The sequence below is a fragment of the Streptomyces sp. NPDC007189 genome (assembly GCF_040703635.1).
Classification (GTDB): Bacteria; Actinomycetota; Actinomycetes; order Streptomycetales; family Streptomycetaceae; genus Streptomyces.
Map to the genome: position 1 here is coordinate 56,395 of NZ_JBEYEY010000001.1, position 113,330 is coordinate 169,724.

Genomic DNA, 113,330 nt, shown 5'->3' on the forward strand with positions numbered 1-113,330 from the left:
AAGATGCGGGGCAGTTTCGGCATGCGCCCACGCTACGGGCGGCGCGGCTGCCCGGTTCCCTCGGCCCGGGCCGTGGGCCCGGCAGGCTCCCGGGAGGCCGCGCAGTCGGGGTTGCGGCAGGGGCCGGGACCCCACACCGGTACCCAGGCGCCCAGCGTCTTGCGCCGTCCGACGACCGTGTCGACGGGCTGGCCGCAGACGGGACAGACGTGGTCCTCGCTGTCCATGTCCTCAAGGGTAGGACGGGCGGTGATCCGGCGCCTCGCGGAACCCGCGCGGTCCTCGCTCCCCCGGTGGTTCCGTCTCCGCGTGAGCGATCCGTCCACGGAAGCGATCTGTCACCTGAGCGATCTGCCAGGCCGGAGCCCGGGCGCGCGCGGGGTCAGGATCGGCGCGCGCCCGGGCTCCGGGTTCCCCTCGGCCGGCGGCGCCGGCGGGGCTCAGCTGCTGCGCCGGGTCACGAACTCGGCGAGCGCCAGCAGACCGCCCGCCGCCTCCGGGGCGGGGACCGCGCGGGACAGCTCCTGCACGGCGCGCGCCATCCGGTCGGCCGCCTCGGCCTGCGCCCAGTCCCGGCCGCCCGCCCGCTCCACGGCCCGTGCCGTACGCGCGATGCCCTCGTCGTCCCCCGAGACGTACGGCTTGCCGTACAGCTCGGCGAGTTCGGCCGCCGCCTCGGTGCCGGAGGCGAGGGCCGCCACCACGGGCAGCGACTTCTTGCGGGCCGCGAGATCGGCGCCGGCCGGCTTGCCGGTGTGCCGGGGGTCGCCCCATATGCCGATGACGTCGTCGATCAGCTGGAAGGCGAGCCCCGCCTGACGGCCGAAGCCGTCCAGCGCCGCCACCTCGTCGTCGCCGGCGCCCGCGTACAGCGCGCCGAGGGCGCAGGCGCAGCCCAGCAGGGCGCCGGTCTTCGCCTCGGCCATGGCGAGCACCTCGTCGAGGGTGACCTCGTCCGGCGCGCGGTGCTCCATGTCCGTGTCGGTGTGCTGTCCGGCGCACAGCTCCACGACGCAGCCCGCGAGCCGGGCCGCGGCCGGCCCGGAGGCGGGGTGCGGGTCCTCGGCGAGCAGCCGCAGGGCCAGCGCCTGGAGGGCGTCGCCGGCGAGGATCGCGTCGGCGTCGCCGAACACGGTCCAGACGGTGGGCCGGTGCCGGCGGGAGGTGTCCCGGTCCATCACGTCGTCGTGCAACAGCGTGAAGTTGTGGACCAGTTCGACCGCCACCGCCGCCCGGACCGCCGCCGTACGGGCCGCCGGTCCGCCGAGGGCCGCTGCCGCCGCCAGCACGAGCGCGGGCCGGATCGCCTTGCCCGCGTTGCCGGCCGCCGGGGTGCCGTCCGCGTTCTGCCAGCCGAAGTGGTAGAGCGCGATACGGCGCAGGGACCCGGGCAGCGAGGTGAGGGCCGCGCGCAGCTCGGGGTCGACGACGGCCCGGGTGCGCTCCAGCAGCGTCGCCGCCTCCGGTGTGTCGGGGTGCCCTTCGCGCTGTCCCTCGGTGGGCCCGTCGAGCGGGCCGGCACCGGCGTCGCCGGTCCCCGCCCGCCCCTCCCCCGCCGTGCCCGGGTGCGGCACGGCGGGGGAACGCTGTTCGGTCTCCGTCATGAACTCGGCCATGTCTCCCCCTCGCCAGGTCCGCGGACACCGGCGTCGCCGGCCCGGCCGGACGCATATTCCGAGGGTCTACCCTGCCGGGCGGGCGGGGACACGGCCGCGAAGTGCGGAAACGTCACCTCCACCGGCCGATCTCGACGTTCTCCAGCACGCCGAGCGCGTCGGGGACCAGCACGGCGGCCGAGTAGTAGGCCGTCACCAGGTACTTGATGACGGCCTGTTCGTTGATGCCCATGAAGCGCACGGACAGGCTCGGCTCGATCTCGTCCGGGATGCCCGACTGCCTGAGGCCGATGACGCCCTGGTCCTGCTCGCCGGTGCGCATCGCGATGATCGAGGTGGTGCGCTGCGGGCTGACCGGGATCTTGTTGCACGGGTAGATCGGCACGCCGCGCCAGGTCGGGATGCGGTTGCCGGCGATGTCGATCGTCTCCGGGACCAGTCCGCGCTTGTTCAGCTCGCGCCCGAACGCGGCGATCGCGCGCGGGTGGGCCAGGAACAGCTTGGTGCTGCGGCGGCGGCTGAGCAGCTCGTCCATGTCGTCCGGGCCGGGCACGCCGTCGTGCGGCTGGATCCGCTGGTCGTACTCGCAGTTGTGGAGCAGGCCGAAGTCGCGGTTGTTGATCAGCTCGTGTTCCTGGCGCTCCTTGAGCGCCTCGACCGTGAGCCTGAGCTGCTGCTCGGTCTGGTTCATCGGCTGGTTGTACAGGTCGGCCACGCGCGTGTGGATGCGCAGCACGGTCTGGGCGATGCTCAGCTCGTACTCGCGGGGCCGGGGTTCGTAGTCGACGAAGGTGTGCGGGATGTCGGGCTCGCCGGAGTGGCCGGCCGCCAGCTCGACCTCCTTCTCGCCGTACTTGTTGGTCCGCTGCTCCGGCGTCGCGCGCAGCCGCTGGAGGTGGTCGCGCAGGCTGTCGGCGCGCTCCGCGACCCGCTCGAAGTCGTCGCGGCTGAGGATCAGCACGGTGGTCGGGGTGTCCGCGCGGACGGTGTACTCCCAGATGGCGTCCGGGTCCAGCAGCGCCTGGTCGCCGAAGTAGGCGCCGTCGGCGAGGACTCCGAGGACCGCGTCGTCACCGTAGGGTCCGGTGCCGATCTTCTCGACCCTGCCGTGCGCCAGCAGGTACACCTCGCCCGTCCGGTTGCCGAAGTCGGCGATCACCTGCCCCGGCGCGAAGTCGCGCTGGCGGCAGCGCCGGGCCAGCTCCGCCAGCACCTCCTCGTCCTCGTAGCCGCGCAGGGCCGGCAGCTCGCCGAGTTCGGCCGGGATGACCTCGACCTGGTCCCCGGTCTTCACGAAGGTGATGCGGCCGTCGCCGACGGCGTACGCGAGCCGCCGGTTGACCCGGTACGTGCCGCCCTGGACGTCGACCCACGGGAGTGTGCGCAGCAGCCAGCGGGAGCTGATCTCCTGCATCTGCGGAACGGACTTGGTGGTGGTGGCCAGGTTCCGCGCTGCCGCCGTCCCGAGGGACTGCTGCGGCTTGCCCTGATCCGTGCGGACCTCTTCGCCTACCGACATAGAGAATTGCCTCCCAGGTATGCCCGGCGCCGAATCGCAGGAGGCACCGGTCTCGGCACTGAGCCTTCCAGCACGGAGCGTGATCGCTCAATTACCTGAAAGAGCGGGAATGGATCATCGGACTACTGGGCAATAAGAGGGACCTCGTACACCGTGTGTGCGGGGCGCGGACAATGGACCGGTGACCAGCCCCGCCCCGCTCAGCCCCCGCCTGCCCTCCCCCCTGCACGAGGTGGACGACGAGCGGTTCGGGCGGCGCGGGCTGCGGCTGCTGCTCAAGCGCGACGACCTGATCCACCCGGAGCTGATCGGCAACAAGTGGCGCAAGCTCGTGCCGAACATCGAGGCGGCGCGGGGCCGGCCGCTGGTCACCTTCGGCGGGGCGTACTCGAACCACCTGCGGGCCACCGCCGCCGCGGGCCGCATCCTCGGCCTGGACACCACCGGCGTGGTCCGCGGGGAGGAACTGGCCGGGCGTCCGCTGAACCCCTCCCTGGCCCGGTGCGCGGCGGACGGCATGCGGCTGCACTTCGTCGACAGATCGGCCTACCGGCACAAGCACGAGCCGCAGACGCTGGCAGCCCTCCTGCGCGCGGCCGGCGCCGAGGGGGCGTACGTGGTGCCCGAGGGCGGGAGCAACGGCGCGGCCGTGCGCGGGTGCCGGGCGCTGGGCGAGGAGTTGCGCGGGTGCGCCGACGTGGTCGCCGTGGCCTGCGGCACCGGCGGCACCCTCGCGGGCCTGGCCGCCGGCCTGGGACCGGGGCAGCGCGCGCTCGGCGTCGCCGTCCTGAAGGGCGGCTTCCTGGGCGGGGAGGTCGAGGCGCTGCAGGAACGTGCCTTCGGCGGCCGTACCGGCGAGTGGTCCCTCGACGAGCGCTTCCACTTCGGCGGGTACGCCCGTACGACACCCGCGCTGCACGCGTTCGCGGACGACTTCGAGGACCGCCACGGGCTGCCCGTCGAACGTCTCTATGTCGCCAAGGTGCTCTACGGACTGGTCGCCCTCGCGGAGGAGGGCGCCTTCCCGCGCGGGACGACGGTCGCCGCCGTCGTCACCGGGCGCCCGTTCCCGTAGCCCTACTCCGCCTCCCGGTAGGCCGCCGCCTCCTCCAGGTCCAGGCGTCTGAGGAGCGCGCGCAGCATCTCGTCGTCGATGTAGCGGTGGTCGCGGAGCTTGACGAAGACCTCGCGTTCGGTGCCGATCACCTCGCGGGACAGCCGCCGGTAGGTGACGTCGACGGACTCGCCGGTGATCGGGTTGGTCTGGCCGAGGCGCTCCCAGACGGCGTTGCGGCGGCGCTCCAGGACCGTGCGCAGCCGGTCGGCGAGCGGCGGGGGCAGGGCGTTGCGCTCGTCGGCGAGAAGGTCGTCCAGGCGGCTCTCGGCGGCCCGGGAGGCCTGCGCCTGGGCGTTGGCCTCGGCGAGCGTCTCGGCCTGCGGGTCGCGGCCGGGGAACCGCATCAGGCGGATCAGGGGCGCGAGGGTGAGGCCCTGCACCACGAGGGTGCCGATGACCGTGGTGAAGGTCAGGAAGAGGATCAGGTTCCGCTGCGGGAAGGGGGCGCCGCCGTGCACCGTGAGCGGGATGGAGAACGCGATGGCCAGGGAGACCACCCCGCGCATGGCGGCCCACCCGGTCACCACCGGCGCCCGCCAGGTGGTGTCCGGCTCCCGCTCCCTGATGCGCCGGAACAGCGCGCGGGGCAGGAACGTCGCCGGGAACACCCACGCGAAGCGGGCCGCGACCACCACCAGGAAGACCGCGATCGCGTACCAGGCCGCGTCGGCCCCCTGGTAGGCGCCCAACCCCTTGAGGACGGTCGGCAGTTGCAGGCCGATCAGCGCGAACACCGCCGACTCCAGCAGGAAGGCGACCATCCGCCACACCGCGTCCTCCTGCAGCCGGGTGGCGAAGTCGACCTCCCACGCGCGGTGCCCGAGATAGACCGCGACCACCACGACCGCGAGGACGCCGGAGCCGTGGAACTGCTCGGCGACGCCGTAGGCGACGAACGGGATCAGCAGGGAGAGGGTGTTCTGGAGCAGGACCTCCTTCAGGTGGGTGCGCAGCCAGTGGATCGGCACCATGAGCACCAGGCCGACGACGACGCCCCCGATGGCGGCCCGCAGGAACTCGCCGATCCCGCCCGCCCAGGTGGCGCCCTCGCCGGCGGCGGCGGCCAGCGCCACCCGGTAGGCGGTGATCGCGGTGGCGTCGTTGAGCAGCGACTCGCCCTGCAGGATGGTGGTGATCCGGGAGGGCAGGCCGACCCGGCGCGCGATCGACGCGGCCGCGACCGCGTCCGTCGGCGCGACCACCGCGCCCAGCACCAGCGCGGCGGGCAGCGGCAGCCCCGGTACGACAAGATAGGCGACCCAGCCGACGGCGAAGGTCGCGAACAGCACGTACCCGATCGACAGCAGTCCCACGGGCCTCATCTGGGCGCGCAGATCCAGGTACGAGCTCTCGGTGCCCTCCTTGTACAGCAGCGGCGGCAGCACCAGCGGCAGGACGACGTTCGGGTCGAGGTTGTAGTGCGGGACCCCGGGCAGGTACGACACCGCCAGGCCCGCGGCGACCAGCAGCAGCGGCGCCGGCACCGGGGTGCGCCGGGCGGCCCCCGCGACCGCCGCACTGCCCGCCACCAGCAACAGCAGCGGCATCACGTCCATGATCCTCGCCCACCCTCGTTTTCCGCGCGGTCCCCCGCACGCCCGTCGTAATCTGGCAATCATGAAACAGTGCACGCACGTCGACGCGCTGCCGCACCCGGAGCCGGAACCGCTCGACCGCACCTGCCCGGAGTGCCTCCGGGACGGCACGCACCCGGTCCAGCTGCGCCTGTGCCTCACCTGCGGCCATGTCGGCTGCTGCGACTCCTCGCCCGGCAGGCACGCGACGCGGCACCACGAGCAGTCCGGTCACCCGGTGATGCGGACGTACGAGCCCGGCGAGGAGTGGCGGTGGTGCTTCGTCGACCACGTGCTGGTCTGAGCGCCCTGATCGTCGCCGGGATTCCCGGTGATCGTGTTCCCGTTCGACCCCGTTGTCGTGTGACACTGCATGCGGCGGCGGCCTGACGACGGTTCGGGCGTCTGACGTCTGGGTACGTCAATCCGGCGCGCGCTGTTCCCATTTGGGGGCGCAAACCCTCTAGACACGGAGCGTATGCACAGCTTTACTGTGAGTGACGCCAGGGGGGTTGGGGTCCCGGGACAGGACCGTTCGGAGCGCGATAGCGTCACCGCGGAACCACGTACGCGTTACCCCGAGGGGCGACCCTCGGCCCCGTAGAGCTTGTACCACCATGGAGGTGAGGGTGTCCCAGATCGCAGGCGAGCCCGCGGCGAATCAGGACTTCGTGGAAGTCCGGCTGCCGGCCGCGGGTGCCTACCTGTCGGTGCTGCGGACGGCCACGGCCGGTCTCGCGGCCCGCTTGGACTTCACCCTGGACGAGATCGAGGACCTGCGCATCGCCGTGGACGAGGCCTGCGCGATCCTGCTCCAACAGGCCGTGCCCGGCTCCGTGCTCGGCTGTGTCTTCCGGCTCGTCGACGACTCGCTGGAGGTCACGGTCTCGGCGCCGACCACGGACGGTCACGCCCCGTCGCGGGACACCTTCGCCTGGACCGTGCTCTCGGCCCTCGCCGGCAAGGTCTCGTCCGCCGTCGACGAGGACAAGACCGTGTCGATCAGCCTCTACAAACAGCGCGGCGCGGGCCCTGGCCCGGCGTGAGGAACGGGGACGGTCCGGTGCGGGACGAAGAGCGCGGCACACGGGAGCTGCCGGCCGGGGACGGGGGTGCCCCCTGGCCGAGCACGGACGACGTCTCCGGGGCGGCTGCCCCGGGCATGTCCCGGCGCATGACGGACGGCGTCGACGGCATCCCCGAGCAGGCCAGGCCGCATCCGGAGGACGACTCCGCGCGGATCGGTGGTGACGGCGCCGTCCAGGACGTACCACCGGCAGGGCCCGGCGGCCGCACGGGGGCCAGGGCTCGCAGAAGGGCTACGGGCGGGACGATGAGCGAGCACGAGCGGTACGCCGAGGACGACGCGCTGGGCACGGAGGCCGTACAGGCCGTGCAGCACGACCCGGCGGACCGCAGCGGGGCGCGGGCGATGTTCGTGAAGCTGCGCGCGCTGGACCCGGGCAGCGCGGAGTACGCGGAGCTGCGCAATCAGCTGGTCCGTATGCACCTGCCGCTCGTGGAGCACCTGGCCCGCCGGTTCCGCAACCGCGGCGAGCCGCTGGACGACCTGACCCAGGTCGCCACGATCGGTCTGATCAAGTCCGTCGACCGGTTCGACCCGGAGCGCGGCGTGGAGTTCTCCACGTACGCCACGCCGACCGTGGTCGGCGAGATCAAGCGGCACTTCCGGGACAAGGGCTGGGCGGTCCGGGTGCCGCGCCGGCTGCAGGAGCTGCGCCTGTCGCTGACCACGGCGACGGCCGAGCTGTCCCAGCTGCACGGCCGCTCGCCCACGGTCCACGAGCTGGCCGAGAAACTCGCGATCTCCGAGGAGGAGGTCCTGGAGGGCCTGGAGTCCGCCAACGCGTACTCCACGCTGTCCCTGGACGTCCCCGACACCGACGACGAGTCCCCGGCGGTCGCCGACACCCTCGGCGCGGAGGACGAGGCGCTGGAGGGCGTGGAGTACCGGGAGTCGCTCAAGCCGCTGCTGGAGGATCTTCCGCCGCGCGAGAAGCGGATCCTGCTGCTGCGCTTCTTCGGGAACATGACCCAGTCGCAGATCGCGCAGGAGGTCGGCATCTCCCAGATGCATGTCTCCCGGCTGCTGGCCCGCACCCTGGCCCAGCTGCGGGAGAAGCTCCTCGTCGAGGAGTGAGGCCGGTTATTCGGCGCGGCCCGGTCCCTTGATGCCGAGGGCCCGGGTCGTCTCGCCGTTGACGAGCAGCACCAGCGCCGCCACGGCGACGACCGCGATGACGGCGCCGGCGGGGACGGCCATGCTGTCGGCCTTGAGCAGGTTGTAGGCGATCGGCAGCGCCATGAGCTGGGTGATCACCGCGGGCCCGCGGCTCCAGCCGCGCCGCAGGAGAAGTCCGCGCGCGGCGAGCAGCGGCAGCAGGGCGAGGACGGCGAGCGTGATGCCGAGGGTCACGGCCTGCTGCCGGTCGTCCGGGTCGCCGGTGATCCCGAGCACGAGCACCCACAGGCCGCCGGCCACGAGCGCGACGCCTTCCAGCCCGGCGAGCACGGCGGCGTAGGTCAGCCGGCGGGGGCGGGGACCCGCGGGGGCTTCGGCGGTGTCCTGGGCGGGCTTCTGCTGACTGCTCACCCCAGCAGGGTAGCCGGGGCCGGGGCGGTGCTCGACGGGCGCTCCGCGGTGACGGGGTCCCACGTGGCCAGGCTCACGCCCCCGTCTCTTACCGGATCCCTACCTCGGTCTGGGCCGGGTACCCCCCAGTAGGTACGCTGCCCTCCATGCGTGCACTTCTCGTGGTCAACCCGGCGGCAACCACCACAAGCGCACGCAGACGTGACGTGCTGATCCACGCGCTGGCGAGCGAGATGAAGCTGGAGGCGGTCACCACCGAGTACCGCGGCCACGCGCGCGACCTCGGCCGGCAGGCGGCGGACAGCGAGGACGTCGACCTCGTGGTGGCCCTCGGCGGCGACGGCACGGTCAACGAGGTCGTCAACGGCCTCCTGCACGCCGGTCCGGCCCTGGACCGCCTGCCCGGTCTGGCGGTGGTGCCCGGCGGCTCCACGAACGTCTTCGCGCGCGCCCTGGGCCTGCCCAACGACCCGGTCGAGGCCACCGGCGCCCTCCTGGACGCGCTGCGGGAGGGCCGGGAGCGGGTCGTCGGGCTCGGGCTGACCTCGGGCACGCCCGGCACCGAGGACGAGGCGGTCCCGGACCGCTGGTTCACCTTCAACGCGGGGCTCGGGTTCGACGCGGGCGTCGTCGGACGGGTCGAGCAGCAGCGCGAGCGCGGGAAGAAGTCGACCCACGCGCTGTACGTGCGCCAGGTGGTCCGGCAGTTCCTCGGCGAGCCGAACCGCCGGCACGGCTCCATCACCCTGGAGCGGCCGGGCGAGGACCCGGTCACCGATCTGGTGGTGGCCATAGTCTCGAACACGTCCCCTTGGACGTATCTCGGCAATCGCCCCATGTACACATCGCCTAAGGCCTCGTTCGACACCGGCGTCGACGTGCTCGGTCTCAGCCGTCTGTCGACGGCCGCGGTTGCCCGGTATGGCACCCAGTTGCTCACTTCGTCCCCCGAGCGCGGACCCCATGGCAAGCACGTGGTCTCGCTGCACGATCTGGATCAGTTCACCTTGCATTCGAAGGCTCCTCTGCCCCTGCAGATGGACGGAGACCACCTAGGACTGCGTACGAGCGTGACGTTCACAGGTGTACGCCGTGCACTGCGTGTGATTGTGTGAGCGGAAGAGGCAAAAGTCCTTTCACTCGAACGTTTAGGCCAGGATCCACCCCATGGAAGTACGGCTGTGACCTAGTCGACACCGAGGAATCAAAAAAAACTTTCCGGAAGGGGTTGTATCCGTCGCTGAGGTTTGCGAGTCTCTACGTGGCGATCGGGACGGCCCGCAACACCGGCCTCCACTGATCACCGGAACCCCTCTTCACACACAGGACCACGCCGGGGAAGACTCGGCGTTCGGCCCTTCACTTGTTGAGGGATTCGTGAAAGCGTTCACATTCACAAGCAACCTGCACGTCATACGTACAGAGAACCTAGGAGAGGTAGCAGCCATGGACTGGCGTCACAACGCCGTTTGCCGCGAGGAAGACCCCGAGCTCTTCTTCCCCATCGGCAACACCGGTCCTGCGCTGCTGCAGATCGAGGAAGCCAAGGCCGTCTGCCGTCGCTGCCCGGTGATCGAGCAGTGTCTGCAGTGGGCGCTCGAGTCCGGTCAGGACTCCGGCGTCTGGGGTGGTCTCAGCGAGGACGAGCGCCGCGCCATGAAGCGCCGCGCCGCCCGCAACCGGGCTCGTCAGGCCTCCGCCTGACATACCCACCCCTGCTGACAGCCTGAGCTTGGCGGCGCGTGCAGCACGCACGCATCTCCCGCCCCCGAGCCGCAGCGCGCAGTATCCCCCGATGCGCTTAGCACTACGCGGAGCAGCAACGAGCACGAGCCTCGGACCCAACGGCGGTCCGGGGCTTTTTGCTGTGCTCAAACGGCCCTCGGCGTACGCCGGTTGGGGTGGACTACTTCTGCGCCCGCACCGGAATGTCCAGGATCACCCTGGTCCCCCGCCCCGGCGCCGGGACCATGTCGAAGGCGCCGCCCAGCTCGCCCTCCACCAGGGTGCGCACGATCTGCAGGCCCAGGTTGCCCGAGCGGTGCGGGTCGAAGCCCTCGGGCAGGCCGACGCCGTCGTCCTGGACGGTGACCAGCAGGCGGGCCTCCTTCGCCGTACCGCCGCGGACCGCGGAGACCTCGACCGTGCCGGTGTCGCCCTGGCGGAAGCCGTGCTCCAGGGCGTTCTGCAGGACCTCGGTGAGGACCATCGACAGCGGGGTGGCGACCTCGGCGTCGAGTATGCCGAAGCGCCCGGTGCGCCGGCCGGTCACCTTGCCCGGCGAGATCTCGGCGACCATGGCGAGGACGCGGTCGGCGATGTCGTCGAACTCCACGCGCTCATCCAGGTTCTGAGACAGCGTCTCATGCACGATGGCGATGGAGCCGACCCGGCGGACGGCCTCCTCCAGGGCCTCCCGGCCGCGCTCGGAGTCGATGCGCCGGGCCTGGAGCCGCAGCAGCGCGGCCACCGTCTGGAGGTTGTTCTTCACCCGGTGGTGGATCTCCCGGATGGTGGCGTCCTTGGTGATCAACTCTCGTTCGCGGCGGCGCAGTTCGGTGACGTCCCGGCACAGCACCAGCGAACCGATCCGGGTGCCCTTCGGTTTGAGCGGGATGGCCCGGAACTGGATGACGCCGTCGTTGGCCTCGATCTCGAACTCGCGCGGCGCCCAGCCGCTCGCCAGCTTGACGAGTGCCTCGTCCACCGGGCCGCGGGTCGGGGCGAGTTCGGCGGTGGTCTGCCCGAGGTGGTGGCCGACCAGGTCGGCGGCGAGGCCGAGGCGGTGGTAGGCGGACAGCGCGTTCGGGGAGGCGTACTGGACGATGCCGTCGGCGTCGAGCCGGATCAGGCCGTCGCCGACGCGCGGCGAGGCGTCCATGTCGACCTGCTGGTCGGGGAAGGGGAAGGAGCCGGCCGCGATCATCTGCGCCAGGTCGGAGGCGCTCTGGAGGTAGGTCAGCTCCAGGCGGCTCGGGGTGCGCACGGTCAGCAGGTTGGTGTTGCGGGCGATCACGCCGAGGACGCGGCCGTCGCGTCGTACGGGGATGGACTCGACCCGTACGGGGACCTCTTCGCGCCACTCCGGGTCGCCCTCGCGCACGATCCGGCCCTCGTCCAGCGCCGCGTCCAGCATGGGCCGGCGGCCGCGCGGGACGAGGTGGCCGACCATGTCGTCCTGGTAGGAGGTGGGGCCGGTGTTGGGGCGCATCTGGGCCACCGAGACGTACCGGGTGCCGTCCCGGGTGGGGACCCACAGGACGAGGTCGGCGAAGGAGAGGTCGGAGAGCAGCTGCCACTCCGAGACCAGCAGGTGGAGCCACTCGAGATCGGAGTCGTCGAGGGCGGTGTGCTGGCGGACCAGTTCGTTCATGGAGGGCACGTCTGCGAGCGTACCCGCACGTTTGAACGGGGCCGAAAAACACCCGCGGGCCGCGGCGCCTGGAAGGGACCCTCAACCCTCCCGGCACCGCAGCCCGGAGCATCATCGGCCGTGGGGTGTGCGGTCCCGGTCGGCCGAAGGTCGAGGAGCCGGGGCAGTCAGGGCAGAGAGCTCCGGTTCCTCGGTCCGCCTTCCTGTGCGGGGAAGGCGGAGGCTTGTTCAGTTGGCTGCCCACGGTCGATTGTGGACTAGACCACACCGCTGTGTCCATGGCCCGGCCGGCATGCACGCCCCCTGCACGACCCGGCGCATGGCACCCGATGCCATGCAGCCTAGCCCGCCCGGGTCGGCCGCGGGGCCAGATGGCCCCGGCAATTTCCCCGAGCGCCTCCGGTCCCCCGGCGCACGCCGTCGCGTGTCTGCCGCGACATGCCCTGCAGCGCGGCGGCCGCATGCCGGGCGAGGGCACCGGCACCCTGCCTGCGGCGAGCCGTTCCGCGGCCCATGGTCCGGGTCAGGTCGGTGAGCGAGGTGCGCTGGTAGCCGCGCCCCCGGAAGGCCAGGAGCGCCTGGTGCGGGGCGGTGGCACGATCGGAGAACGGGAAGGGGTCGTGTCCCGGCGGACCCCCTTCTGTTAGATTGGTCTAAACCACATAGTGACGCCCAGAGCCCACTTCAGAACGGCAGGCCCCAGCGTGGAAGTTGTCATCGTTCCGGACGCCGCGGCGGGTGGCGAGCTGATCGCCGAGGCCATGGCACAGCTGCTGCGACGCAAGCCCGACGCCCTGCTCGGCGTGGCCACCGGCTCCACCCCGCTGCCCGTCTACCAGGCACTGACCGCCAAGGTGCGTTCCGGCGCCGTCGACACCTCGCGGGCGCGCATCGCCCAGCTCGACGAGTACGTGGGGCTGCCCGCCGACCACCCCGAGTCCTACCGCTCGGTGCTGCGCCGTCAGGTGCTTCAGCCGCTCGGCATCGGCATGGACAAGTTCCTCGGGCCCGACGGCACCGCCGAGGACGTCCAGGCGGCCTGCGCGGCGTACGACCGGGCGCTCGCCGAGGTCGGCGGGGTGGACCTGCAGCTGCTCGGGATCGGCACCGACGGGCACATCGGGTTCAACGAGCCCTGCTCCTCGCTCGCCTCCCGGACCCGGATCAAGACGCTGACCGAGCAGACCCGGGTCGACAACGCGCGCTTCTTCGACGGCGACATCGAGCAGGTCCCGCACCACGTCATCACCCAGGGCATCGGCACCATCCTGGAGGCCCGGCACCTGGTGCTGCTGGCGACCGGCGAGGGCAAGGCGGACGCGGTCGCCGCCACCGTCGAGGGGCCGGTCGCGGCGGTCTGCCCGGCCTCCGCGCTCCAGCTGCACCCGCACGCCACCGTGGTCGTCGACGAGGCGGCCGCGTCCAAGCTGAAGCTGGCCGACTACTTCCGCCACACCTACGCGGGCAAGCCGGACTGGCAGGGGATCTGACCCGGTCCGGCCGCCGGTTGGACTAGACCAGCCTCGGTCACCACTGTATATAGAGGAGATCACGGAGCGTGCGGGTGGAGTCCTGACAGAAGAACCCGTGCCACGATGTGAGCCGTGACCGGTGGGCTGCCGGTCGCTGTCGGCACCGGAGCCGGGAAGGCAGAGCATGAGCACCGACGTCAGCAGTGCGGAGAACGAGGCCGGGACGACCGTCCGTACGGCGCGCGTGCCCAAGTACTACCGCCTGAAGAAGCACCTGCTCGACATGACCGAGACCCAGGCGCCGGGCACGCCGGTCCCGCCGGAGCGCACGCTGGCGGCCGAGTTCGACACCTCCCGCACGACGGTCCGCCAGGCCCTGCAGGAGCTGGTGGTCGAGGGCCGCCTGGAGCGCATCCAGGGCAAGGGCACCTTCGTCGCCAAGCCCAAGGTCTCCCAGGCGCTGCAGCTCACCTCCTACACCGAGGACATGCGCGCCCAGGGCCTGGAGCCCACCTCGCAGCTGCTGGACGTCGGCTACATCACCGCCGACGACCGGCTCGCCGGGCTGCTCGACATCGCCGCCGGCGGACGGGTGCTGCGCATCGAGCGGCTGCGCATAGCCAACGGCGAGCCGATGGCCATCGAGACCACGCACCTGAGCGCCAAGCGCTTCCCGGCCCTGCGCCGCTCCCTGGTGAAGTACACCTCCCTCTACACCGCCCTGGCCGAGGTCTACGACGTCCATCTCGCGGAGGCCGAGGAGACGATCGAGACCTCGCTGGCCACCCCGCGCGAGGCCGGCCTGCTCGGCACCGACGTGGGCCTGCCGATGCTGATGCTCTCCCGCCACTCCCTGGACCGCGAGGGCAAGCCGGTGGAGTGGGTGCGGTCCGTCTACCGAGGTGACCGCTACAAGTTCGTGGCGCGGCTGAAGCGGCCTGCCGAGTGAGGCGCGCCGGTCTTCGCTGAATCGGTATACCGATATGTGAACGAGGTCTTCCGCTGGCGGGACGCCGTCACCTAGATTGCCTGCGCATTACACAGGTGATCAGCGAGGGGACGGAGAGCCGTGCCATGTCCAGCAGTCCTGAAGTGAGACCTCCGGTCGTGACGCCGGTCCGGGTGATCATCGGCCTGTGCCTCGTCGCGCCGTTCGTGGCGATGCTGTGGGTCGGCTCCTACGCCAAGACGGACCCCGCCTTCATCGGGATCCCCTTCTTCTACTGGTACCAGATGCTCTGGGTGCTGATCTCCACCGCGCTCACCATGACCGCGTACAAGCTGTGGCAGCACGACCAGCGCTCCCGCGCCGCCCAGGACTCCTCCGCTTCCGCGACGGGCGGTGAGGCGAAGTGAAGACCGGTGTCAACGGCGTCGCGCTCGGCGTCTTCATCTTCTTCTTCCTGGCCGTCACGGTCATAGGCTTCCTCGCCGCCCGCTGGCGCAGGGCCGAGAACGAGCACTCGCTGGACGAATGGGGCCTGGGCGGACGGTCGTTCGGCACCTGGATCACCTGGTTCCTGCTCGGCGGTGACCTGTACACGGCGTACACCTTCGTCGCCGTACCGGCGGCGATCTACGCGGCGGGCGCGTCCGGTTTCTTCGCGGTGCCGTACACGATCCTGGTGTACCCGCTGATCTTCACGTTCCTGCCGCGCCTGTGGTCGGTCAGCCACCGCCACGGCTACGTCACCACGTCCGACTTCGTCCGGGGCCGCTTCGGCTCCAAGGGACTGTCGCTCGCCGTGGCGCTGACCGGCATCCTCGCGACGATGCCGTACATCGCGCTCCAGCTCGTCGGCATCCAGGCGGTGCTGGACGTGATGGGCGTGGGCGGCGGCGACAACACGAACTGGTTCGTGAAGGACCTGCCGCTGCTGATCGCCTTCGGCGTGCTGGCGGCGTACACCTACTCGTCGGGTCTGAGGGCCCCCGCGCTGATCGCGTTCGTCAAGGACGCGCTGATCTACATCGTCATCGCGGTGGCGATCATCTACATCCCGATCAAGCTGGGCGGCTTCGACGACGTCTTCGCCAAGGCGGGCCACGCGTTCAGCCAGGTCAACCCGGCGACGGGCAAGCCGCGCGGCGCGCTCGCGCCGCCCGAGGCCGGTCAGTGGACCTACGCCACGCTGGCCCTCGGCTCCGCCCTGGCGCTGTTCATGTACCCGCACTCGATCACCGCGACGCTCTCCTCCAAGAGCCGTGAGGTGATCCGCCGCAACACCACGATCCTGCCGCTGTACTCCCTGATGCTCGGCCTGCTGGCCCTGCTGGGCTTCATGGCCATCGCGGCCGGGGTGAAGGTCACCAACGGGCAGCTGGCGATCCCGCAGCTGTTCGAGGACATGTTCCCGGACTGGTTCGCGGGCGTGGCCTTCGCGGCGATCGGCATCGGCGCGCTGGTGCCGGCGGCGATCATGTCGATCGCGGCGGCGAACCTGTTCACCCGCAACATCTACAAGGACTTCATCAAGCCGGACGCGACGCCGAAGCAGGAGGCCCAGGTCTCCAAGATCGTGTCGCTGCTGGTGAAGGTGGGCGCCCTGGTCTTCGTCCTCACCATGGACAAGACCGTCGCGATCAACTTCCAGCTGCTGGGCGGCATCTGGATCCTGCAGACCTTCCCGGCGCTGGTCGGCGGCCTGTTCACCCGCTGGTTCCACCGCTGGGCGCTGCTCGCCGGCTGGGCGGTCGGCATGGTGTACGGCACGCTCGCCGCGTACGGGGTCGCCTCCCCGACCCAGAAGCACTTCGGCGGCTCGGCCAAGGAGATCCCCGGCATCGGCGAGATCGGCTACATCGGCCTCACCGCGTTCGTGCTCAACGTCGTGGTCACCGTGGTCGTCACCTTCGTCCTCAAGGCCGTGAAGGCCCCCGAGGGCGTGGACGAGACCAAGCCGGAGGACTACACGGCGGACGCCGGCGACCCGGGGGTCCAGGTGGAGCTGCCGCCCGCCACCGCGGGCGCCGGTCACTGACCGACTGCCGTACGAGGGGCCGCCGGAGACATTCCGGCGGCCCTTTGTCGTACCCCTCCGGCACACTCGGTGCCATGGACATCGTGATCCGGCGGGCCACGCCCGACGAGTACGACGCCCTGGGCCGGATCACCGCCCGGGCCTATCTCCAGGACGGCCTCCTGGACTTCGGCGAGAGCGACGCCTACCTCGGTGAACTCAAAGACGTGGCACGGCGCGCGGCAGCCGCGGAGGTGCTCGTGGCGGTGCGCGACGGCACCCTCCTCGGCGGGGTCACCTTCGTGCCCTCCCCCGGTCCGATGGCCGACATCGCCCGCCCGGCAGAGGCCGAGATCCGGATGCTCGCCGTGGCCGCGGCGGCCCGCGGCCAGGGGGCGGGCGAGGCCCTCGTGCGGGCCTGTGTCGAGCGCGCACGGGCCATCGAGGGCTGCCGGGCCGTGGTCCTGTCCACCCAGCGCAGCATGCGCGCCGCCCACCGCATCTACGAACGCCTGGGTTTCGTCCGCACGCCCGAGCGGGACTGGAAGCCTCTCCCGGAGCTGGACGACATCACGCTGCTCACCTATGAGTTGACGCTGTGACACCGCCCCGACACAACATCTGGGGGTGACGCGACAGCCCGGCACTACATGTATGCTCATGCTCGCTGTCGCCGCAGGGGAATCCGGTGCGAATCCGGAACTGTCCCGCAACGGTGTACTTGTGCGCGTCTGCGCCCAGGAGTCAGTCCGAGGACCTGCCGGCAGCGCGCCCGGCCGTCCGGTCCGGGTGCCCCCAGACGTCCGGGCCTCGTGGAATGGGCCGGTGGACGCGACGCCGTGTGCGCTCGTGGCTGCCCCTGCCCTTACGCGAAGGCCCCCGTGCCGAGCGAGGGAGAGCCCCACGTGACCATCGCGCCAGCAGATCCGGCTTCAGACAGCGGTATCTCAGCCGCCGTGGAGACCGACGGTCCCGGTGCCGCGCTGCTGCGGACCCTGACCGAGCTGACCGCCGACCTCCCCGACGCCGACCCCGGCCGGGTCGCCGCCGCCGCGCTGCGCGGCCGGTCGGCCCGCGCCGACGAGGCGGAGCTGCGCGAGCTGGCCACGGAGGCCGCCGCCGGGCTCATCTCCGAGGACCCTGCCTACTCCCGGCTGGCCGCCCGGCTGCTCACCCTCTCCATCCGCGCCGAGGCCGCCTCGCAGGGCGTGACGTCCTTCACCGAGTCGGTCGCCGTCGGGCACCGCGAGGGGCTCATCGCCGACCGGACCGCCGCGTTCGTACGGCTGCACGCCGAGCGGCTCGACGCGCTGATCGACCGCACGGCCGACGACCGCTTCGGCTACTTCGGCCTGCGCACCCTGTACAGCCGCTACCTGCTGCGGCATCCGATCACCCGCAAGATCGTCGAGACGCCCCAGCACTTCATGCTGCGGGTCGCCGCCGGCCTCGCCGAGGACGACACCGCCCGCTCGGTGGACGAAGTCGCCGCGCTCTACGGGCTCATGAGCCGCCTCGACTACCTCCCGTCCTCCCCCACGCTCTTCAACTCCGGCACGCGGCACCCGCAGATGTCGTCCTGCTACCTCCTGGACTCCCCCAAGGACGAGCTGGACTCGATCTACGACCGCTACCACCAGGTGGCCCGGCTCTCCAAGCACGCCGGCGGCATCGGTCTGTCCTACTCCCGCATCCGCGGCCGCGGTTCGCTGATCCGCGGCACCAACGGGCACTCCAACGGCATCGTCCCGTTCCTGAAGACGCTGGACGCCTCGGTGGCGGCCGTGAACCAGGGCGGCCGGCGCAAGGGCGCCGCCGCGGTGTACCTGGAGACCTGGCACTCCGACATCGAGGAGTTCCTGGAGCTGCGGGACAACACCGGTGAGGACGCCCGCCGTACGCACAACCTGAACCTCGCGCACTGGGTCCCGGACGAGTTCATGCGCCGGGTCGAGGCCGACGAGCAGTGGTCGCTGTTCTCCCCCTCCGACGTGCCGGAGCTGGTGGACCTGTGGGGCGAGGAGTTCGACGCCGCCTACCGCAAGGCCGAGCAGGCGGGCCTGGCGAAGAAGACCCTGCCGGCCCGTGAGCTGTACGGCCGGATGATGCGCACCCTCGCGCAGACCGGCAACGGCTGGATGACCTTCAAGGACGCGGCCAACCGCACCGCCAACCAGACGGCCCTGCCGGGGCACGTGATCCACTCCTCCAACCTCTGCACGGAGATCCTGGAGGTCACGGACGACGGCGAGACGGCCGTGTGCAATCTGGGGTCGGTGAACCTCGGCGCCTTCGTCGACACGGCGGCCGGCGACATCGACTGGGAGCGGCTGGACGACACCGTCCGCACCGCCGTCACCTTCCTCGACCGCGTGGTCGACATCAACTTCTACCCGACCGAGCAGGCGGGCCGGTCGAACGCCAAGTGGCGTCCCGTCGGCCTCGGCGCGATGGGGCTGCAGGACGTCTTCTTCAAGCTGCGCCTGCCCTTCGACTCGCCGGAGGCCAGGGCCCTGTCCACGCGGATCGCCGAGCGGATCATGCTCGCCGCGTACGAGGCTTCCGCCGACCTCGCCGAGCGGAACGGCCCGCTGCCGGCCTGGGAGAAGACCCGCACGGCCCGGGGCGTGCTGCACCCCGACCACTACGGCGCCGAGCCGACCTGGCCGGAGCGCTGGGCGGCGCTGCGCGGCCGTATCGCCGAAACCGGCATGCGCAACTCCCTGCTGCTGGCCATCGCGCCCACCGCCACCATCGCCTCCATCGCGGGCGTGTACGAGTGCATCGAGCCGCAGGTGTCGAACCTGTTCAAGCGCGAGACGCTGTCGGGCGAGTTCCTCCAGGTCAACTCCTATCTGGTACAGGACCTGAAGAAGCTCGGCGTGTGGGACGCGCGCACCCGTGAGGCGCTGCGCGAGGCGAACGGCTCGGTGCAGGACTTCGGCTGGATCCCCGAGGACGTACGGCGGCTGTACCGCACGGCGTGGGAGATCCCGCAGCGCGGTCTGATCGACATGGCCGCGGCCCGCACCCCGTACCTGGACCAGGCGCAGTCCCTGAACCTCTTCCTGGAGACGCCGACCATCGGCAAGCTCTCCTCGATGTACGCGTACGCCTGGAAGTCGGGGCTGAAGACGACGTACTACCTGCGCTCCCGCCCGGCGACCCGGATCGCCCGCGCGGCCCGGGCGCAGACCCGGAAGACCGTCCCCGTGCAGCAGGTCGCCGACCCCGACGCGGTCGCCTGCTCCCTTGAGAACCCCGAGTCCTGCGAGGCCTGCCAGTAATGACCACCCGTACCACGAACCTTCTCGACCCGGGCTTCGAGCTGACCCTGCGCCCCATGCGCTACCCCGACTTCTACGAGCGCTACCGGGACGCGATCAAGAACACCTGGACCGTGGAGGAGGTCGACCTCCACTCGGACGTCGCCGATCTCGCGAAGCTGACGCCCGAGGAGCAGCACCTCATCGGCCGGCTGGTCGCGTTCTTCGCGACGGGCGACTCGATCGTCGCCAACAACCTGGTGCTGACGCTGTACAAGCACATCAACTCCCCCGAGGCGCGGCTGTATCTCTCACGGCAGCTCTTCGAGGAGGCCGTGCACGTCCAGTTCTATCTGACGCTGCTGGACACCTACCTGCCCGACCCGGAGGACCGGGCGGCGGCCTTCGCGGCCGTGGAGAACATCCCCTCCATCCGCGAGAAGGCCGGCTTCTGCTTCAAGTGGATCAACGAGGTCGAGAAGATCGAGCGGCTGGAGACCAGGGCCGACCGCCGCCGCTTCCTGCTCAATCTCATCTGCTTCGCCGCGTGCATCGAGGGGTTGTTCTTCTACGGCGCGTTCGCGTACGTCTACTGGTTCCGCAGCCGGGGCCTGCTGCACGGTCTCGCCACCGGCACCAACTGGGTGTTCCGCGACGAGACCATGCACATGAGCTTCGCCTTCGACGTGGTCGACACCGTCCGCAAGGAGGAGCCGGACCTGTTCGACGACGCGCTCGGGCAGCAGGTCACCGACATGCTCGAGGAGGCCGTGGAGGCCGAGCTGCAGTTCGCGCGCGACCTGTGCGGGGACGGCCTGCCGGGCATGAACACCGAGTCGATGCGGCAGTACCTGGAGTGCGTCGCCGACCAGCGGCTCACCCGGCTGGGCTTCGCCCCGGTGTACGGCTCGGAGAACCCGTTCTCCTTCATGGAGTTGCAGGGTGTCCAGGAGCTGACGAACTTCTTCGAGCGCCGCCCGTCGGCGTACCAGGTCGCGGTCGAGGGCACCGTGGACCTGGACGAGGACTTCTGACCGGCGGCTACTCGAGTGCCACGGCGCACAGGTCCCCTCAGACGGGGCGGGCCGCGCCGTGGTGCCTGTGGGGTCGGTGCGGCTGCTTCGGCTCCGGCGGGTTCTGCGCCACCTCCTCTCGCTGTGCCCTCCTGATCTGGCGGTCGATGATCGCGTCGTGGACGACGCCGATCAGCGCCGGGAGGATCAGGAGGCCGAGGATCCCGATCACGGCGATCATTCCGAGCAGTCCTTCTGCTTGTGTCCCGTTCATGGACACCACTGTCGCTCCGGACAGTCCTTACCGGGAGTGGCAGGACTGCCGTATACCCTCGATTTACTGCCACCGGCGAGGCACACTGGCCGCATGCTGCAGAACGTGGTGGCCGTGCTGCTGGACGGCGTGAACCCCTTCGAGATGGCCGTGGTCTGCGAGGTCTTCGGCATCGACCGCAGTGACGACGGCCTGCCGGTGTACGACTTCGCGGTCGCCTCGGCCGAGGGCCCGGTGCTGCGCTGCAACGCCGGGTTCACCCTGCAGGTCGAGCACGGCCTGGAGCGGCTGGAGGCGGCCGACCTGATCGCGGTGCCGGCCGGGTCCCGCTACGACGCCCGGGAGTTTCCGCCCGAGCTGCTCGACGCCCTGCGCCGCGCGGTGGACCGGGGCGCCCGGGTCCTCAGCGTCTGCTCGGGCGTCTTCGTGCTCGCCGCCGCCGGGCTGCTGGACGCCCGGCGCTGCGCCGTGCACTGGCACCACGCGCAGGAGCTGGCCCGCCAGTATCCGCGGCTGACCGTCGAGCCGGACGTGCTCTACGTCGACGAGGATCCCGTGATCACCTCGGCCGGCACCGCCGCCGGCATCGACGCCTGTCTGCACATCGTGCGCAAGGAGCAGGGCCCCGAGGTCGCCAACAAGATCGCCCGCCGGATGGTCGTACCGCCGCACCGGGACGGCGGGCAGGCGCAGTACATCGAACGCCCGCTGCCCAAGGGGCCGTGCGACACCGTCGGCGAGGTGCTGGTGTGGATGGAGGAGCACCTCGACCAGGAGATGACCGTGGAACAGCTCGCCGCCCGCGCCCACATGGCGCCGCGCACCTTCGCCCGCCGCTTCCAGCAGGAGACGGGAACCACGCCCTACCGGTGGATCCTGCGCCAACGGGTGCTGCGGGCACAGGAGTTGCTGGAGGCGACCGACGAGACCGTCGACACGATCGCCTGGCGCACCGGGTTCGGTACGGCGGCGGCGCTGCGCCACCAGTTCGTCCGGGCGCTCGGCACCACCCCGAACGCCTACCGGCGCGCGTTCCGGGGCCCGGAGGCCGCCTGAGCGCGCGCCGATATCAGGAGTCGCCCGTCACCACTCCACGGGCCTCAGCAGCAGGTTGTGCGGGCGGAGCGTGATGCCCACGCGGGTGCTGTCGTTCGACCCCGCCACCTGCTCGAAGCGGTACTTCGCCGAGACCGCCGCCGTGATCAGGCTCAGCTGGGTCATGGAGAAGTGGTCGCTGGGGCACTTGCGGTTGCCCACGCTGAAGGGGCTCATGGCGTACTTCGGCACCTCCGTGGCCCGCTCCGGCAGCCACCGGTCGGGGTCGAAGTCGAGGTGGCGGTCGTACGAGCGGGGGTCGCGCTGGATGGCGTAGGGGCTGTAGACGATGTCCGCCCCGGCCGGAATGCGATAGTCGCCGAGTGCCGTGTCGGTCACCGCGCGCCGCGTCAGAATCCATACGGCCGGCCTGAGCCGCATGGCTTCGGTGACGACATTGTTGGTGTGCCTGAGTGAGCGGACGTGCTCGAATCCGACCGGCCGGCCGCCGGTCACGGATTCGACCTCGTCGCGTACCTTCCGTGCGTGTTCCGGGTGTTCCGCGAGCACCTGCAGCAGCCACATGATCGTGGACGCCACTGTTTCGCTGCCGGGGGTGAGTATCGCGACGACCTGGTCGTGGATCTCCTGTTCCCCGATGGGGTCGCCATTGTCGTCCTTCGCCTCCAGCAATGCCGTCAGCAAATCGTCCGGCTTTTGACCAGATGCCCTCCGCTCGGCGACGATCTCGTCGACCAGGAGATGCAGATCGGCCAGAGCGCGATTGAATTCGCGGTTGGCCGGAAGCGGCAGCCGGTACAGCGGTCCGAGCGGGACGACCATGCGCCGGTACATCCCGCGGAAGACGGTGGCGAGATCGACGCTGAGCCGCTCGGCGCGCTCGTCCATGTACTCGCCGCGCAGCAGGCAGCGGGCGGCGATGCGGACGGCCACCCGGAAGGACTCGGAGGTGCAGTCGACGGTCTCGCCGGGCCGCCAGCGCCCGGTCAGCGCGTGCGCCTCCTCCTGAATCACCGGCCCGTAGTTCGGGATGGCGTCCAGCCGGAACGCGGGCTGGATGGTGCGCCGCTGGCGCCGGTGCCGGGGGCCGTTGGCGGTGGCCACTCCCTCCTTGCCGAGCAGCCCTTCGAGGGACTCCCACAGCGGTCCGTCGATCTTGAAGTCGGGGTTGAGGGCGAGCGCGCCGGTGAGCGCCGGGGTGGTGACGGCGTACACCGTCTTGGGGCCGAGCTTGAGGCGTACGACGTCGCCGTGGTCGCGGAGCCGGGACATGAACGCGAGCGGGTCGCGGACCAGCTTCAGGCCGTGTCCGAGGCCGGGGACGGCGCCTCCGGCCAGCGGCGGTTCGCGCAGTGCTGTCGTCTGAGTGGTCTCGGGGGTCTCGGAGGTCTCGGAGGTCTCGGAGGTCTCGGGCTGCACAGACTCGACGGTCATTTCTCACCTGCCGCTTCGTTCGTGACGTACGGGGGCGTGGACCGGTCGTCCCAGGTGTCGACCATGTACCGGCCGGACTCGTGGTGGAACCAGTAGACGGAGCTGAACCAGTTCCGCATATTGCCGACGCAGGCGCGCACGGCGGCGCTCAGTTCCTTTCCGTGGACCGTGCCGTCATCGAGGCCGTCGGCGAATCGCAGTGCTTCCTGCTCGACCCGGAGAAATTCACTGATGCATTCCTCGACGCGCCGCCTGACATCGTCCACCGCTTCCTCGAGCGTCAGATTCTCGTGCGTGATGAGACTGATGCCGAGATTGTGGACCTCGTCGCCCGCTATTTCCTTCGGCAGCGAGCACAGATCGTTGTACCAGGCGGCGAATTCCTGGCTGAGCAGTGCGGCCCGACGATAGGCCGCGTTTTTCCGCACGGAATCCGGGAGTTCGCACCCTGCGCTCGGCTCCAGCAGGTCCGTCCATATCCAGTGGGCGAAGGTGTGCCGGCGCAGGGCGAGGTATTCCTCGACGCCGGGTATGTAGCCCTCGGTGCGGTTGCGGAACTCGCGGTCGTAGGCCTCGATCACCGCGTGGAAGTGCCGGGCGAACCGCTGGTTCCAGGTGCGCGGCAGGAAGCCGTACAGCCGCAGCACGCTGTCGGCGAACCCCGCCACCAGCGGGTCCGGGTGGTGCAGATGGTGCCGGGGTGCGTCGAGTGCCGTGTGCAGGCGGTGCCTCAGGCGCCGCCAGTCGTCGGGCCGGCCGTGGACGACGTACCGGTCGTGCCGGTCGTCCCAGACGAAGAACCATGCGCTGTAGTCGGCGATGGCCTGCAGGACCTCGTCGGGGGCACCGAGGTAGTAGCCCGCCATGAGGTCCGTGTAGCACAGGCCATCGGCATATTCCTCCACCTTGTCCGCCGGCATCAGCCGCTTTTCCAGCAGCCACAGCCGCGTCTTCTCCTGCAACCGCGGCCAATACGGGTGCAGTTGCCGAGGAAAGGCGGACTCGATCACCGGGAGTGCCAGCGAGGGTGGTACTACGACCGCCGTGGGCGTCGTTGTGGTGCCGTGTCGGAAAGCATGCACGTACAAACCCCTCTCCGCCGCCTGGAGCGCACACCCCTCCTGTTGTGCCGGGCGTGCGCCGTTGCGTATCCCCGCAACTCCATTCAGCACCACAACTGACCGCCATGGGAACGGATTTGCTCCACTCACTACCCCAAGGTGCCGAGAATCCCCTCTTGCGTGACCGATTAAGGATCATTAGACGCATGGAAGAGATCGGTTGTACGACGCACGGGCGAGCGAACCGGGGCCACGCGAAGGGCGCCCGACCGGGGGTGATCCCCGGCCGGACGCCCAGGCGGCCCGGCGCCGGCTAGTCGTTGGCGACCACCGGATAACGTGGCTCGTTCTCGGCCATCTGCCGCAGCGCGTCCTTGCGGTCCCGCTTGGACAGCCGGTCGATGTAGAGGTAGCCGTAGAGGTGGTCGGTCTCGTGCTGCAAACACCGTGCGAAGTAGCCGGTGCCGCGGACCTTGATCGGGTTGCCCCGCTCGTCCTGGCCGGTCACCTCGGCGTAGTCGGGACGGGCGAGCGGCGCGTACGCCCCCGGCACGGACAGACAGCCCTCGTTGCTGTCGTCCAGCCGGCGCCGCTCGGCGGGCAGCTCGACCGGCTTCGGGTTGCAGACCACGCCGACGTGCCGGACGCCCTCGTCGTCCTGGCAGTCGTAGACGAAGACCTTCAGGTCGACGCCGATCTGGTTGGCGGCCAGGCCCACGCCCTCGGCGGTCCGCTGGCTGGCGAACATGTCCGCGACCAGCTGCTGGAGTTCCTCGCCGAACTCGGTGACGTCCTTGCACTCCGTGTGCAGCACCGGATTGCCGACGACCGTGATCGGCCGCGAGGTCCCGCGCTCCCGCCAGGCCTTCTCGCGCCCCTCGCAGTCCTCCGTGTCGACGACGTACCCCTCGTCGTCGACGGGGAGCACGCCCGCGTGCTGCTGATCGGTGTCCTGCTGCGCCATGACCGACGTACGCCTTCCTGCAAACCTGGGAAAAGTCTCGGGGTACAGCCTAAAGGCGGCCGGTCACCGGAGGCTCAGCAAACCTCTTCGAGATCCCGCCAGTCCCGCGAGTCCGGGCTGTCCGCGACCCACCCGTCCAGCAGCCCCCGCACCAGCGAGGCCGGCGCGGCCACCCCGCACTCCCGCTCCGGCACCCACAGCTGCCCGTCCGTGCGGTGCCCCAGCGGCCCGGGGTGCCCCGGCTCGCTGTGGTCGTGCGGGTCCAGTTGCAGCCCCTCGCCCTCGTCCGACGGCATCCGCGACTCCGAGCACATCCGGCACAGCAGCCGCACGGAGGAGGACCAGTCCTCCGCGGCGAACCCCGCGTCGGCGGCCAGCTGTTCCAGCGCGTCGCGGTCCGCCTCCGTGGCCGCCTCCAGCAGCACCACCCAGGTCGGCACCGGCGAGGGCGCCCACAGCTCGATCTCGTCGAAGACCGGGTACGCGTGCCCGGTGGACGTGGTGCGCTCGCCGTGCGGGACGCCGTCGTGCAGCACGACCTCGCCCCAGCGTCGCCCGGACGAGGGAAGCGGGATGGACAGCACCTCGATCCGCGCCGGGTCCAGCCTGCGCCCCCACACGACCTCGGCCTCGCCCTCCGGGGAGAGCCGCACGGCCGCGCTGCCCAGTTCCATGCCGACCGGTTCCCCGGCCACGGCGGCGCCGCCGGGCACCTTCAGGCCGTACGCCTGCCAGGCGCGGCGGGCCAGCGGCCAGTCCTGCAGGGCCGTGGCGGCGATGCCGACGTTCCACCAGTCGGGCGCCCCGGTCTCCCGCTCCAGCAGGGCGACCGCCCGGAGTCCCGCGGCCCGCGCCTGCTCCCAGTCGTGCCGGAACTTGTGCAGCAGGGCGAGGTTGAACCAGGACTCCGACAGCCAGGGCTCGAGGTCGGCGGCCCGTGTCAGCAGCTCGCCCGCGTCCTCGTACCGGCCGTCGCCGATCAGCGTGAACGCGCGGTCGGTGGCCTGCCGCCAGGAGGCGGAGGGCCGGTGCCGTCCCTTGCCGAAGATCCTCACGATTCCCGCCTGCCAGTTCCAGTTCACACAGTGGGCTGGCTTGTGCCCCCGGACACCCTCTCCCTCGCATCCAACCACGTACGCCGGGAAAGGCGCTCATTACCCATGGGTTACCCAGCCGGGCGCGGGGTCAGACAGTGCCGTGCGTCTCCCGTCGCCCGCCGCCGGAGCGCTCTCCCCCCAGGCCCGCGGGCGGGCCAGCACCCGCGCGAGGGACTCCACCACGCCGGGGTCGTAGTCCTCGGCGGTGCCCAGGCGCAGCTCCTCCAGTGCCCGCAGGGGCCCCTCGGGACCGGCGTCCAGCGTCTTCTCCTCGTACGCGTTCACGGCGCGGACGATCCGGGCGGCGAGCGGCTGTTCGCGATACGGGTCGGCCTGCCGCTCCACCACCACGGCGACGGCGGCGGCCACCCCGGTCTGCCGTACGACGGCCCCGCCGAGCAGCGCGATCCTGCGCTGCTGCTGCGGCGGCAGACCCGCGGTGGCGCCGGCCGGGACCGGGTCGACCAGGCTGAGCTGGCCGATGTCGTGCATGAGGGCCGCGTACTCCAGGACGGTCAGTTCGGGCCCGGTCAGGCCCAGGTCCCGGCCGACGGCGAGGCTGAGCGCGGCCACCCGGCGGGCGTGGCCGGCGGGGGTGCAGCCGGCTATCTCGGTGGCGCGGGCGAGGGAGGCGATGGTCTGCCGGTAGGTGGCGCGGACGGCCGCGTACCGGCGCAGGGACAGCTGGGTGAGCAGCAGGGGGAGGCAGAACACGGGCAGCGCCCACAGCCCGGCGACGGCCACCCCGAGCGCCATCACCGCGCCGGTCGCGCAGACGGCGGAGCCGATGCCGAGAAGCCCGCCCAGCTCCTCGCGCAGCAGCGGGCCGAACGGCCAGCCGGTGCGGGCGTGGGCGACGGCGGCGGCCAGGACGGCGTCGCACAGGGCGGTCAGGCCGAGCAGGGCGACCAGCAGAACGGCGTAGGCGGGGCCGTCCCAGGCGGGGAACACGCCCTTGGCGTACAGGGGTTGGAAGCAGACGGCGGCGAAGCCGACGGTGAGCACGCGGCGCGCGAGGTGGTCGAGCGTGGGGGTGCGCCCGGCCCAGATGTGCGGGACGGCGCCGAGCAGGGCGGCGGCGAGGACGACGGTGACGACCTGCGCCGGGTCGTGGTGCGCGGGGTGTCCGGCGTCCGCGCCGAGCAGCGCGTACGACAGCGAGCCCGCGGTGGCGACGGGGGCGGCCTGCCGTGCCCCGGCGTCGCCCCAGCGGGTCAGCTCGCCCAGAACGATGAGCACCCCGAAGGCGAGCGCGACGCCCCGGTCGTCGAGCCCGGTCCACAGGGTGACGGCGAGGGAGCCGGCCGCGGCGAGGGCGGCGGCGCCGTGCACGAGCCGCAGCGGGGTCATCGGGGTGTCCCGGTGACCGCCCTCGGGCCCTCGCTCTCGCGGGGCGTCTCCTCGGCGGTGACGGTGGGGTGCCAGCCGTGGCGCCCCAGCGCGCGGGCGAGCGCGGTGACCATGCGCGGGTCGAACTGCGTGCCCGCGCACCGCTCGAGCTCGGCGACGGCCGCCGCGACGGGCCGGGCCCGGCGGTAGGAGCGGGTGGAGGTCATGGCGTCGAAGGCGTCGGCGACGGCGACGACGCGGGCGCACTCGGGGATGCGGTCGCCGACGAGGCCGTACGGGTAGCCGCTGCCGTCGAGGCGTTCGTGGTGGTGCAGGATCGCGGCGCGGGCCTCGCCGAGGAAGGAGATGCCGCGGACCATCTCGTGGCCGTACTCGGGGTGCAGTTCGATGATCCGGCGTTCCTCGGGGGTCAGCGGGCCGTCCTTGCGCAGCAGCCGCGTCGGGACGCCGAGCTTGCCGACGTCGTGCAGGATGCCGGCGAAGCGCAGCACCTCCACGCGCTCGTCGTCCATGCCGAGTTCGCGGGCGATCATCACGGAGGCCTGGCCGACGCGTTCGCTGTGGCCGCGGGTGTAGCCGTCCTTGATGTCGACGGCCTGCACGAGGGCGCGGATGGTGGCCTGGTGGGCGGCGCGCTCGCGGTGGTACTGGGCGAAGATCCACCAGGACACGCACATCGGCAGCAGCACGAGCAGCGCGGCGAGCGGGCCGTACGGGCTGCGCCACAGCACGGCCATCATCAGCCCGGCGAGCCCGTGCACGGCGACCGGGGCGAGGGAGCGCGACAGCAGCCCGCGCCAGGCCCGGCGCAGCGGGACGCCGAGGGCGGCCGCGCGGATGCCGCCGTCCAGGGCGGTGAGGATCAGGCAGAAGGCGAGGACGGCCGCGCCGGCGGGCAGCAGCGCGTAGGGGAAGTCGGAGGCGACGACCGCGTCCCGGCCGCCCAGCGCCCAGTGCACCCGGGCGGCGCCCCACACCGCGAGTGCCGGGCGCGCGGCCCGCCACAGGCGGCGCAGCGGTGCGGGCCCGTCTCCACCGGGCTGTCCGCCCGGCAGGAGCAGGGCGGCGGGCAGCGGGACCAGCGCGGCGGCCGGCGGCGGCAGCAGGAAGGCCCCGGCGAGCAGCACGGGGTAGAAGGTGCCGCCGAAGCGGCGGCGGACGACCTGCTCGCAGCCGGCGTAGAGCACGGAGAGCAGGGCGAGCGCCCACCACGGGGTGCGTGTCGTCGGCAGCGGCAGCACGCAGAGCAGCGCCAGCAGGGCGGCGGCGGCCACGCAGCCGCGCGCTCGCGCCGGTACCGCCTCCATCGCGCCCCTCCCCGACCATGCCTGTCCCGGGCATCGGAGCCTAGGGCGGGGAGCGGGGGTGCGGGGCCTATGACCTGAGGATTAGCACGTTCGGGTGACGGCGGGGGTTGACCGGCCGGTCAGCTCTCCTGCGGCGTCGCCGTCACGTCGTGCTGGGGCACGGTCTGGCCGGAGCGGATCAGCTCGATCCGCCCCATGACCTTGGAACGCAGGTCCGCGGGCACGTCGTCATGGCCGCAGCACCGCTTGACCAGCTTCTTCACGGCCTGCTCCAGGCCGTACTTCTCCAGGCACGGCGAGCATTCCTCGAAGTGCTGCTGGAACTTGTCGCGATCGACGTCCGGCATCTCACTGTCGAGGAACTCGTACAGATGGTCGAGGACCTCACTGCAGTCCGTCTCGTGCGGCTTGCCGCAGCTCATGAGCCCGAACCTTTCGCTTCGTTCGACTCCCCGGCGCCCGCAGGGACGAGCCCGCGCTCGCGGGCGTAGTCCTCCAGCATGCCGCGCAGTTGACGGCGGCCCCGGTGCAGCCGGGACATCACCGTACCGATGGGTGTCCCCATGATGTCCGCGATCTCCTTGTAGGCAAACCCCTCGACGTCCGCGAGATAGACGGCGATGCGGAACTCCTCGGGGATCGCCTGGAGCGCTTCCTTCACGTCCGAGTCGGGCAGGTGGTCGAGCGCCTGCGACTCGGCGGAGCGCAGCCCCGTCGACATGTGCGACTCGGCGCGGGCGAGCTGCCAGTCCTCGATCTCCTCGGCGGCGGAGCGCTGCGGCTCACGCTGCTTCTTGCGGTAGGAGTTGATGAAGGTGTTGGTGAGGATCCGGTACAGCCACGCCTTGAGGTTGGTGCCTTCGCGGAACTGGTGGAAGGACGCGTACGCCTTGGCATACGTCTCCTGCACCAGGTCCTCGGCGTCGGCCGGGTTGCGCGTCATGCGCAGCGCGGCCGAGTACATCTGGTCGAGGAACTCCAGCGCGTCCCGCTCGAAGCGCGCACTGCGCTCCGCGGTCGACTCGTCGGTCGCCTCCGCGCTCACGCCCTGGCCCTCGGGCTGCTCCGCCTGGCCGTTGTCGGTCCCTGCGTCGGTACCGGTGACCGGACCCACCTCCTCAAGATCCCGGGCGGGACCGAGAGCGGTCCCACTCGATTCGGAGGATAGAACACGACCCGTGCCTGCCGCGCCTCGAATAGGAGCGGCCTTGGCCGCGTGCAGCACCGTCCAGTCCAGGTCGGCGCTACGCGTACGGCTCGGGCATACGGTCGAACCCATGCGGCGGACTTCCTCTCCTACGACGTCGGTGCCGAGGCCTCAGCACTTCTTTCCGCTCCAACAGCGGTCCGCCGCGCGGCATTCCCGGCCGTCACCCGAGTGAGGTGCTCCACGCCACGACACCCTCGGTGATGATCTCCAGCGCCCGCTCCTGGGTGATGTCGGCCCGCTTCGGGACCGCGAACCCGTGATCGCCGTACGGCACCTCGATCAGCCGGTACGGCCCGTCGGGGAACTCCTCCGGCCCGCCGAAGGGGTCGTTGCCGCCCTGGACGACCAGCGTGGGCACCCCGGCGCCGAGCAGTTCCTGCGCGCGGGACTTCTCCGGCCTGCCCGGCGGGTGCAGCGGGAAGCTCAGCGCGAGCACCGCGTGCGCGCCCAGCTCCGCCGCCGTACGGCAGGCGACCCGGGCCCCCGCGCTGCGCCCGCCGGAGATCACGGGCAGTGCCATCCCGGTCAGCGCCGGCCAGATGCCGCGCCAGCCGGTGTCCAGGGTCTTCGGCGCGGGCGCGACCTTCTTCCCCGCGACCCGCCAGGGCTGCTCCACCAGGGCCACGGTGACGCCGTGCCCGGGGAGGACCCGGGCGAGCGCCTGCAGATCCCGGGCCTCGACGCCCCCGCCCGCGCCGTGGCTCAGGGCGAGGACCAGCCGGGGGTCCTGTGCCCGGTGCCAGGTGATGCGGGCGGTTCCGGCGTCGGTCTCGACAATCTCGATCACGTTAGAAGAGTGTGCCCTCTTCCGGCGCCTCAAGCTCCTTCAGCAGCTCCGGGCCGTTGTTGCGGACGTTGCTGACGGCGGTGGAGACCGGGTAGGCGCGCATCAGGCCGGCCGGGGGCGGGGCCAGCAGCGCGCGCAGGTCGTCGGGGTCGGTGCGGCCCGGGTCGAGCCAGGCGTCCCAGCGGTCCGGGGTGAGCATCAGCGGCATCCGGGGGTGGATGTCGGCGAGGGCGTACGGGCCCTCGGCGGGGGCCACGGCCAGCGGGCTCCTCTCCGCCTCCGTGGTGATCACCGAGCAGGTCACCCACCAGGCCTGCGGGTGGTCGTCGGGCAGGGTGCGGTCGCGCCAGAACTCGTACAGCCCGGCCATGGCGAACACCGAGCCGTCGGCGGGCAGCACGAAGTACGGCTGCTTGCGCGGCCGCTTCTTCTTGCCCTCCACCTCCAGATCCCGTTCCTGCGTGCCGGTGACCCACTCGTAGTAGCCGTCGGCGGGCAGGATGCAGCGCCGGGCCGCGAAGGCGCGGCGGTAGGCGGGCTTCTCGTGCACGGTCTCCGCGCGCGCGTTGATCATCCGGGCGCCGCCCTCGGGCGTCTTGGCCCAGGAGGGCACCAGTCCCCACTTCAGCTTGCGCAGCTGGCGAACCGGACGCGGGGAGTCCGCGTCTTTCAGGGGGCGGTCGAGGACGGCGTAGACCTCCTTGGTCGGAGCCACGTTGTAGTCCGGCTCCAGGGTCTCCTCCGGCTCCCACTTGTCGACCTCAAAGATTCCTGCGAGATCCTCGGGCCTACGACTCGATGCATACCGTCCGCACATACGTGCCACACTGCCAGACTCCGTAACAGGACAGGGAGCCACTCGGACACATGGACAGCCTCGCCGCCACCGCGCTGCCCGACATCTGGGACCGGCTCACCGGTACCCAGCCCGATCCCGACGTGTGGGTGGTCCTCGCCACCTCGGTGGCCGCGCTCGCCGTCGTCGTCCCGCACACCGTGTGGCGCATATCGCGCAACGCGATCACGATCGCGCACGAGGGCGGGCACGGGCTGATCGCGCTGCTCACCGGCCGGCAGCTCACCGGCATCCGGCTGCACTCCGACACCAGCGGCCTCACGCTCAGCCGGGGCAAGCCGTACGGGCTCGGCATGATCCTCACGGCCGCCGCGGGCTACACCGCCCCCTCGCTGCTGGGTCTGGGCGGCGCCGCGCTGCTGGCGGCCGGCCGCATCACGCTGCTGCTGTGGGCGGCGACGGCGCTGCTCGTGGCGATGCTGGTGATGATCCGCAACGCGTACGGCGTGCTGACCGTGGTGCTGGCCGGGGGCGCCTTCCTGCTGGTGTCGTGGCTGACCGGGCCGCAGGTGCAGGCGGCGTTCGCGTACGCGGTGGTGTGGTTCCTGCTGTTCGGCGGGGTGCGGCCGCCGTTCGAGCTGCAGCGCAAGCGGTCGGGCGGAGGGGCCGGGGACTCGGACGCCGATCAGCTGGCCCGGCTGACGCACGTGCCGGCGGGGCTGTGGCTGTTCCTGTTCCACGCGGTGTCGCTGTGCTCGCTGATCGGCGGGGGGCGCTGGCTGCTGGAGGTGTGAAACCGGCGCGGGCGCCTTCGCGCGCGACCGTTCGCGCCCCTTTTTCATTGGGGTTTCGCCGCTTTTGATCGAGATCTGTGGCCGTCTCCAGCCACTAAAGTGGGGCGCATGACCGAGAACCCCGCACACACCGCCCTCTGGCCCGCCCCGCACGCGAGCGGAGCCGTCGACGCGACGGTCCACGTGCCCGGGTCCAAGTCGGTCACCAACCGCGCCCTGGTGCTGGCGGCCCTCGCCTCCGAGCCGGGCTGGCTGCGCCGCCCGCTGCGCTCCCGCGACACCCTGCTGATGGCCGGTGCGCTGCGGGCGATGGGCGTGGAGATCGAGGAGGGGGTCGGCCCGGACGGCACCGGCGAGGCCTGGCGGGTGCTGCCGACGGGCCTGCACGGCCCGGCCACGGTCGACGTCGGCAACGCCGGCACGGTGATGCGCTTCCTGCCGCCGGTGGCCGCGCTGGCCGACGGGCCCATCCGGTTCGACGGGGACCCGCGGTCGTACGAGCGTCCGCTGCACGGCGTGATCGACGCGCTGCGGCAGCTCGGCGCCCGGATCGACGACGACGGCCGGGGCGCGCTGCCGCTGACCGTGCACGGCGGCGGGGCCCTGGACGGCGGCCCGGTGTCGATCGACGCCTCCTCGTCCTCCCAGTTCGTCAGCGCCCTGCTGCTGTCCGGCCCGCGCTTCAACCAGGGCGTGGAGGTCCGGCACACCGGCGCGACGCTCCCCTCCATGCCGCACATCCGGATGACGGTGGACATGCTGCGCGCGGTCGGCGCCCAGGTGGACACCCCCGAGTCGGGCGGCGAGCCGAACGTGTGGCGGGTGACGCCGGGCGCGCTGCTCGGCCGGGACCTGACGGTCGAGCCGGACCTGTCCAACGCCCAGCCGTTCCTGGCGGCGGCCCTGGTCACCGGCGGCAAGGTGCTGATCCCGGACTGGCCGGAGCGGACCACCCAGCCGGGTGACCGGCTGCGGGAGATCTTCACCGAGATGGGCGGTTCCTGCGAACTCACCGAGTACGGCCTGGTCTTCACCGGCTCGGGCGCCGTCCACGGCATCGACGTGGACCTCGGCGACGTCGGCGAGCTGACCCCCGGCATCGCGGCGGTCGCCGCCCTCGCCGACTCCCCCTCCACCCTGCGGGGCGTGGCCCATCTGCGGCTGCACGAGACGGACCGGCTGGCCGCGCTCACCAAGGAGATCAACGAGCTGGGCGGTGACGTCACCGAGACCGCCGACGGCCTGCACATCCGCCCGCGCAAGCTGCACGGCGGCGTCTTCCGCACCTACGAGGACCACCGCATGGCCACCGCCGGCGCGATCATCGGCCTCGCGGTGGAGGGCGTGCGGATCGAGAACGTGGCGACCACGGCGAAGACCCTGCCGGACTTCCCCGAGCTGTGGACCGGGATGCTCGGGCAGTAGGGACACGCCATGCGCCGCTACGGCAAGCACACCGACGAGGACGACATCCGCAGCCGTCCCGGCCGCCGGGGCACCCGGCCGCGCACCCACATCCGGCCCAAGCACGAGGACGCCGCCGAGGGCATGGTGCTCACGGTCGACCGCGGCCGGCTGACCTGCCTGGTCGGCGACCGGACCGTCATGGCGATGAAGGCGCGCGAGCTGGGCCGCAAGGCGGCGGTGGTCGGGGACCGGGTGGCCCTGGTCGGCGACCTGTCCGGCGCGAAGGACACCCTCGCCCGGATCGTCCGCATCGAGGAGCGCACGTCGGTGCTGCGCCGCACCGCGGACGACGACGACCCGTACGAGCGCGTGGTCGTCGCCAACGCGGACCAGCTGGCGATCGTCACCGCCCTGGCCGACCCGGAGCCGCGCCCCCGCCTGATCGACCGCTGCCTGGTCGCGGCCTTCGACGGCGGTCTGGAACCGCTGCTGGTGCTGACCAAGTCGGACCTGGCCCCGCCGGACAAACTGCTGGAACTGTACGGCGCCCTCGACATCCCGTACGTCGTCACCAGCCGCGGGGAACTGGAGAACGGCGACGCCGCGGACCGGGTGCGGGAGCAGCTCGACGGCAGGGTGACGGCGTTCGTGGGCCACTCCGGCGTGGGCAAGACGACGCTGGTGAACGCGCTGGTCCCCGAGGAGCGGCGGCGTACGACGGGACACGTCAACGCGGTCACCGGCCGCGGCCGCCACACCACGACGTCCGCCCTCGCCCTGCCGCTGTCCGGTGCGGACGGCTGGGTCGTCGACACCCCCGGCATCCGCTCCTTCGGCCTGGCCCACATCGACCCGTCCCGCGTCATCCAGGCCTTCCCGGACCTGGAGCCCGGCACGGAGGGCTGCCCGCGCGCGTGCAGCCACGACGAGCCGGACTGCGCGCTGGACGCGTGGGTCGAGGAGGGCCACGCGGACCCGGCGCGCCTGTACTCGCTGCGCCGCCTGCTGGCCACGCGGGAGGCCAAGGAGGGCGACTGAGGGGACTTGGCGTTGTTTGCCGGGGCCCCGGCTCGGTAAGTGCATAATCGCACCGAGCCGGAGATCCGGATCAACGGGAGGACCCCACATGGCGTGGCTGCTGGTCATCGTGGCCGGGATGCTGGAGACCGGCTTCGCCGTGTGCCTCAAGCTCTCGCACGGATTCACCCGGCTGTGGCCGACGATCGCCTTCGCGTCCTTCGCCCTCGGCAGCTTCGGCCTGCTGACCCTGTCCCTGAGGAAGCTCGACGTCGGGCCCGCGTACGCGGTGTGGACCGGCATCGGCGCGGCCGGCACCGCGATCTACGGCATGGTCTTCCTCGGCGACCTGGTGTCCACCCTGAAGATCGTCTCCATCAGCCTGGTCATCGTCGGGGTGATCGGGCTGCAGCTGTCGGGATCGGCGCACTGAGGGCGGCCGCGTGGACTCCGAGCAGCACACGGGCCCGGCCCGGCACCGGGACCGGGGGCAGGGGCTCACCCGGTACGCCGGGCGGATCCTGGTCGTCCGCCCCCGCTGCGGCGGGCGGGCGGAGGTGGTCCAGCGCCCCGGCCTGCCCCCGCTCAAGCACTTCGGCGAGCTGATGTTCCGGCCCCGCCGGCTCACCTGCCGCGGCTGCGGCACGACCGCCGGGTGGCGGGCGAAGCTGAGGGACGGCGCGCTGATCGGGGTGCGGTTCGGCGGCGCCGAGGACCCGTTCTTCCGGCGGCCCCTCTGGCTCCAGACCCGGTGTGCGGGCCGCGTCCTGTGGGCGTACGACGAGGAGCACGTCGACGCGCTGGCCGCCTACGTCGGCGCCACGCTGCGTGAGGGCGGGACCGGGGCCACGCAGGCGATGTTCCCGCGCCTGCCCCGGTGGATGAAGGAGTCCGGCAACCGGACCGAGGTGCTGGCCGGCCTGGAACGCCTGCGCACCCTGTCGGGCCGTTCGGCTCCCGCCGACCGTTCGGACGCCGCCCACGAGCGCGGCGCCGGCGCGTGCCCGCATTGCGGGGGGTACCACCGGGGCGGGCCGTACTGAGCGGGGGCACCGGCCGTGCTGCGGAGTCCGTACGTGACGGATCACACCGCCAGGTGGCGGCGACCGGGCGGACGGTCGGAGTCCGTACGGAGACGGATCACACCGTCTGGCGCGGGGCGACCGCGCGGATCAGGTCCGCCATGCCGCCCTGTGCCGGTGGCGCCGCGACGCAGGACAGGGCGAGGCGCACCGCCAGCTCGCAGGCGCGGGCCAGCTCGGCGGCGTCGGCGGGGGTGGCGGCGGGACCCGCGAGGGCGGTGACCGCGCGGTCCCGGACGATCCGCACGAAGTCGTGGGGCGTCGGCAGCGGCCCGTCCGCGCGGCGCTGCGCCGGCACCGACGCGACCGACTGCACGGCGGCGAGCGGCGGGGCGGGCAGCCGCTCGCTCCAGCAGCCGGTGAGCATGGCCCGCACCAGCGCGTTGTCCCGCGCGGCGGAGCTGGTCCACTCGGCGACGGCGGTGAGCCGCGCCGTGGGCTCGCCCGGACCCGCCAGCGCCCGCTCCACTCCGGCGAGGTAGCCGTCCGCCTCCCGCCGCACCAGCGCCCGGGCCAGCCCGTCCTTGCTGCCGAACTCGTTGTAGAGGGTCTGCCGGGACACCCCCGCCGTCGCCGCCACGTCGACCATCCGCACCGCGGACCACGGCCGGCGCGCGAGCGCCGTGTAGGCGGCGTCCAGTAGGGACTCCCGGGCAGCAGGCATCATCGCCTCCCTGGGCTCAGCGGCTCTGCGCCCAGATTTGACGCGCTTGTATGCACTGTCAAGGGTTCGGGAGGGTTGTCGGCCATACGGCGACGGGCGTCGTGTCCGCGCGCCCCCGTAGACCCGCCCCCTGCCTGGCGCAAGGCGCCGCCACGCCGCGTCCGCCCTGGTGGCCCCGTACCGACCGCGGCGGATACCGTTCCCTACATGCCGGACTACCTCGACGACCTGCGTCTCGCCCACGTCCTCGCGGACGCCGCCGACGCCGCCACGATGGACCGCTTCAAGGCGCTCGACCTGAAGGTCGAGACCAAGCCGGACATGACGCCGGTGAGCGAGGCGGACAAGGGGGCGGAAGAACTGATCCGCGGCCAGCTCCAGCGCGCCCGCCCGAGGGACGCGGTCCTCGGCGAGGAGTACGGCGTGGAGGGCTCCGGCCCGCGCCGCTGGGTGATCGACCCCATCGACGGCACCAAGAACTACGTCCGCGGCGTCCCGGTCTGGGCGACGCTCATCTCCCTGATGGAGGCGGCCGAGGGCGGCTACCAGCCCGTCGTCGGCCTCGTCTCCGCCCCGGCCCTCGGCCGCCGCTGGTGGGCCGCGAAGGGGCACGGCGCCTTCACCGGCCGCAGTCTGACCTCCGCGAGCCGTCTCCGCGTCTCCGGCGTCGGCAAGCTCGCGGACGCGTCGTTCGCGTACTCCTCCCTCTCCGGCTGGGAGGAGCAGGGCCGCCTCGACGGGTTCCTGGACCTGACCCGCCAGGTGTGGCGCACGCGCGCGTACGGCGACTTCTGGCCGTACATGATGGTCGCCGAGGGATCCGTGGACATGTGCGCGGAGCCGGAGCTGTCGCTGTGGGACATGGCGGCGAACGCGATCATCGTCACGGAGGCCGGCGGCGCCTTCACCGGCCTCGACGGCCGCCCGGGCCCGCACAGCGGCAACGCCGCCGCGTCCAACGGACTGCTGCACGACGAGTTGCTGGGGTATCTCAACCAGCGCCACTGAGCAACGAGAGAAACCCGGGCACGCCCTCAACTCACCACGCGCGCCCTCTTGTTGACCCCTGCTTTACCTGGCAGTCTGGGCCCACCCCCACTTGTGAACTTGTGAATCCTTGAACGAGCTTCACGGATTCCTAGGAGGTGGCCTCAACCCATGCTCGTCCGCGACGCCATGAGCACGGTGATCCTCACCGTCGGCCCCGCCCACACACTCCGCCAGGCGGCGAACCTGATGTCCGCCCGCCGCGTCGGCGCCGCCGTCGTCCTCGACCCGGACGCCGGCGGCATCGGCATCCTCACCGAACGCGACATCCTCAACTCCGTCGGCCTCGGCCAGAACCCCGACACCGAACGCGCCTTCGCCCACACCACCACCGACGTCGTCTTCGCAGCCCCGACCTGGACCCTGGAGCAGGCCGCCGGCGCCATGACCCACGGCGGCTTCCGGCACCTGGTCGTGCTCGACCGCGGCGAGGTCGCCGGCATCGTCTCGGTCCGCGACATCATCCGCTGCTGGACCCCGACCCGCGAGCCCGCCCCGGTTCTCTGAGCATGCGGAACGGGCCGGACCTCGAGCACCGTGGGGTCCGGCCCGGTAGCCGCTTCTCGGCGTCTGAGATCCTACCTTGGACACGCTCTAAGTCCATTGCGGATCCAATCTCACACCTATTCCCGTCCTGGTCCCGCCTGCTGTTAGGCTGGTAGCCATGAGCGACCTTCTGGAACGGCTGCGTGGACGCGGATGGCGGATGACCGCGCAGCGGCGCGTCGTGGCCGAGGTCCTCGACGGCGAGCACGTCCACCTGACGGCCGACGAGGTCCACGCCCGGGCTGTCGCGAAGCTGCCGGAGATCTCCCGGGCGACCGTCTACAACACGCTGGGTGAGCTGGTCTCCCTCGGCGAGGTGCTGGAAGTCACGACGGACAGGCGCGCCAAGCGCTACGACCCGAACGCGCACCGGCCGCACCATCACCTGGTCTGCGCCCACTGCGGCGCGATCCGTGACGTCCACCCGACGGGCAACCCGCTCGCTGACCTCCCCGACACGGAGCGCTTCGGCTTCACGGTGTCGGACGTCGAGGTGACGTACCGCGGCCTGTGCCCGGACTGCGCGGCGGCGTAACTCTTCCCGGCCTACCGAGCCCCGGCGGCCTGTGCGGCGCCGGGGCTCGATGCTGCTGCCCCGCCGGGCGCGTCGCCTCAGAACGCCGTCAGCGTGAGGGTGAGGGCCGAGGGATTCGTGTCCTGGATGTAGGAGGCGAAGTCCGCCACGTCGTCGAAGGCGAAGCCGTAGGCCTTGCCGTCCGCGGTGGCCGCGTGGATGGCCCCCGCGTAGTGGTTGGTCAGGGCGGTCTGGTAGAAGGTCGCCGGGTCGGTGGTGGGCTGCGAGGGGTTGCTGAGGAGGGTGGAGCGGTTGAACGCCGCGCCCAGGACCGCCGCCACGGGTCCGGTGGTGCCGTCGTTGGGGGCGGCGAGGTTGCCGTCGCAGAAGAGGACGTCGCGGGTGGAGGGCTTGGCGAAGGACACCGACGCCGGGCCGTCGAAGGTGAGACGCTCGCCGCGGACGCGGCCGGTGAACGTGCCCGCGTTCGTGGTGACCTTGACGTCCTTGCCGGTGTAGGTGCTCCACACCTCGTCGATGTACGGGGCGAAGTAGTCCTTGGGGAAGATGCCCGCGTCCAGGCCGTGGCCGGGGGCGATGATCCGCGTGTCGTCCACGACCAGAGGGGCGAACTCCTCCACCTTCTTGACCGCCGCGAAGGCCGCGGCGCGACCGCCGTCGCGCAGGGCGCCCGTCGTCTGGTCCTTCTCGCCGGTGAGGCGCAGGCTCATCGGGACGCTGAACATGTCCACCATCGTCGTGTTGCAGAACATGCCGGACGCGTTGTGGGTGAACTCGGCGCAGTCGTGCAGGATGCCGTAGTTGGGGTCCGACGTGACCCAGCCGGCCGGGTACTGCAGAGCGGCGTTGCCGTTGCCGTCGGTCACGACCTTGAACTTGAGCTTCTGGCCGAGTGAGACGTAGACGCGGCCCGACATGTAGGGCAGGGACAGCTTGGTCTCGCCGCTGCTCGCGAGCGGGATCGCGTAGTCGGTGAAGCCGTCGGCGCCGTTGTCCGAGAGAGCGACGGGGGCGACGGTGCCGTCCGGGGTGAGCCGCACCTGCTTGCCGTCGGCGTTGCCGACGACGTACAGGTGCACGGAGCCGTTGTCGAACGACCCGCTGTTGTTGACCACGGTGACCGGGAGCGCGCCGTTCGCCGCGGCCGCGGAGCCTCCGCTCTGGCCCGCGAGGGCGTACGGGGCGACGGAGGCTATCGCCGGGACGGCCACGGCCGCGCCGCCGAGGGCGAACAGCATCTTGCGGCGGGTGAGGTTGCGCTGGTGGCGAGGTGCCATGAGGGGTGCTCCTTCGGGGCCCGGCGCCTGGGGAGAGCGCCGGTGCACTCGTGGGGGACGTGGGGGGTGGGGGCGCTTCGGCGGGGGAGGCTCAGCCGAAGGTCCACTTCTGGTTGGGGTTGCCCGAGCAGGTCCAGATCTGCAGACGGGTGCCGTCGGCGGAGGAGCCGTCCTTGGCGTCGAGGCACTTGTCGGCGCCGCGGTTGGTCAGGTCGCGGGCAGCGGTGTAGGTCCACTGCTGGGCCTCGGTGCCATTGCAGGTGTAGAGCTGGACGGCCGCGCCGTCGTCGTGCGAACCGCCTTGGACGTCCAGGCACTTGCCCAGGGCGCGTACGGTGCCGTCGCTGCCCAGGGTCCACTTCTGGGCGTCGTTGCCGGTGCAGTTGTGCAGCTGTACCGGTGTGCCGTCGGCGGTGCCGGCCCCTGCGACGTCCACGCACATGTCGCCGATTCCCTTGATGGCGCCGACGCGGGTCGTGCCGCCGGAACCGGTGCCGGAGTCCGAGGTGGTGACGTGGACGTAGTCGACGGTCATCGTCTGCGGGAAGGAGGTGCCGGAGTCGGGGCTGCCGGGCCAGTCACCGCCGACCGCGAAGTTCAGGATGATGAAGAACGGGTGGTCGAAGACCCACTTGTTGCCGCCCACGTCGGCGGGGGTGCGGGTCTCGTAGGCCTGGCCGTCCACGGACCAGGTGATCGCGGACGGGCTCCAGTCGACGGCGAAGACATGGAAGTCGTCGGCGAAGGCCTTGCCGTTCGGCAGGGTGTACGCGGCGCCGAGACCGGCCGAGCCGGAGTAGCCCGGGCCGTGGATCGTGCCGTGGACGGTGCCGGGCTCCTTGCCGACGTTCTCCATCACGTCGATCTCGCCGCTGTTGGGCCAGCCCGCGCTGCCGAGGTCGTCACCGAGCATCCAGAACGCCGGCCACACGCCCTGGCCCCGCGGAATCTTGATGCGGGACTCGAAGTGGCCGTACTTCTGCGTGAAGGCGCGCGCCGTGTTCAGTCGTGCCGAGGTGTACTGGCAGGTGCCGTACCAGCACTGCAGGCCGGGGTCGGTGTTCTTGCGGGCGGTGATGACCAGGTTGCCGTTGCCCTCGAGGGCGGCGTTGTCCGTGCTGTTCGTGTAGTACTGCAACTCGTGGTTGCCGTTGCCGCCGCCGCCCGTCTCCAGGGTCCACTTCGACGAATTGGGCGCGCTGCCCGCGGCTCCGTCGAAGTCGTCGGACCACGTCATGGTGGTGGCGGCGTTCGCGCGGTTGGTCGCCGAATCGGACGTGTTGATGAGGATGGCGCAGGCGAGGGCGGCGGACAGCAGGACCGCCAGTCCTCCCTAACGACCATCTGCGTGCGCGATGAGCAGCCATGGGATGAACACACCTTGTCGTCGTGGTGGGGGATTTCCGCGGCCGGCGCCGGGCGCTGCGCGGAGTGCGCGGGCAGACACGGTCTGAGAGCGCTCTCTGACTGCGGCGGGCGGCCGTCGGCGAAGCCAGACGATACGCACGACCGCTGCCTCTGCCAAGCGGAACGCGAAATCCCCAAATGCCCTGCGACCTGCGATTACCTCAGGTAATAGGGCGGCACCGAAAGAGGTTTAAGGCTTGTTTAAAGCTCACTTAAGGCGCCGGGGGTCGTACGAGGTCCGACACGGAAATACGCCGAGGGCCGGAACCCATCTCTGGATTCCGGCCCTCGGCCTTCAGTAGCGGGGACAGGATTTGAACCTGCGACCTCTGGGTTATGAGCCCAGCGAGCTACCGAGCTGCTCCACCCCGCGTCGGTGAACACGACATTACGTGAGGGAGGTCGGCGGAAGCAAATCAGATCCCGGGGACGTGGCAGGGCTCACTTTTCAGGCCGAAAAGTCTCACGCCGAAAGTTCCTCCCGCAGCGCGTCCCGCAGCCGCCCCGCCCGCTCCGCGACCTCCGCAGGACCCAGCTCGACCGCGCGGTCGGCCCAGCGCTGCCCCTCCGCCAGCTCTCCCCGACGCGCGTAGACGAGGGCCAGCCGGAGCGCCGCCCGTCCGTGCCCGGCGTCCGCGGCCCGCGTCCACCACACCGCCGCCTCCGGCTCGCTCCCCTCCCGTGCCAGCAGCAGCCCGAGGTTGAAGGCGCCGTTGCGCGACCCGGCCTCCGCCGCCGCCCGGTACCACCGCGCCGCCTCGAGGACGTCCCCCCGCGCCGCCGCGAGCATCCCGACCCGCACCTGGGCCCGCCGGTGCCCCTGGGTCGCCGCCCGCTCGTACCACTCCTCGCACTCGGTCTTCTCGTGCACGATCTCGCCCAGCTCGTGCGCCGGCTCCGGCGGCCGCCGCGCGTCCAGCAGCGCCGCCAGCCGGTACGCCGCCTCCGCGCTGCCCCCGCCCGCCGCGCACCGCAGGTGCCGCTCGGCCTCCTGCTCCTCGCCCTCGCGCAGCCGGGCGATCCCGACCTGGAGTGCGGCCTCGGTGTGCCCGGCGGCCGCGGCCCGCTCGTACCAGCGCAGCGCCGTGGCCTCCTCACCGCGCCCGGCGTAGAGGATGCCCAGGTTGAACGCGGCGTCGACGCTCCCCGCCTCGGCCGCCTTGGAGAACCAGGGCTCGGCGCCGGTGGCGTCGCCGCCCTGGAGCAGCAGGATGGCGAGCGCGTTCGCGGCCTCCCGGTGACCCGCGTAGGCGGCCCGCCGGTACCACTGCTCGGCCTGCGCGGTGCGCCCCTGCTCGGCGCAGAGCAGCCCGAGGTTGTACGCGCCGTTGTCGTCACCGGCGTCCAGCGCGGCCCGGTACCAGCGCTCGGCGGTCTGGGTCTCGCCGCGCTCGGCGTGCAGCGCGCCGAGCGCGTTGGCCGCGTTGCCGTCGCCCTCCTGGGCGGCGCGCAGCCACCACACGGCCGCGCTCTCGGTGTCCCCGGCGTCGCGCAGCAGGAAGCCCAGCGCGCAGGCGGCCCGGGGCTCGCCGTCCTTGGCGGAGGTCAGGTACCAGCGCCCAGCCTCCTTCAGCTCCCCGCGCTTCTCCAGGATCGCGCCGAGGTGCAGCGCGGCCCGCCGGTGACCGCGTGCGGCGGCCTGCCGGTACCACTGCTCGGCCTCGGCGACAGCGTTGTCGGCCGCGGAGTCGTCCTCGCGTCCGGCCCGCCGGTCGAGCGCGCGGGCCAGCCGGTAGGCGGCCTCGCGGTGCCCGCGCTCGGCCGCGGCCCGCATCCAGTGCTCGGCGCCGACGTCCCCGCGGTGCTCCAGCAGGTCGGCGAGCGCGTACGCGCCGAGGACATGGCCCTGCTCGGCGGACTGGCGCAGCCAGTACTCGGCGGCGGGTTCGTCCCCGCGCTCACGGTGGTAGCGGCCCAGTGCGTGCGCGGCGGCCGCGGAACCGGCGACGGCGGCGATGCGCCACCAGCCGGCGGCCTCCTCGGGGTAGCCGCGCTGGTGCAGCAGGACGCCCAGGTTGTTGGCGGCGGCCCGGTCACCGGCCGCGGTGGCGGCGCGCAGATGGGGTTCGGCTCCGTCGAGGTCGCCGCGGCGCAGCAGCAGGGCTCCGAGGACGCTCGCCGCCTCGGCGTCTCCGCTCTGCGCGGCCAGCCCGAGGCGCACCTCCTCCGCGGCGTCCCCCATCTCGCTCAGCTCGTCGCGGGTGGGCTCCTCGCCGGAAGGCTGCACAAATCGCCCTGACTCGAACAGAGTTGCCTTGTCCCCCATAACGTCCATCGTCGCACCACCTGCAACCTTGGTACACCCGGTATACCGCAGCCCGTGAGGTCACTTCAGCGTTTTGTCGACATGCCCACAGGACGACAAGTCAAACACAGACCGCTCAACTCCCCACGGCGGCGCGGCCGTCCCTCCCCTCAGCACATGAGTTCGCACACCACGAAGGCCCGGATCCCATGGATCCGGGCCTTCGACTGCAGTAGCGGGGACAGGATTTGAACCTGCGACCTCTGGGTTATGAGCCCAGCGAGCTACCGAGCTGCTCCACCCCGCGCCGTTGCCTGTCAACCGTATCACGGCGCGGGGGGGGTCTTGATCAACTCTTGTTTCCGCTCCCGTTCCTGCCGGCCTTGGCCTCCGCGTCCGCGGCCCGCTTCAGCGCGGCCTTCAGGTCCTTCTGGGCCTTGTCGTACGCCGTCCAGTCCGGGCCGTTCGGATCCTTCAGGGCCTGCTGGCCCGCGTCGAACGCCTTCTGGGCGTCGGCCAGAGCCTGTTGGACGGACGGGCTGGCCGACGACGGCGGGTTGGTGGTGCCGGTGTCCGGCGGGGTGGTCGAACCCGCCACGCCGAACACCTTGTTGAGCGCCTGGTCCAGGGTGTCCTCGAACGCCGTCTTGCCGTTGTAGGTGACCAGTACCTTGCCCAGCAGGGGGTACTTCAGCTTGTTGCCGCCGAGGACGTAGACCGGTTCCGCGTACAGCAGTCCGCCGTCGAGCGGCACGGCCAGCAGATTGCCGTACTCGACCTTGGAGTGTCCGCGGCTGAGCAGGCTGATCGTCTCGGCGATGTCCGGCCGGGAGTTGAACTGGCTCTGCACCTGTTTGGGACCGTCGACCGTCGTGCTGGTCGGCAGTTTCAGGATTCTGATCTTGCCGTAGTCGCTGGTGCCCGGGTCGGAGTCGACCGCCATGAACGCGCTGAGGTTGTCCCGTCCGTTCGGCGTGAACGTCGTCGTCAGCGAGAACGCCTGCGCGTTCTGGTCCGGCATCTTCATGCTCAGGTAGTACGGCGGCACCGCGCTGCCCGAGTCGTTGGTCGGGTCGTCGGGCACCTGCCAGACCTCGCTGCCGGTGAGGAACGTCTGCGCGTCCGTCACGTGGTAGCGGGTGAGCAGTTCGCGCTGGACCTTGAACAGGTCCTGGGGATAGCGCAGATGAGCCAGCAGGTCGTTCGAGATGGCGCTCTTCGGCTGCACCGTGCCCGGGAACGCCTTCATCCAGGTCTTCAGCACGGGGTCCTGGGCGTCCCACTGGTAGAGCTTGACCTCGCCGGTGTACGCGTCGACGGTCGCCTTCACCGAGTTGCGGATGTAGTTGACCTGGTTCTGCTGGGCCACCACCGCGCGGTTGTTGTTGGCGGCGGTCAGCGAGTCGGCCGTGGTGTCGCCCAGGGTCGTACGGGAGGAGTACGGGTAGCCGTTCGACGTCGTGTAGGCGTCGACGATCCACTGGATGTGGCCGTCCACGACCGCCGGATACGCGTCGCCGTCGATGGTCAGCCAGGGGGCGACCGCCTCCACGCGCTGCTTGGGCGTGCGGTTGTACAGGATCCGCGAACCCTTGCCGATCGCACCGGAGTAGAGGATCTGCGGCTCGTCGAACGCCACCGCGTACGCGGCCCGGTTGAGCGGGTTGTCGAGGTTGACGCCGCTGTTGCCGGTGTACCTGGTGGTCTTCTCGGTGCCGTCGTCCCTGGAGTAGTCGACTTCCTGCTGCGGTCCGCCGACGATCGAGTAGGTGGTGGTCTTCTCGCCGTAGTAGACGCCCTGCTCGTACGTGCCGAGGTCGCCCTTGGACGGCAGGCCGGACTCGGTGAAGACCGGCTGGCCCTGGTCGTCGGACTCGGTGCCCTTGGCGGCGACCACGCCGTAGCCGTGCGTGTAGCGGAAGTGGTCGTTGATCCAGTTGTTGCTCGGGACGCCGTCCAGGTTCAGCTCGCGCAGCCCGATGACCGTGTCCTGCTCCCCGGCGCCGCCGCCGTCCTTCGCGGGGTACCGGTCGACGTCCAGGTTGGTCGGGAAGGCGTAGTACTTCTTCATCTGCTGCGCCTGCTGGAACGTCGGCGAGACGATGTTCGGGTCCATGATGCGGATGCTCGCCGCGTCGTCCGCGTCGCCTCGCAGTTTGGCCTTGTCCGAGGTCGTGGACTTGCCGTCGTACTCGGTGACCTTGGTGTCGTCGATGCCGTACGCCGCGCGGGTCGCCGTGAGGTTCTTCTGGACGTACGGCGCTTCCTTCGCCTGCTCGTTGGGCTCGACCTGGAACTTCTGCACGATCGCCGGGTACAGCCCGCCGATCAGGATCGCCGAGAGGACCATCAGGCCGAAGCCGATCACCGGCAGCTGCCAGGTGCGCCGCCACAGCGTGGCGAAGAACAGCAGCGCGCAGATGACGGCGATGCAGAACAGGATCGTCTTCGCCGGCAGATAGGCGTTGGCGTCGACGTAGCGCAGGCCGGTCCACTGGCCGGTCGCCTTGAAGTCGCTGGACTTCACGGCCAGGCCGTACCGGTCGAGCCAGTAGGCGACGGCCTTGAGGGCGACGAAGACGCCGAGCAGCACCGACAGATGCCCGGTCGCGGCGGCGGTGGCCCGCGCACCGGGGCTGGTGACGCGCAGCCCGCCGTACAGATAGTGCGTGAGCGCGGCGGCGATCAGGCTCAGGATGGCCGCGGCGAAGCCGAAGCCGAGCAGAAAGCGGTACCAGGGCAGCTCGAAGGCGTAGAAGGAGACGTCGAGGTGGAACTGGGGGTCCTTCTGGTGGAAGGGCACGCCGTTGACCCACATCAGCCAGGTCCGCCACTGGCCGGCCGCGGAGGCGCCGGCGATCAGCCCGACGAGCGCGGTGACGGCGAGCAGCAGCCACTTCTTGTACGGCGCGATGCCCATCCGGTAGCGGTCGAGGCTCTGCTGCTCCATGGACATCGCGCTGAGCGGGGGCCGCAGGCGGTGCGCGAGCCAGATGTTGACCCCCACGGCGACCGCCATCAGCAGGCCGAAGACGAAGAAGAGGCCGATCTTGGTCCACAGCGTGGTCGTGAACACCGACGAGTAGTGCACCGACCGGTACCACAGCCAGTCCGTCCAGAAGCCCGCGAACATGGTGAACGCCATGCCGAGGACGGCCAGGACGCCCAGTGTCATGAGCAGGGTCCGTACCCCCCGGGACGGGCGGCCCGCTCTGATCCGTGGCCCCGTCGGGCCTCCGCCGCGGTCCGGCATCTGGAAAGCCAAGGTGCGCACCTCGAAGTCGCTGTCGATCCGTCAGGCCCGACTGGTCGCGGGCCGGCCGTGGCCCCCCGTGATCGCGGACCCACACCTATGCAACTTACTCACGGTTTGCTCGGTTCCCGATTCCGGCCCTGAACGAGGCAGGATTGTGACCATGTCCAACACTCCCATGGCAGCGAGCCCGCTCACCCGGGCCGTACTCGAGATCGACGAGTACGTCTCCGGCCTCGGCTGGGACCAGCCCGCTCGCCTCTTCGCCCTTGTCGACACCGCACGGCTGCGGGCCCAGGAACCCGCGCTCGCGGCCCAGCTGGGTCTCGAGGACGAGTCCGCGTCCGCCGGTCTCACCCCGATCGAGCAGGACGAGATCCCGGCCGGCAAACCGCTGGACGAGTTCCTCGGCACCATCGCCTGGCCCGACGCGGTGACCGGCTGCGCGCTGTCCGTGGAGCGCCTGATGCTGCCGCCGTCCGCCGAGGCGCAGGTCCCGAAGGGGCTGAGCGAGGCCCAGCTGACCAAGTGGGTGGCCGAGCACCCCGAGCGCCAGGAGGTGCGCATGACGGTCGCGGTGCTGCGCGACGGCAGCCGCGACTCGGCGCTGCGGCTGCGCGAGAAGGACTCCCCGACGGAGGTCCTGACCGGCCCGGACCTGGTGCCCGGCCTGGCCGAGGCCCTGACGGCGACCTTCGAGGACTGAGTCCTCCGCGGTACGGCGATGGGGGCGCCCCTCGTGCTCATGGGGCGCCCCCAGCCGTGTCACGTGTTGTCCGGCGGAGCGCTCCCGTCCCCGCCGTGCCACGCGCGCGTGCCGGTCAGCCCTTGGTGGTGCACTGCGGCAGCGCCGCGGTGTCCCCGGTGCGGATGTCCTTCAGCGCGTCGAGCGCGTCCTTGATCGTCTTGACCTTCACCAGCCGGAGCCCGCTCGGGGTGTCCTTGGCTGCGGCCGCGCAGTTGTCGGCCGGCGTCAGGAAGTACTGGGCGCCCTTGTCGCGTGCGCCGACGGTCTTCATCTCGACGCCGCCGATCGGGCCGACGGTGCCGTTGTCGTCGATGGTGCCGGTGCCGGCGACGAACTTGCCGCCGGTCAGGCTGCCCGGGGTGAGCTTGTCGTAGATGCCGAGGGCGAACATCAGGCCGGCGCTGGGACCGCCGACGTCGGCGAGCTTGATGTCGATGGTGAACGGGAAGGTGTGGTCGGTCCCGGCGGAGATCCCGACGATGGCCCGCTTGGGGCCGCTGTCGTTCGACGTCTTCGTGGTGAGGGTGACGTCCCGGGTCGCGGTCGCCGTCTTGTGCGCCTTCACGGCGGCGGCCTGGTCCTTGGCGGGGACGACGGTGAAGACGACCTTCTGGCCGGGCTTGTGCTTGGTGACCAGCTTGGCGACGTCGGTGGGCTGCTTGACGGCCGTGCCGTCGACGGCCTTGATCACGTCACCGGCGTGCAGCCGGCCCTCGGCCGGGGTGCCCTTGACGACGGTGGAGACGATCACCCAGGACTTCACCGGGACGCCCAGCTGCTTCAGGGCGGCGACCTTGGCGCTCTCCTGGGACTGGCTGAACTCCTCGGCGTTCTCCTGCGTGGACTGCTGCTCGGTCTTGCCGTCCGGGTAGAGCGTGTCGTGCGGCACGATCTTGGTGTCGTGGTCGAGCCAGCCGTAGACCGCCTCCACCAGGTTCATCCGGAAGTCCGCGCTGGTCACCCGGACGGTGGTCATGTTCAGGTTGCCGTCGGTCGGGTACGTCCTGTGCCCGGAGATCTGCAGCACCGGCTCGCCGTCGTGGTCCTCAAGCGTGTTCACGGTCGGGCCGGGGGACATCTCCGCATACGGCACGGGGATGAGCACTCCCGCGCACAGGAGCGCGATCAGCATCAGGGTCGAGGCGAGCATCGTCGCGGTGCGGCGTGGCATGGCACGACAGTACGGGACGCCTCTGTCAGCGCACCGTCAGGGCACCCTCGTCACGCCCCGCCGGCACCCGTGTGGGACCGCTCCATGGCCTCGCGGAACCGGGCATAACCGTCCAGCTCGGGACCGTCACCGCGCATCTTGCGAGTCCTGTTGGCCCAACTGCCCCACAGCCCGCCGCCGATCGCGGCGATGAGCGGGATCAGCAGCCAGACAAGCGCCCCCATGCCGACCTCCCAACGCTGTGAGCGTCCGCGACTGACTGATGAGCAGATTAACCGTCCGCACGGACAACGCTCACGCGAGGGGGCCGGTTACGCAACACGGGGTCGTCCGTGTGCTCCAGGTGACGTACGCCGAGCCTCCCGCGCACGCTGCGCCATCGGGTCTCAGCAGGCTCCGACCCACTCCTCCGTACCGTCGGAGAACCTCTGGTGCTTCCAGATGGGCACCTCGTGCTTGAGGTCGTCGATCAGCTTGCGGCAGGCGTCGAAGGCCTCGGCCCGGTGCGGGCAGGCGACGGCGACGACCACGGCGAGGTCCCCGACCCGCAGGTCCCCCACCCGGTGCACGGCGGCCAGCGCCCGCACCGGATGGTCGGCCGCCACCTTCTCGGCGATGCGCCGCATCTCGGCCTCGGCGCTGGGGTGGCAGGAGTACCCGAGCGCGTCCACGTCCGCGCCCCCGTCGTGGTTGCGCACGGTCCCCACGAACAGGGCGATGCCTCCGGCGGCGGCGTCCCCGACGGCCTGGAAGACCTCGTCCACGGAGAGCGCGGTCTCCCGGACGGCGATCAGCTTGATGGGATCCTTGGCCGCCTGCTCACCGGGGTGCTCGTTCGTGTGTGCCATGCCCCCATCGTGCCGCACGCCCGTGACAGCGGGGAATACGAGATTCACCAGGCACGCGCGTGGACGTTCTCGGAGTCTCCTACGACACGGCTACGACACGGCCGTGCGGCGGCTCACACCCGCCGCCGGGCCTTGCGGGCCCGCCGTACGACGGCCGCCGCGCCCAGCAGAGCCACCGTCGCCCCCGCGGCGCCGGCGGCCGTGGCGTCCTTGCGCCCGAGGCGCCGTCCGGCGACGGTGTGCCGCCCGGAGACCTCCTCCAGCAGCTCCGCGAGCACTTCCTCGTTGGTCCACTTCGGCCGCCACCCGGCGTCGTGCAGACGGCTGCCGCTGACCACCCAGGGGTACATGGTGTAGGCCAGGTCGCCCGCCGGGGACGGGGTGAGGCCGATCCGGTGCAGCCGGGCCGCCGCGCCGAGCGCGACCGCCGACGGCAGCTCCATCCGCCGGATCCCGCTCAGCTCCTCGACCTCCTCCTGCTCCAGCCAGCCGTCGCAGCCGACGGCGAGTTCCCCGTCGACCTTCTCCAGGACGGCGTACTCCAGGGCGCTGCACAGGTCCTCGACGTGGCAGAACTGCCACGCGGGCCGGGACCCGGCGACGACCAGCAGGCGCGGCGACTCGAAGTACCGGGTCAGCGCGGTGTCGGTGCCGCCGACCAGCACGGCGGGCCGTACGACGGTGACGTTCAGCCCCGGGTGGGCCCGCGGCGCACGCCGGGCCAGCCGCTCGATCTCCAGCAGGTCCCCCACTCCGGTGGCCTCGGCGGTCGCGCGCAGCTCGGCGTCCTCCGACAGGGGCAGCTCGTTGTCCGGCAGCGCGCCGTAGACCATCGCCGAGGTGCACAGCACGACGCGGTGCACGCCGGCCGCCGCGGCGGCGGTCAGGACGGTCTGCGTCCCCCGGACGTTGTAAGCGGTCCGGGCGGCCGGATCGGTCTCCAGATCGAGGTCGAGCGCGAGGTGGACGACCACGTCGGCGCCGCGCAGCTTGTCCGCGATGGCGGGGTCGCGCACGTCGAGGATGTGCCAGGTGGCGGCGGCGCAGTCGCCGCGCCGCTCGTCGATGGCGACGACCTGCCTGATCTCCTCACAGGCGGCGAGCCGCTCGGTGAGCAGGGCGCCGACGCCTCGGGCGGCTCCGGTGACCGCGACGACGGGCCCGCGCACGGCGGGAGCCGCGGACGGGGTTGAGGGGTTTCGCGCTGCGCGAACCTGAGGATCTGGGGAACTCACCGGGCGTCTCCAGCGGTTGTCTTCAGTACGAGCGCGCGTGACGCGTACGTACCAGGTGCATCCATCCTGCCGCAGGCCTGCCGTGGGCGAAGCACCGAGGCCCGATCGGGTCCGGGTGTCTACGCTGGGTGGTGTTGTCGGGCAGCCGCGCCGCCGGAGACAGACCGGTGGCCTTACCAGCCGAGGATTCCCGTGAGTGACACCCCATTCGGTTTCGGCCTTCCGCCGGAGGAGCCGGAAGACGGCGACGAGGGCAAGAAGAAGGACCAGCAGAGCGGCGGTGGGCAGGGACCGGCCAACCCCTTCGGCTTCGGCGGCCTGCCCGGAGCCGGAGGCTTTGGCGGCCCCGGCGCCGACAATCCGCTCGCAGCGATGTTCGGGTCGCTGAATCCCACCGATCTGGGCGCCGCGTTCCAGCAGCTGGGCCAGATGCTCTCCTACGAGGGCGGCCCGGTGAACTGGGACATGGCCAAGCAGATCGCCCGCCAGACGGTCGCCCAGGGCACCCCGGACGGCTCGAAGGACGCCAGTGTGGGCCCGGCCGACCGCAGGGCGGTCGAGGAGGCCGTGCGCCTGGCCGACCTGTGGCTGGACGACGCGACGTCCCTGCCGTCGGGCGCGGGCTCGGCGGTGGCCTGGTCCCGCGCGGAGTGGGTCGAGGCGACCCTGCCCGCCTGGCAGGAGCTGGTCGACCCGGTCGCCGAGCGGGTCGGCGCGGCCATGGGCGACGTCCTGCCGGAGGAGATGCAGGCCATGGCGGGCCCGCTGATCGGCATGATGCGCTCGATGGGCGGCGCCATGTTCGGCACGCAGATCGGGCAGGCCGTCGGCGTCCTCGCGGGCGAGGTCGTCGGCTCCACCGACATCGGCCTGCCGCTCGGCCCGGCCGGCAAGGCCGCGCTGCTGCCGGCCAACGTGGAGGCGTTCGGCAAGGATCTCGGCGTGCCGCAGGAGGAGGTCCGGCTGTACCTGGCGCTGCGCGAGGCCGCCCACCAGCGCCTGTTCGCGCATGTGCCGTGGCTGCGCTCGCACCTGTTCGGCGCGGTCGACGGGTACGCGCGCGGGATCAAGGTCGACACGGCCAAGCTGGAGGACGTGGTCGGCCAGTTCGACCCGCAGAACCCCGAGCAGCTGCAGGACGCGCTGCAGCAGGGCATGTTCCAGCCGGAGGACACGCCCGAGCAGAAGGCGGCCCTGGCCCGTCTGGAGACCGCTCTGGCGCTCGTCGAGGGCTGGGTGGACGCGGTGGTCCACGCGGCCGCGAAGCCCCGTCTGTCGTCCGCCGACGCCCTCCGGGAGACCCTGCGCCGCCGCCGGGCCACGGGCGGTCCGGCCGAGCAGACGTTCGCCACGCTGATCGGCCTGGAGCTGCGCCCGCGCCGGCTGCGCGACGCCTCCCGCCTGTGGGCCTCGCTCACGGACGCGCGCGGGGTCGACGGCCGGGACGGCCTGTGGGCCCACCCGGACATGCTGCCGACGGCGACCGACCTGGACGACCCGGACGGCTTCGTCCACCGCGAGCAGCTGGACTTCTCCGAGCTGGACAAGATGCTCGGCGAGGCCGCGGGCGGTTCCCAGGCCAAGCCCGACCTGCGCAAGAAGGACGACGGCGAGGCCGAGGACGACGACAGGGACGACGACACCGAGTGAGCCTCCACGACGACGCGGTCCTCGTGCTGAAGGAGTACGGGGACCAGGAAGAGCTGCGCCAGGCCTACCTGGACCACCTGCAGGCGCACCCGGACGGCATGTGGAAGGCCTGCGAGGCCGGGCACCTCACGGCGAGCGCCCTGGTGATCGACCCCTCGCGCGGACGGGTGCTGCTGACCCTCCACAAGAAGATCCGGATGTGGCTGCAGATGGGCGGCCACTGCGAGCCGGAGGACACCTCCCTGAAGGCGGCGGCCCTGCGCGAGGCCACCGAGGAGTCGGGCATCGCCGGGCTGACCCTGGTGACCGGTGGCCCGGTTCGGCTCGACCGGCACCCCATCCCGGCACCGTGCCACTGGCACTTCGACGTGCAGTACGCGGCCGTGGCACCGCCCGGAGCGGTCCAGGCGATCAGCGACGAATCCCTCGACCTGCGCTGGTTCACCTACGACGAGGTGCCCGGCGTGGCCGACGAGTCGGTCGTACGCCTGCTGGAAGCGACCCGCGCCAGGCTCTGAACGTGTGTAAGGGGCGACCGCATTGAAGGTCGCCCCTTACGTCGCTTGCTGGACGCTCAGCTCCAGACGTTGCCCTGGTTCTGCCCGCGCGCCCCCTGCTGCCCCATGCCGAACTGCGCGGCGAGGCCCTGCCCGATCACCGCGTTCTGCGGCGGCAGCAGCTCGCTGGGCTGGACCAGCGCGAACCCGGATCCCATGAAGCTCAGCTCCCAGCCCTCACCGGTGTTGCCGCGCCGGCGCCACACCCCGGAGGAGTGCGTCTGGGCCTGCATCTGCACGCGCAGCCCGGTCGACCAGGCGACGATCGCGTCCGCGTCGCAGTTGACGTACTTGTCCGGCGTGACCTGCATCAGCAGCGGCGCGCCCGAGGTCATCAGGGCGACCCTGCCGCGCCCGGTGATGTTCAGCTGGTACTTCCCCGAGCCGGAGATGCCGTAGAGGCTGTCGACGGCGACGACCTCGTAGTGCAGCGAGGAGTCCATGGCGAGGACGTAGGAGCTGTCGACGGTCAGCCCGTCCTGCTCGACGTCCATGACGTGCACGTGCTGGGCCAGGTTGGCGAGGTACACCGTGCCCTGCCCGTGACAGCGCATCAGGTCCAGGCCCTCGCCGGTGTACGCACGCGCGCGTGCCTGGCTGTTGCTGCGGTACTCGGCGTCGAACTCGACCAGGCCCTGGTAGGCGACCATGGTGCCCTTGCGGGCGAGGATGTCGTCGTGGCCCTCCAGGGTGACCCGGAGCAGCTGCGCGTTCTGCAACGCCCAGCGCTCCTGCGTCTGGAGGTCGTTGTACGCGAAAAGCGGGCTCTGCATGACTTTCTGACTCCCCCTCAGCCCCGGAACCGGAGACGGTCGGTGCTGTCCTCGCTGGGCTGGACGACGACGATGCCCTGGCCGGAGAAGGCCATCTGGTAGGCCTCGCCGCTGCCCCGGCCGATCAGCGACTGCGCCTTGAAGCTGCGCTTGCCCTTCACCTTGAGGTTGGGCGACCAGGCGACGAGCGCGTCCGGGTCGACGTACGTCTCGTCCTCGCCGCCCCCGCAGTCGACGACGATCGGCGTGCCCCGGGAGGTCAGCGCGACCCAGCCCTGCCCGGAGATCTTCGTGTTCCACAGGCCCTGCCCGGCGAACTTGGCGAGCCCCTTCACCCGCTCCACGCCCCAGGTGAGGTGGGCGTCGAAGGCGAGCAGGTTGGTGGCGTTGACGGAGATGCCGTCGCCGCCCAGGTTGATCACGACGACGTCGGCGCCGTAGTCGGCGAGGTAGAGCAGTCCGTCGCCGGAGCACTTCATCAGCGGCGCGCCCTCGCCGGTGATCCAGTCGCGGGCGATCTGGCGGACGGCCGGCGGGTTCGGCTCGTACTGGACGAAGCCTTCGTAGGCGACCATCGACCCCACGCGCGCGAGGAGGTCGTTTCCGGTCTGCATGGCGACCTTCAGCATGTGGCTGCCGTGGTTCTCCATGCGGGCGGTGACGGGTGCGGGGGCGAAGCCCGCGAGCGGCTGGTTCATGACGGGCTCCTTCAGACCTCGTAGGGCTGGACGACGATGAAGTTGCCGGGAGCGCCCCGGAACTGGAGGTTGACGCTCTCGCCGGTGTCGCCGGGGTAGGCGTTGCGGCGCATGCGGACCTGGCTGGAGACGATCACCTGGGAGGCGGCCGACCAGGCCACGACGGCGTTGCAGTCGGCGAAGGTGGTCGGCGTGACCGGCAGCACCACGGGGGTGCCGTGCGTCTTGACGACGATCGTGCCGGTGCCCTGGAACTGCATGGTGAACAGCGCGCCGCCGGGGATGCCGTGCCCCTCGATGCGGCGGACCTCGTACTGGAGGCTCTCGTCGAAGGCCAGGACGTTCTCCGCGGACACGCAGATCGCGTCGCCCTGCAGCTCCACGGGGTGCAGATGGGTGGCGTTCTCGGCGAGGAACACCTGTCCGTTGCCGGTGCAGCGCATCAGCTGCATCTCCTGGCCGGTGGCGTTGCCGACGATCCGCCCGGCGAAGCCCGCGCCCTTGTAGCCGAAGTCGACCTTGCCCTGGTACAGCACCATGCTGCCCTGCCTGGCCAGCACCGGCTGCCCGCCGGCGCCGAGGTCGACGCGCATGAGCTTCTTGTTCTGCTGCGTCCAGCGCTGCCCGGTCGGCGTCTCCTTGTACATCTGCAGCGCGGCCGTGATCCCGGCCCCGCCCTGCGGCGCGCCCTGCGGCACCGCGTAGGCGCCGGGCTGCCCGCCGGGGATCTGCCCGTAGCCGGGGGGCATGGGCGCGGTCGGCGGGGCGCCGTGGGAGGGCGGCTGCTGGCCGTAGCCGGGCGGCATCGGCGCGGTCGGCGGGCCCCCGTAGGGCTGCTGCTGGGGCGGCCGGCCGTACGGCTGCTGCGGGCCGGGGCCGCCGTAGGGCTGCTGGGGCGGCTGACCGCCGTACGGCGCGGGGGCTGGGGCCGGCGGAGGGACGGTGCCGCCGACGGGCGGGGTCATGGGGGCGATGACCGTCGGCGCGGCGTGCACGTCCGGCGCGGGTGCGGGCGCCGGTGGCGGGGTGTGGCCGGGCGGGGTCTGGCCGGGTGGGGTGAAGGCTTGCGGGGGCGTGGCTCCGGGCGGCGGGGCGAAGCCCTGCGCGGCGGGCTGCGGCGCGGGGGCCGGGGCGGGCAGGTCAGCCGCGGGGGCGGGGGCGGCCGGGGCAGGGGCGGGGGCCGCCGGGGCAGGGGCGGGGGCGGCCGGTGCTGCGAACGGGGGCGGGGTGGTGGTCTGGGCGGGCGGGGCGAAGCCGGGGGCGGCTGCGGGCTGCGGCTGCTGCGGGGCGGCGGGCGCCTCCTCCTCCAGCACCTCGCCGCCGAAGTTCTTCAGCAGCGCCTCCAGTCCGCCGTCGAAGCCCTGTCCGACGGCCGCGAACCGCCACACGTCCTTCAGGTAGAGGTCGCCGAGCATCACGGCGCGCTCGGTGGAGAACTCGGCACCGCTGAACGAGTAGCGCGCGACCTCCTCGCCGCCCGCCACGATGCGCAGATATCCGGGGGCGATCTGCGACATCTGCCCAACGCCGTCGATGGTCGCCGTGAAGGACAGCTTGTGGATCTGCGGCGGGATCCGGTCCAACGTGACCCGGAACGACTCGGTGTCGCCCGCCTGGGCGCCGAGCAGCTGGATGGACTCCTCCGGGGACTTCGGCTGGTTGAAGAAGACGAAGTACCGGTCGTCCGAGAGGCGCTCGTCGGCGTCCAGACCGAAGCAGCTGATGTCGAAGGTCAGCCCGGGGGCGGAGATCTGCACGCCTACGTACAGATCCGTGCCCGCCGTGAGGTCACTGATCCTGGCCTTGTGGCCGCGTTGGAATTCCCTGGCCATGCGTAACGACCGTCCCCCATCCCGAATGCGAGTGCGTCGCGTCAGGCTAACGGCTCGGTCCGGGATCGGACGCAACCGGTACAGACCCGGTACACAACCGCGCCCGGAGACGGACGGACGGCCGACGGCTCACTGCCTGCGCGCCCCGGGCACATGCGGCAGCCGTTCCGCCGCGACGACCCCTTCGAGGTAGCCGCGGGCCCGCTCGGTGCGCGGATACGCCTCCAGCAGCCGCCAGAAGTCCGGCCCGTGACCGGGGACCAGCAGATGGGCCAGCTCATGGCAGAGGACGTAGTCGACGACGTACTCGGGCATCCCCTGCAGCCGGTGCGAGAGCCGGATGCTGCCCTCGGCCGGGGTGCACGAACCCCAGCGCGTGTTCTGGTTGGTGACCCAGCGCACGGAGGCAGGCCGCGCCCGGCCGTCGAAGTACTGCGCCGACAGCCGCTCGGCGCGCTGGGCCAGCTCGGCGTCGCCGAGCAGCCGCCTGCTCTCCTGGGCGGCGAGTTTGTCGAGCATGACGGTGATCCAGCGCTGCTCCTCCGCCTTCGACATGCGGGCGGGGATCAGTACGACGGTGCGATCGCCCTCGCGGTACGCGGAGACCGTCCGGCGGCGCCGGGAACTCCTGCGGACCTCGATCGCGCTCGCCCCCGAGCCGCCGGGCGGCTGGCTCGTCGTGCTGCGCTGTGGCATTCCGGCGCGGTGCAGTGGGTCGGCGGGCACGCCCCGACGTTACCCGCTGGGCATGGCCGAAGTCCCGGCTCCGGAACGGTTCGATGCCGATCCCCACCATGCGTTTGATTCCTATGATTCCTGCGACTGATCCGCACATCCGGTTTATCCGGTTTACCGGGCTCTGCTCGCCCTTCCCGCCGGCTTCACCCTGCCACCGTCACGCTGTCAGCTTGTACGACCAATACCCCCAGCCTGTGGATAACTCTCGGCACCGGGCGCCCGGACAGGGCATGCTGGCAGGCGTCGGCGGAACATGACCGGTTCCACCGGCGAAGCGCTGTTCCGGACGTTCCAGGCGGTCCGGGATGCTTTCAACGGATACGGGGGACCGTCATGCATCCGGTGGTGAAACCCGCGCTGCGGCGCGGCTGGCGTGATCGCGACACCGTCCAGTTCGGGATGACACCCGCGCACGCGCTGACACTGGGTCCAATGGACTCCGCGACGCGCGACCTCCTGGACCTGTTCAACGGCACACGCGGGCTGCCGCTGCTGCGCGAGGAAGGCCGCCGCATGAACCTCCCGGCCGGCCAGATCGACACCCTGCTGGAACGGCTGACCGGGGCAGGCCTGATCGACGACGCGCGCGGCGGCGGACCCGCCGCGGACGCGCTGCGCCAGAAGACCGACGTCCTGCGGCGGCTGCGCCCCGACCTCGCCGCGCTGTCCCTGACCACGGCCGAGCCGGGCGGCGCGCTCGCCCGGCTGGCCGCCCGCCGCGCCCTGCGCGTGCAGGTGCGGGGCGCCGGGCGGGTCGGCGCGCTCCTGGCGTCGGTGCTGTCGGGCGCCGGGGTCGGCGAGGTCGACGTGCGCGACACCGGCCGCGTGGAACCGTGGGACGTGGCGCCGGGCGGGCTGCCCGCCGAGTCGGTCGGCGGGCGCCGGGACAGTGCGGCGCGGGCCGCCGTGCGCCGCGCGGCACCCGACCGCCCACCGCGCCGCGCCGACTCCCCCGGATCCAGCGCCCCGGACCCCGGACACGCCCTGGTGATCCTCACGCCCCGCGACGACGTGGCCGTGCACGCCCCCGACCCGGCCGACGCGGAGCCGCTCCTGGCCTCCGGCACGCCTCACCTGTACGCGGGCGTCGTCGAGGGCACCGGTGTCGTCGGGCCGCTCGTCCTGCCCGGCGAATCCGGCTGCGCCTGCTGCCTGCACCTCGACCGCACGGACCGGGATCCGGCCTGGCCGCGGCTGACCGCCCAGTGGCGGTGCGCCAGGTCCCGCCGGGTCGGGGCCTGCGATGTGACGCTGGCCACGGCGGTCGCCGGACTGGCCGCGGCACACGCGCTCGCCTTCCTCGACGGGCACGCGCCGTCCAGCACCGGCGCCCGCTGGGAGGTCTCCGCCCCCGCTCTGGACTGGCGGACCCGGCCGGTCCGGCCGCATCCGGCATGCGGGTGCGGCGCTGCGGACAGACCTAAAGGGGAGCACTCCTCAACCGACGGCGCGGCACGCGCGACAATGGCGGTGCGACGGCCGTCGACGCAACGACGCACAGCGGGCGCGGCGCGGCCGACTGTGACTTGGAGGGCGCATGTCTGATCTTCCCCGGAAGGCGGTCACCCGGACCGCCAAGCTCGCCGCGCTCCCGCTCGGCTTCGCCGGCCGGGCCACCTGGGGGCTGGGCAAGCGGATCGTGGGCGAGTCCGCGGAGATCGTCGGCCGGGAACTGCAACAGCGCACGGCGGAGCAACTGTTCAAGGTGCTGGGCGAGCTGAAAGGCGGTGCGATGAAGTTCGGGCAGGCCCTGTCCGTCTTCGAGTCCGCGCTGCCCGAGGAGATCGCCGGTCCCTATCGCGCGGCCCTGACCAAGCTCCAGGAGGCGGCGCCGCCGATGCCGACCCGCACCGTGCACGGAGTGCTCGAGCAGCGGCTGGGTGAGGACTGGCGCGATCTGTTCGAGGAGTTCGAGGACAAGCCGGCCGCCGCGGCCTCGATCGGCCAGGTGCACCGGGCCGTGTGGCACGACGGTCGGGAAGTTGCGGTCAAGGTGCAGTACCCGGGCGCCGGCGAGGCCCTGCTCTCCGACCTCGGCCAACTCAGCCGTTTCGCCCGTCTGCTGGGGCCGCTGATTCCCGGCATGGACATCAAGCCCCTCATCGCGGAGCTGAGAGACCGGGTCTCCGAGGAGCTGGACTACGACCTGGAGGCCCAGGCCCAGACCGCGCACGCGGAGGAGTTCGCGGACGACCCCGACGTGGTGGTCCCGGCGGTGGTGCACCAGTGCGAGCAGGTCCTGGTGACCGAGTGGATCGACGGCATCCCGCTGTCGGAGATCATCTCGGACGGCACCCCCGAGCAGCGGGACCGTGCCGGCCAGCTCCTGGCCCGGTTCCTGTTCTCGGGCCCGGCCCGCACCGGCCTGCTGCACGCCGACCCGCATCCCGGCAACTTCCGGCTGCTGCCCGGCGGCCCGGCCGGCGAGGACGACTGGCGCCTGGGCGTGCTGGACTTCGGCACCGTCGACCGGCTGCCCGGCGGACTGCCGTTGCCGATCGGCGTCTCGTTGCGCATGACGCTGGACGGCGAGGCCGAGACGGTCTACGAACTCCTCTGCGAGGAAGGCTTCGTGAAGGAGTCCATAGAGCTGAATCCCGACGCGGTCCTCGACTACCTGCTGCCGATCATCGAACCGGCGCGCGCCGAGGCGTTCACCTTCAGCCGCGGCTGGATGCGCAACCAGGCCGCCCGCATCGCCGACCCGCGCTCCCCCGCGTACCAGCTGGGCAAGCGGCTCAACCTGCCGCCGGCCTATCTGCTGATCCACCGGGTGACCCTGAGCACGATCGGCGTCCTGTGCCAGCTCGGCGCGACGGTACGCCTCCGGGACGAGCTGGAGGAGTGGCTCCCGGGTTTCGTCTCCGAGAGCGCGGAGGTCACGGCGGTCACGGGAGTCACGCAGGTGAGCGACATCACCGAGGTCCCTGATGACACGGATGACGACATGCCCGGGGAGGAGTCCGCGGCGGAGGCGTGATCCGGGGGGCCGGCGGCCCGGGGGCCCTGGGACCAGGCGGCCCGGGGGCCCGGGATGCTTGCGATCGAGGGATCCGGGGTGCCTGCGATCGGGGGACGCGTTGCCTTGAAAGAGGGGGAGGGGAGGGAGGGGGCAGGGGGGAGGGGCCCCCGGAGAGTCGGTTCACCACCAGGAAGAGTCCAGGCGGCCCTCGATCGCTCTCAGGTTCTGCCTGGAGCAGGTGTCGCAGAAGTACTGGCGGACGCCGTTCTCCACGGAGCAGGTCCAGGTGGCCGGTGGGGGGCCGTCGGCGGGGGTGCCGCAGCGGGCGCAGACGTGGATGCGGCGCTCCGGGGTGGAGCCGCCCTGATCGCTTCCTCCGGGAAGACTCGTCACCTGGCGACCATAACTCCGCCGGTGGCCGATCGCCGCACAACGCACCGCGGGGGCCGGTCCGTTCGGCCGGACCGGCCCCCGCTCACGAAGACTTCGCCTCCCGGGCCGGGAGGCCGCCGCTTCGGCTGGCGTGATCGTTACTGCATGACGGCCATGGCGAGCGCGCGCCGGGCGCGCAGCGAGGCGCGCTCGGCCCGGCGCTGCATGCGCTGGGCTACCGCCAGGCGCATGGCCCGGCGTTCCCGCGTGGCGTCATGGAGTCGCTCGTGCATATGCGCACGAGCCAGGGCTTCTTGCATGAGTTGCATCTCTCGGGTCCTGTTCTGGCGCGCTTCGGTCGCGCCGGTGGTGGTGACGTCTTCGGTCGCGGAGCCTGCGGGCTCGTTGGTGGACGGCTTCATCGGGGCCTGCTTCTGGGGGTCGTGCGTGAGGGGGCGGTCGATCGTTCCTGTGGTGTTCATGCCGTGACCGGGTTCTTGCGCGGGCGGCCACGCGGCCGCTTCCGGGCGACGACGACACCCTGGACGAACAGCTCGCCACCCCAGACGCCCCAGGGCTCACGCCGCTCCTTGGCGCCGGCGAGGCAGGCCTCGATCAGCGGGCAGGTGCGGCAGAGGGACTTGGCGTACTCGACGTCCGCGGGCGACTCGGCGAAGAAGACCTCCGGGTCGTAGGAGCGGCAGGGGACGGGTACGCCGAGGTTCTCGATGGCGTCGTCGAGCGCGGTGAGCGCGGTCAGGGGGGTCAAGGTGGAGTCCTCCGTGAGGCCGGGCGGGGGGATCGTTTGCGAAGGCGGTACGGACGGGGCGTGCGCTTCGAGTTGCACGGTGTGTCTTCCTCGTCTGGTCGTTCCGGCCGGTTGACCGGGTGTCGGCTTGGTACCGGGTTCTTTTCTTGTCCCGGGGCCCCTTCGCTCCGTCGTCCCCGTTCGGGGAAAACAGAAGGGCCGCGGATCCCGGATGGGGTTCCGCGGCCCTGAAGGCGCCGGCCTGATCGGATCAGGCTGGATCACTCCAGGGTTCTGGCCCACGGAAGGCCCACATCAGGTGGTGCTGCGTCGTCGTCTGCTTCCGGAATCCGGCACCGGCCGCCGCAAAGGCATAGGCCTGCGCCTGTGCCGCTACCGCTTCCAGTGCCTTGGTCGGTCGCTCATTGCGCTCGCGGACGGGAAGGCCCGCGAGAGCGTGGGAGGACGCCGGACGGACGGCACGAATGCCGGACAGACCGGTGCCCTGGTGGGAGGCGCCGAGCATGCACAGGGAGGCGGCCGAGCGATCGGTCAGTTTGGCCGCGCTGATGGTGCTGGTGTTGATGCTGATCACTGGACTCGCCTCCTCTCGGCGTCTTCGGGGACTGGGGTGAGCCAGTCCGCTCGGGTGTGCAAGTACATCACGGAACCAGGGTCTTGGAGAAGGCCGCCGCTTCCGTGCCTAGAACCTATGGGGATTGCCGGGGCCCGCGCAAACTATTTTTTCGACGAGTTCGCATCAGTCGTCCTCGTCGCCGGCCCCGGTCTCATGGCCTGCGCAGATGGCCAGAACGTCGGGTCCGTAGCTGCGCAGCTTGCGGCTGAGGACGCCTGGGATGCGGGAGAGTTCGGCGGGATTTTCCGGCCGTGCCTCGGCGATGGCCATGAGGGTGCGGTCGGTGAAGACGCAGAAGTCGGGCTGTCCGGTGCGCTCGGCCTGGACCGCGCGCCACTCCCGCAGCCGTTCGTAGAGTGCTTCGTCCATGTCCGACGGGCAGTCCTCACAGCGCATCAGCTTCATCTCGCCGGCGTCGGTGAGGGTGCGGCCGCAGACCCGGCAGCGGGCGGGGGTGCGCTGGGCGCGCCGGGGGGCAGGGGTGGGGCTTCCGGCCGTGCCGTGCTCGACGCCTCCGGTGGTGGCGGCGCCGGTGCGGCCGACGGTGGCGGTGGTGCCGGGGCGCAGTCCGTCGAGGAAGCGGCTCGGTCTGCGGTTGGGCCGGCCGCCGGGCGAGCGGGACAGCGCCCAGGAAAGGTGGAGCCGTTCCCGCGCTCGGGTGACGCCGACGTAGAGGAGCCGGCGTTCCTCCTCGATCTGCTCGTCCGTTCGGGCGTAGCTGATGGGCAGCATGCCCTCGGCGATGCCGACGAGGAAGACGACGTCCCATTCCAGGCCCTTGGCCGCGTGCAGGGAGGCGAGGGTGACGCCCTGGACGGTGGGGGCGTGCTGGGCGTTGGCCCGTTCGTCGAGTTCGGCGACGAAGTCGGCGAGGGTGGCGCCGGGTCTGGCGGCGGCGAGGTCCTGGGCGAGGTTGACCAGGGCGGCGAGGGACTCCCAGCGCTCTCTGACCGCGCCGGAGCCGGCCGGGGGCTGGGTGGTCCAGCCCTCTCCGGACAGGACGGCACGCACCTGGGAGGGCAGGTCCACGGCGTCGTCCAGCAGGGAGTCGTTGCCGCCGAAGCGGGCCGCGCCGCGCAGGGCGATGCCGGCCTTGCGGATTTCGGGCCGGTCGAAGAAGCGTTCGGCGCCGCGCAGCTGGTAGGGGACGCCGGCGTCGGCGAGGGCCTGCTCGTAGGTCTCGGACTGGGCGTTCGTACGGAACAGGACGGCGATCTCGGCGGCGGGGATTCCCGCGTCGATCAGCTCGCGGATGCGGCGGGCGGCGCCTTCTGCCTCGGCGGGCTCGTCGGTGTACTCGGTGTAGACGGGCTCGGGGCCGGGGGCGCGCTGGGAGATCAGTTCCAGCCGGTGGTCGGCGGCGCGGCCGCGGGCCTGGGCGAGCAGGCCGTTGGCGAGGCGGACGACCTGCGGGGTGGAGCGGTAGTCGCGGACGAGTTTGACGACGGTGGCGCCGGGGTGGCGGGCGCGGAAGTCGAGCAGGTGGTCGGGCGTTGCTCCGGTGAACGAGTAGATGGTCTGGCTGGCGTCGCCGACGACGCACAGGTTGTCGCGGTCGCCGAGCCACAGGTCCAGCAGCCGCTGCTGCAGGGGGCTGACGTCCTGGTACTCGTCGACGACGAAGTGCTGGTACTGGGCGCGGACCTGGTCTGCGATGTCGTGCCGGTCCTGCAGGATGGCGACGGTCAGCAGCAGGACGTCCTCGAAGTCGATCACGGCGCGGTCGCGCTTGAGGTCTTCGTAGGCGGCGTAGAGGTGGGCGATCTCTGCGGGGTCGCGCGGGGTCTCGCGGCCGGCCTTCGCGGCCGCGTACGGGTAGTCGGCGGGGATGGTCTGGGTGACCTTGGACCATTCGATCTCGGCGGTGACGTCCCGCAGCTCGCCCCGGTCGAGCCGGGTGCCGAGGCTCGCTGCCGCGTCGGCGACGAGCTGGACCTTGCGGTCGATGAGCCGGGGCATGCTGCCGCCGACGGCTTTCGGCCAGAAGTACTGGAGCTGGCGCAGGGCGGCGGAGTGGAAGGTGCGGGCCTGGACGCCGTGGGCGCCGAGCTGGCGGAGCCGGCCGCGCATCTCGCCGGCGGCGCGGTTGGTGAAGGTGACGGCGAGGACGCTGGAGGGCTGGAGGATGCCGGCGCGTACGCCGTAGGCGATGCGGTGGGTGATGGCCCGGGTCTTGCCCGTGCCCGCTCCGGCCAGGACGCACACCGGGCCGTGCAGGGCGGTGGCGACCGCGCGCTGCTCGGGGTCGAGCCCGTCGAGCACCGCGTCGGCAGAGTCCGGTGCCTGCGGGAAGAGGGTGGAGTGCGTTGCTGCTGTCACACGGCCATGCTGCCAGGTCGCCCGGGACTGCCGTGCCGGTTGTCCACAGGCGGGCATAGATGGTCGTACTAATGCGGCAGGTGTCACAGCCGGCCTGTGGATATCCCGGCAGTGGCGGGAACACCCCTGTGGGAACAGTCGGCGGCCGGGTGGGCTGGGATACCCCGGGTGGGAATGGCCGGCGGCTCGCGTACGTTCTCTCCCCGTACGACTTTCCGAGCTGCCTGAGGAGCGCGAGAGACATGCAGGGCACTGTGACGATGTACAGCACGACTTGGTGCGGGTACTGCCGGCGGCTGAAGAGCCAGCTGGACCGGGAGGGCATCGCCTACACCGAGATCAACATCGAGCAGGACCCCGAGTCCGCCGCTTTCGTGGAGAAGGCGAACGGCGGAAACCAGACGGTCCCGACCGTGCTCTTCGCGGACGGCACGACGCTGACGAACCCGTCGCTCGCCCAGGTGAAGCAGAAGCTCGCGGCGTGACGCGCCGCGGGTGTCCGCGGTGATCGCAGCCGAGCAGGGCGGCCCCTGACCTGATCAGGGGCCGCCCTGTCGTGTCCCGGCCCTGCTGCGGGTTACACGAAACGAACGCGGGTCACACGAAGCTGCGCGTCGGCAGCGGCTTGCCGTACCACATCTCGATCAGGCGGGCCGCGATGGAGATGCCGTAGGGCGGCAGCACCTCGCCGGACTCGAAGGCGTCGTGCAGTTCCTCGCGGGAGAACCAGCGGGCCTCGTGGATCTCGTCGCCGTCGACGTCGATCTCGGTCGTGGTGGCGCGGGCCATGAAGCCGAGCATCAGGCTGGAGGGGAAGGGCCAGGGCTGGCTGGCCACGTACTCCACGTCCCCGACGGTGACGCCGACCTCCTCGGACACCTCGCGGCGCACGGCCTGCTCGATGGACTCGCCGGGTTCGACGAAGCCGGCGAGCGTGGAGAAGCGGCCCTCGGGCCAGTGGACCTGGCGGCCGAGCAGGATGCGGTCGTCCGCGTCGGTGACGGCCATGATCACGGCCGGGTCGGTGCGCGGGTAGTGCTCGGCGCCGCAGGCCGGGCAGCGGCGGATGTGGCCGGCGGCGGCGATGACCGTGCGTTCGCCGCAGCGGGAGCAGAAGCGGTGGGTGCGCTGCCAGTTCTCCAGGCCGACCGCGTGCACCATCAGCCCGATGTCGCGCGCCGAGAGCAGCAGGCCGGCCTCCCGCAGCCCGGCGGGGCGGGCGGACTGGTCGATGCGGCCGGGCAGCGAGTCCTTCTGCAGCGCGAAGTAGCTGACGCCGTCCTCGCCGATGCCGAGGAAGTAGCGGTGCGCCTCGGTGAGCGGGGCCTCGAACGACGGGGTCATGACGAGTTCGGTCCGGCCGTCCGGTGTCTCGTCGATGAGCACCTGGCCGCCGGAGACGACGAAGCAGCGGGTCGTGGGGTGGCTCCACGCCGCCGCGAGCCAGGCCTCGTCGAGCCGGTGGTGGGCGGCGCGGTCGATGCCGCTCGGGGCGGTCAGCGAGATGGGTCGGTCGGCTGTGTCGTCGGTCCAGGTGGTCACGGATGCTTCCAATCCCCCAGTGCGGCGGTTCGTTCGGCGGGCGGTTCGGCGGGACGTGGGCGGCAGGCCACCGGGCCGGGCGGGCGGGACGGTCCTTCCAGTGTGCCCCGCGCTCGGTGCCCTCCCGTACGGCGCCGGCCGGTCAGGGCGCGGTGCGCCAGTGCTCGGCCAGGTCGCCCCAGAGGTAGGCGCTGGTCTCGACGCCCTTGAGGAGGAGGTCCAGCTCCACCTTCTCGTTCGGGGCGTGCCAGCCGTCGGAGGGGACGGAGATGCCCAGGAAGAGCACCGGGGCGCCGAGGACGTCCTGCAGGTCGGCGGCGGGTCCGGAGCCTCCTTCGCGGGTGAAGCGGACCGGTTTTCCGAAGGCGCGGCCCATGGCGCGGACCACGGACTCGAGCGCGGGATGGTCGAGCGGGGTCAGGCACGGGCGTGTGGCCGCGCCGAAGCGGATCTCGTGCCGGATCCCGGCGGGCACCTGCTCCTCGGCCCAGGCGCGGACGGTCTTCTCCAGGTGCTCGGGGTCCTGGCCGGCGACCATCCGGAAGGACAGCTTCACCATGGCCGAGGACGGGATGATCGTCTTGCTGCCGGGGCCCTGGTAGCCGCCGCCGATGCCGTTGACCTCGGCGGTCGGGCGGGCCCAGATGCGTTCGAGGGTGCTGTATCCGGCCTCGCCGTGGGTGGCGCGGGACTTGGCGGTCTCCAGCCAGCGCTCCTCGTCGAAGGGCAGCTCGGCGAACAGCTCGCGTTCGCGGTCGGTCAGCTCGACGATGCCGTCGTAGAAGCCGGGGATGGCCACGCGCGCGTGCTCGTCGTGCAGGGCGGCGACCAGGCGGGCGGCCGCGGTGGCCGGGTTGGGTACGGCGCCGCCGAAGGAGCCGGAGTGGATGTCCTGGTCGGGGCCGTACAGCCGGATCTCGCACTCGGCCAGGCCGCGCATGCCGGTGCAGACGGTCGGGGTGTCCTCGGACCACATACCGGTGTCGGAGACGATCACGGCGTCGGCGGCCAGCCGTGCCGCGTGCTCCTCGACCAGGGCGCGGAAGTGCGGGGAGCCGGACTCCTCCTCGCCCTCGATCAGCAGCTTCAGGTGGACGGCGGGAGCCGTGCGGCCGGTGGCGGCGAGGTGGGCGCGGACGCCGAGTGTGTGGAAGAACACCTGGCCCTTGTCGTCGGCCGCCCCGCGCGCGTAGAGGCGGTTTCCGCGGACGACCGGTTCGAAGGGCTCGCTGTTCCAGCCGTCCTCGCGGGCGGCGGGCTGCACGTCGTGGTGGCCGTAGACGAGCACGGTGGGCGCCTCGGGATCGTCCGAGGGCCACTCGGCGAAGACGGCCGGGGCACCGGGGGTCTGCCAGACCTCGGCGGTGGGGAAGCCGGTCTCCTTGAGCTTGGCGGCGAGCCAGTCGGCGCTGCGCCGTACATCGGACGCGTGGTCGGGCTGGGCCGACACGGAGGGGATGCGCAGCCATGCGGCGAGGTCCTCGAGGAAGGCGACGCGGTGCTGCTCGATGTACGTGCGGACGGCGCTGTCCGGGGTCTGGCTCATGCTCACGAGCCTATCGGCCCGCACCGACATCCTCGGCGGGCGGTTCGTCACACTCAGACCACCCGGTGCGCCGTTTCGGCGTCTTCCGCTCGGGTGCCGTCGCCGAGGAGCCGCTCCAGTGCGGCCCGGTCCGGCAGGTCCCGCGGCCGTACCACCTCGCCGGTGCGTACGTACAGGAAGGCGGCCGTGACCGACTCGGGCGGGACCCCCTGCTGCTCGGCCCAGGCCAGCCGGTACACGGCGAGCTGGAGCGGGTCGGCGGTGCGGGTGCGGCCGGTCTTCCAGTCGACGATCTCGTACGTGGCCGTGTCGCCGTCGCCGTGCTTGTAGACGGCGTCGATGCGTCCGCGTACGACGCGGCCGGCGAGGGTGAGCTGGAAGGGCGCCTCGACCCGGTAGGGGGTGCGCCGGGCGTACTCGGTGCGTTCGAAGGCCTCCTTGAGGGCCTGAAGGTCGTGTTCGTCGGCGATCTCGGCGTCGCTGCCGGGCAGCTCGTCCGGTTCCAGCAGGGGCAGGGTCAGTTCCTCGAAGCGGGATTCGACCCAGGCGTGGAAACGGGTGCCCCGGCGCGCGGCCGGTTGCGGGGGGCGTGGCATGGGGCGCGCGAGTTCCTGTGCGAGCCCGTCGGGGTCCTCGGCCAGGCGCAGCAGCTGGGACGCGGTGAGCGTGGCGGGCAGCGGGACGTCGGTGACGGCCTGCCGGGCGCGCAGCAGCTCTCCGGTCAGCGCGTCCAGATCGCGGTCCCAGGAGGCGACGGTACGGGCCTCCTCGGGGGTGAGGCCGGCCGCGCGCCGAGGCTCGGCGGGGCGCTCGCCGTGGCCCGGGGCGGGCGCCTGGTGCGGGACGGTGGGCCGGTCGGCGCTCCGGGCGCCCCGCTCGGCCGGGCCGTCCGGGGCGGGGGCGGGCGCGGCGGGCGGCGGTTCCTCGTCGGCGAAGGCGGGCGCGGCGCCGGCGGCGGTCTCGTCGTACGGCAGGTCCGTGCCGTCCTCTTCGTGCGGCAGGTCGTCGTACGGGAAGCCGGCGTCGGCGTACGGGTCCTCGCCGTAGGGATCATCACCGTCCGTGTACGGGGCGTCGTCCGGGGGTGGGGGCCACTCCGGGTCGTCGGGGGCGGCGGTGTCGTGGACGGGGGGCGGGTGGCCGCTGCCGTGGGCGGCGAGGGCGTCCAGGTGGGCGAGGACGGTCTCGGCGGCCGCGCGGCGGCGGGCCAGCGCGTCGGCGTCCAGCGGCAGCGGCCACACCTGGTCGGCGCCGGCCGTGTGCAGCGCGGGGTTCTCCTCGCCTTCGACGGGCTGCTCCGCCCACGCCTCGATCTCGCCGTGCCCGGCGACGCAGTGGTCGTGCAGGGCCTGGAGGAAGTCGGAGGGGCCGCGCGGCTTCTTCTGGCTGGGCCCCCACCAGTGCCCGGAGCCGAGCAGCAGGGAGCGGGGCCGGGTGAAGGTGACGTAGCCGAGGCGGAGTTCCTCGGTGTGCTGGTGGTCCTTCATGGCCTCGTGGAAGGCCTTCATGCCGCGCGCGTCCCAGCCGTCGACGTCGGGCAGGGTGTCGCTGTCGCCGCGCAGGGCGTGCGGCACCACCTTGGCCTGCGCCGTCCACTTCTCGCGGCCCTGCGCGCTGGGGAACGTGCCCTTGACCAGCCCGGGAACCGCTACGACGTCCCACTCCAGGCCCTTGGACTTGTGAGCGGTGAGCACCTTGACGGTGTTCTCGCCGCCCGGGAGTGCGTTGTCGAGGCCCTTCTCGTACTGGGCGGCGGTGCGCAGGAAACCGAGGAAGGCGAGGAGGGTGGCCTCCGCGTCGCTCGCCGCGAAGGAGGCGGCGACGTCGAGGAAGTTGGAGAGCGTTTCTCGGCGGCGGGCGGCCAGGGCGTGCGGGGACGCCGACAGCTCCACCTCCAGGCCGGTGACGGCGAGGACGCGGTGCAGCACGTCCATCAGCGGGTCGGACAGTGAGCGGCGCAGGTCGCGCAGCTCTGCGGCCAGGCGGGCGAAGCGCACGCGCGCGTCCGGCGAGAACGGCAGCCCGTCGTCGTCCGCCTCGGCGTCCATGGGCGCTTCGAGGAAGGTGTCGAGGGCGTCCGCGAGCGATATCACCTCGGCCGGGTCGACGCCTTCGACGGCGGCGGCGAGCCGGCGGTCCGGGTCGTCGGCGCCGTCCACGCGCGCGTGGGCGACCAGCAGGCGGGCGCGGCGGCCCAGCAGGGCGAGGTCGCGGGGGCCGATGCGCCAGCGCGGGCCGGTCAGCAGGCGTACCAGGGAGGCGTTGGCGCCGGGGTCCTGCAGGACCTCGCAGACCGCGACGAGGTCGGCGACCTCGGGCAGGTGCAGCAGCCCGGACAGGCCGACCACCTCGACGGGGACGTCCCGGGCCACGAGGGCGCCCTGGATCTCGGCGAAGTCGGTGGCCGTACGGCACAGCACGGCGATCTCGCCGGGAGGCGTGCCCGTGCGCACGAGGTGGGCGAGGGAGTCGGCGAGCCAGTCCAGTTCCTCGGCGTGGGTGCGCAGCAGGGCGCAGCGGACCATGCCGTCGTACTCGGCGCCGGGGGCCGGCCGCAGGGCCTCCACGCCCGCGTGCATGGCGCGCAGCGGCCCGGCGAGACGGTTGGCGAGGTCGAGGAGGCGGCCGCCGCTGCGGCGGTTCTCGCTGAGCGCCTGCCGGGTGGCGGGGCGGCCGTCGGCGTGCGGAAAGTGCGCGGGGAAGTCGTCCAGGTTGGCGACGGAGGCGCCGCGCCAGCCGTAGATCGCCTGGCATGGGTCGCCGACCGCGGTCACGGGATGGCCCGTACCGCCGCCGAAGAGGCCCGCCAGCAGCACGCGCTGGGCCACGGAGGTGTCCTGGTACTCGTCCAGGAGGACCACGCGGAACTCCTCGCGCAGCAGCCGGCCCACCTCGGGGATGCGGGCGAGGCGGGCGGACAGGGCGATCTGGTCACCGAAGTCGAGCAGGTCGCGCTCGCGCTTGGCCGTCCGGTAGCGGCGGACGAGGTCGGCCAGTTCACGGCGGGCGGCGGCCGTCTCGGGGACCTTGCGCAGGTCGGCGTTGCTGAGCTTGGCGCCCTGGAGGGTGTGCAGCAGGTCTGCGTCCCAGGCGCGCAGCTCCTCGGGCTCGACGAGGTGTTCGGCGAGTTCGGAGTCGAGGGCCAGCAGGTCGCTGACCAGGTCGGCGAAGGAACGGGTCAGCGCGGGGTAGGGGCCGGGGGCCTCGCGGAGCACGCGCGCGGCGAGCTGGTAGCGGGTGGCGTCGGCGAGGAGCCGGGAGGTGGGCTCCAGGCCGAGACGCAGGCCGTGGTCGGTGAGGAGGCGGCCGGCGAAGGCGTGGTAGGTCGAGATCAGCGGCTCGCCCGGCGGGTTGTCCGGGTCGATCACATCGGGGTCGGTGACGCCGGCCTTGATCAGCGCCTTGCGGACGCGTTCGGCCAGCTCACCGGCCGCCTTGTTGGTGAAGGTCAGGCCGAGGACCTGTTCGGGGGCGACCTGGCCGGTGCCGACCAGCCAGAGGACGCGGGCGGCCATCACGGTGGTCTTGCCCGACCCGGCTCCGGCCACGATCACCTGCGGGGCGGGCGGCGCGGTGATGCAGGCCGTCTGCTCCGGGGTGAACGGGATGCCGAGGAGCTCTTTGAGCTGCTCGGGGTCGGTGATACGGGCGGGCATGTCGAAAGAGGCTAGCGGCGGCCACTGACAGTCGAGGACGCATTCGCCCGGCGGGGAGGAAGAACCGCAGGTCAGCCCGTGTGGTGCGGTACGTCACCCGGTGTACCGCAGGCCCTCACTCGACCACGTGCCGCCCCTCGGGCCGGGCGCTGCACGAGGCGCGGAACGCGCAGTGCGTGCAGTGCTGGCCGGTGTTCGGCGTGAACCGCTCGTCGAGGACCTTGCCGGCGGCGGTGGCCAGCAGCTCGCCGACCCACTCCCCCGACAGCGGCTCCTGGGTCTGCACCTTGGGCAGGCTCTCGCCGCCGTCGCGCTGGGCGGCGCCCTGTCTGAGGTGGACCAGTTCGGCGCCGCCGGGTTCGGGCCGTACGCCGTCGAAGACCTCGTCTACGGCGCCTTCGCAGACGGCGAGCTGGTAGACGGCGAGCTGGGGGTGGCGGGCGACCTCGGCGGCGCTGGGGGCCTGTTTGCCGGTCTTGAAGTCCACCACGTAGGCGCGGCCCTCGCCGTCCGTCTCCACGCGGTCCATCTGGCCGCGGATGCGGACCTGGTAGTCGCCCGCTTCGAGGGTGACATCGAAGTCCTGCTCGCTCGCCACCGGGGTGCGCCCGGTGCGGTCCAGCACATGCCAGTTCAGGAAGCGTTCGAGCGCCACGCGCGCGTTGTCCTTCTCCTGCCGGGACTTCCAGGGCGCGTCGAAGGCGAGCGCGTTCCACACCGAGTCCAGGCGTTCCATGAGGACGTCGAGGTCGGCCGGGCTGCGGCCGGAGGCGACCTCGTCGGCGAGGACGTGGACGACGTTGCCGAAGCCCTGCGCGGCGGTGGCCGGGGCGTCGGCCTTCACCTCGCGGCCGAGGAACCATTGCAGCGCACAGGTGTTGGCGAGCTGGTCCAGGGCGCTGCCGGAGAGCACGACCGGCCGGTCACTGTGGCGCAGCGGCACCTTGCTCTCGGTCGGGTCGTACATGCCCCACCAGCGATAAGGGTGCGCGGACGGCACCAGCGGGCGGCCGTCCTCGTCGGTGAGGGCGGCGAGCCGGGCCAGGCGGTGGGCGGCGGCCTCGCGCAGGGCGGCGGACGCGCGCGGGTCGACGGTGGTGGCGCGCAGCTCGGCGACGAGGGCGGCCACCGACAGCGGGCGGCGGGGGCGGCCGGTGACGTCCTTCGGCTCGACACCCAGCTCGGTGAGGAACCGGGACGGCTGGTCGCCGTCGTCGGCCGGCGCCTTCACGGCGGTCACGACAAGGCGTTCACGCGCGCGCGTGGCGGCCACGTAGAACAGCCGGCGCTCCTCGGCGAGCAGCGCGCCCGGCGGGAGCGGTTCGGCCAGTCCGTCGCGGCCGATGCGGTCGGCCTCCAGGAGGGAGCCGCGGCGGCGCAGGTCGGGCCACAGCCCCTCCTGGACCCCGGCGACGACGACCAGCCGCCACTCGAGGCCCTTGGAGCGGTGCGCGGTCATCAGGCGGACGGCGTCGGGGCGTACCGCGCGGTGCGTGAGCGTGTCGGCGGCGATGTCCTCGGCCTCGATCTCCTCCAGGAAGTTCAGCGCGCCGCGGCCTCCGGTGCGCTCCTCCGCGCGGGCGGCGGTGGCGAACAGCGCGCACACGGCGTCCAGGTCCCGGTCGGCGTTGCGGCCGGCCGCGCCGCCGCGCCGGGCGGCCCGCTCCAGGCGCGCGGGCCACGGCGTGCCCTCCCACAGGTCCCACAGCGCCTCTTCGGCCGTACCGCCGCCCGCGAGGCGTTCGCGGGCCTTGCGCAGCAGCGCGCCGAGGCGTTGCGCCCCGCGCGCGTACGCCGGGTCGTGCACGGCCAGGCGTTCGGGTTCGGCGAGGGCCCGCGCGAGCAGTACGTCGGACGGGGGCGGCAGCGGGTTCCCGGCCGCCCGCTCCTCCTCGCGCAGGGCACGCCCGAGGCGGCGCAGGTCGGCCGGGTCCATGCCGGCCAGGGGGGAGGCGAGCAGGGTGAGCGCGGTCTCGGTGTCGAGCCAGGAGGGGGCAGGGGCCGACTCGGCGGTGTCTTCCGGCTCGGCGCCGTCTTCGGGGGCGGTGGTCCCGGGGGGGGCGTCCGAGGCGGTGGCCTCTTCGGAGGCGGATTCCTCCCGTTCCGCTTCGGAGGCGCCCTCTTCGGCTTCCTCCGCAGCGCCTTCGCTCTCCGTGTCGGCCGCGGCTGTGTGCTCCTCGTGGCGCCGCGCCTCGGCCGTGGCCACGGCGCGCAGGGCCGTCAGCAGGGGGGCCACCGCCGGCTCGTGGCGCAGGGGCAGGTCGTCGCCGTCGATGTCCAGCGGGACGCCTGCCGCGGTGAGGGCGCGGCGCAGGGTGGGCAGGGTGCGGGAGCCGGCCCGGACGAGGACGGCCATGTCGCTCCAGGCGACGCCGTCCTCCAGGTGGGCGCGGCGCAGGATGTCCGCGATGTTGTCCAGCTCCGTGCCGGCCGTCGGGTACGTGTAGACCTCGACGCGGCCCCCGTCCCGTACTGCGGCCGGCTCGCGGTGGGCGCGGACCTTGTCGGCGGGCAGCCGGGGCAGCGGCATGCGCTGTGTGATCAGACGGGTGGCGGCCAGCAGGGCGGTGCCGGAGCGGCGGGAGGTACGCAGCACCTCGACCGGGGCGGGACGGCCGTCCGCGCGCGGAAAGGCAGCCGGGAAGTCGAGGATGCCGTTCACGTCGGCACCCCGGAAGGCGTAGATCGACTGGTCGGGGTCGCCGAAGGCGAGCAGGGTACGGCCGCCGCCGGCCAGTGCCTGCAGGAGCCGGACCTGGGCGGGGTCGGTGTCCTGGTACTCGTCGACGTACACCGCGTCGTACTGGGCGGCGAGCCGTACGGCGTTCTCGGGGCGGCGGGCGAGCAGGACCGCGCGGTGGACCAGTTCCGCGTAGTCGATCACGCCCTGCATGTCGAGCACGTCGAGGTACTCGGCGAGGAACGCGGCGGCGGCGCGCCAGTCGGGGCGGCCGATGCGGCGGGCGAAGGCGTCGAGCGCGTCGGGGCCCAGGCCCAGCTCCCGGCTCCGGGCGAGGACCGCCCGTACCTCGTCGGCGAAGCCGCGCGTGGTCAGGCAGGCGCGCAGCTCGTCGGGCCAGCGCACATGCGCCAGTCCGAGCCGCTGCAGTTCGGGCTGCCCGGCGAGCAGCTCGCGGACGGTGACGTCCTGCTCGGGGCCCGAGAGGAGTCGGAGCGGCTCGGCGAACAGGCCGGTGTCCTGGTGGGCGCGCACCAGTCCGTAGCAGTACGAGTGGAAGGTGGTCGCCCGGGGCGCGCGGGCGGCGCCGATGCGCAGGGCCATGCGGTCGCGCAGCTCGACGGCGGCCTTGCGGCTGAAGGTCAGCACCAGGATGCGCTCGGGGTCGGCGCCGCGGGCGATCCGCGCGGCGACGGATTCGACGAGGGTCGTCGTCTTGCCGGTGCCGGGACCGGCGAGGACGAGGAGGGGGCCGCTGCGGTGGTCAACCACGTCGCGCTGTGCCGCGTCCAGACGAGGGGGAGCCGCCGTGGCCGGCGGGGTCCGGACCAGCCGGTATGCGCCACGGCTCCCCTGCCGCACCGGGGGGTGCGGCAGTCGCCTGGCGGTGGAGGAGGAGCTCACGTGATCGGCCGGTCCTGGTGTGCGTGCTGGTGGGCGGGCGGTCATGCGCGCGTGACGGTGGCCGCGGGGTGAGCGGGACGCGTGCAGCCGACGCTACGCCGCCGCACCGGACGGAAGCAGGGCTTCCGCTTCTTCCCTCGGGGCGCTCTGGCCACGTGGGTCCCACATCCCTCGAACGTACGTCATGCCACGGAGGTCCCCGACGTCACCCGAACGGGCTAGCGGCTCTCGCCGAGGGCATCGGATGGCGGAAGCTGTCAGGTGTGACCCTCCGCACCCGCCCCGCCGTCCCACCGGGCCCGCCGCATGTCGAGCCGCGGCAAGTGCCCCTCGGCGCTTGCGGCCGCCTCCTTCAGCGGCGTGCCCTCGGCGCGGTAGTGGGCGAGCGCGCGCAGCTCGTGGCCGGGCAGCAGCACTCCGTCGGCCCGGACGACCCGCCACCACGGGACGGCGCCGCCGTAGAGCGACATCACCCGGCCGACCTGGCGCGGTCCGCCTTCCTCGAGCCATTCGGCGACATCGCCGTACGTCATCACCCTCCCCGGCGGGATCCGCTCGGCGACCTCGAGGACCCGCTCGGCGTACTCCGGAAGCGCGTCCGCGTACTCCTCGCGGGTGTCCTGGGCAGGGCTCTGCTCGCTCATTCGCCCCATCCTGCCGCACCCCACCGACATCACCGCGCGGACAGCGGGCAACGGCCCTCTCGCCCCGGGACGGCGCGTGGGGCAGACTGTGCGCCCGCGCATCCGCACCCTGATGCCCGCGTGTGCCGGTCAGGCATGCCACCATCGTGCGGGCGGTGACTGGTGATACGAGACCAAGAAGAGACCATGAAGCAGCAGGGCGTGCACCCCGAAGGCGCGGCGGGCACCCCTGACGCCGCCGCGCGCCCCGACGCGGCCGGGAGCAGTGGCGACGCGCGGCAGGACACCGGTCCGCGCACCGGCACCGACGACGGCACACGCCCGCGCGGGAGCGCGGAGAACGACGACTCACGCGAGCCTGGGAACGACCCGGCCGACGAGGACGACGGCGGCACGCGCGCACGTGAGGACCGTACGGACGCCGGCGACGGCACCGAGGGAGCGCACGTCCCGCAGAACACGCCCCCCGATCACGGTCCGGGCCCGGACGGCGATCCGCACGCCGAGGCCGTGGAGGGCGACGAACCGCTGCTCCCCGCGCGCGTGCACCGCCCCTCCGACCTCATGCGGCTCCTGGTGGGCGTGCTCGCCATCGCGGTGCTGCTCGCGATCGCCGCGTTCGCCCACGGCACCACCTCGGGCTTCGAACAGGACATCAACAAGGGCACCGGTCAGGCCCCCGACCTGCTCATCAAGATCGCGGGTCTGGCGTCCAGCATCGCGATCCTGCTCGTGCCGGTCGCCTTCGCGATCGAACGGCTGATCAAACGCGACGGTCTGCGCATCGCCGACGGCGTCCTCGCCGCCGTCCTCGCCCACGGCGTGACCCTCGCCACCGACCTGTGGGTCGCCCGCGCCGCCCCGGGCTCCATCCAGGAGGCGCTCACCCAGCCGTCCCCCAGCGACCTGCACGCCCTGACCGATCCCGTGCACGGCTATCTGGCGCCCGTCATCGCCTATATGACGGCCGTCGGCATGTCCCGCAGACCCAGATGGCGCGCGGTGCTGTGGATCGTCCTGCTGCTCGACGCGTTCTCCATGCTGGTCACCGGCTACACGACCCCGTTCTCGATCATCCTGACCGTGCTGATCGGCTGGACCATCGCCTACGGCACGCTGTACGCGGTCGGCTCCCCCAATGTGCGCCCCACCGGGCAGACGCTCATGGCGGGCCTGCGGCACGTCGGCTTCCATCCGGTCAGCGCGGCCCGCGAGGAGGCCGTGGAGTCGGAGAACGGCGACCGCGGCCGCCGCTACTTCGTCACCCTGGAGGACGGCCCGCCGCTGGACGTCACGGTCGTGGACCGGGAACAGCAGGCCCAGGGCTTCTTCTACCGCGCGTGGCGCAATCTCACCCTGCGCGGCTTCGCCACCCGCTCCAGCCTCCAGTCGCTGCGCCAGGCGCTGGAACAGGAGGCGCTGCTGGCGTACGCGGCCATCGCGGCCGGCGCGAACGCGCCCAAGCTGATCGCCACCTCCGAGCTCGGTCCCGACGCCGTCATGCTCGTCTACGAGCACACCGGCGGGCGCACGCTGGACTCGCTGGCCGACGAGGAGATCACCGACGAGCTGCTGCGCAAGACCTGGGAGCAGGTGCGGGCGCTGCAGTCGCGGCGCATCGCCCACCGCAGGCTCGCGGGTGACGCGATTCTGGTGGATCGTTCCGGCAATGTGATCCTCACCGAGCTGCGCGGCGGCGAGATCGCGGCCGGCGAGCTGCTGCTGCGCATGGACGTGGCCCAGCTGGTCACGACGCTCGGCCTGCGGGTGGGCGCGCAGCGGGCGGTGGCCTCGGCGGTCCGTGTGCTCGGGCCCGACGCGGTCGCCGACTGCCTGCCGCTGCTCCAGCCGATCGCCCTGACGCGCTCCACGCGCGCGACCCTGCGCAAACTGGCCCGGGAACAGGCCCAGCGCGAGCGCGAGGCGGTGCTGGAGGCCTCCCGGCACTCCAAGCAGGCGCTGCGCCCGGAGGAAGCCGGTGCGCAGGGCGCGGACGCCCTCAAGAAGGCCGACAAGAAGGCCCTGCGCGCGCAGGCGCGGGCCGAGAAGCGGGCCATCGACGAGGCCTTGGAGGAAGCGCGTGAGGAGGACCTGCTCACGCAGATCCGCCACGAGGTGCTGCGGATCAGGCCGCAGGCGCCGGTGGAGCCGGCCCGGCTGGAGCGGGTGCGGCCGCGCACGCTGATCAGTTTCATCGCCGGCGCCATCGGCGCGTACTTCCTGCTGACGCAGCTCACCCACATCGAGTTCGGGCCGCTCATCGCGGGCGCCCAGTGGGGCTGGGTCGTGGCGGCCGTGCTCTTCTCGGCGCTCAGCTATGTGGCGGCGGCGATGCAGCTTCTGGGGTTCGTGCCCGAGCGGGTGCCGTTCCTGCGGGCCGTGGGGGCCCAGGTGGCCGGCTCGTTCGTGAAGATCGTGGCACCGGCGGCCGTCGGCGGTGTGGCCCTGAACACGCGGTATCTGCAGCGCGCGGGCATCCGGCCGGGGCTCGCGGTGGCGAGCGTGGGCGCCTCGCAGCTGGCCGGGCTCGGCTTCCACATCCTGATGCTGCTGTCCTTCGGCTATCTCACCGGCACCGAGAAGACGCCGTCCCTGTCGCCGTCCCGGACGGTCATCGCGGGCCTTCTGACGGTGGCGGTGCTGGTGCTCGTCATGACGTCCGTGCCGTTCATGCGAAAGTTCGTCGTCACGCGCGTGCGCTCGCTTTTCGCCGGTGTCGTGCCCCGCATGCTCGACGTGCTGCAGCGGCCGCAGAAACTGATCACCGGCATCGGCGGCATCCTCCTGCTGACGTTCTGCTTCGTGATGTGCCTGGACGCCTCCATCCGCGCGTTCGGCGACGGCTCGGCCTCGCTCAGCATCGCCAGCGTCGCGGTGGTGTTCCTCGCCGGCAACGCCCTCGGGTCCGCCGCGCCCACCCCGGGCGGCGTGGGCGCCGTCGAGGCGACCCTGACCGTCGGCCTGATCGCCGTCGGCCTGCCCAAGGAGGTCGCCGCCCCGGCCGTCCTGCTGTACCGCCTGCTGACCCTGTGGCTGCCGGTGCTGCCGGGCTGGCTCGCCTTCAACCAGCTCACCCGCAAGGGAGCCCTGTAACGGCGGGTGGCGGACGTACCTCGTACGGCCCGCGCCCCGCGCGCCCCGGCGTGCGCGCCCCCAGGATGGGAGCATGGCGAACCCCTCCCGGCTGCGCGCCGCCGCCCTGGCCGGCTCCGCCCTGCTGCTGTCCGGCCTGCTGACCGGATGCGGCAATGGCGCCCAGGACGGCGACCTCGCGACACAGAAGCTGGACTGGAAGGACTGCCCGGCGCCGTCCGAGGCCGAGGGCGGCGGCAGCGCCCCGTCGCCGCTGCCCCACGGCGGCACCTGGCAGTGCGCCACCATGCGGGCGCCGCTGGACTGGAGCAAGCCGAAGGGCGACACCATCGGCATCGCGCTGATCCGCGCCAGGGCCAGCGGCCCCGCGAGCCGGCGGATCGGCTCGCTCGTGTTCAACTTCGGCGGCCCCGGCGGCAGCGGCGTCAGCTCGCTGCCCGCGTTCGCCTCGGACTACGAGACCCTGCGCACCCGCTACGACCTGGTCAGTTTCGACCCGCGCGGGGTGGGCCGCAGCGCGCCGGTGAAGTGCGAGAGCGACTCCCAGCTGGACGAGTACTTCCAGCAGGACGCCACCCCCGACGACAGTGCGGAGCGCACCGCGATGCTCCACCGCACCAAGCAGTTCAACGCGGCCTGCGAGGCGCACTCCAGGAAGATCCTGCCGCACGTGGGGACCACCGACGCGGCCCGCGACATGGACCTGATGCGCCAGGTCCTCGGCGACGCCAAGCTGCACTACTTCGGCATCTCCTACGGCACCGAACTCGGCGGCGTGTACGCCCACCTGTTCCCCCGGCACGTCGGCCGGGCCGTGCTCGACGCCGTCGTCGACCCCACGCAGGACCCCGAACAGAGCGCGCTCGGGCAGGCCAAGGGCTTCCAGCTCGCGCTGGACAACTTCGCCGAGGACTGCACCTCGAGGACCACGGAATGCCCGGTCGGCACCACCCCGCAGGACGTGAAGAACCGCATCGCGAAACTGCTGAACGACCTGGACAAGAAGCCGATCCCGGGCATCCCGCCGCGCCCTCTCACCCAGACCACCGCGTCCAACGGCATCGCGCAGTCCCTGTACTCCAAGGACTTCTGGGAGTACCTCACCGAGGGCCTCGAGCAGGCCTACGCGGGTGACGGCAGGGTCCTGATGCTGCTGTCCGACGCGATGAACGGCCGCAGCCAGGACGGCGAGTACAGCAACATCACCGCCGCGAACATCGCCATCAACTGCGCCGACGAGAAGCAGCGGTACACCGTCGGCCAGGTCCAGCAGAAGCTGCCCGAATTCCGCGCCGCCTCCCCGCTGTTCGGGGACTTCCTGGCCTGGGGCATGCTCAGCTGCACCGACTGGCCGGTGCCGGGTGCCGGCGATCACCCCGACGTCAGCGCCCCCGGTTCCGCGCCGATTCTCGTGGTCGGCAACACCGGCGACCCGGCGACCCCGTACGAGGGCGCGAGGAAGATGGTCGAGGCACTCGGCAAGGGCGTCGCCGTCGAGCTGACGTACAAGGGCCAGGGGCACGGTGCGTACGACAGCAAGAACCGGTGCGTGCAGAGCGCGGTGAACGGCTACCTGCTGGACGGAAGGGAACCGAGGGCCGGCACGGTCTGCTCCTGACGCCCAGCCATCGCCACCAGAAAACCGCTGGTCAGACGGTTATCCACAGGCCGCCCCGGGCTCCGGCCACTGTGCCTACCATGGCGTGAACGCCCGGCGCGGGACGATGCGACGGGCCTGTGAGGGGGGTGCCCATGAGGGGATTTCTGCGCTGGACGGCCGCGGTGGCCGCGGCGCTGCTGGTGGCCGGCTGCGGCGGCGGTTCGTCGGGCGGGGGTGGCGACGCGAAGGAGCACGGGGACGGCCCCGGCAAGAAGACGAGCGCCGCTCCCCCGCCGGCTCCGGCGACGGACCTGCCCGCCTCCCTCATCTCCCAGCGCCTCGACTGGCATCGCTGCACGGCCAGGGGCAACTCCCCCGCACCGGGCGACGGCTGGCGGTGCGCGACCCTCAAGGTGCCGCTCGACTGGTCCCGGCCGGACGGTACGACGATCGGCCTCGCGCTGATCCGCGCGCAGGCGACCGGAGGCAACCGCGCCGGCTCCCTGCTGTTCGACTTCGGCGGCCCCGGCGGCTCGGGCCTGGAGATGATGCCGTACTACGCAAGCACCGTCTCCAAGCTCCGTGAGCGCTACGACCTGGTGAGCTGGGACCCGCGCGGGGTTGGCGCGAGCGGGGGCGTGCGCTGCCGCAGCGACCGGCAGATCGAGGCCGCCGAGGACGTGGACGCCACGCCGGACACCCCGCAGGAGGAGAAGGCGTTCCTCCAGGACGCCGCCGGCTTCGGCAAGGGCTGCCAGAAGGCCGCAGGCACGCTGCTGGCCCATGTGTCCACCGCCGACACCGCCCGCGACATGGACCTGATGCGCCAGGTCCTCGGCGACGCCGAGCTGCACTACTTCGGCATTTCCTACGGCACCGAACTCGGCGGGGTATACGCCCACTTGTTCCCGAAGCGGGTGGGGCGGATGGTCCTCGACGCGGTGGTGGACCCGACCGCGGACACGGTGGGCCAGGCCGAGAACCAGACCCGTGGTTTCCAGCGGGCGCTGGACGACTACCTGAAGTCCACCGGCCGGAATCCCGGACAGGGCACCCGACAGATCGCGGCCCTGCTGAAGCGGATCGACGCGCGCCCCCTGCCGACATCGTCCGGGCGGAAGCTGACCGAGACCCTCGCGGTCACCGGGATCGTCCTTCCGCTCTACAGCGAGTCCAGTTGGCCGAGGCTGACCGCTGCTCTCGACGCGGCGGAGAAGGGCGACGGCTCAGCGCTGCTGACGCTCGCCGACGACTACAACGAGCGGGACTCGGCAGGGCACTACGGCACGACGTCCCACTCCCAGCGGGTCATATCGTGCCTGGACGAGAGGGAGCGGCCGACGCTCGCCGAGACGAAGCGGCGGCTGGCGCGCTTCGAGGAGATCTCGCCGGTGTTCGGGGACTTCCTCGGCTGGGACACCGCCGGCTGGTGCCACGACTGGCCGGTGCCGGGCCAGTACGCCACCCCGCAGGTCAGCGCGCCCGGCGCGGCACCGATCCTGCTGGTCGGCAACACCGGCGACCCGGCGACACCCTACGAGGGCGCCCGCAGAATGGCCGACGAGCTGGGCAAGGGCGTCGGCATCGAACTCACCTGGAAGGGCGAGGGCCACGGGGCGTACGGCAACGGCAGCGACTGCGTCGACTCCACGGTGAACGCCTACCTGCTGAACGGCACGGTGCCGAAGGACGGCACGGTCTGCTCGTAACGCGACCAGAGGCCTGGTGCCGCCGACGGGCCAGCCCGGCCGCCGCCGTCCGAGGGCGGTCGGCGGCGGCCGGGAACGGCAGAAGCCCACGACGTCCGAACTCCGCGGGGCCGTGGGCTTCTGTTGCCGGGCTGGTCAGCCGACGGGGTGGATCAGTAGACCGGCTTGTGCGGTTCGATCTGGTTGACCCAGCCGATGACGCCGCCGCCGACGTGGACGGCGTCGGAGAAGCCCGCGGACTTCAGGACCGCGAGGACTTCCGCACTGCGGACGCCCGTCTTGCAGTGCAGGACGATCTTCTTGTCCTGCGGCAGGGTCTCCAGGGCGGTGCCCATGAGGAACTCGTTCTTCGGGATCAGCCGGGCGCCGGGGATGGAGACGATCTCGTACTCGTTCGGCTCGCGGACGTCGATGATCTCGATGTTCTCGCCGTCGTCGATCCACTCCTTGAGCTGCTTCGGAGTGATCGTCGAGTCGGCGGCCGCCGCCTGGGCCTCCTCGGACACGACGCCGCAGAAGGCCTCGTAGTCGATGAGCTCGGTGACGGTCGGGTTCTCGCCGCAGACCGCGCAGTCCGGGTCCTTGCGGACCTTGACCTGGCGGTACTGCATCTCCAGGGCGTCGTAGATCATCAGGCGGCCGACCAGGGGCTCACCGATGCCGGCCAGGAGCTTGATCGCCTCGTTGACCTGGATGGAGCCGATGGACGCGCACAGCACGCCCAGGACACCACCCTCGGCGCAGGAGGGGACCATGCCGGGGGGCGGGGGCTCCGGGTAGAGGCAGCGGTAGCAGGGGCCGTGCTCGGACCAGAAGACGGAGGCCTGGCCGTCGAAGCGGTAGATCGAACCCCACACGTACGGCTTGTTCAGCAGCACGCACGCGTCGTTGACCAGGTAGCGGGTCGCGAAGTTGTCCGTGCCGTCGATGATCAGGTCGTACTGGCTGAACAGGTCCATCACGTTGTCGGCTTCGAGCCGCTCCTCGTGCAGAACCACGTTCACGTACGGGTTGATGCCCTTGACGGTGTCACGGGCGGACTCCGCCTTGGAGCGGCCGATGTCGGCCTGGCTGTGGATGATCTGGCGCTGCAGGTTCGACTCGTCGACCTCGTCGAACTCCACGATGCCGAGGGTGCCCACGCCCGCGGCGGCCAGGTACATCAGCGCCGGCGAGCCCAGGCCGCCGGCGCCCACACAGAGCACCTTGGCGTTCTTCAGCCGCTTCTGCCCGTCCATGCCCACGTCGGGAATGATCAGGTGGCGGGAGTACCTGCGGACCTCGTCTACGGTGAGCTCAGGGGCTGGCTCGACCAGGGGTGGCAGCGACACGGGGACTCCGTTGGTCGGTCAATCACTACAGTTGTTCTCCCCGTAACACTGCCACGGCCTTCTTCATTCCGAGACACCCGTTCCGATGCGCGAGACGATTTCGTCCCAGTAGCCGGGCATCGTCTCCCACGGGTCGGCGCGGCCACCGCGGTCCGTGCGGTCGGTGAAGTAGATCGTCGCCGCGCCCTGCCAGCGGGCGATGCGCAGGGCCTCCTCCAGGTGGCCGCGCGGCACGCCGTGCACGAAGTGGCAGAAGCGGTCCGGCGGATAGTCGGCGGTCCACTCGGCCACCTGCGACCAGCGGTAGTCGGACCAGGCGCCGGAGAAGGTCACCAACTGGTCGGCGTTCTCCGCGTAACCGGGGTGCGGATGGCCGCCGTGGCCGAGGACGATGTGGGCGGTGTCACTGATCGCCCGGAGTGTGGTGACCGCACGGCGGACGTCGGCGAGCATGGTCCGCTCGGTGGGACAGCGGTCCAGCAGGAAGCCGTCGACCCGGTACCAGTCGAGGTAGCGGTGGGCGTCGGAGATCAGGTCGGCGAAGGCCCGGGCGCCGTGGACGAGGTCGAGGTGACCGAGGACACGGACACCGCCGCCCCGCAGCCGGCCCGCCGCCTCCAGGCAGCGCGGGTCGGGGAGGGTGCCGGGGCCCTGGGCCACGTTGAGGACCACCCAGTCCAAGGGGACGGCCGGGCGGGCGAGTTCGTCCCACTGGGCGGGGGCGACGAGGGGGTGGGCGTAGCCGGGGATGCCGAGGGCGGTGCGCAGGCCGGTGCTTGTGGCGCCCGCGGTGGTGCTGGTCAGATGCGGCATGCCGCCTCCATCCAGATGTCGGCCAGGGATTCTTCGAGGTTGATGCGGGGCCGCCAGCCGAGCCGGTCGCGTGCGGTGCGCACGTCGGCCTGCTGCCAGCTGCCGCAGCCGTCCGGGTACGGGTACGCAACCGGGCCCGCGTGGTCGGCGTCACCGCGGGGGTGGCCGATGGCGCTGCGCAGCGGTCCGGGCGGGGCGTCGAGTTCGTGCAGGGCGCCGCCGTATCCGGCCACGCGGGCGAGGACGGCGGCGGCGTCGCGGAGCCGGACGGCGCGGCCGGAGCCGATGTTGATCACGCCCTGCGCGGCGGAGAGCGAGGCGGCGTGCACGGCGCGGGCGACGTCGCGCACGTCGACGAAGTCGCGCTGCACGCCGAGGCCGGCGAGCTTGAGTTCGCCGTCGCCGGACTGCATGGCACGGCGCATGGCCTCGGCGAGCCGGCCCAGCGGGGAGCCGGCCGGGGTGCCGGGGCCGACCGGGGAGAAGACCCGCAGCACGACGGCGTCCAGGCCGGAGCCGAGGACCAGTTCGGTCGCGGCGAGCTTGCTCACGCCGTACGGGCCGCCGGGGCGCGGTACGGCGTCCTCGGCGGTCGAGGAGCCGGGCTGGCTCGGTCCGTACTCGGAGCCGCACCCGATCTGCACCAGCCGGGCCCCGCAGCCGCTGCGGCGCAGCGCCTCGCAGACGGTGGCGACGGCCACGGTGTTGTGCCGGGTCAGTTCCCGGGCGCCGCCACGGATGGCGCCGGCGCAGTTGATGACGACGCCGGGGTGGACCGCGTCGAGGAAGCGGGTGAGCGCGCCGGGGCTGCCGGTGGCGAGGTCGAAGCGGACGTCGGCGTCGTCGCCGCGGCCGAGCGCGGTGAGCTGGACGGCCGGGTCGGCGAGCAGACGGTCGGCGACGAAGCGGCCGATGTATCCGTTGGCTCCGATCAGCAGGACCCTCATCGGGCGGCTCCCGGGGTGTATGCGCCGGTGCGGCCGGCTGGGCCGAGGGGACTGAGGTGGGCGGTGTGGGGGGCGACGGCCCCGCTGTGACTGTCGAGGCTCACGCGACTGGCGGTGGCCATGTGACTGTCGGTACACCCACCTGCACTGGGCCGACACGGTGCGGTCGGCCAGGACGGCGTGGCGGGTCCGCCCGTTCTCACGGTGCCGGCGGATCCGGTGGTTCCCCGGACTCCGGCTGCGGCGGTCCCGGCGGCGCCTGCGCCTGCGGCGGCTGGGGACGCACCGGCGGTTCCGGGGGCCCCGGACGCTCCGGGTCGGGAGGTGGTCATCTGGCTTTCTCCTTCAAAAAGGGGTGGTGCGGGCGCCTCCGGCGGTGACCCGGGCCGGCGGCGGATGGTCATTCGGGGACTCCCGTGGGCGCGTGTGCTGTGGCCTGGGTGAGGGTCCGGGCCGCGTGGCACAGCAGGGCCAGCGCGGCGGCACCACAGGTGAGGGCCGGAACGGCGCCCACCCCCCAGGCGTCCACCACGGCCTGCACCGGAGTCGCGAGAACGGCGCAGCCCGGCAGCCTTCCGGCCAGGGGCAGGGCGAGGGCCACCGCCTCCGTGGCCGCCGCGGCGCCGAGCACCACGGCCGGGGCGTGCCTGCGACGGTGCACGGTGAGCAGGCGGGCGAGCAGCAGCAGCGCGCCCAGGGCGAGGGTCTGCGGATAGGCAGCGGGTGCGTGCAGGACGGTGGCGCACACGAGGAGCAGCGCGGTGAGTGCGCCCAGGAACAGGGTGAACGTGCCGAACAGCAGCGGTGTGGCGGCGGCCGTGAAGTCCTCCAGTCCCCGGCTGCCGGCGAGCCTGCGGCGGGCGCCCGCGGTGAGCAGGTGGGCGCACCAGGCCGCCGGGGCGCAGGCGAGGCTGAGGGCCAGGGCGGGCGCGACGGCCGTGGGCCAGGGCCCGTCCGGGGCGCCGGTCGGCAGGGTGTCGGGGCCGCCCGTCACCACCGCGGCGAGGAGGCCGTCGCCGAAAAGGGCGTACCCGAGCAGCCAGAGGGTCCACGCACCCGTGGCGTTCGCCGTGCGCCACACGCGCGTGCCGGGCGGACCGGCGAGGGGGCCGTGGCGCAGCGCGGCACGCGTGGCGAGGGCTACGGCGAGGACGCCGACGGCGACGGCCGGCAGCCGGAGCTCGCCGTGAACGAGGCGCAGTCCGGCCGCGGTGGCCACGGCGAGGGTGCCGGGCAGCAGGGTGAGCAGGACCCAGCCGGGGCGGACCCGCGGTACGGGCAGGGTCTCCGGCTCCGGGCGCTGCTCGGCGCCCCGCGGCACGCGCGCGTACAGCTCCTCGGCGAGCGAGAAGACGTCACGGTGGCGGAAACGGGCGGCGGTCCGGTCGGTGACGCCGTGCGCCTCCAGCCCGGCGGCGATCTCCAAAGGGTCCACGGCCCGCTCGCAAAGCTCACGGTGCCGGTGCAGCAGGGCCTTCACGGGGTCGGCGGCTCCCCGCCGGGGTGCGGCGATGCGCCGCCGGTCAGGCTCCGAGCCGCCGGAATGCTCGTCTCCGACCCGCCCCACCCTCTTGCCGTCCGGTCCCGTCTGCGGCCCAAGGCTCGCGCCGGCACCCGCGGCAACAGTGCCGAGGTCACGCCGACGGTTCTGCTCGGGACCGCACCGACGCCCCTGCCCATCCGGCAAGGTTTCACCGAACGATCCCCCCTCGCCGGACCCGGACAAGGCCTCCTCACGGGACAGGCCATCCTCGCGGGACAGGCTCTCCTCGCGGAACAGGCCGTTCTCGCCGGACACACCCTCCTCGCCGGACACGCCTACCTCGCGGGACAAGGCCTCCTCGCCGCACAAGCCTCCGTCGCCGCCGTCGTCCTCCCCGAACCGCTCCCCCGCCGCCCCCGCATCCCAGGGCTCGCCGCTTCGAGGCATCCCGGGCCGGTCCCACCCACCCGGCACCCCCGTACCCAGCGCATCCAGCCCACCCGGCGCCTCCGGTCGCAGCCCACCTGGCACTCCCGTACCCACCGCACCCAACGCCCCCGGCTCCCCCACCGCACCCCGCCCGCTCAACTCACCCACCACACCGAGCCCAAAACGACGCTCGGCACCGCGCCCTTCACCGCGCTCGCCACCACGTCCCACACCGCACCCTTCACCCCGCTCGCCGCCACGTCCCACACCGCGCTCGACACCGCGCCCCTCGCTGCGGTCGTCCCGTACCCCCATCACGCCCCCTCGGCGGTGGCCAGCGGTGTGGCGCGTACCGGTGTGCTCGTGGCCCAGCCGGGGATGCCCCGCGAGAGGACGCGGGCCGTGGGGCCGGCCCAGCGGCCGGGGACGTGGGACTCGGCGGGGCTGGCGAACGGCCGTGGCTCGCCGGACTCGTCGAGGACGACCCGGCGGACCGGGCAGCGCGAGACGATCTGCAGGTAAATGCTGTGAAATGCCGCGATGTTCTGCTCGACGGTGAACAGTTCCAGCGCGCGGGCGCGTGCGGCGGCGCCGAGCCGCTCGCGGCGCTCGGGGTCGCGCAGCAACGCCACGCACGCCTCGGCGAGCGCCCGTGGATTGCGCGGGGGCACGACGAGCCCCGTGCCGCCAATGACCTCCACCACCGCGCCCACGTCCGTGGACACCGTGGCCCGGCCGCAGAACATGGCCTCGATCAGGCCGACCGGGAAGCCTTCGACGACGCTGGACAGCACGACGACGGCTCCGTCGGCGTACGCATCGGGGAGTGTGGGCGCCTCGGGGGCGCCGATCTCCTCGAAGGACACCGGGTTGTCGCCGACGGCGTGCACGCCCTCGGCCTCGTCCGGGAAGAGCTGCGCGGCGAGCGCCTTGCAGTGGCCGAGGTAGGACGCGCCCTCGGGTCCTGCGGGCGCGCCTACGATCCTCAGGCGCGCCTTGGGCTCTTCCTTGCGGACCTCGGCGAAGGCGTGCAGCAGCGAGATCAGGTCCTTGGCGGGTTCGACGCGTCCGACCCAGACCAGCGTGTCCGGGGCGGCGCGGTCCGGGGCCTCGCCGACCTCCGCGAAGCGGGTGGCGTCCATGCCCGGGTAGACGGTGCGGATCCGGGCCCGGTCGGCGCCGCACCGTTCCTGCCAGCGGCGGGCGTGGGCGTTGCCGGGGGTGAGGATCTCGGCGCGCCGGTAGACCTCGGCGGCGAGCCGGCTGTGGAAGGCGCCGAGCAGCGCGCGCACGGCGGGTGCGGCGGTGTCGGGGCCGAGGGCCAGGTAGTGCGAACGGAGCTGCACGCCGTACTCGGTGACGAGCAGCGGCACGTCGCAGAAGTGCCGGGCGAGCAGCCCGGGCAGGGCCGCCGGTCCGCCGGCGGTGGCGTGGCAGAGGTCGGCCGCGCCGAGGCCGTCGTCGCCGTACCAGTCGAGGGAGAGGGGGCGCAGGGCGCGTTCGAGGTGTGCGGTGACGGTGAGCAGATCGGGTACGCGCGCCTCGCGCGCCGTGCGCAGCGCGCCGGGGGCGCGGCAGGCGCGTTCGAGGGTGCGTACGGCGGTGTCCGAGCGCAGGGCGCCGACCAGGCCGCCTTCTTCGCGGGCGAGTTCGGCGAGCCCGTACAGCGCTCTGCCGAAACGGTCCGCCAGATCGGCGGACGCCTCCTCGGAGGCGGCCTCGGTCCCGGCGCTCACCGCCCCGACCAGCTCTCCGTAGCACTCGGCGAAGCGCCGGCGCGCACGCCGTCCGCGGGCCCGCCCGTCTCCCGCCACCGCGCCTGCACGCAGGCCTTTCGAGCCGCTCCTCCAGACGCCGTCCTCCGTGGTCCACAGCGGCGCCGTACGCACTCTGCTGACCTGCGCCGGGAGCGGGACCCAGCCGTCGTCCTCCTGGCTTCGGCTGCGGCTGAGCGCGTAGATGTCGAACTCGTGCTGGTGGAGCCCGCGCACGAGCCGGTCGCACCAGAGTCCGGCGTCACCGCTCACATACGGGTAGCCGCCCTCCGTAAGCAGTCCGATGCGCACGTGTGCACCCCCGATCTCCCGTCCGGTGAGCCGCCGTTGTCCCGGCGGCTCGCAGCGGGACGAACGTAAGCGGACAAGGCGGTGGCGCGACGGACGGTTGTCCATCGCGCCACCAAAAGGGGTGAACGGCCGTAACTTTCGCGTGCGGGTCGCGTTCCGCCGCGCTAAGGGCTCAGGGCGTCATCGTCCGTGCACGAAACGTTACGCCTCGGGTGGGGCGCGGACCGGGCGGGCTCGCGCCGCGATCCGCGCCCCGCCTCACGCCGCGGCCGGTGTGCGCCGGGCCGCGCGCCGCCGGGCCGCCAGCTCCGGGTCGAGCGCGGGTACGGCGGCCAGGAGCTGCTTGGTGTACGGCTCGCGCGGGCTGTCGTACACCTCGTCCGCCGGCCCGTACTCGACGATCCGCCCCTGGCGCATCACCGCGACCCGGTCGCTGACCTGCCGTACGACGGCGAGGTCGTGGGCGATGAAGACCAGGGCGAGGCCCAGTTCCCGCTGGAGTTCGCCGAGCAGTCCGACCACCTGGGCCTGGGTGGTGACGTCCAGCGCGGAGACCGGCTCGTCGCAGACGATGACGCGCGGTTCGGCGGCGAGCGCGCGGGCGATGCCGATGCGCTGGCGCTGGCCGCCGCTGAACTCGTGCGGGTAGCGGTCGTAGTGCGCCGGGTCGAGCCCCACGCGCTCCAGCAGTTCCGTCACGCGCCCCCGGATGCGCTGCTCGTCGCGGTCGCCGCGCGCGCGGAGCGGGTCGGCGATGGACTCGCCCACGCTGCGGCGGGGGTTGAGCGAGGACACGGGGTCCTGGAAGACCATCTGCACGGCCGGGTCCACGCCGGTGTGCGGGCGGCCCTCGTAGCGGATCGCGCCGGCGGTCGGCGCCAGCAGTCCGACGAGCATGCGGCCGAGCGTGGTCTTGCCGCTGCCGCTCTCGCCGACCACGCCGAGCGTCTCGCCGCGGCGGACGGTCAGCGAGACGCCGTCCACGGCCGTGAAGGCCCGCTTGCCGCGCCCGAACACGCGGCTCACCCCGGAGGCTTCCAGGACGACCTCCTCGGCGGCCTGGGAGGCGGTGCGGCGGGCGTCGACGCGCGGGACGGCGTCGAGGAGTTCACGGGTGTACGCCTGGGCGGGCGCCGCGAGGACCGTGCCGACCGGGCCGTGCTCGACGACCCGGCCGTGCCGCATGACGAGGACGTCGTCCACGCTCTCGGCGGCGACGCCCACGTCGTGGGTGACGAGCAGCAGGCCCATGCCGGTCTCCTCGCGCAGCGTGTGCAGCAGGTCGAGGATCTGCGCCTGGACGGTGACGTCGAGGGCGGTGGTCGGCTCGTCGGCGATCAGCAGGTCCGGCTCGCAGGCCAGGGCCATGGCGATGAGGGCGCGCTGGCGCATGCCGCCGCTGAACTCGTGGGGGCGGGACCGTGCGCGCCGTGGCGCGTCGGGAATGCCCACCCTGTCCAGCACCTCGACCGCACGCGCGCGTGCGGTGCGGCGCGACACGCGCGCGTGCACGCGGTAGACCTCGGCGATCTGGTCGCCGATCGCGTAGTACGGGTCCAGCGAGGACAGCGGGTCCTGGAAGACCATCGCGGCCCCGGCGCCGCGCAGCCGCCGCAGCTCCTCCTCCGTGGCGGCCTGTACGTCGGTGCCGGCGACACGGACCGAGCCGGTGACCCGGGCTCCGGTGCCGCGGTGCAGGCCCAGCAGGGCGCCGGCGACCGTGGACTTGCCGGAGCCGGACTCGCCGACGAGGGCCAGCGCGGCGCCCTTCGCCAGGCTGAAGGAGAGGCCGTCGACGGCCCGCAGCGGGCCGAACTCGACGGCGAGGTCCGTGACGTCCACCAGGCTCATGAGAGCACCACCCGTCGGTCGGCCACCGCGTACAGAACGTCCGCGACGGCGTTGGCGAGGACCACGAAGAAGCCGATGACCAGGACCATGCCGACGACCACCGGCAGGTCCACGACGGTCACCGCGTGCACCAGTTCCTGGCCGATGCCGGGCAGTCCGAAGAGGGTCTCGGTGAGGACGGCGCCGCCGACGGCCGAGCCGACGTTGTTGGCGTTCAGCGCGATCACGGGCGCCAGGGCGCCGCGCAGGGCGTGCCGGCCGACGATGGAGCGCTCGGCGACGCCGTACGCACGGAAGGTGCGGATGTGGTCCTCGGCGAGGGTCTCCAGCATGGCGGCGCGGGTGAGCCGGGCGAAGGCCGCCGCCTCGATGAGGGCGAGCGAGAGCCAGGGCAGCAGCAGGTTCCACGCCCATTGCTCGGGGTCGTCCGTGAGGCTCACGTACTGCGGGAACGGCAGCCACTGCAGTTCGCCGCAGACGACGATCATCAGCACCAGGCCGATGACGAAGACCGGCGTGGCGGTGCCCGCGAGGGTGATCGCGGTCAGGACGCGCTCGGAGACGCGGCCGCGCCGCCACGCGGACAGCACACCGGTGCCGACACCGAGGACGAGCCATACGACCATGGCGCCGAGCACGAGCGAGAGGCTGACCGGCAGCTTGGTCAGGATGATGTGCAGGACCTGCTGGTCAGTGCGGTACGACTGCCCCAGGCAGGGCGCGGCGCAGTGCTCGACCGCGGTGCCGGTGGAGAAGTCCTGTCCCACAAGGAGCCCTTGCAGGAAGTGCCAGTAGCGCAGGTAGAGGGGGTCGCCGAGGTTCAGTTGCTGGGCGACCTGGTGCACCTGTGCCGGGGAGCAGCGCGGGCCGCAGGTGATCTGGGCGACGTTGCCGGGGGTGACGTAGAAGACGACGTAGACGATCACCGAGATGGCGAGCAGGGTCACCACGACGCCGACGGCGCGGCGCAGCAGGAATCCGCCGAGGCCGCTCATGCGGTCGCCTCCTTCTCGGGTTTCCCGGGCGCGGTCGATTCCTTGCGGCCGGTGCCGACGCGCAGGCGGGAGGCGGCGCGCGGGTCGAGGGCGGTGCGCACGCCGTCGCCGAGGACGGTGAGGGCGAGGACGGTGACGAACAGGGCGCCGGCCGGCAGCAGCAGGTACTGCGGCGCGGCCTGGTACCAGACGTCCGCGGCGGTGAGCATCTGCCCCCAGGAGGGGGTGGGCGGCTTCACGCCGACGCCGAGGAACGACAGCGCCGCCTCGACGGTGATGTTCGTGGGCACCAGCAACGCGGCGTACGTGATGACGGGCGCGGCGAGTCCGGGCAGCAGTTCCCGGCGGGCGACACGCCAGGCGCCCCAGCCGCTCAGCCGGGCGGCGAGGACGTAGTCGAGCCCCTTCAGGGAGAGCGTCTGGGCCCGCACGATCTTGGCGATGTTGCCCCAGGCGATCAGGCCGATGACCAGGGCGACCAGGACCGGCCGCGGGAAACCGGCCGGCACGATGGCCAGCAGGGCCAAGGACATGATCATGAGCGGCATCGACACGATGATGTCCGTGGCCCGGCTCAACAGTTGATCAACCCATCGGTTGCCGAGCGCGGCGCCCACACCGACCGCGACCCCGATGGCGATCTGCACCACCGTGGCCGCGAACGCGACGCCCAGTGACACCCGCGCGCCGTAGACGAGCCGGGCGAACAGGTCGCGGCCGGTCTGCGGCTCGACGCCCAGCCAGTGGTCGGCGCCGATGCCGCCGAGGGAGCCGACGGGCACCCCTCCGCGCGCGGAGTCGATCAGGGACGGGTGGTAGGTGGTGGGGTCCTGGCCCTCCAGAGCGGTGAGCAGCGGCGCGGCGAGCGCGATCAGGACGAGCAGCGCGACGACGGCCGCGGCGACCAGGGCGGCGCGCTGGGCGCGCAGCCGCCGCCAGAACTGACGGGCCCCCGAGCCCGCCGGGACGGACGGCTGCGTCCCGGCGGTCTCGACGGCGACAAGTGCCTCGCTCACGGCGTTACTTCACCGCGACCTGGGAGATGTCCAGCACGCCGGTCCAGTCGCTGATGACGATGTTCTTGACGTCCTTGCCGTACAGGCGCTTGTAGACCGGGTGGAACAGCGGCACGACGAGGGCCTTCTCCCCGATCTTCTTGTCCAGGGCGCCCCAGCGCTTGGCGGCGGCGTCAAGGTCGGTCAACTTGTTGATCGCGTCAATCTCGGCATTGACCGACTTGTCGTTGAGCAGGCCCGTGTTGAAGTTCGCGCCGTCCTTGACGATCTGCCGGCCGTCGAAGATCGGGGCGAGGAAGGGTCCGCCGGAGGGCCAGTCGGCACCCCAGTGGGCGAGGAAGAACCCGGGCTCGGTCTTCACGCTGTGGATCTTGTCCCGGTAGTCGTTGTCCTCCAGCCCCTGGAGCCTGACCGTGACGCCGGCCTTCTTGAGCGCGTCCTGGATGGCGGTGGCGATCTCCGGGCTGGTCTCGAAGTCCTTGGCGTTGGAATGGGTCAGCGTGAGAGTGAGCCCGTTCTTGTAACCGGCCTGGGCGAGCAGCTCCTTCGCCTTGGCCGGGTTGCCGGACGCCCCGGCCGGGAACGGGTCGTACGGCGTGTAGCCGAAGGACTTCTGGTCCGGCAGGAAGGTGGTGGCGGGCTCGGCGAGCGCGCTGCCGCCGGCCGCGTTGACCACCGAGGACCGGTCGACGGCGTAGGCGATCGCCTCGCGCACCTTCGGGTTGTCGAAGGGCTTCACGGTCGGGTTGAACGCGACGTAGTTCGTGTAGCCGAAGTGGCCCGTGCCCACGCGCGCGGCCAGCTCCTTGTCACCGCTGACCTTGGCGAGTTCGGCCGGACCCAGGTTGGTGTCCGTGGTGACCGCGGCCGCGTCCGCACCCTGGGACGCGGACAGCCGCTGGTTGATCACCGAGGAGTCGAGGCCGGAGCGGACGTCGATCGTGTCCGGGTAGGCCTTGCGCTGGTCGTCAACCGCCGACGACCAGTAGGGGTTGCGCTTGAGAATCAGGTGCTCGCCGTCGTTCTCGTTCCTGACGACCTTGTACGGGCCGGAGGAGACGGGGTGCGCCTCGTACTTGGTGCCGTCGTCCTTGCTCCTGGGCACCGGGGTGAACTGCGTCTGCGTGGCGAGGTACGGGAACTCGCCCTCGGGCTTGTTGAGGTGGAAGACGATGGTCCGCGCGTCCGGCGTCTCGATCGCCGAGAGCCCCTTCTTGTCCTTGTACGGCCCCTGGTAGTCGGCCGCACCGACCAGCCAGTCCCTCAAGTAGGGGGCGCCGCCGGAGAGTTCGGGGGCGAAGGAGCGCTCGATGCCGTACTTGATGTCGGCGGAGGTGATCGGCGTGCCGTCCTCGTACTTGAGGCCCTTCTTCAGGGTGTACGTCCAGACGGTCGCGTTCTTGCTGGGGCGGCCGGTGTCGGTGGCGAGGTCGGGGACCACCTTGGCGCCGGCCGCGCCGTTCGCGCGGTTGCGGGTGGTGAGGGTGCGGAAGACCAGTGAAGGGACGTTTCCGCCGCCGGAGGTGTAGAGGCGGGCGGGGTCGAAGTCGGTCTGCGGCTCGGAGTTCAGCACCGTGAGGGTGCCGCCCTTGTGGGGCGCGGAGTCGCCACCGGAACCCTTGGCATCGCTGTCCTTCGGGCCGCAGGCGGCGGCGCCCGCTGCCACGACCAGGCTGACGGATGCCGCTGCCACGCGGCGCGCTATGACGGACGGTTGACGCATCGGAATGACGACCTCTCGGGGTGACGTGAGGAAACTGATCGAGGATTTCTCGATGAGTGAGACATGTGGACGAGGAGTGAGACGACTGCGGACAGACGTCGGCCCCGGCGCCGGTCGTCGAAAAACGCCGTGACGAGGCCACGGACGGAGGAAGAGCCAGAGAGAATCGCGACGCGAGCGCCAGGGCGGCGGCGTCAGCGACAGTGGATGTCGGCCACGCAGAGTGCGGTCACGCCGATGAGCGCCAGCTCGATGGCTGCGCTCTCCTGGACGGCATGACTAGACCACATGCGCAGAAATATGTACGACCTCGCCGCTCATGTCAATGTGACATGAGCGGCGCCTGTCAACTTCCCGGATAGGGCCAGGGATTGGGCAGACAGTGGATTCCGTCATGGTCGAGGAACTTGGTCTGCTGCTGCATGACGGGAGCGAGTTCGCCGTTCTTCTGGCAGGTCACATGGCCGTGACCGAGACGGTGACCGACCTCATGGTTGATCAGCATCTGCCGGTAGGGATGGATTTTGTTCCCATATGTCGTGCTGCCCTGGGCCCACCTGTATGCATTGATCATCACGCGTTCGGTGGCGGCCGAGTCGCAGGAGACGTTGTCCTCCGTGGTGTCGAGACCGGACTTCGCGCACCACGTGGCCGTCGTGCCGGGGCTGGCCAGCGTGATCACGAAGTCGGGCTTGCCGGAGGAGATCCGCTCGAAGGTACGGGCACCCCCGTGGGCCCAGCTGCGGTCGTCGTTCAGGGTCTTCTGCACGGCCTCGGCGAACAGCTTGCCGTCCAGGCCCAGCCCCTGCTCGATGTCGACGCGGTAGGTGTACTTCTGACCCTTGCCCGGGGCCTTGTCGAACCCGGGCACCGTGTCGAACTTCCCCGAGCCCTTCAGTGTCGGGCTGAGCGGGTATGTCCGGTCCATCGCCTGCTCGTACGACAGCGTCACCGTGCCGGGCGAGGCCGAGGGGGCCGCCCCGGCCGGGGTGCGTGCGGCGCGGGCCTGGTCGGTGGCGGACCGCGCCTGCGCGGCGCCGGTGTCGTGCTTCCCGGTCACCTGGCCGGCGACGACCACCGCGAGCACGGTGGTGATGGCGGCCGCGGCGACCCCGGTGAAGGCCCGCGCGGGGCTCCGCCGGTCCTGGCCGGGTGCCGTTTCCTGGGCGGTGCCTGCGTCGTCGTGCGACTGCGGGTCCGCTGCGGTCCCCGGCCCGGTTGCCCGGGCGCCTGCCGGGGCGCCGCCGCGCGAGCGCTGCGCGGGCGGGCCGACGGGGACTCCGTCGCCACCGTCCGGCTCCGGCGCGTGCGGCATGCTCGGCGTGTTGGGCGTGTGCGCCGGGTGCGCCTCGGTGGGGTGAGGCCCGCCGGGGTGGGGCGCGCGGGGCGCGAAGACGTTCGCGTCGTCGTCCAGGCCGACACCGCCGCGGCGGCCGTCGTGGCCGTCGGCGAAGGCGTCGAGGTACTCCTGCCGGGGGCCGGGCACGGCCCCCCGTCCCGGTCCCGCCGCCCGCTGCCGCGGAAACACCGCACCGGGCCCGGCCGCCCCAGCGAACTCCCCCCAGCCGCCGCCCGCTTCCCGCTGCTCGGGGTGCCCACCACGAGCGGGAGCACCCCCACGGACGTTGGGGACACCGTGAGCAGGAGTCCCATCGGGAAGCCTCGGACCACCGCGAGCGGGCGTGCCGTCCGAAAGCCTCGGGGCACCGCGAGCGGGCGTACCGTCCGGAAGCCTCGGGACACCATGGGCGGGCGTACCGTCGCCGAAACGCGGCACACCACCAGCCGGAGTGCCGTCAGGAAGCCTCGGGACGCCACCCGCCGGCGTCCCATCACCGAAACGAGGCACACCCTGCGCGGGCGTACCGTCCGGAAGCCTCGGGACACCGTGCGCGGGCGTACCGTCGCCGAAACGCGGCACACCACCAGCCGGAGTGCCGTCCGGAAGCCTCGAGACACCACCCGCCGGCGTCCCATCACCGAAACGAGGCACACCCTGCGCGGGCGTACCGTCGCCGAAACGCGGCACACCACCCGCGGGCGCACCGTCGCCGAATCGCGGGGCTCCCTGCGCGCGCGTACCGGTCGGGGGGCTCTGCGGGCCGCGCGGGGGGTATCCCTGGGGGGCGCCGGGGCCTTCCGGCGTCGGTGCGGGGCGCTGGCCCGGCAGCAGGGGCCGGTCACCGCGGGCCACGGGCGCGGCGGCGCCGGGTGCGCGGGAGTCCGGCTGGTCCGTGGGCCTGGCGGCCGTGCCCGTGGAGGCGTTCTTCGGGGCCGGTCCGCGGCGGCTGTGGCGTCCCACGCCGGCCTCAGCTCCTCGTGCCCGCGTCGGCGGTGGCGTTCGCCGTGTCCGCGAGCAGTTCACGGAACGCGGTGGCCACCACGTCCGGGTACTCCATCATCGCCACGTGCCCGGCGTCCGGCAGGGACAGCAGGCGGGAGTCGCGGAAGGCGCGGGCGGCCCGGCGGGCCATGCGGAAGCCGACCAGCTGGTCACGGCCGCCGTAGATCAGCAGGGTCGGCGCGAGCACGCGCTCGGCCTGGCGCCACAGCCCGTGCTGTCCGCCGAGCGTGTAGGCGTTGACGATCCCGCGCGCGGAGCGGGTCATCGCGTCCCAGAAGTACGGCAGTTGCAGCCGCCGCTCCAGCTCGGCCACGGCGTTCTGGAACGCCTCGGGCGACACGCGCGCGGGGTCGCCGTAACAGAGCGCCATGACGCCGCGCACCCGCTGCTCGGCCGTCCACTCCTTGGTGAACCGGGTGAACAGGGCGGCCACACCGGGCACGCTGAGCAGCGCGGTCGGCGCCGCGGTGCGCTGGATGCGCAGCTCCGGCAGGGCGGGCGACACGAGCGTGAGCGTACGGACCAGGTCGGGCCGTACGGCGGCCACGCGCGTGGTGACCGCGCCGCCGAGCGAGTTGCCGAACAGGTGGACCGGGCCGCGGCCGGACGCGTCGAGATAGCGGATCACCGCGCGCGCGTGCCCGGTGACCGAGTAGTTCCCGTCGTCCGGGGGCGGGGAGTCGCCGAAGCCCGGCAGGTCGACCGCCTCGCCGTCGACGACGCCGTCCAGCTCGGCCATCAGCGACGACCAGTTCTGCGAGGAACCGCCGAGCCCGTGGACGTACAGGGCGGGCGGCAGGCCCTCGCGGGCGGGACGGCGGGAACGGATCGACAGGGTGACTCCGGGCAGCCGCACGGAACGGAGCCGCTCGCCCTCGCCGACCCGGACGGGCGCCACCCTGGGAAGGACACTGGCGGCCGATACGGACGGCGACTCGGTCGAAGACATGCGGCAATGTTACGAGGTGATCACGTCGCGGTTCATGTGTTCGCCGTCACAGGTGCTGTCTCACGGGAAGGTGGACAGGAGTGACGGACCGGAGCCGGCGGCGGACAGGGAGCGCCGTCGGCGAACGGGGGGCTGCGAACGGGCGAGACGGCATGGCGTCCGGATCTGCTGTCTCCTAGGCTCGTACAGAGGGCACCCGTATGTGGCCCCTGCTGTTTCCAGGGACATTCGTAGGAAGGGAGCCCACCATGGCCTATGACCCCACCGAACCCGACACGATCGAGGACCTGGAGGCCGAGACGGCCCCGGAGATCGGCGTCGAAGCCAACGAGGTGGACGCCGCCGAGCAGCACGCCGACATCGCGCCGGACCGCGACGACCCCCTGACGGCCGTGGATCCCGACCGGGCGAACGAGGCCGATCTGGTCGAACAGGCGCGCGTCGTCGCGCTCGACGAGGACGACTACCGCTGACCTCGGCCGACTCCCACGGCCCCACGAGCACCCCGCTGCGGCTTCCGCAGCCGTCCGGTACGTGAAATTCTGCGCTCGCACCGCGCACAGCACGGTTACCGAAAAGTACGATGGCCGCGCGGCGACACCGCGAAATGGACGACTTTGGGAGGCGGCGTGACAGCCATCGAGCAAACTGAGGCGGCACGCCCGCGTGGCACCCGTCTGCCGCGCCGAGCCCGACGGAACCAGCTGCTGGGCGCCGCCCAGGAGGTTTTCGTCGCTCAGGGGTACCACGCCGCGGCGATGGACGACATCGCCGAGCGGGCCGGCGTGAGCAAGCCGGTGCTCTACCAGCACTTTCCCGGCAAGCTCGACCTCTACCTCGCCCTGCTGGACCAGCACTGCGAGTCGCTGATCCAGGCCGTGCGGAGCGCGCTCGCCTCGACGACCGACAACAAGCAGCGCGTCCGGGCGACCATGGACGCCTACTTCGCCTACGTGGAGGACGACGGCGGCGCGTTCCGGCTGGTGTTCGAGTCGGACCTGACGAACGAGCCCGCGGTGCGCGAGCGCGTCGACAAGGTCACGAACGAGTGCGCCGAGGCGATCTGCGACGTCATCGCCGAGGACACGGGCCTGTCGCGCGCGGAGTCGATGCTGCTCGCCTCCGGGCTCGGCGGCCTCGCCCAGGTGGTGGCCCGCTCCTGGCTGCACAGCGACCGCAGTGTGCCGCGCGACCAGGCGGTGCAGCTGCTGACCTCGCTGGCCTGGCGGGGCATCGCCGGTTTCCCGCTGCACGGCAGCGAACACCACTGACACGCTCGTACGGGCTCCGGCGGCCTGTTCGCTGATGGCGTTCCGGCCGGGAGCGTGTACGTCCCCTCACCGGGCTAATGTGTGCTGAAGTAGGGCGCGGAAGATCGCGCACATCAGTGACCGTCGGAGGGACATAGCCGTGGAGGTCAAGATCGGCGTGCAGCACGCGCCCCGCGAGATCGTTCTGGAGAGCGCTCAGAGCGTCGAGGAGGTCGAGCGTGTGGTCGCCGAGGCGCTGGCCGGGAAGACGGGGCTGCTGAGCCTTACGGACGAGAAGGGCCGCAAGGTCCTGGTCCCGACCGACCGCCTCGCGTACGTGGACATCGGCGAGCCGACCGTCCGCAAGGTGGGCTTCGGCGCGCTGTAGGCGGACATCATGCACAAGGGCCCGGCGGCCGCGAGTCGCCGGGCCCTTTCGCGTGGAAGGTGCACACAAGCGGAGCACAACTCCTCCACAGCGGAGGATTGAACTCCGCAGGTCACGGGTAGGACGCACGACGACCGTCAACGCAGACGCGCCGTGGGAGGGACCCGGAGATGATCCTGGAAGCACTCGGATCCGCTGTGCTCGGTCTCGTCCTCGCCTCGGCGGCGGCCTACCGTCTGTCCCACCGCCTGCCGACCCGCCCGCTGGTCCTGTGCACGGGCATCGCGGGCGCCCTGTTCGGCGACTTCGTCACCCACACCGCCCTCGGCCCCGGCGCCGCCTGGCTGAGCCTCCTGGGCGCCGCGATCATCTCGACGGCGTCCCTGTCGCTCCTGCTGCGCCCGCTCCGCCGACGATCATTGACGGCGTAGGCGAAGCCGAGCCGTCAGGGGCGTGGGGAACTGCGCGACCGGCCGAAACGGACCCGCAGCCGCGCAACTGACCCGCACCCGCCCCACAGAGCGCTACGCCGCCAAGCCCAGCGCAGCCATGCGCTTCGTGTGCGCCTCGGTGATCCGCGAGAACATCTTCCCGACCTCCGCGAGATCGAACCCGTCGGCGACGCCCCCCACGAGCATCGTCGACAGCGCGTCCCGGTCGGCGACCACCCGCTGGGACTGCGACAGGGCCTCGCCCATCAGCCGCCGTGCCCACAGCGCCAGCCGGCCGCCCACGCGCGGGTCGGCGTCGATGGCGGCGCGCACCTTCTCCACGGCGAACCCGGCGTGCCCGGTGTCGTCGAGGACGGCGAGGACCAGCTCGCGCGTGTCCGAGTCCAGGCGCGCCGCGACCTCGCGGTAGAAGTCGCTGGCGATCGAGTCGCCGACGTACGCCTTGACCAGGCCCTCCAGCCAGTCCGAGGGCGCGGTCTGCTTGTGGAAGCCGTCCAGCGCGGCCACGAACGGGTCCATCGCCGCCGTCGGCTCCTCGCCGATCTCGGTCAGCCGGTCCCGCAGCCGCTCGAAGTGGTGGAACTCGGCCGAGGCCATCTTCGCCAGCTCCGCCTTGTCCGCGAGGGTGGGCGCGAGCTTCGCGTCCTCCGCGAGCCGCTCGAACGCCGCGAGCTCGCCGTACGCGAGCGCGCCGAGCAGATCCACGACGGCGGCGCGGTACTGCGGGTCGGCGGAGGCCTGCGCCCAGTCCTTGGCGGCGACGCCGGTGGGTGCGGCGGACTCGTTCTCAGGCTTGTCAGAGCTAGTCATGAGGCGCACAATAGCCCGCTCGCGTGGCGCCGGAAGGCCCCGTCGGATCAGTGTGACCACCACGACGTGACCAAATCGGCCATCGCATGTGCGCGAATCCGGGGTATGGTGGTAATGCGCCTGCCAGAGTGCGTCGACGATGTTCGACGTCTCCGCACAGGCCGCACGTATGAGGATGCCCGGTCGGTGGCCCGATCGGCTCCGACCCGACAGCCCTCCGTGGCCGTACGGCACAGTCCGTGCGACGACCGGAGGGACACCCTCAGCGGTACGAGCGCTAGAGCGTCGGCAGAGGTCCCGTGTCATACGGCTTGCCTTGAGTGGCTCGCCCGTACGGCAGCCGACGTCCCCGGCACGGTCGCACATGACCCCCGCGCTCGCCTCGCGCCGCGCACACAGAAGAGGCATGACCCTGACTACCACATTTCGAGACCTCGGGATCCTTCCCGAGACCGCCGAGGCCCTGGAGGCCGTCGGCATCATCACTCCCTTCCCCATCCAGGAGATGACGCTCCCCGTCGCCCTTTCCGGCACGGACGTCATCGGCCAGGCCAAGACCGGCACCGGCAAGACGCTGGGCTTCGGTCTTCCGCTCCTGGAGCGCGTCACCGTCCCCGCCGACGTCGAGGCCGGACGCGCCGCCCCCGAGGCCCTCACCGACGCCCCGCAGGCCCTCGTCGTCGTCCCCACGCGTGAGCTGTGCACCCAGGTCACCAACGACCTGCTGACGGCCGGCAAGGTCCGTAACGTGCGCGTGCTGGCGATCTACGGCGGCCGGGCCTACGAGCCGCAGGTGGAGGCCCTGAAGAAGGGCGTCGACGTCGTCGTCGGCACCCCGGGCCGACTGCTCGACCTCGCAGGCCAGAAGAAGCTGAACCTGAAGCACGTCAAGTGCCTGGTCCTCGACGAGGCCGACGAGATGCTCGACCTGGGCTTCCTGCCCGACGTCGAGAAGATCATCGACATGCTGCCGGCCAAGCGGCAGACCATGCTGTTCTCGGCGACCATGCCGGGCGCGGTCATCGGCCTCGCCCGCCGCTACATGTCGCGGCCCACGCACATCCGCGCCACCGCGCCGGACGACGAGGGCGTGACGGTCGCGAACATCAAGCAGTTCGTCTACCGCGCGCACAACATGGACAAGCCCGAGATGGTCGCGCGCATCCTGCAGGCCGATGGCCGCGGACTGGCGATGATCTTCTGCCGGACCAAGCGCACGGCCGCCGACATCGCCGAGCAGCTCCAGCACCGCGGGTTCGCCGCCGGCGCGGTCCACGGCGACCTCGGCCAGGGCGCCCGCGAGCAGGCGCTGCGCGCCTTCCGCAACGGCAAGGTCGACGTGCTGGTCTGCACCGACGTGGCCGCGCGCGGCATCGACGTCGAGGGCGTCACCCACGTCATCAACTACCAGTCCCCCGAGGACGAGAAGACGTACCTGCACCGGGTCGGCCGTACGGGCCGCGCGGGCAACAAGGGTACGGCGATCACGTTCGTCGACTGGGACGACATCCCGCGCTGGCAGCTGATCAACAAGGCGCTGGAGCTGGACTTCAACGACCCGGTGGAGACGTACTCGAGCTCCCCGCACCTGTTCACCGACCTGGGCATCCCCGAGGGCACCAAGGGCATCCTGCCGCGCTCGGAGCGGACCCGTGCCGGTCTGGAGGCGGAGGAGCTCGAGGACCTCGGCGAGACCGGCGGGCGTGGCGCCCGCGGTCGCGCCCGTGGTGGCCGGGGCGAGCGGGACGCCCGTCCCGAGTCCGGCACCGGCGAGCGCGAGCGCGAGCGTACGGCCCGTACGCCGCGCCGGCGCCGCCGCACCCGCGGTGGGACCCCGCTCGACGCGACCGCGACCACCGCGGCGCCGGCCGCCGAGTCCGGCGCCGGCGAGGTCGCCGAGGAGGCCGGGGAGCAGCGCACCCTGCGCCGCCGTCGCCGCACGCGCGGCGGAGCGCCGGCCCAGCCGGTGACGGCCGCCGATGCCGCCGTGGAGACGGTGGACACGGCCGAGGGGCCGGCCCTGCTGGAGACCCCGGAGGCACCCGAGAAGCCGCGCCGCCGCCGCACCCGCAAGTCGGCGGAGCCGGCCGTGACCGAGACGGTCCCCGTCTCGGAGACGGCCCCTGTGGCCGCCGAGCCCCAGGCCGAGGCCGCCCCCGTGGAGGCCACGGAGGCCAAGCCGCGCCGTCGTACGCGCAAGACGGCCGAGCCGGCCGCCGAGACGGCCGTCGACACGGCCGAGGGCACGGAGACCAAGCCGCGCCGCACGCGGAAGACGGCAGCCGCCGTCACCGAGGCGGCCCCGGCGGAGGCGGAGGCGGAGGCGGAGGCGGAGGCGGAGACCAAGCCGCGCCGCACCCGCAAGAAGGCCGCCGCCGCACCGGAGACGACCGACGCCCCCGAGGCCGAGGCCAAGCCCCGCCGGACCCGCAAGACGGCAGCCGCCGCCGAGACGGCCGTGGACACCGCCGAAGGCACGGAAGCCAAGCCGCGCCGCACCCGGAAGGCAACCGCTGCTCCGGAGACGACGGAGGCCCCCGAAGCCGAGGCCAAGCCGCGCCGGACCCGCAAGACGGCAGCCGCCGCCGAGACGGCCGTGGACACCGCCGAAGGCACGGAAGCCAAGCCGCGCCGCACCCGGAAGACGGCAGCCGCCGCCACCGAGGCCGCCCCGGCGGACACGGAGGCCGAGGCCAAGCCGCGCCGGACGCGCAAGACGGCCGCCACCACCACGGAAGCGACCGAAGCCGAGGCCAAGCCCCGCCGCACGCGCAAGACGGCCGCTGCCGTCGTCGAGGCGGACGGGGACGGCGAGGTGGCCGCGCCCAAGGTGCGCCGGACCCGTAAGGCCGTCGCCGCGGAGATCCCGGCGCAGGCCAGCGAGGAGCCGGAGACCAAGCCGCGCCGTCGTACGCGTAAGGCGACGGCGGTCGTCGAGGCCGCAGAAGGCTGATCCGGCACACCGTCACCGACGGACGCACACGAGGGCCCGGTCCACTCACCAGGACCGGGCCCTCGCGTTTCCGTCCCCGTCCACGCATGCCCCTCCGGCGCCCCTGGCACCAGGCCCACTGCGTTTCCGACCCCGCCCGCACATCACCCCGCCCCGCCCCCAAAACCAGGCCCCCACGCATCACCGCACTCGCACCCCCGGACCCGGGCCCTCCGCATCTCCGCCCCCGCCCGCGCACCACCTCGTCCCGCACACCCGGGACCACCCTCGCGCCGCCGTCCCAGCCACGTATCGCCCCGCCCGCACCCCTGGCACCAGGCCCACTGCGTTTCCGGCCCCGCCCGCACATCACCCCGCCCGGCCCCCAAAACCAGGCCCCCACGCATCACCGCACTCGCACCCCCGGACCCGGGCCCTCCGCATCTCGGCCCCCGCCCGCGCACCGCCTCGTCCCGCACACCCGGAACCAGGCCCTCGCGCCGCCGCCCGCGCCCGCGCACCGCCTCGTCCCGGACCCTCCGGAATCAGGCCCTCGCGTCTCCGCCCCCGCCCGCGCACCGCCTCGTCCCGCACCCCCGGGACCAGGCCCTCGTGCCGCCACGTATCGCCCCGCCCGCGCCCCTGGCACCAGGCCCGCACATCACCGCACCCGCGCCCCCGGACCGGGCCCTCCGCGTCTCCGCCCCCGCCCACGCCGTCACCGACGGCCGCGCCCCCGGGACGAGGCCCGCACATCACCCCGCCCGCACCCCCGAGACCAGGCCCCCGCGGCCACCGTCCCCACCCACGCACCGCTCCACCCGCACCCCCGGGACCAGACCCCCGCGGCCACCGTCCCCACCCACGCACCGCTCCACCCGCATCCCCGAGACCAGGACCTCTGCGACTGCGTCCCCGCCCCCTCCGTCCCTCCCCCTCCCCACGCTCCGGCAGCTCCCTGCATCGCCCGATAACCTCTCCCCATGAGCAGGCCCGCCACCTTCGTCCCGCCTTCGGGTGCCCGTGCGTACTTTTTGCGGACCGTGCGGGGGGAGTTCGCCGTCGTGGACGCTCCCGTGGCCGACGGGGTCGAGCCGCGTGGGGTGGCGCTGTTGCTGCCGGGGTTCACCGGGAGCAAGGAGGACTTCAATCCGCTGCATGTGCCGCTCGCGCGGCGCGGGTACCGGACGGTGGCCGTCGACGGGCGCGGCCAGTACGAGTCGGACGGGCCCGAGACCGACGAATCGGCGTACGCGCAGGAGGAGTTGGCGCGGGACGTGCTGGCGCAGGCGGAGGCGCTCGGGGAGCCGGTGCATCTGCTCGGGCACTCGCTCGGCGGGCAGATCGCACGGGCGGCCGTACTGCTCGACCACGCGCCCTTCCGTTCACTCACCCTCATGTCCTCCGGCCCCGCGCAGATCTCGGAGCCCCAGCAGCAGCGGGTGAAGCTGCTGCGGGACGCGCTCGCGGTGATGGGCATGGCGGAGGTGTGGGAGGCGATCCAGGCGATGGAGGCGCCGGAGGACACCGTGACGCACGCGCTCGACAGCGGGCTGGACGACCGGGACGACCTGCGGCGCCGTTGGCTGGGCACCAAGCCCGCCCAACTGATCGCCACCGGGCGCCAGTTGTGCACGGAACCGGACCGCGTGGCGGAACTGGCCACCGTACCGCTGCCGTTGCACGTCCTGTCCGGCGCGCGGGACGACACCTGGCCGCTGCCCCTGCTGGACGGCATGGCGGCACGGCTCGGCGCACGCCGGACGGTGATCGACGGCGCCGAGCACTCCCCCAACACCGACCAGCCCCTCGCCACGGCCCAGGCCCTCGCCGACTTCTGGGACGACACCGAGAGCGGGACCAGGAGCGGGACCAGCGAACAGCGCTAGTACTCGCTTCTAGAACTGCGCCTGCAGATGCTCCCAGAAGCCGTCCCTGAGCGCGCGGCGCAGGTCCGCCTGGCCGCGCAGGGAGTACTGGAGCAGGCCCTCGGCCTCGACCAGCAGGTCCTGGTCGACCGAGCCGGGCAGATAGGGGTGGCCGGGGAGCAGTTCGACCAGGGTCTCGCGGCCCCGGGAGACCAGCCACTTCGCGGCGATCTGCGCGCCGACGAAACGGACGTCGTCGCGGGTGGGGCGGGCGCCGGCGGCGGCGTCGTAGGCGGCGGCCGTGCGGCGGGAGACGTACGGCTTGAAGAACTCCAGGTCGAGGGTGCGCTGGCTGTCGACCTCCCAGAGCAGCGGCTCGGCCTGGTTGCGGCCCTCGGGCGCCTCGATGCCCCACAGGTGGACCCGGGCGCCGTAGCCCTGCGCGGCTTCGACCGCCGAGACCAGGTCCTCGTCGCCGCCGAGCAGGGCGGCGTCGCTGATCGCGCGGTGCCGCGCCAGTGATTCGAGGTCGCCGCGGATCAGCGAGTCGACGCCCTTCTGCTGGTTGTTGGCGTTGAGGTTGCCCAGACGGACCTTGACGTCGGGGAGTTCGGCGATGCTCTGCTGCTCGGCGGTGTGGATGCGGCGGCGGGCGCCGTCGTACCAGTACACGCGCAGCAGGCGGCTGTCGGCGAAGACCTGGCGGGCCCGGTCGATGAGCGCGTCGATCAGTCCCTCGGCGTCGAGGTCGAAGGCCCGGCGGTCCTCGGTGCCCGCGACCAGCCGGCCCGCGGCCGCGTACAGATACCCGGCGTCGACGAAGATCGCGTGGGTCGAGGGCGTCTTCGCCACCTCGGCGAGCATGCGTTCGAGCAGCTCGTTCGTGTGGTCGATGCGGGCGCCCAGGGCGGCCAGGTCGTCGTTCATCGCCCCCATTGTCCCGGCGGTCACGCTGTGAACACAACCGCTCCCGGTCGGTCCCCCGTCCGTCCGCTTACCCGTCAGTCATTAGACGTTCGAAAAATTTATTTAGCGTAGGGAATGTTTGTAACAAGCAGCACGTTGACTCTCTACGAGACCGGGGACACGTCCGGTCCGCCAAGTAGTTCTCCTCAGGAGGATGACCAGACGAAGGGAGAAGCCTGTGCGCTTCGAAATCATGCGACTCGACGAGGTCGACGGCACCACCGTGGACAGCACCGTCGTGGACGCCGCCTCCGTCAACCGGATCGTTCAGCAGGCCGCCGCCATCGGGCAGCGCCTGTGGATCCGCCCGGCCGAGACCCCGGCCTCGTAACGGGGACGTCACACTCAAGCTTTCCGGGGGAGCCGAGACGACGCGCTCAGCTCCCCCGGATCACCTGAGTGATCCCGTTGATGATCTGCTGGACGGCGATCGCGGAGAGCATCATGCCCGCGAGCCGCGTCACCAGCACCACACCGCCGTCCTTGATGACCCGGATGATCAGCAGCGAGTAACGCATCACCAGCCACAGCACGACGTGGATCGCGAGGATCGCGGTCCACACCGATATCTGCGTGGACACGCTGTCCGCCTTCTGCACGGCCAGGATCACGGACACGATCGCGCCCGGCCCGGCCAGCAGCGGCATGCCCAGCGGTACGAGCGCCACGTTCACGTCCTTGGTCTGCTTCGGCTCGTCGGTCTTGCCGGTGAGCAGGTCCAGCGCGATCAGCAGGAGCAGCAGACCGCCCGCGATCATCAGCGCGGGCACGGAGACGTGCAGGTAGTCGAGGATCTGGTGCCCCAGGACGCCGAACGTGGCGATGACCCCGCCCGCGACGCACACGGCCTGGAAGGCCATCCGCTTCTGCACCTTGGCCGGACGGCCGGCGGTCAGGGCGAGGAAGATCGGGGTGATCCCAGGGGGATCCATGATGACAAAAAGGGTCAGGAACAGGGAGCCGAAGACGGCGATGTCGAACATGGGGGAAGTACTGGCCTTGCTGAAAAGGGTGAACTACGGGCGCGGGAGGGCCGCCGAGGGCCTCAGGCTCCGCCGGTGCCCGGGACGGGGAACGCCCCGGTCGCCCGCCGTGTGATCTCCCCGTACACCTCGGGGTCGGTCGTGTACGCGCCCAGCGCGACGTCCTTGCGGCTGCCGTGGTAGTCCGAGGAGCCCGTGACCAGCAGGTCCAGGTCCTTCGCCAGGCCGCGCAGCCGGTCGCGGGCGTCGGCGTCGTGGTCCATGTGGTCGACCTCGATGCCGTCCAGGCCGGCCTCGGCCATCTCCGCGATGCGCGCCTCGGGGACCGTACGCCCGCGCTTGGCGGCTGCCGGGTGCGCGAACACGCAGACTCCGCCCGCGTTCTTGACCAGCCGGATCGCCTCGAAGGGGTCGGTCTCGTGCTTCTCCACGTAGGCCCGGCCGCCGTCCGCCAGCCACTCCTCGGTGAACGCGTCGCTCACCGTCGGTACGACGCCCAGCTCGACCAGCGCGGTCGCGACATGCGGGCGCCCCACGGAACCGCCGGCCGCGATCCGCTCGACCTGCTCCCAGGTGACCGGCACGCCCAGCGCGTTCAGCTTGGCGACCATGCCCTTGGCCCGCGGCACCCGGTCGTCGCGCACCAGCTCGCGCTCGGCGAGCAGGGCGGGCTCCTCGGGGTCGAAGAGGTAGGCCAGCATGTGCATGGAGATGCCGTCGACGCGACAGGACAACTCGGCACCGGTGACCAGCGTCAGCCCCTCGGGCAGCGCACCGATGGCCTCGGCATACCCACGAGTGGTGTCGTGATCGGTCAGCGCCACGACGTCCAGCCCGGCAGCCCGCGCCTTGCGCACCAGCTCAGCCGGCGTGTCCGTACCGTCGGAGGCCGTGGAGTGACAGTGCAGATCGATACGCACACAGACTCCAGGCAACGACGGGCGGAAGGGGACACCTAAGGATACCGGTGTTTCGCAGCCGCCTGTCACACCCGAACCCCGCAAGCACCCTTTACTGCAACCCCCTAAGGGGCGCGGGGAACTGCGCGAGCAACCCACCACGCACCCGCACCCGCCAACGGCGAGAACCCGGCACCCCAGTGGGCCCTACGGCCGAAGCAAGCGCGGCGACAACGCTCCGCACGGCACCAGATCCAGCTCCGCCCCCGCGTCCCGCAGATCCGTCAGCACCAGCTCGTCGTACATGAGCAGGGCGGCCTGCTCGGGCCAGATCACCGCCCACAGCCACATGCCGAGCGCCTCGCCGGCGAAGACGGCCCGGTCGTCGGGGGTGCGGTAGACGTGCCAGAGCGGGGTCGGGCGACCCGCGGCCAGCACCTTGGCCTGGGGCGGCTTCTCCACGTTCATGTACGACCCCGGGTCCGGGCCGTCGATGCCCGCGTACCGCGCGCCGAGGCCGACGCCGAGTTCCTCGGCGACGAGGATGAGTTCACCGGGACCGCCGAGCGGGCCGGGTCCGGAGCAGGCGACGGCGGTCGCGCGGCCGCCGCTGCGGTCGTCGCCCGCGTAGGCCACGCCCGTGAAGAGCCAGCCGACCGGCAGCGGCCAGGGCATCCACAGCGGAACGTGCGTGCGGTGCACGACCGCAGCGAGGGCCTCGACGCTGGGCGGGATCACGGGCTGCAGCGGATACACCGGACCGTGCACGTCGCACTGCCACGCGTCGGCGAAGAGACCGGGCGCCCTGACCCGGCCACCGCACCTCGGGCAACTGGGTTCGCCCCTCATAGGGCTCCACGGTCCTACCCCGGCCCGCCCACGTCAAGGACGATCACCCGTCCGGAGGGAACGGGTCTTCCAGGACCGAACGGATCCCCAATCGATGTAGATTACACTTATTAGCCGAGCTAACTTGTTGGAGAGAGCGGAGAGAACATGGAACTCCTGCGGCAGCCCAAGGCTGTCTGGGCCACGGCCGGCGCCTCCGTCGTCGCCTTCATGGGCATCGGCCTGGTCGACCCGATCCTGCCGTCCATCGCGCAGGGCCTGCACGCCACCCCCAGCCAGGTGTCCCTGCTCTTCACCTCGTACTTCCTGATCACCGCGGTCGCGATGCTGCTGACCGGCTTCGTCTCCAGCCGCATCGGGGGCCGCAGGACGCTGCTGCTCGGCCTCGCCTTCGTGGTCGTCTTCGCGGGTCTGGCCGGCACCTCGGGCAGCGTCGGCCAGCTGGTCGGCTTCCGGGCGGGCTGGGGGCTCGGCAACGCACTGTTCGTCTCCACCGCGCTCGCGGTGATCGTCGGCGCGGCGGCCGGCGGCAGCGCGGCGGCGATCCTGCTCTACGAGTCCGCGCTCGGCCTCGGCATGGCCTGCGGCCCGCTGCTCGGCGCGGTCCTCGGCAACATGAGCTGGCGCTACCCCTTCTTCGGCACGGCCACGCTGATGGCGATCGGCTTCCTGTGCATCACGGCGTTCCTCAAGGAGCAGCCGAAGCCGGCCCGGAGGACCTCGGTGCTGGACCCGGTCAGGGCGCTCGGCCACGGCGGCCTCGCCTCGGCGGCGGTCTCGGCGTTCTTCTACAACTACACGTTCTTCACGGTGCTGGCCTTCACGCCGTTCGTGCTGAACATGACCCCGTACCGCTCCGGCGCGGTGTTCTTCGCCTGGGGTGTGCTGCTGGCTGTCTTCTCCGTGATCGTGGCGCCGCGCATGCAGGAGCGGTTCGGCTCGCTGAAGGTGCTCGGCGGCTCGCTGGTGCTGCTCGCCGCGGACGTCCTGGTCCTCGGCTACGGCGACCACACCGCCGCGATCGTCTGCACGGTCCTGTCCGGCGCCTTCATCGGCGTGAACAACACCGTCTACACCGAGCTGGCCCTCGGCGTGTCGGACGCCCCGCGCCCGGTGGCCAGCGCGGGCTACAACTTCGTCCGCTGGTTCGCGGCCGCCGCCGCGCCCTACTTCGCGCCGAAGCTCGAGGAGTGGAGCGACATCCACGTGCCGTTCCTGGTGGCGGCGGTCACCGCGCTGCTGGGCGCGCTCGTGGTGGTCGTACGGCGCCGGGCCCTGACCCACGAGGCGGCCGCGCACGCGACGGCGCACGCCACCGAGGACTCGGTCACCGTCTTCGCCAACTGACCGGTCAGGCGCTCGCGTTGGTGAGATCGGTCACGGCCGGATCAGTCGAGCGGGACGGACCGGCGGACCGGGTCGCGCAGGTCCGTGCCGTTGCTCAGCCAGCGCTCCTGGAGGGCCTGGGCGCCGTGCACCCGCTTCCAGGCGGCCTCGTTCGGGGTCATCGGCAGCAGCGGCAGGAACCGTACGGGCTCCATCGGCTCCTCCAGCTCCAGATCCTCCACCAGGCCGCCGGGCTCGCCCACCAGGACCGAGGTGAAGGGGGCGCCGGGCCACAGCGGCTCACCCACGTCCAGGGAGGCGCCCGGGGTCACGATCACGCCCTCCACCTGCGGGGACGCGGCCAGCACGGCCAGCGGGCGCAGCACCTTGTCGGTGTCGGCGCCGCCCGCGCGGACGGAGAGGACCAGCTCGGCGCGGGGGCCCCTGACCGGGTCGGCGAGCATCGCGGCGGGGTCGGTCATGGGGTGCGCGGACATGCCGAGGGTGGCGTACCTGAGGACGTCCCCCTCCTGGAACCGGAGCACCTCGACGCGGTCCGTGCCGAGGAAGGTGACGGCGGCGCGCGCGTCCGGCTCGCCCAGCGCCGTGGTCAGCCGTGCCTCGACCAGGGGAAGAACATCAACCATGCGGTGAGCATAGAACTCGTCAGTAGCGGGCAAAGCAGCGCCTTGACACTTCGGGCGGCTGCTACGCTGAGCCGGTGGTTCGGGACAGCATGCCGAGCATGCCGTCAAGTCCCGGCACCTGAGACTCCCTTACGAGGGACCGGCCGGAGGAGGTGGGGCTGTCATGGATCGAAGTCGACCGTGCAGTACCACTCGCTCTTCCGCCCGCTGATGTAGTCACTGGCTGGTTTCTGGCTGGCTGCTGCTGCCTTCCCGTGCGTGTCGCCCTTCGGAAGAGCACGTCGTACCGCTTTGCCCGGTCCGTCTGATCGTGTGATCCGCCGGATCGCCACAGTTCTGCATCAGTAGCGAAGTCGCCACCGCGACGGTGCGGTGCTCCCCGCTTTGTGGACGTGCCAAACATCCCGCAGTCAGGACGTCCCCATTCCGGGTAGTTCCAGCCGTCGCCCGCGGTCTTTCGCTGCCTGTCGCGAAGGAGCCTGCCCATGTCGATGATCCGTGATCTGCGCGCCGTGGTCCGTCCGTCCCGCGTCTCGCTGCGCAAGGAGACCGGCCCGTCGTCGTACGACACCACCCGCGACCCCGCCACGTCCTCGGCCGTCGTGGACTGCGCCGTCTACCGGGACGGCCGGCGGATGACGAGCGCGGGGCCGCTCAGCCCGCAGGAGGCGATGCGGCTGGTGCGGCGCGACGGCGGCTTCGTGTGGATCGGCCTGCACGAGCCGACCGAGGCCGAATTCGCCGGTATCGCGACCGAGTTCGGGTTGCACCCGCTGGCGGTGGAGGACGCGGTGCAGGCGCACCAGCGGCCCAAGCTGGAGCGCTACGACGACTCGCTGTTCACCGTCTTCAAGACCATCCACTACGTCGAGCACGACCGGCTCACCGCCAACAGCGAGGTCGTCGAGACCGGCGAGGTCATGTGCTTCACCGGCCGGGACTTCTTCATCACCGTCCGGCACGGCGGCAAGGGCTCGCTGCGGGCGCTGCGGCACCGGCTGCAGGACGACCCGGAGCTGCTCGCCAAGGGCCCCTCGGCCGTGCTGCACGCCATCGCCGACCATGTCGTGGACGGCTACATCGCGGTCGCCGACGCCGTGCAGGACGACATCGACGAGGTGGAGACCGAGGTCTTCTCCCCGGGCCGCAAGGGCGGGGTGTCCCGCGGTGTGGACTCGGCGCGGATCTACCAGCTCAAGCGCGAGGTGCTGGAGTTCAAGCGCGCGGTGGCGCCGCTGCTGCGGCCCATGCAGCTGCTGAGCGAGCGGCCGATGCGGCTGATCGACCCGGACATCCAGAAGTACTTCCGGGACGTCGCCGACCACCTCGCCCGGGTCCAGGAGCAGGTGCTGGGCTTCGACGAGCTCCTCAACTCCATCCTCCAGGCGAACCTGGCGCAGGCGTCCGTCGCGCAGAACGAGGACATGCGCAAGATCACAGCCTGGGCCGCGATCATCGCCGTGCCGACGATGGTGACCGGTGTGTACGGCATGAACTTCGACCACATGCCGGAGCTGCACTGGAAGTACGGCTATCCGCTGGTTCTGAGCGTCACCGTCGCCATGTGTGTGGGCATCCACCGGGTGCTCAAGCGCAACGGCTGGCTGTGACCGGGCGCTGGATAGGCTGGGCACATGACACGTGAGCTGCTCGACCGGGCCCTCATCGAGGAGGCCTCGAAGAAGTCCGGCCTCGTCTGGGTGAAAGGCGCGGGCGCCGCTGCCGCGCGGGCGCTGTGGCACGTGTGGCACGAGGGCGCGGTGTGCCTGGTCGGCGACGGGTCCGGTGAGCAGCCTCTCGAGGGGCTGGTCGACGGCGGAACCGCCGAGGTCACCGTGCGCAGCAAGGACAAGGGCGGCCGGCTGGTGACGTTTCCGGCGACCGTCTCCGAGCCGGCCCCCGGCTCCGAGCAGTGGGAGGCGGCCGTCGCCGAGCTGAAGGGCAAGCGCCTGAACGCTCCCGACGGCGAGCAGATGCCGGCCCGCTGGGCCCGCGAGTGCCGGGTGCTGCGCCTGACTCCGGCCGGGGCCCTGGCGCCGTTGCCTTCCGGCAGCCTGGCTCAGCCGCCGGTTCCGACGCCGGCGACCACGCGCATGCCGATCCCGGCGGGCCTGCCGCGGCTGCTTGCGAAGCGGCGGAAACGAAAGTAGCGGCGGGGACCGGTCCCGGTTCGGCACCGGCGCCCTCTGATTCCCCGCCACCCCTTCTCCGCAGCAAC

Annotated in this window: 100 protein-coding genes, 2 tRNA genes, 1 pseudogene and 1 riboswitch (1 of these 104 running past the window's edge); of the genes and pseudogenes, 41 read left to right on the forward strand and 62 right to left on the reverse strand. The window is 72.1% G+C overall.

The genetic code is table 11. The features are described 5' to 3' along the window. From AB0950_RS00255 to AB0950_RS00270, 4 genes are all read right to left on the reverse strand, one after another. Positions 1-23: the beginning of a DUF952 domain-containing protein gene (locus AB0950_RS00255; RefSeq protein ID WP_360154848.1), read on the reverse strand. The gene continues 310 nt to the left of window position 1, outside the view; only the first 23 of its 333 coding nucleotides appear in the window; it begins with the start codon at positions 21-23; its stop codon lies beyond the left edge, outside the window. A gap of 9 nt (positions 24-32) precedes the next feature. Beyond that, the gene (locus tag AB0950_RS00260; protein ID WP_360154845.1) at positions 33-227 is read right to left on the reverse strand and encodes a hypothetical protein; all 195 of its coding nucleotides are present in this window, start codon (positions 225-227) and stop codon (positions 33-35) included. 213 nt (positions 228-440) lie between these two features. Further along, positions 441-1,616, reverse strand: a complete 1,176-nt coding sequence (locus AB0950_RS00265) for a family 2 encapsulin nanocompartment cargo protein polyprenyl transferase (protein ID WP_366777466.1) — start codon at positions 1,614-1,616, stop codon at positions 441-443. Between the two features lie 112 nt (positions 1,617-1,728). Beyond that, on the reverse strand, positions 1,729-3,135 hold the full coding sequence (locus AB0950_RS00270; RefSeq protein ID WP_360154839.1) for a family 2B encapsulin nanocompartment shell protein: 1,407 nt from the start codon (positions 3,133-3,135) through the stop codon (positions 1,729-1,731). Positions 3,136-3,316: 181 nt separating this feature from the next. Between AB0950_RS00270 and AB0950_RS00275 the strand changes: the two genes are divergently transcribed. Beyond that, positions 3,317-4,210 (forward strand): pyridoxal-phosphate dependent enzyme, encoded by an 894-nt coding sequence (locus AB0950_RS00275; protein WP_366777468.1) that lies wholly within the window; start codon positions 3,317-3,319, stop codon positions 4,208-4,210. A 2-nt stretch (positions 4,211-4,212) separates the two neighbouring features. Here the strand turns inward: AB0950_RS00275 and AB0950_RS00280 are convergent, their stop codons facing one another. Continuing rightward, on the reverse strand, positions 4,213-5,808 hold the full coding sequence (locus AB0950_RS00280; RefSeq protein ID WP_360154833.1) for a Na+/H+ antiporter: 1,596 nt from the start codon (positions 5,806-5,808) through the stop codon (positions 4,213-4,215). A 61-nt stretch (positions 5,809-5,869) separates the two neighbouring features. Between AB0950_RS00280 and AB0950_RS00285 the strand changes: the two genes are divergently transcribed. The 3 genes from AB0950_RS00285 (at position 5,870) to AB0950_RS00295 (ending at position 7,987) form a co-directional block, all read left to right on the forward strand. Continuing rightward, positions 5,870-6,130: a UBP-type zinc finger domain-containing protein gene (locus AB0950_RS00285; RefSeq protein WP_360154830.1), complete on the forward strand. Its 261-nt coding sequence runs from the start codon at positions 5,870-5,872 to the stop codon at positions 6,128-6,130. A gap of 325 nt (positions 6,131-6,455) precedes the next feature. Beyond that, the gene (locus tag AB0950_RS00290; RefSeq protein WP_055705999.1) at positions 6,456-6,872 is read left to right on the forward strand and encodes an anti-sigma regulatory factor; all 417 of its coding nucleotides are present in this window, start codon (positions 6,456-6,458) and stop codon (positions 6,870-6,872) included. 17 nt (positions 6,873-6,889) lie between these two features. Further along, positions 6,890-7,987 carry an RNA polymerase sigma factor SigF gene (locus AB0950_RS00295; protein WP_360154827.1) on the forward strand — a complete coding sequence of 366 codons (1,098 nt, stop codon included), beginning with the start codon at positions 6,890-6,892 and terminating at the stop codon, positions 7,985-7,987. A 6-nt stretch (positions 7,988-7,993) separates the two neighbouring features. On the opposite strand, the gene AB0950_RS00300 is transcribed toward AB0950_RS00295, so the two are convergent. Then, on the reverse strand, positions 7,994-8,440 hold the full coding sequence (locus AB0950_RS00300; protein WP_360154824.1) for a hypothetical protein: 447 nt from the start codon (positions 8,438-8,440) through the stop codon (positions 7,994-7,996). Between the two features lie 146 nt (positions 8,441-8,586). Here AB0950_RS00300 and AB0950_RS00305 point away from each other — a divergent pair, with 146 nt between their 5' ends. After that, positions 8,587-9,555 carry a diacylglycerol kinase family protein gene (locus tag AB0950_RS00305; protein WP_360154821.1) on the forward strand — a complete coding sequence of 323 codons (969 nt, stop codon included), beginning with the start codon at positions 8,587-8,589 and terminating at the stop codon, positions 9,553-9,555. A gap of 331 nt (positions 9,556-9,886) precedes the next feature. After that, positions 9,887-10,144, forward strand: a complete 258-nt coding sequence (locus AB0950_RS00310) for a WhiB family transcriptional regulator (protein WP_003992873.1) — start codon at positions 9,887-9,889, stop codon at positions 10,142-10,144. Positions 10,145-10,346: 202 nt separating this feature from the next. Here the strand turns inward: AB0950_RS00310 and AB0950_RS00315 are convergent, their stop codons facing one another. Then, positions 10,347-11,813 carry a PAS domain-containing sensor histidine kinase gene (locus AB0950_RS00315; protein ID WP_360155275.1) on the reverse strand — a complete coding sequence of 489 codons (1,467 nt, stop codon included), beginning with the start codon at positions 11,811-11,813 and terminating at the stop codon, positions 10,347-10,349. Between the two features lie 704 nt (positions 11,814-12,517). On the opposite strand from AB0950_RS00315, the gene nagB reads away from it, so the two are divergent. The 7 genes from nagB (at position 12,518) to AB0950_RS00350 (ending at position 20,545) form a co-directional block, all read left to right on the forward strand. Beyond that, positions 12,518-13,303 (forward strand): glucosamine-6-phosphate deaminase, encoded by a 786-nt coding sequence (gene nagB, locus AB0950_RS00320; protein WP_366777469.1) that lies wholly within the window; start codon positions 12,518-12,520, stop codon positions 13,301-13,303. 166 nt (positions 13,304-13,469) lie between these two features. Next, positions 13,470-14,234 (forward strand): GntR family transcriptional regulator, encoded by a 765-nt coding sequence (locus tag AB0950_RS00325; RefSeq protein WP_366777470.1) that lies wholly within the window; start codon positions 13,470-13,472, stop codon positions 14,232-14,234. 125 nt (positions 14,235-14,359) lie between these two features. Next, the gene (locus AB0950_RS00330) at positions 14,360-14,641 is read left to right on the forward strand and encodes a DUF3311 domain-containing protein (RefSeq protein ID WP_360154814.1); all 282 of its coding nucleotides are present in this window, start codon (positions 14,360-14,362) and stop codon (positions 14,639-14,641) included. Beyond that, a complete protein-coding gene (gene mctP, locus AB0950_RS00335) occupies positions 14,638-16,266 on the forward strand; it encodes a monocarboxylate uptake permease MctP (RefSeq protein WP_360154811.1) in 1,629 nt (542 codons plus the stop codon). Before AB0950_RS00330 ends, mctP begins: the two co-directional genes overlap by 4 nt. A gap of 74 nt (positions 16,267-16,340) precedes the next feature. Continuing rightward, the gene (locus AB0950_RS00340) at positions 16,341-16,847 is read left to right on the forward strand and encodes a GNAT family N-acetyltransferase (RefSeq protein ID WP_360154808.1); all 507 of its coding nucleotides are present in this window, start codon (positions 16,341-16,343) and stop codon (positions 16,845-16,847) included. Positions 16,848-16,892: 45 nt separating this feature from the next. Continuing rightward, a riboswitch (cobalamin riboswitch) is annotated at positions 16,893-17,025 on the forward strand. Positions 17,026-17,150: 125 nt separating this feature from the next. Further along, entirely contained in the window at positions 17,151-19,532 is a 2,382-nt protein-coding gene (locus tag AB0950_RS00345; protein WP_366777471.1) for a ribonucleoside-diphosphate reductase subunit alpha, read from the forward strand. Beyond that, the gene (locus AB0950_RS00350) at positions 19,532-20,545 is read left to right on the forward strand and encodes a ribonucleotide-diphosphate reductase subunit beta (protein ID WP_360154802.1); all 1,014 of its coding nucleotides are present in this window, start codon (positions 19,532-19,534) and stop codon (positions 20,543-20,545) included. Before AB0950_RS00345 ends, AB0950_RS00350 begins: the two co-directional genes overlap by 1 nt. A gap of 37 nt (positions 20,546-20,582) precedes the next feature. On the opposite strand, the gene AB0950_RS00355 is transcribed toward AB0950_RS00350, so the two are convergent. After that, positions 20,583-20,798: a hypothetical protein gene (locus AB0950_RS00355; protein WP_360154799.1), complete on the reverse strand. Its 216-nt coding sequence runs from the start codon at positions 20,796-20,798 to the stop codon at positions 20,583-20,585. A 93-nt stretch (positions 20,799-20,891) separates the two neighbouring features. On the opposite strand from AB0950_RS00355, the gene AB0950_RS00360 reads away from it, so the two are divergent. Next, the gene (locus tag AB0950_RS00360) at positions 20,892-21,854 is read left to right on the forward strand and encodes a helix-turn-helix domain-containing protein (protein ID WP_360154796.1); all 963 of its coding nucleotides are present in this window, start codon (positions 20,892-20,894) and stop codon (positions 21,852-21,854) included. Between the two features lie 27 nt (positions 21,855-21,881). Here the strand turns inward: AB0950_RS00360 and AB0950_RS00365 are convergent, their stop codons facing one another. From AB0950_RS00365 to AB0950_RS00410, 10 genes are all read right to left on the reverse strand, one after another. Further along, positions 21,882-23,288: a cytochrome P450 gene (locus tag AB0950_RS00365; RefSeq protein WP_366777472.1), complete on the reverse strand. Its 1,407-nt coding sequence runs from the start codon at positions 23,286-23,288 to the stop codon at positions 21,882-21,884. Then, a complete protein-coding gene (gene cyc1, locus AB0950_RS00370) occupies positions 23,285-24,370 on the reverse strand; it encodes an epi-isozizaene synthase (protein WP_360574834.1) in 1,086 nt (361 codons plus the stop codon). The genes AB0950_RS00365 and cyc1 overlap by 4 nt, the downstream gene beginning before the upstream one ends. 292 nt (positions 24,371-24,662) lie before the next feature. Then, positions 24,663-25,313, reverse strand: coding sequence for a peptide deformylase (gene def / locus AB0950_RS00375; protein WP_360154786.1), 651 nt, complete (start codon positions 25,311-25,313; stop codon positions 24,663-24,665). Positions 25,314-25,387: 74 nt separating this feature from the next. Beyond that, a complete protein-coding gene (locus AB0950_RS00380; protein ID WP_360154783.1) occupies positions 25,388-26,368 on the reverse strand; it encodes a tetratricopeptide repeat protein in 981 nt (326 codons plus the stop codon). 99 nt (positions 26,369-26,467) lie between these two features. Continuing rightward, entirely contained in the window at positions 26,468-27,760 is a 1,293-nt protein-coding gene (locus tag AB0950_RS00385; RefSeq protein ID WP_366777473.1) for a metal-dependent phosphohydrolase, read from the reverse strand. Next, the gene (locus tag AB0950_RS00390; RefSeq protein ID WP_360154777.1) at positions 27,757-29,067 is read right to left on the reverse strand and encodes an HD-GYP domain-containing protein; all 1,311 of its coding nucleotides are present in this window, start codon (positions 29,065-29,067) and stop codon (positions 27,757-27,759) included. The genes AB0950_RS00385 and AB0950_RS00390 overlap by 4 nt, the downstream gene beginning before the upstream one ends. 119 nt (positions 29,068-29,186) lie before the next feature. After that, complete coding sequence (gene rsrA, locus AB0950_RS00395) at positions 29,187-29,489, reverse strand: mycothiol system anti-sigma-R factor (RefSeq protein ID WP_360154774.1); 303 nt, start codon at positions 29,487-29,489, stop codon at positions 29,187-29,189. Further along, the gene (gene sigR / locus AB0950_RS00400) at positions 29,486-30,181 is read right to left on the reverse strand and encodes an RNA polymerase sigma factor SigR (RefSeq protein ID WP_330337886.1); all 696 of its coding nucleotides are present in this window, start codon (positions 30,179-30,181) and stop codon (positions 29,486-29,488) included. Before sigR ends, rsrA begins: the two co-directional genes overlap by 4 nt. 256 nt (positions 30,182-30,437) lie before the next feature. Next, entirely contained in the window at positions 30,438-31,064 is a 627-nt protein-coding gene (locus tag AB0950_RS00405) for an alpha/beta family hydrolase (protein WP_360154768.1), read from the reverse strand. A gap of 1 nt (position 31,065) precedes the next feature. Continuing rightward, on the reverse strand, positions 31,066-31,881 hold the full coding sequence (locus AB0950_RS00410) for an SOS response-associated peptidase (RefSeq protein ID WP_360154765.1): 816 nt from the start codon (positions 31,879-31,881) through the stop codon (positions 31,066-31,068). 50 nt (positions 31,882-31,931) lie between these two features. Here AB0950_RS00410 and AB0950_RS00415 point away from each other — a divergent pair, with 50 nt between their 5' ends. From AB0950_RS00415 to AB0950_RS00435, 5 genes are all read left to right on the forward strand, one after another. After that, positions 31,932-32,654 carry a M50 family metallopeptidase gene (locus tag AB0950_RS00415; protein ID WP_360154762.1) on the forward strand — a complete coding sequence of 241 codons (723 nt, stop codon included), beginning with the start codon at positions 31,932-31,934 and terminating at the stop codon, positions 32,652-32,654. Positions 32,655-32,762: 108 nt separating this feature from the next. Beyond that, on the forward strand, positions 32,763-34,079 hold the full coding sequence (gene aroA / locus AB0950_RS00420) for a 3-phosphoshikimate 1-carboxyvinyltransferase (RefSeq protein ID WP_360154759.1): 1,317 nt from the start codon (positions 32,763-32,765) through the stop codon (positions 34,077-34,079). A gap of 9 nt (positions 34,080-34,088) precedes the next feature. Beyond that, positions 34,089-35,099, forward strand: coding sequence for a ribosome small subunit-dependent GTPase A (rsgA, locus tag AB0950_RS00425; protein ID WP_360154756.1), 1,011 nt, complete (start codon positions 34,089-34,091; stop codon positions 35,097-35,099). An 88-nt stretch (positions 35,100-35,187) separates the two neighbouring features. After that, positions 35,188-35,511: a multidrug efflux SMR transporter gene (locus AB0950_RS00430; protein WP_189981497.1), complete on the forward strand. Its 324-nt coding sequence runs from the start codon at positions 35,188-35,190 to the stop codon at positions 35,509-35,511. Positions 35,512-35,521: 10 nt separating this feature from the next. Further along, complete coding sequence (locus AB0950_RS00435; protein WP_360154752.1) at positions 35,522-36,121, forward strand: hypothetical protein; 600 nt, start codon at positions 35,522-35,524, stop codon at positions 36,119-36,121. Positions 36,122-36,218: 97 nt separating this feature from the next. On the opposite strand, the gene AB0950_RS00440 is transcribed toward AB0950_RS00435, so the two are convergent. Beyond that, positions 36,219-36,827: a helix-turn-helix domain-containing protein gene (locus tag AB0950_RS00440; protein ID WP_360574768.1), complete on the reverse strand. Its 609-nt coding sequence runs from the start codon at positions 36,825-36,827 to the stop codon at positions 36,219-36,221. Between the two features lie 204 nt (positions 36,828-37,031). On the opposite strand from AB0950_RS00440, the gene hisN reads away from it, so the two are divergent. The 3 genes from hisN to AB0950_RS00455 all read left to right on the forward strand — a co-directional run bounded on the left by hisN (position 37,032) and on the right by AB0950_RS00455 (position 38,952). Next, positions 37,032-37,832 (forward strand): histidinol-phosphatase, encoded by an 801-nt coding sequence (hisN, locus tag AB0950_RS00445; protein WP_360154746.1) that lies wholly within the window; start codon positions 37,032-37,034, stop codon positions 37,830-37,832. A gap of 150 nt (positions 37,833-37,982) precedes the next feature. Continuing rightward, a complete protein-coding gene (locus AB0950_RS00450) occupies positions 37,983-38,378 on the forward strand; it encodes a CBS domain-containing protein (protein WP_360154743.1) in 396 nt (131 codons plus the stop codon). A gap of 157 nt (positions 38,379-38,535) precedes the next feature. Next, on the forward strand, positions 38,536-38,952 hold the full coding sequence (locus AB0950_RS00455; protein WP_360154740.1) for a Fur family transcriptional regulator: 417 nt from the start codon (positions 38,536-38,538) through the stop codon (positions 38,950-38,952). A 77-nt stretch (positions 38,953-39,029) separates the two neighbouring features. Here AB0950_RS00455 and AB0950_RS00460 read toward each other — a convergent pair whose 3' ends face one another. From AB0950_RS00460 to AB0950_RS00485, 6 genes and pseudogenes are all read right to left on the reverse strand, one after another. After that, positions 39,030-40,229 (reverse strand): glycoside hydrolase family 64 protein, encoded by a 1,200-nt coding sequence (locus tag AB0950_RS00460; RefSeq protein WP_360574767.1) that lies wholly within the window; start codon positions 40,227-40,229, stop codon positions 39,030-39,032. 91 nt (positions 40,230-40,320) lie between these two features. Then, positions 40,321-41,596: pseudogene (locus AB0950_RS00465) on the reverse strand (family 16 glycosylhydrolase). Positions 41,597-41,935: 339 nt separating this feature from the next. Beyond that, positions 41,936-42,009 (reverse strand) — tRNA-Met (locus tag AB0950_RS00470). Between the two features lie 90 nt (positions 42,010-42,099). Continuing rightward, positions 42,100-43,911: a tetratricopeptide repeat protein gene (locus AB0950_RS00475; RefSeq protein WP_360154731.1), complete on the reverse strand. Its 1,812-nt coding sequence runs from the start codon at positions 43,909-43,911 to the stop codon at positions 42,100-42,102. Positions 43,912-44,114: 203 nt separating this feature from the next. After that, positions 44,115-44,188: transfer RNA gene (locus tag AB0950_RS00480), tRNA-Met, on the reverse strand. A gap of 42 nt (positions 44,189-44,230) precedes the next feature. After that, a complete protein-coding gene (locus AB0950_RS00485; protein ID WP_366777661.1) occupies positions 44,231-47,134 on the reverse strand; it encodes a UPF0182 family protein in 2,904 nt (967 codons plus the stop codon). Between the two features lie 163 nt (positions 47,135-47,297). Here AB0950_RS00485 and AB0950_RS00490 point away from each other — a divergent pair, with 163 nt between their 5' ends. Further along, a complete protein-coding gene (locus tag AB0950_RS00490) occupies positions 47,298-47,840 on the forward strand; it encodes a PPA1309 family protein (RefSeq protein WP_360154728.1) in 543 nt (180 codons plus the stop codon). A 115-nt stretch (positions 47,841-47,955) separates the two neighbouring features. Here AB0950_RS00490 and AB0950_RS00495 read toward each other — a convergent pair whose 3' ends face one another. The 4 genes from AB0950_RS00495 to AB0950_RS00510 all read right to left on the reverse strand — a co-directional run bounded on the left by AB0950_RS00495 (position 47,956) and on the right by AB0950_RS00510 (position 51,136). Beyond that, a complete protein-coding gene (locus tag AB0950_RS00495; RefSeq protein WP_360154725.1) occupies positions 47,956-49,053 on the reverse strand; it encodes a PDZ domain-containing protein in 1,098 nt (365 codons plus the stop codon). A 50-nt stretch (positions 49,054-49,103) separates the two neighbouring features. Then, positions 49,104-49,277: a hypothetical protein gene (locus AB0950_RS00500; protein WP_360154722.1), complete on the reverse strand. Its 174-nt coding sequence runs from the start codon at positions 49,275-49,277 to the stop codon at positions 49,104-49,106. Positions 49,278-49,439: 162 nt separating this feature from the next. Further along, positions 49,440-49,901, reverse strand: a complete 462-nt coding sequence (locus tag AB0950_RS00505) for a molybdenum cofactor biosynthesis protein MoaE (RefSeq protein ID WP_360154719.1) — start codon at positions 49,899-49,901, stop codon at positions 49,440-49,442. 113 nt (positions 49,902-50,014) lie between these two features. Next, positions 50,015-51,136: an SDR family oxidoreductase gene (locus AB0950_RS00510; protein ID WP_360154716.1), complete on the reverse strand. Its 1,122-nt coding sequence runs from the start codon at positions 51,134-51,136 to the stop codon at positions 50,015-50,017. Positions 51,137-51,328: 192 nt separating this feature from the next. Between AB0950_RS00510 and AB0950_RS00515 the strand changes: the two genes are divergently transcribed. Both AB0950_RS00515 and AB0950_RS00520 read left to right on the forward strand, forming a co-directional pair. Next, positions 51,329-52,786 carry a zinc-dependent metalloprotease gene (locus AB0950_RS00515; RefSeq protein ID WP_360154712.1) on the forward strand — a complete coding sequence of 486 codons (1,458 nt, stop codon included), beginning with the start codon at positions 51,329-51,331 and terminating at the stop codon, positions 52,784-52,786. Further along, positions 52,783-53,304 (forward strand): NUDIX hydrolase, encoded by a 522-nt coding sequence (locus AB0950_RS00520; protein WP_366777474.1) that lies wholly within the window; start codon positions 52,783-52,785, stop codon positions 53,302-53,304. Before AB0950_RS00515 ends, AB0950_RS00520 begins: the two co-directional genes overlap by 4 nt. Positions 53,305-53,360: 56 nt before the next feature. Here AB0950_RS00520 and AB0950_RS00525 read toward each other — a convergent pair whose 3' ends face one another. The 4 genes from AB0950_RS00525 to AB0950_RS00540 all read right to left on the reverse strand — a co-directional run bounded on the left by AB0950_RS00525 (position 53,361) and on the right by AB0950_RS00540 (position 57,372). Next, the gene (locus AB0950_RS00525; RefSeq protein WP_360154706.1) at positions 53,361-54,116 is read right to left on the reverse strand and encodes an AIM24 family protein; all 756 of its coding nucleotides are present in this window, start codon (positions 54,114-54,116) and stop codon (positions 53,361-53,363) included. A gap of 17 nt (positions 54,117-54,133) precedes the next feature. Further along, positions 54,134-54,814 (reverse strand): AIM24 family protein, encoded by a 681-nt coding sequence (locus tag AB0950_RS00530; protein WP_360154703.1) that lies wholly within the window; start codon positions 54,812-54,814, stop codon positions 54,134-54,136. An 11-nt stretch (positions 54,815-54,825) separates the two neighbouring features. Then, positions 54,826-56,646, reverse strand: a complete 1,821-nt coding sequence (locus tag AB0950_RS00535; RefSeq protein WP_366777475.1) for a TerD family protein — start codon at positions 56,644-56,646, stop codon at positions 54,826-54,828. Positions 56,647-56,775: 129 nt separating this feature from the next. After that, positions 56,776-57,372, reverse strand: coding sequence for a M48 family metallopeptidase (locus AB0950_RS00540; RefSeq protein ID WP_360154697.1), 597 nt, complete (start codon positions 57,370-57,372; stop codon positions 56,776-56,778). Positions 57,373-57,717: 345 nt separating this feature from the next. On the opposite strand from AB0950_RS00540, the gene AB0950_RS00545 reads away from it, so the two are divergent. Together AB0950_RS00545 and AB0950_RS00550 are read left to right on the forward strand one after the other, a co-directional pair. After that, entirely contained in the window at positions 57,718-58,929 is a 1,212-nt protein-coding gene (locus AB0950_RS00545) for a TOMM precursor leader peptide-binding protein (RefSeq protein WP_366777476.1), read from the forward strand. Further along, positions 58,922-60,364: an AarF/ABC1/UbiB kinase family protein gene (locus AB0950_RS00550; RefSeq protein ID WP_366777477.1), complete on the forward strand. Its 1,443-nt coding sequence runs from the start codon at positions 58,922-58,924 to the stop codon at positions 60,362-60,364. The genes AB0950_RS00545 and AB0950_RS00550 overlap by 8 nt, the downstream gene beginning before the upstream one ends. A 162-nt stretch (positions 60,365-60,526) precedes the next feature. Here AB0950_RS00550 and AB0950_RS00555 read toward each other — a convergent pair whose 3' ends face one another. The 5 genes from AB0950_RS00555 to AB0950_RS00575 form a co-directional block, all read right to left on the reverse strand. Then, a complete protein-coding gene (locus AB0950_RS00555; RefSeq protein ID WP_360574840.1) occupies positions 60,527-60,739 on the reverse strand; it encodes a hypothetical protein in 213 nt (70 codons plus the stop codon). A 137-nt stretch (positions 60,740-60,876) separates the two neighbouring features. Further along, the gene (locus AB0950_RS00560; protein WP_360154685.1) at positions 60,877-61,200 is read right to left on the reverse strand and encodes a hypothetical protein; all 324 of its coding nucleotides are present in this window, start codon (positions 61,198-61,200) and stop codon (positions 60,877-60,879) included. Next, a complete protein-coding gene (locus AB0950_RS00565) occupies positions 61,197-61,565 on the reverse strand; it encodes a WhiB family transcriptional regulator (RefSeq protein ID WP_023546912.1) in 369 nt (122 codons plus the stop codon). Before AB0950_RS00565 ends, AB0950_RS00560 begins: the two co-directional genes overlap by 4 nt. A gap of 172 nt (positions 61,566-61,737) precedes the next feature. Further along, the gene (locus AB0950_RS00570; protein ID WP_366777478.1) at positions 61,738-62,061 is read right to left on the reverse strand and encodes a hypothetical protein; all 324 of its coding nucleotides are present in this window, start codon (positions 62,059-62,061) and stop codon (positions 61,738-61,740) included. A 165-nt stretch (positions 62,062-62,226) separates the two neighbouring features. Then, positions 62,227-64,479: an ATP-dependent DNA helicase UvrD2 gene (locus tag AB0950_RS00575; protein WP_360154679.1), complete on the reverse strand. Its 2,253-nt coding sequence runs from the start codon at positions 64,477-64,479 to the stop codon at positions 62,227-62,229. Between the two features lie 185 nt (positions 64,480-64,664). Between AB0950_RS00575 and AB0950_RS00580 the strand changes: the two genes are divergently transcribed. After that, positions 64,665-64,907 (forward strand): mycoredoxin, encoded by a 243-nt coding sequence (locus tag AB0950_RS00580; RefSeq protein ID WP_330337918.1) that lies wholly within the window; start codon positions 64,665-64,667, stop codon positions 64,905-64,907. A 112-nt stretch (positions 64,908-65,019) separates the two neighbouring features. Here the strand turns inward: AB0950_RS00580 and nudC are convergent, their stop codons facing one another. The 5 genes from nudC to AB0950_RS00605 all read right to left on the reverse strand — a co-directional run bounded on the left by nudC (position 65,020) and on the right by AB0950_RS00605 (position 75,393). After that, positions 65,020-65,964, reverse strand: a complete 945-nt coding sequence (nudC, locus tag AB0950_RS00585; protein WP_360154676.1) for an NAD(+) diphosphatase — start codon at positions 65,962-65,964, stop codon at positions 65,020-65,022. A gap of 142 nt (positions 65,965-66,106) precedes the next feature. Beyond that, positions 66,107-67,510 carry a dipeptidase gene (locus AB0950_RS00590; protein WP_366777479.1) on the reverse strand — a complete coding sequence of 468 codons (1,404 nt, stop codon included), beginning with the start codon at positions 67,508-67,510 and terminating at the stop codon, positions 66,107-66,109. Positions 67,511-67,563: 53 nt separating this feature from the next. Then, positions 67,564-71,166 (reverse strand): ATP-dependent DNA helicase, encoded by a 3,603-nt coding sequence (locus tag AB0950_RS00595; protein WP_366777480.1) that lies wholly within the window; start codon positions 71,164-71,166, stop codon positions 67,564-67,566. 115 nt (positions 71,167-71,281) lie between these two features. Beyond that, positions 71,282-74,749 carry an ATP-dependent DNA helicase gene (locus AB0950_RS00600; protein ID WP_366777481.1) on the reverse strand — a complete coding sequence of 1,156 codons (3,468 nt, stop codon included), beginning with the start codon at positions 74,747-74,749 and terminating at the stop codon, positions 71,282-71,284. Positions 74,750-75,006: 257 nt separating this feature from the next. Further along, the gene (locus tag AB0950_RS00605; RefSeq protein WP_366777482.1) at positions 75,007-75,393 is read right to left on the reverse strand and encodes an MGMT family protein; all 387 of its coding nucleotides are present in this window, start codon (positions 75,391-75,393) and stop codon (positions 75,007-75,009) included. A 186-nt stretch (positions 75,394-75,579) separates the two neighbouring features. Between AB0950_RS00605 and AB0950_RS00610 the strand changes: the two genes are divergently transcribed. The 3 genes from AB0950_RS00610 to AB0950_RS00620 all read left to right on the forward strand — a co-directional run bounded on the left by AB0950_RS00610 (position 75,580) and on the right by AB0950_RS00620 (position 81,795). After that, entirely contained in the window at positions 75,580-78,486 is a 2,907-nt protein-coding gene (locus tag AB0950_RS00610; RefSeq protein WP_366777483.1) for a lysylphosphatidylglycerol synthase domain-containing protein, read from the forward strand. 73 nt (positions 78,487-78,559) lie between these two features. After that, positions 78,560-80,104: an alpha/beta hydrolase gene (locus tag AB0950_RS00615; protein ID WP_360574845.1), complete on the forward strand. Its 1,545-nt coding sequence runs from the start codon at positions 78,560-78,562 to the stop codon at positions 80,102-80,104. 134 nt (positions 80,105-80,238) lie between these two features. Next, positions 80,239-81,795 carry an alpha/beta hydrolase gene (locus tag AB0950_RS00620; protein WP_360574846.1) on the forward strand — a complete coding sequence of 519 codons (1,557 nt, stop codon included), beginning with the start codon at positions 80,239-80,241 and terminating at the stop codon, positions 81,793-81,795. Positions 81,796-81,947: 152 nt separating this feature from the next. Here the strand turns inward: AB0950_RS00620 and moeZ are convergent, their stop codons facing one another. The 13 genes from moeZ to AB0950_RS00685 form a co-directional block, all read right to left on the reverse strand. After that, a complete protein-coding gene (moeZ, locus tag AB0950_RS00625) occupies positions 81,948-83,126 on the reverse strand; it encodes an adenylyltransferase/sulfurtransferase MoeZ (RefSeq protein WP_360154652.1) in 1,179 nt (392 codons plus the stop codon). A gap of 63 nt (positions 83,127-83,189) precedes the next feature. Beyond that, the gene (locus AB0950_RS00630) at positions 83,190-83,939 is read right to left on the reverse strand and encodes a spherulation-specific family 4 protein (RefSeq protein WP_366777484.1); all 750 of its coding nucleotides are present in this window, start codon (positions 83,937-83,939) and stop codon (positions 83,190-83,192) included. After that, entirely contained in the window at positions 83,927-84,886 is a 960-nt protein-coding gene (locus AB0950_RS00635) for an NAD-dependent epimerase/dehydratase family protein (protein ID WP_360154646.1), read from the reverse strand. Before AB0950_RS00635 ends, AB0950_RS00630 begins: the two co-directional genes overlap by 13 nt. Before the next feature lie 400 nt (positions 84,887-85,286). Beyond that, on the reverse strand, positions 85,287-86,399 hold the full coding sequence (locus AB0950_RS00640; protein WP_360155269.1) for a hypothetical protein: 1,113 nt from the start codon (positions 86,397-86,399) through the stop codon (positions 85,287-85,289). A 554-nt stretch (positions 86,400-86,953) separates the two neighbouring features. Next, complete coding sequence (locus tag AB0950_RS00645) at positions 86,954-87,079, reverse strand: hypothetical protein (RefSeq protein WP_366777485.1); 126 nt, start codon at positions 87,077-87,079, stop codon at positions 86,954-86,956. A gap of 33 nt (positions 87,080-87,112) precedes the next feature. Beyond that, complete coding sequence (locus AB0950_RS00650) at positions 87,113-88,864, reverse strand: DUF3492 domain-containing protein (RefSeq protein WP_366777486.1); 1,752 nt, start codon at positions 88,862-88,864, stop codon at positions 87,113-87,115. Positions 88,865-89,122: 258 nt separating this feature from the next. Next, the gene (locus AB0950_RS00655) at positions 89,123-90,715 is read right to left on the reverse strand and encodes an ABC transporter ATP-binding protein (RefSeq protein ID WP_360154637.1); all 1,593 of its coding nucleotides are present in this window, start codon (positions 90,713-90,715) and stop codon (positions 89,123-89,125) included. Next, complete coding sequence (locus AB0950_RS00660; RefSeq protein WP_360154634.1) at positions 90,712-91,710, reverse strand: ABC transporter permease; 999 nt, start codon at positions 91,708-91,710, stop codon at positions 90,712-90,714. Before AB0950_RS00660 ends, AB0950_RS00655 begins: the two co-directional genes overlap by 4 nt. Then, positions 91,707-92,726, reverse strand: a complete 1,020-nt coding sequence (locus tag AB0950_RS00665; protein ID WP_360574868.1) for an ABC transporter permease — start codon at positions 92,724-92,726, stop codon at positions 91,707-91,709. The genes AB0950_RS00660 and AB0950_RS00665 overlap by 4 nt, the downstream gene beginning before the upstream one ends. 4 nt (positions 92,727-92,730) lie before the next feature. Beyond that, positions 92,731-94,449: an ABC transporter substrate-binding protein gene (locus AB0950_RS00670; RefSeq protein ID WP_366777488.1), complete on the reverse strand. Its 1,719-nt coding sequence runs from the start codon at positions 94,447-94,449 to the stop codon at positions 92,731-92,733. A gap of 194 nt (positions 94,450-94,643) precedes the next feature. Next, positions 94,644-94,739 carry an Ms4533A family Cys-rich leader peptide gene (locus AB0950_RS00675; RefSeq protein ID WP_360154625.1) on the reverse strand — a complete coding sequence of 32 codons (96 nt, stop codon included), beginning with the start codon at positions 94,737-94,739 and terminating at the stop codon, positions 94,644-94,646. Between the two features lie 56 nt (positions 94,740-94,795). Then, on the reverse strand, positions 94,796-96,751 hold the full coding sequence (locus tag AB0950_RS00680) for a DUF3152 domain-containing protein (protein WP_366777489.1): 1,956 nt from the start codon (positions 96,749-96,751) through the stop codon (positions 94,796-94,798). A gap of 7 nt (positions 96,752-96,758) precedes the next feature. Continuing rightward, the gene (locus AB0950_RS00685) at positions 96,759-97,742 is read right to left on the reverse strand and encodes an alpha/beta hydrolase (RefSeq protein ID WP_360574871.1); all 984 of its coding nucleotides are present in this window, start codon (positions 97,740-97,742) and stop codon (positions 96,759-96,761) included. 248 nt (positions 97,743-97,990) lie between these two features. Here AB0950_RS00685 and AB0950_RS00690 point away from each other — a divergent pair, with 248 nt between their 5' ends. The 4 genes from AB0950_RS00690 (at position 97,991) to AB0950_RS00705 (ending at position 99,811) form a co-directional block, all read left to right on the forward strand. After that, positions 97,991-98,215 (forward strand): hypothetical protein, encoded by a 225-nt coding sequence (locus tag AB0950_RS00690; protein ID WP_330337940.1) that lies wholly within the window; start codon positions 97,991-97,993, stop codon positions 98,213-98,215. 156 nt (positions 98,216-98,371) lie between these two features. Then, positions 98,372-99,013 carry a TetR/AcrR family transcriptional regulator gene (locus AB0950_RS00695; RefSeq protein ID WP_103817680.1) on the forward strand — a complete coding sequence of 214 codons (642 nt, stop codon included), beginning with the start codon at positions 98,372-98,374 and terminating at the stop codon, positions 99,011-99,013. Between the two features lie 139 nt (positions 99,014-99,152). Then, positions 99,153-99,380: a DUF3107 domain-containing protein gene (locus tag AB0950_RS00700; RefSeq protein WP_330337942.1), complete on the forward strand. Its 228-nt coding sequence runs from the start codon at positions 99,153-99,155 to the stop codon at positions 99,378-99,380. A gap of 170 nt (positions 99,381-99,550) precedes the next feature. Next, entirely contained in the window at positions 99,551-99,811 is a 261-nt protein-coding gene (locus tag AB0950_RS00705) for a hypothetical protein (RefSeq protein WP_360154614.1), read from the forward strand. 93 nt (positions 99,812-99,904) lie between these two features. Here the strand turns inward: AB0950_RS00705 and AB0950_RS00710 are convergent, their stop codons facing one another. Then, positions 99,905-100,642 (reverse strand): ferritin-like fold-containing protein, encoded by a 738-nt coding sequence (locus AB0950_RS00710; RefSeq protein ID WP_360154611.1) that lies wholly within the window; start codon positions 100,640-100,642, stop codon positions 99,905-99,907. A 406-nt stretch (positions 100,643-101,048) separates the two neighbouring features. Between AB0950_RS00710 and AB0950_RS00715 the strand changes: the two genes are divergently transcribed. After that, complete coding sequence (locus tag AB0950_RS00715; RefSeq protein WP_366777491.1) at positions 101,049-103,595, forward strand: DEAD/DEAH box helicase; 2,547 nt, start codon at positions 101,049-101,051, stop codon at positions 103,593-103,595. A gap of 962 nt (positions 103,596-104,557) precedes the next feature. Beyond that, positions 104,558-105,463: an alpha/beta hydrolase gene (locus tag AB0950_RS00720; RefSeq protein ID WP_366777492.1), complete on the forward strand. Its 906-nt coding sequence runs from the start codon at positions 104,558-104,560 to the stop codon at positions 105,461-105,463. A 9-nt stretch (positions 105,464-105,472) separates the two neighbouring features. Here AB0950_RS00720 and AB0950_RS00725 read toward each other — a convergent pair whose 3' ends face one another. Beyond that, positions 105,473-106,378 carry an NYN domain-containing protein gene (locus AB0950_RS00725; RefSeq protein ID WP_360155266.1) on the reverse strand — a complete coding sequence of 302 codons (906 nt, stop codon included), beginning with the start codon at positions 106,376-106,378 and terminating at the stop codon, positions 105,473-105,475. A 208-nt stretch (positions 106,379-106,586) separates the two neighbouring features. Between AB0950_RS00725 and AB0950_RS00730 the strand changes: the two genes are divergently transcribed. After that, entirely contained in the window at positions 106,587-106,739 is a 153-nt protein-coding gene (locus AB0950_RS00730; protein ID WP_330337947.1) for a hypothetical protein, read from the forward strand. Between the two features lie 46 nt (positions 106,740-106,785). Here the strand turns inward: AB0950_RS00730 and AB0950_RS00735 are convergent, their stop codons facing one another. From AB0950_RS00735 to AB0950_RS00745, 3 genes are all read right to left on the reverse strand, one after another. Further along, positions 106,786-107,391 carry a MarC family protein gene (locus AB0950_RS00735; protein ID WP_360154600.1) on the reverse strand — a complete coding sequence of 202 codons (606 nt, stop codon included), beginning with the start codon at positions 107,389-107,391 and terminating at the stop codon, positions 106,786-106,788. A 62-nt stretch (positions 107,392-107,453) separates the two neighbouring features. Next, complete coding sequence (locus AB0950_RS00740) at positions 107,454-108,311, reverse strand: PHP domain-containing protein (RefSeq protein WP_360154597.1); 858 nt, start codon at positions 108,309-108,311, stop codon at positions 107,454-107,456. 186 nt (positions 108,312-108,497) lie between these two features. After that, positions 108,498-109,139, reverse strand: coding sequence for a DUF6758 family protein (locus AB0950_RS00745; RefSeq protein ID WP_360154594.1), 642 nt, complete (start codon positions 109,137-109,139; stop codon positions 108,498-108,500). A gap of 147 nt (positions 109,140-109,286) precedes the next feature. Here AB0950_RS00745 and AB0950_RS00750 point away from each other — a divergent pair, with 147 nt between their 5' ends. Next, positions 109,287-110,486: an MFS transporter gene (locus AB0950_RS00750; protein WP_360154591.1), complete on the forward strand. Its 1,200-nt coding sequence runs from the start codon at positions 109,287-109,289 to the stop codon at positions 110,484-110,486. A gap of 41 nt (positions 110,487-110,527) precedes the next feature. On the opposite strand, the gene AB0950_RS00755 is transcribed toward AB0950_RS00750, so the two are convergent. Next, complete coding sequence (locus AB0950_RS00755; protein WP_360154588.1) at positions 110,528-111,112, reverse strand: suppressor of fused domain protein; 585 nt, start codon at positions 111,110-111,112, stop codon at positions 110,528-110,530. Between the two features lie 485 nt (positions 111,113-111,597). On the opposite strand from AB0950_RS00755, the gene AB0950_RS00760 reads away from it, so the two are divergent. After that, positions 111,598-112,722, forward strand: coding sequence for a magnesium and cobalt transport protein CorA (locus AB0950_RS00760; protein ID WP_360154585.1), 1,125 nt, complete (start codon positions 111,598-111,600; stop codon positions 112,720-112,722). A gap of 24 nt (positions 112,723-112,746) precedes the next feature. After that, the gene (locus AB0950_RS00765) at positions 112,747-113,262 is read left to right on the forward strand and encodes a hypothetical protein (protein WP_366777493.1); all 516 of its coding nucleotides are present in this window, start codon (positions 112,747-112,749) and stop codon (positions 113,260-113,262) included. Positions 113,263-113,330: the final 68 nt, after the last annotated feature.

What these genes read in the sequence shown, in the direction of transcription:
- AB0950_RS00260 (WP_360154845.1), bottom strand. Translation starts at nt 227, where the DNA reads ATGGACAGCGAGGACCACGTCTGTCCCGTCTGCGGCCAGCCCGTCGAC.
- AB0950_RS00265 (WP_366777466.1), bottom strand. Translation starts at nt 1,616, where the DNA reads ATGGCCGAGTTCATGACGGAGACCGAACAGCGTTCCCCCGCCGTGCCG.
- AB0950_RS00270 (WP_360154839.1), bottom strand. Translation starts at nt 3,135, where the DNA reads ATGTCGGTAGGCGAAGAGGTCCGCACGGATCAGGGCAAGCCGCAGCAG.
- AB0950_RS00280 (WP_360154833.1), bottom strand. Translation starts at nt 5,808, where the DNA reads ATGGACGTGATGCCGCTGCTGTTGCTGGTGGCGGGCAGTGCGGCGGTC.
- AB0950_RS00285 (WP_360154830.1), top strand. Translation starts at nt 5,870, where the DNA reads ATGAAACAGTGCACGCACGTCGACGCGCTGCCGCACCCGGAGCCGGAA.
- AB0950_RS00305 (WP_360154821.1), top strand. Translation starts at nt 8,587, where the DNA reads ATGCGTGCACTTCTCGTGGTCAACCCGGCGGCAACCACCACAAGCGCA.
- AB0950_RS00310 (WP_003992873.1), top strand. Translation starts at nt 9,887, where the DNA reads ATGGACTGGCGTCACAACGCCGTTTGCCGCGAGGAAGACCCCGAGCTC.
- AB0950_RS00315 (WP_360155275.1), bottom strand. Translation starts at nt 11,813, where the DNA reads ATGAACGAACTGGTCCGCCAGCACACCGCCCTCGACGACTCCGATCTC.
- AB0950_RS00325 (WP_366777470.1), top strand. Translation starts at nt 13,470, where the DNA reads ATGAGCACCGACGTCAGCAGTGCGGAGAACGAGGCCGGGACGACCGTC.
- AB0950_RS00330 (WP_360154814.1), top strand. Translation starts at nt 14,360, where the DNA reads ATGTCCAGCAGTCCTGAAGTGAGACCTCCGGTCGTGACGCCGGTCCGG.
- AB0950_RS00340 (WP_360154808.1), top strand. Translation starts at nt 16,341, where the DNA reads ATGGACATCGTGATCCGGCGGGCCACGCCCGACGAGTACGACGCCCTG.
- AB0950_RS00350 (WP_360154802.1), top strand. Translation starts at nt 19,532, where the DNA reads ATGACCACCCGTACCACGAACCTTCTCGACCCGGGCTTCGAGCTGACC.
- AB0950_RS00355 (WP_360154799.1), bottom strand. Translation starts at nt 20,798, where the DNA reads ATGAACGGGACACAAGCAGAAGGACTGCTCGGAATGATCGCCGTGATC.
- AB0950_RS00360 (WP_360154796.1), top strand. Translation starts at nt 20,892, where the DNA reads ATGCTGCAGAACGTGGTGGCCGTGCTGCTGGACGGCGTGAACCCCTTC.
- AB0950_RS00365 (WP_366777472.1), bottom strand. Translation starts at nt 23,288, where the DNA reads ATGACCGTCGAGTCTGTGCAGCCCGAGACCTCCGAGACCTCCGAGACC.
- def (WP_360154786.1), bottom strand. Translation starts at nt 25,313, where the DNA reads ATGGCGCAGCAGGACACCGATCAGCAGCACGCGGGCGTGCTCCCCGTC.
- AB0950_RS00385 (WP_366777473.1), bottom strand. Translation starts at nt 27,760, where the DNA reads ATGACCCCGCTGCGGCTCGTGCACGGCGCCGCCGCCCTCGCCGCGGCC.
- AB0950_RS00390 (WP_360154777.1), bottom strand. Translation starts at nt 29,067, where the DNA reads ATGGAGGCGGTACCGGCGCGAGCGCGCGGCTGCGTGGCCGCCGCCGCC.
- rsrA (WP_360154774.1), bottom strand. Translation starts at nt 29,489, where the DNA reads ATGAGCTGCGGCAAGCCGCACGAGACGGACTGCAGTGAGGTCCTCGAC.
- AB0950_RS00410 (WP_360154765.1), bottom strand. Translation starts at nt 31,881, where the DNA reads ATGTGCGGACGGTATGCATCGAGTCGTAGGCCCGAGGATCTCGCAGGA.
- AB0950_RS00415 (WP_360154762.1), top strand. Translation starts at nt 31,932, where the DNA reads ATGGACAGCCTCGCCGCCACCGCGCTGCCCGACATCTGGGACCGGCTC.
- aroA (WP_360154759.1), top strand. Translation starts at nt 32,763, where the DNA reads ATGACCGAGAACCCCGCACACACCGCCCTCTGGCCCGCCCCGCACGCG.
- rsgA (WP_360154756.1), top strand. Translation starts at nt 34,089, where the DNA reads ATGCGCCGCTACGGCAAGCACACCGACGAGGACGACATCCGCAGCCGT.
- AB0950_RS00430 (WP_189981497.1), top strand. Translation starts at nt 35,188, where the DNA reads ATGGCGTGGCTGCTGGTCATCGTGGCCGGGATGCTGGAGACCGGCTTC.
- AB0950_RS00440 (WP_360574768.1), bottom strand. Translation starts at nt 36,827, where the DNA reads ATGATGCCTGCTGCCCGGGAGTCCCTACTGGACGCCGCCTACACGGCG.
- hisN (WP_360154746.1), top strand. Translation starts at nt 37,032, where the DNA reads ATGCCGGACTACCTCGACGACCTGCGTCTCGCCCACGTCCTCGCGGAC.
- AB0950_RS00450 (WP_360154743.1), top strand. Translation starts at nt 37,983, where the DNA reads ATGCTCGTCCGCGACGCCATGAGCACGGTGATCCTCACCGTCGGCCCC.
- AB0950_RS00455 (WP_360154740.1), top strand. Translation starts at nt 38,536, where the DNA reads ATGAGCGACCTTCTGGAACGGCTGCGTGGACGCGGATGGCGGATGACC.
- AB0950_RS00460 (WP_360574767.1), bottom strand. Translation starts at nt 40,229, where the DNA reads ATGGCACCTCGCCACCAGCGCAACCTCACCCGCCGCAAGATGCTGTTC.
- AB0950_RS00475 (WP_360154731.1), bottom strand. Translation starts at nt 43,911, where the DNA reads ATGGACGTTATGGGGGACAAGGCAACTCTGTTCGAGTCAGGGCGATTT.
- AB0950_RS00485 (WP_366777661.1), bottom strand. Translation starts at nt 47,134, where the DNA reads ATGCCGGACCGCGGCGGAGGCCCGACGGGGCCACGGATCAGAGCGGGC.
- AB0950_RS00490 (WP_360154728.1), top strand. Translation starts at nt 47,298, where the DNA reads ATGTCCAACACTCCCATGGCAGCGAGCCCGCTCACCCGGGCCGTACTC.
- AB0950_RS00495 (WP_360154725.1), bottom strand. Translation starts at nt 49,053, where the DNA reads ATGCCACGCCGCACCGCGACGATGCTCGCCTCGACCCTGATGCTGATC.
- AB0950_RS00500 (WP_360154722.1), bottom strand. Translation starts at nt 49,277, where the DNA reads ATGGGGGCGCTTGTCTGGCTGCTGATCCCGCTCATCGCCGCGATCGGC.
- AB0950_RS00505 (WP_360154719.1), bottom strand. Translation starts at nt 49,901, where the DNA reads ATGGCACACACGAACGAGCACCCCGGTGAGCAGGCGGCCAAGGATCCC.
- AB0950_RS00525 (WP_360154706.1), bottom strand. Translation starts at nt 54,116, where the DNA reads ATGCAGAGCCCGCTTTTCGCGTACAACGACCTCCAGACGCAGGAGCGC.
- AB0950_RS00530 (WP_360154703.1), bottom strand. Translation starts at nt 54,814, where the DNA reads ATGAACCAGCCGCTCGCGGGCTTCGCCCCCGCACCCGTCACCGCCCGC.
- AB0950_RS00535 (WP_366777475.1), bottom strand. Translation starts at nt 56,646, where the DNA reads ATGGCCAGGGAATTCCAACGCGGCCACAAGGCCAGGATCAGTGACCTC.
- AB0950_RS00545 (WP_366777476.1), top strand. Translation starts at nt 57,718, where the DNA reads ATGCATCCGGTGGTGAAACCCGCGCTGCGGCGCGGCTGGCGTGATCGC.
- AB0950_RS00550 (WP_366777477.1), top strand. Translation starts at nt 58,922, where the DNA reads ATGTCTGATCTTCCCCGGAAGGCGGTCACCCGGACCGCCAAGCTCGCC.
- AB0950_RS00560 (WP_360154685.1), bottom strand. Translation starts at nt 61,200, where the DNA reads ATGAACACCACAGGAACGATCGACCGCCCCCTCACGCACGACCCCCAG.
- AB0950_RS00575 (WP_360154679.1), bottom strand. Translation starts at nt 64,479, where the DNA reads ATGCCCGCCTGTGGACAACCGGCACGGCAGTCCCGGGCGACCTGGCAG.
- AB0950_RS00580 (WP_330337918.1), top strand. Translation starts at nt 64,665, where the DNA reads ATGCAGGGCACTGTGACGATGTACAGCACGACTTGGTGCGGGTACTGC.
- AB0950_RS00590 (WP_366777479.1), bottom strand. Translation starts at nt 67,510, where the DNA reads ATGAGCCAGACCCCGGACAGCGCCGTCCGCACGTACATCGAGCAGCAC.
- AB0950_RS00595 (WP_366777480.1), bottom strand. Translation starts at nt 71,166, where the DNA reads ATGCCCGCCCGTATCACCGACCCCGAGCAGCTCAAAGAGCTCCTCGGC.
- AB0950_RS00605 (WP_366777482.1), bottom strand. Translation starts at nt 75,393, where the DNA reads ATGAGCGAGCAGAGCCCTGCCCAGGACACCCGCGAGGAGTACGCGGAC.
- AB0950_RS00610 (WP_366777483.1), top strand. Translation starts at nt 75,580, where the DNA reads ATGAAGCAGCAGGGCGTGCACCCCGAAGGCGCGGCGGGCACCCCTGAC.
- AB0950_RS00615 (WP_360574845.1), top strand. Translation starts at nt 78,560, where the DNA reads ATGGCGAACCCCTCCCGGCTGCGCGCCGCCGCCCTGGCCGGCTCCGCC.
- AB0950_RS00620 (WP_360574846.1), top strand. Translation starts at nt 80,239, where the DNA reads ATGAGGGGATTTCTGCGCTGGACGGCCGCGGTGGCCGCGGCGCTGCTG.
- AB0950_RS00630 (WP_366777484.1), bottom strand. Translation starts at nt 83,939, where the DNA reads ATGCCGCATCTGACCAGCACCACCGCGGGCGCCACAAGCACCGGCCTG.
- AB0950_RS00635 (WP_360154646.1), bottom strand. Translation starts at nt 84,886, where the DNA reads ATGAGGGTCCTGCTGATCGGAGCCAACGGATACATCGGCCGCTTCGTC.
- AB0950_RS00655 (WP_360154637.1), bottom strand. Translation starts at nt 90,715, where the DNA reads ATGAGCCTGGTGGACGTCACGGACCTCGCCGTCGAGTTCGGCCCGCTG.
- AB0950_RS00660 (WP_360154634.1), bottom strand. Translation starts at nt 91,710, where the DNA reads ATGAGCGGCCTCGGCGGATTCCTGCTGCGCCGCGCCGTCGGCGTCGTG.
- AB0950_RS00670 (WP_366777488.1), bottom strand. Translation starts at nt 94,449, where the DNA reads ATGCGTCAACCGTCCGTCATAGCGCGCCGCGTGGCAGCGGCATCCGTC.
- AB0950_RS00675 (WP_360154625.1), bottom strand. Translation starts at nt 94,739, where the DNA reads ATGTGGTCTAGTCATGCCGTCCAGGAGAGCGCAGCCATCGAGCTGGCG.
- AB0950_RS00685 (WP_360574871.1), bottom strand. Translation starts at nt 97,742, where the DNA reads ATGTCTTCGACCGAGTCGCCGTCCGTATCGGCCGCCAGTGTCCTTCCC.
- AB0950_RS00690 (WP_330337940.1), top strand. Translation starts at nt 97,991, where the DNA reads ATGGCCTATGACCCCACCGAACCCGACACGATCGAGGACCTGGAGGCC.
- AB0950_RS00705 (WP_360154614.1), top strand. Translation starts at nt 99,551, where the DNA reads ATGATCCTGGAAGCACTCGGATCCGCTGTGCTCGGTCTCGTCCTCGCC.
- AB0950_RS00710 (WP_360154611.1), bottom strand. Translation starts at nt 100,642, where the DNA reads ATGACTAGCTCTGACAAGCCTGAGAACGAGTCCGCCGCACCCACCGGC.
- AB0950_RS00715 (WP_366777491.1), top strand. Translation starts at nt 101,049, where the DNA reads ATGACCCTGACTACCACATTTCGAGACCTCGGGATCCTTCCCGAGACC.
- AB0950_RS00720 (WP_366777492.1), top strand. Translation starts at nt 104,558, where the DNA reads ATGAGCAGGCCCGCCACCTTCGTCCCGCCTTCGGGTGCCCGTGCGTAC.
- AB0950_RS00725 (WP_360155266.1), bottom strand. Translation starts at nt 106,378, where the DNA reads ATGGGGGCGATGAACGACGACCTGGCCGCCCTGGGCGCCCGCATCGAC.
- AB0950_RS00735 (WP_360154600.1), bottom strand. Translation starts at nt 107,391, where the DNA reads ATGTTCGACATCGCCGTCTTCGGCTCCCTGTTCCTGACCCTTTTTGTC.
- AB0950_RS00745 (WP_360154594.1), bottom strand. Translation starts at nt 109,139, where the DNA reads ATGAGGGGCGAACCCAGTTGCCCGAGGTGCGGTGGCCGGGTCAGGGCG.
- AB0950_RS00750 (WP_360154591.1), top strand. Translation starts at nt 109,287, where the DNA reads ATGGAACTCCTGCGGCAGCCCAAGGCTGTCTGGGCCACGGCCGGCGCC.
- AB0950_RS00755 (WP_360154588.1), bottom strand. Translation starts at nt 111,112, where the DNA reads ATGGTTGATGTTCTTCCCCTGGTCGAGGCACGGCTGACCACGGCGCTG.
- AB0950_RS00760 (WP_360154585.1), top strand. Translation starts at nt 111,598, where the DNA reads ATGTCGATGATCCGTGATCTGCGCGCCGTGGTCCGTCCGTCCCGCGTC.
- AB0950_RS00765 (WP_366777493.1), top strand. Translation starts at nt 112,747, where the DNA reads ATGACACGTGAGCTGCTCGACCGGGCCCTCATCGAGGAGGCCTCGAAG.